Source organism: Tenacibaculum lutimaris (genome assembly GCF_003610735.1).
In the GTDB taxonomy this organism is placed as follows: domain Bacteria; phylum Bacteroidota; class Bacteroidia; order Flavobacteriales; family Flavobacteriaceae; genus Polaribacter; species Polaribacter lutimaris.
Window position 1 is genome coordinate 261,616 of record NZ_RAQM01000006.1, and the last position, 115,343, is coordinate 376,958.

At 32.1% G+C, this 115,343-nt stretch carries 122 protein-coding genes and 3 tRNA genes (1 of these 125 running past the window's edge); 69 read left to right on the plus strand and 56 right to left on the minus strand.

Features of this window, described 5'->3' with window-relative positions; translation table 11 throughout:
* Nucleotides 1-14: 14 nt before the first annotated feature.
* Both C8N26_RS01230 and C8N26_RS01235 read right to left on the minus strand, forming a co-directional pair.
* Nucleotides 15-1,913 carry an amidophosphoribosyltransferase gene (locus C8N26_RS01230; protein ID WP_120185694.1) on the minus strand — a complete coding sequence of 633 codons (1,899 nt, stop codon included), beginning with the start codon at nucleotides 1,911-1,913 and terminating at the stop codon, nucleotides 15-17.
* A 78-nt stretch (nucleotides 1,914-1,991) separates the two neighbouring features.
* A complete protein-coding gene (locus tag C8N26_RS01235; protein ID WP_120185695.1) occupies nucleotides 1,992-2,918 on the minus strand; it encodes a PfkB family carbohydrate kinase in 927 nt (308 codons plus the stop codon).
* A gap of 187 nt (nucleotides 2,919-3,105) precedes the next feature.
* Between C8N26_RS01235 and C8N26_RS01240 the strand changes: the two genes are divergently transcribed.
* The 8 genes from C8N26_RS01240 to C8N26_RS01275 all read left to right on the plus strand — a co-directional run bounded on the left by C8N26_RS01240 (nucleotide 3,106) and on the right by C8N26_RS01275 (nucleotide 9,133).
* Nucleotides 3,106-3,531: a SufE family protein gene (locus C8N26_RS01240; RefSeq protein WP_120185696.1), complete on the plus strand. Its 426-nt coding sequence runs from the start codon at nucleotides 3,106-3,108 to the stop codon at nucleotides 3,529-3,531.
* A 13-nt stretch (nucleotides 3,532-3,544) separates the two neighbouring features.
* Nucleotides 3,545-4,285: a hypothetical protein gene (locus C8N26_RS01245; protein WP_120185697.1), complete on the plus strand. Its 741-nt coding sequence runs from the start codon at nucleotides 3,545-3,547 to the stop codon at nucleotides 4,283-4,285.
* A 2-nt stretch (nucleotides 4,286-4,287) separates the two neighbouring features.
* A complete protein-coding gene (locus tag C8N26_RS01250) occupies nucleotides 4,288-4,608 on the plus strand; it encodes a DUF59 domain-containing protein (protein ID WP_028891358.1) in 321 nt (106 codons plus the stop codon).
* 71 nt (nucleotides 4,609-4,679) lie between these two features.
* Nucleotides 4,680-5,468 (plus strand): hypothetical protein, encoded by a 789-nt coding sequence (locus tag C8N26_RS01255; protein WP_120185698.1) that lies wholly within the window; start codon nucleotides 4,680-4,682, stop codon nucleotides 5,466-5,468.
* Between the two features lie 87 nt (nucleotides 5,469-5,555).
* Nucleotides 5,556-6,065: a DUF2480 family protein gene (locus tag C8N26_RS01260; protein ID WP_120185699.1), complete on the plus strand. Its 510-nt coding sequence runs from the start codon at nucleotides 5,556-5,558 to the stop codon at nucleotides 6,063-6,065.
* 32 nt (nucleotides 6,066-6,097) lie between these two features.
* Nucleotides 6,098-7,048 (plus strand): DUF3078 domain-containing protein, encoded by a 951-nt coding sequence (locus tag C8N26_RS01265; RefSeq protein ID WP_120185700.1) that lies wholly within the window; start codon nucleotides 6,098-6,100, stop codon nucleotides 7,046-7,048.
* 81 nt (nucleotides 7,049-7,129) lie between these two features.
* Complete coding sequence (locus tag C8N26_RS01270) at nucleotides 7,130-7,969, plus strand: DUF3078 domain-containing protein (RefSeq protein ID WP_120185701.1); 840 nt, start codon at nucleotides 7,130-7,132, stop codon at nucleotides 7,967-7,969.
* Between the two features lie 87 nt (nucleotides 7,970-8,056).
* Nucleotides 8,057-9,133, plus strand: coding sequence for a CNNM domain-containing protein (locus C8N26_RS01275; RefSeq protein WP_120185702.1), 1,077 nt, complete (start codon nucleotides 8,057-8,059; stop codon nucleotides 9,131-9,133).
* A gap of 74 nt (nucleotides 9,134-9,207) precedes the next feature.
* Here C8N26_RS01275 and C8N26_RS01280 read toward each other — a convergent pair whose 3' ends face one another.
* The 7 genes from C8N26_RS01280 to C8N26_RS01310 all read right to left on the minus strand — a co-directional run bounded on the left by C8N26_RS01280 (nucleotide 9,208) and on the right by C8N26_RS01310 (nucleotide 17,581).
* A complete protein-coding gene (locus C8N26_RS01280; protein WP_120185703.1) occupies nucleotides 9,208-11,952 on the minus strand; it encodes a TonB-dependent receptor in 2,745 nt (914 codons plus the stop codon).
* A 43-nt stretch (nucleotides 11,953-11,995) separates the two neighbouring features.
* Complete coding sequence (locus tag C8N26_RS01285) at nucleotides 11,996-12,727, minus strand: energy transducer TonB (RefSeq protein WP_147418467.1); 732 nt, start codon at nucleotides 12,725-12,727, stop codon at nucleotides 11,996-11,998.
* 111 nt (nucleotides 12,728-12,838) lie between these two features.
* On the minus strand, nucleotides 12,839-13,543 hold the full coding sequence (locus tag C8N26_RS01290) for an energy transducer TonB (RefSeq protein ID WP_120185704.1): 705 nt from the start codon (nucleotides 13,541-13,543) through the stop codon (nucleotides 12,839-12,841).
* A 371-nt stretch (nucleotides 13,544-13,914) separates the two neighbouring features.
* Nucleotides 13,915-15,114, minus strand: a complete 1,200-nt coding sequence (hflX, locus tag C8N26_RS01295) for a GTPase HflX (RefSeq protein WP_120185705.1) — start codon at nucleotides 15,112-15,114, stop codon at nucleotides 13,915-13,917.
* Between the two features lie 73 nt (nucleotides 15,115-15,187).
* Entirely contained in the window at nucleotides 15,188-15,751 is a 564-nt protein-coding gene (locus tag C8N26_RS01300; protein ID WP_028891365.1) for a uracil-DNA glycosylase family protein, read from the minus strand.
* Between the two features lie 115 nt (nucleotides 15,752-15,866).
* A complete protein-coding gene (locus tag C8N26_RS01305; protein WP_028891366.1) occupies nucleotides 15,867-16,226 on the minus strand; it encodes a hypothetical protein in 360 nt (119 codons plus the stop codon).
* A complete protein-coding gene (locus C8N26_RS01310; RefSeq protein WP_028891367.1) occupies nucleotides 16,226-17,581 on the minus strand; it encodes a DEAD/DEAH box helicase in 1,356 nt (451 codons plus the stop codon). Before C8N26_RS01310 ends, C8N26_RS01305 begins: the two co-directional genes overlap by 1 nt.
* Before the next feature lie 68 nt (nucleotides 17,582-17,649).
* Between C8N26_RS01310 and C8N26_RS01315 the strand changes: the two genes are divergently transcribed.
* On the plus strand, nucleotides 17,650-18,111 hold the full coding sequence (locus C8N26_RS01315) for a hypothetical protein (protein ID WP_038005515.1): 462 nt from the start codon (nucleotides 17,650-17,652) through the stop codon (nucleotides 18,109-18,111).
* A gap of 303 nt (nucleotides 18,112-18,414) precedes the next feature.
* On the opposite strand, the gene nqrF is transcribed toward C8N26_RS01315, so the two are convergent.
* From nqrF to C8N26_RS01345, 6 genes are all read right to left on the minus strand, one after another.
* On the minus strand, nucleotides 18,415-19,731 hold the full coding sequence (nqrF, locus tag C8N26_RS01320; protein ID WP_120185706.1) for an NADH:ubiquinone reductase (Na(+)-transporting) subunit F: 1,317 nt from the start codon (nucleotides 19,729-19,731) through the stop codon (nucleotides 18,415-18,417).
* The gene (gene nqrE / locus C8N26_RS01325; protein ID WP_028891370.1) at nucleotides 19,731-20,480 is read right to left on the minus strand and encodes an NADH:ubiquinone reductase (Na(+)-transporting) subunit E; all 750 of its coding nucleotides are present in this window, start codon (nucleotides 20,478-20,480) and stop codon (nucleotides 19,731-19,733) included. Before nqrE ends, nqrF begins: the two co-directional genes overlap by 1 nt.
* An 85-nt stretch (nucleotides 20,481-20,565) precedes the next feature.
* A complete protein-coding gene (locus tag C8N26_RS01330; protein ID WP_028891371.1) occupies nucleotides 20,566-21,210 on the minus strand; it encodes an NADH:ubiquinone reductase (Na(+)-transporting) subunit D in 645 nt (214 codons plus the stop codon).
* Nucleotides 21,211-21,212: 2 nt separating this feature from the next.
* Nucleotides 21,213-21,953 (minus strand): Na(+)-translocating NADH-quinone reductase subunit C, encoded by a 741-nt coding sequence (locus C8N26_RS01335; protein WP_120185707.1) that lies wholly within the window; start codon nucleotides 21,951-21,953, stop codon nucleotides 21,213-21,215.
* A gap of 2 nt (nucleotides 21,954-21,955) precedes the next feature.
* Entirely contained in the window at nucleotides 21,956-23,161 is a 1,206-nt protein-coding gene (locus C8N26_RS01340; RefSeq protein WP_028891373.1) for an NADH:ubiquinone reductase (Na(+)-transporting) subunit B, read from the minus strand.
* A 3-nt stretch (nucleotides 23,162-23,164) separates the two neighbouring features.
* A complete protein-coding gene (locus C8N26_RS01345; protein WP_120185708.1) occupies nucleotides 23,165-24,517 on the minus strand; it encodes a Na(+)-translocating NADH-quinone reductase subunit A in 1,353 nt (450 codons plus the stop codon).
* 161 nt (nucleotides 24,518-24,678) lie between these two features.
* Between C8N26_RS01345 and C8N26_RS01350 the strand changes: the two genes are divergently transcribed.
* Genes C8N26_RS01350 through C8N26_RS01360 form a run of 3 tightly spaced genes read left to right on the plus strand, consistent with a single transcriptional unit; the run spans nucleotide 24,679 to nucleotide 27,439 of the window.
* The gene (locus tag C8N26_RS01350) at nucleotides 24,679-25,911 is read left to right on the plus strand and encodes a type IX secretion system plug protein (RefSeq protein WP_120185709.1); all 1,233 of its coding nucleotides are present in this window, start codon (nucleotides 24,679-24,681) and stop codon (nucleotides 25,909-25,911) included.
* 50 nt (nucleotides 25,912-25,961) lie between these two features.
* Nucleotides 25,962-26,348, plus strand: coding sequence for a Co2+/Mg2+ efflux protein ApaG (apaG, locus tag C8N26_RS01355; RefSeq protein ID WP_028891376.1), 387 nt, complete (start codon nucleotides 25,962-25,964; stop codon nucleotides 26,346-26,348).
* Nucleotides 26,348-27,439 (plus strand): DUF3667 domain-containing protein, encoded by a 1,092-nt coding sequence (locus C8N26_RS01360; protein WP_120185710.1) that lies wholly within the window; start codon nucleotides 26,348-26,350, stop codon nucleotides 27,437-27,439. The genes apaG and C8N26_RS01360 overlap by 1 nt, the downstream gene beginning before the upstream one ends.
* Nucleotides 27,440-27,442: 3 nt before the next feature.
* Here the strand turns inward: C8N26_RS01360 and C8N26_RS01365 are convergent, their stop codons facing one another.
* The 4 genes from C8N26_RS01365 to C8N26_RS01380 all read right to left on the minus strand — a co-directional run bounded on the left by C8N26_RS01365 (nucleotide 27,443) and on the right by C8N26_RS01380 (nucleotide 32,087).
* On the minus strand, nucleotides 27,443-28,771 hold the full coding sequence (locus tag C8N26_RS01365) for a hypothetical protein (protein WP_120185711.1): 1,329 nt from the start codon (nucleotides 28,769-28,771) through the stop codon (nucleotides 27,443-27,445).
* A 5-nt stretch (nucleotides 28,772-28,776) separates the two neighbouring features.
* Nucleotides 28,777-30,555 (minus strand): hypothetical protein, encoded by a 1,779-nt coding sequence (locus C8N26_RS01370; RefSeq protein WP_120185712.1) that lies wholly within the window; start codon nucleotides 30,553-30,555, stop codon nucleotides 28,777-28,779.
* Nucleotides 30,556-30,663: 108 nt separating this feature from the next.
* Nucleotides 30,664-31,335 carry a hypothetical protein gene (locus tag C8N26_RS01375; protein ID WP_120185713.1) on the minus strand — a complete coding sequence of 224 codons (672 nt, stop codon included), beginning with the start codon at nucleotides 31,333-31,335 and terminating at the stop codon, nucleotides 30,664-30,666.
* 35 nt (nucleotides 31,336-31,370) lie between these two features.
* Entirely contained in the window at nucleotides 31,371-32,087 is a 717-nt protein-coding gene (locus C8N26_RS01380) for an NRDE family protein (protein ID WP_120185714.1), read from the minus strand.
* 139 nt (nucleotides 32,088-32,226) lie between these two features.
* Between C8N26_RS01380 and pruA the strand changes: the two genes are divergently transcribed.
* From pruA to C8N26_RS01395, 3 genes are all read left to right on the plus strand, one after another.
* Complete coding sequence (gene pruA / locus C8N26_RS01385) at nucleotides 32,227-33,852, plus strand: L-glutamate gamma-semialdehyde dehydrogenase (RefSeq protein ID WP_120185715.1); 1,626 nt, start codon at nucleotides 32,227-32,229, stop codon at nucleotides 33,850-33,852.
* Between the two features lie 116 nt (nucleotides 33,853-33,968).
* Complete coding sequence (locus C8N26_RS01390) at nucleotides 33,969-34,880, plus strand: glutaminase (RefSeq protein ID WP_120185716.1); 912 nt, start codon at nucleotides 33,969-33,971, stop codon at nucleotides 34,878-34,880.
* Between the two features lie 69 nt (nucleotides 34,881-34,949).
* Entirely contained in the window at nucleotides 34,950-35,582 is a 633-nt protein-coding gene (locus tag C8N26_RS01395; protein ID WP_147418468.1) for a hypothetical protein, read from the plus strand.
* Nucleotides 35,583-35,656: 74 nt separating this feature from the next.
* Here C8N26_RS01395 and C8N26_RS01400 read toward each other — a convergent pair whose 3' ends face one another.
* Nucleotides 35,657-36,292, minus strand: coding sequence for a YceI family protein (locus C8N26_RS01400; RefSeq protein ID WP_170141613.1), 636 nt, complete (start codon nucleotides 36,290-36,292; stop codon nucleotides 35,657-35,659).
* Between the two features lie 155 nt (nucleotides 36,293-36,447).
* Between C8N26_RS01400 and chrA the strand changes: the two genes are divergently transcribed.
* The 5 genes from chrA (at nucleotide 36,448) to C8N26_RS01425 (ending at nucleotide 40,402) form a co-directional block, all read left to right on the plus strand.
* The gene (gene chrA / locus C8N26_RS01405) at nucleotides 36,448-37,569 is read left to right on the plus strand and encodes a chromate efflux transporter (protein ID WP_120185719.1); all 1,122 of its coding nucleotides are present in this window, start codon (nucleotides 36,448-36,450) and stop codon (nucleotides 37,567-37,569) included.
* 48 nt (nucleotides 37,570-37,617) lie between these two features.
* Nucleotides 37,618-38,850 (plus strand): DEAD/DEAH box helicase, encoded by a 1,233-nt coding sequence (locus tag C8N26_RS01410; protein WP_099215174.1) that lies wholly within the window; start codon nucleotides 37,618-37,620, stop codon nucleotides 38,848-38,850.
* Between the two features lie 78 nt (nucleotides 38,851-38,928).
* Nucleotides 38,929-39,258 (plus strand): ArsR/SmtB family transcription factor, encoded by a 330-nt coding sequence (locus C8N26_RS01415; RefSeq protein ID WP_028891389.1) that lies wholly within the window; start codon nucleotides 38,929-38,931, stop codon nucleotides 39,256-39,258.
* A 48-nt stretch (nucleotides 39,259-39,306) separates the two neighbouring features.
* Nucleotides 39,307-39,774 (plus strand): DUF6428 family protein, encoded by a 468-nt coding sequence (locus C8N26_RS01420; RefSeq protein ID WP_028891390.1) that lies wholly within the window; start codon nucleotides 39,307-39,309, stop codon nucleotides 39,772-39,774.
* A gap of 1 nt (nucleotide 39,775) precedes the next feature.
* Entirely contained in the window at nucleotides 39,776-40,402 is a 627-nt protein-coding gene (locus C8N26_RS01425) for an arsenate-mycothiol transferase ArsC (protein WP_120185720.1), read from the plus strand.
* On the opposite strand, the gene rsmG is transcribed toward C8N26_RS01425, so the two are convergent.
* Complete coding sequence (gene rsmG / locus C8N26_RS01430; RefSeq protein WP_120185721.1) at nucleotides 40,399-41,028, minus strand: 16S rRNA (guanine(527)-N(7))-methyltransferase RsmG; 630 nt, start codon at nucleotides 41,026-41,028, stop codon at nucleotides 40,399-40,401. The genes C8N26_RS01425 and rsmG overlap by 4 nt on opposite strands.
* A gap of 145 nt (nucleotides 41,029-41,173) precedes the next feature.
* Here rsmG and C8N26_RS01435 point away from each other — a divergent pair, with 145 nt between their 5' ends.
* The gene (locus tag C8N26_RS01435) at nucleotides 41,174-42,265 is read left to right on the plus strand and encodes a fatty acid desaturase family protein (RefSeq protein ID WP_120185722.1); all 1,092 of its coding nucleotides are present in this window, start codon (nucleotides 41,174-41,176) and stop codon (nucleotides 42,263-42,265) included.
* Between the two features lie 24 nt (nucleotides 42,266-42,289).
* Nucleotides 42,290-43,477: a pyridoxal phosphate-dependent aminotransferase gene (locus C8N26_RS01440; RefSeq protein ID WP_211327776.1), complete on the plus strand. Its 1,188-nt coding sequence runs from the start codon at nucleotides 42,290-42,292 to the stop codon at nucleotides 43,475-43,477.
* A 61-nt stretch (nucleotides 43,478-43,538) separates the two neighbouring features.
* Here the strand turns inward: C8N26_RS01440 and C8N26_RS01445 are convergent, their stop codons facing one another.
* Nucleotides 43,539-44,018: a retropepsin-like aspartic protease gene (locus C8N26_RS01445; RefSeq protein ID WP_120185723.1), complete on the minus strand. Its 480-nt coding sequence runs from the start codon at nucleotides 44,016-44,018 to the stop codon at nucleotides 43,539-43,541.
* Nucleotides 44,019-44,054: 36 nt separating this feature from the next.
* Here C8N26_RS01445 and C8N26_RS01450 point away from each other — a divergent pair, with 36 nt between their 5' ends.
* Nucleotides 44,055-44,819 (plus strand): TatD family hydrolase, encoded by a 765-nt coding sequence (locus C8N26_RS01450; protein ID WP_120185724.1) that lies wholly within the window; start codon nucleotides 44,055-44,057, stop codon nucleotides 44,817-44,819.
* Nucleotides 44,812-45,306, plus strand: coding sequence for a methylated-DNA--[protein]-cysteine S-methyltransferase (locus tag C8N26_RS01455; protein WP_245962508.1), 495 nt, complete (start codon nucleotides 44,812-44,814; stop codon nucleotides 45,304-45,306). The genes C8N26_RS01450 and C8N26_RS01455 overlap by 8 nt, the downstream gene beginning before the upstream one ends.
* A 29-nt stretch (nucleotides 45,307-45,335) precedes the next feature.
* On the opposite strand, the gene C8N26_RS01460 is transcribed toward C8N26_RS01455, so the two are convergent.
* Nucleotides 45,336-45,782, minus strand: coding sequence for a nucleoside deaminase (locus C8N26_RS01460; RefSeq protein ID WP_120185726.1), 447 nt, complete (start codon nucleotides 45,780-45,782; stop codon nucleotides 45,336-45,338).
* A 94-nt stretch (nucleotides 45,783-45,876) separates the two neighbouring features.
* Between C8N26_RS01460 and C8N26_RS01465 the strand changes: the two genes are divergently transcribed.
* On the plus strand, nucleotides 45,877-46,644 hold the full coding sequence (locus C8N26_RS01465) for a UDP-2,3-diacylglucosamine diphosphatase (protein WP_170141614.1): 768 nt from the start codon (nucleotides 45,877-45,879) through the stop codon (nucleotides 46,642-46,644).
* A 45-nt stretch (nucleotides 46,645-46,689) separates the two neighbouring features.
* Here the strand turns inward: C8N26_RS01465 and C8N26_RS01470 are convergent, their stop codons facing one another.
* A complete protein-coding gene (locus C8N26_RS01470) occupies nucleotides 46,690-49,407 on the minus strand; it encodes a TonB-dependent receptor (RefSeq protein ID WP_245962509.1) in 2,718 nt (905 codons plus the stop codon).
* 213 nt (nucleotides 49,408-49,620) lie between these two features.
* Between C8N26_RS01470 and C8N26_RS01475 the strand changes: the two genes are divergently transcribed.
* From C8N26_RS01475 to C8N26_RS01530, 12 genes are all read left to right on the plus strand, one after another.
* Complete coding sequence (locus tag C8N26_RS01475; RefSeq protein WP_120185728.1) at nucleotides 49,621-50,610, plus strand: AAA family ATPase; 990 nt, start codon at nucleotides 49,621-49,623, stop codon at nucleotides 50,608-50,610.
* 76 nt (nucleotides 50,611-50,686) lie between these two features.
* Nucleotides 50,687-51,553, plus strand: a complete 867-nt coding sequence (locus C8N26_RS01480; RefSeq protein ID WP_028891402.1) for a DUF58 domain-containing protein — start codon at nucleotides 50,687-50,689, stop codon at nucleotides 51,551-51,553.
* A 9-nt stretch (nucleotides 51,554-51,562) separates the two neighbouring features.
* Nucleotides 51,563-52,480, plus strand: coding sequence for a hypothetical protein (locus C8N26_RS01485; protein WP_120185729.1), 918 nt, complete (start codon nucleotides 51,563-51,565; stop codon nucleotides 52,478-52,480).
* On the plus strand, nucleotides 52,467-53,474 hold the full coding sequence (locus C8N26_RS01490) for a vWA domain-containing protein (RefSeq protein WP_120185730.1): 1,008 nt from the start codon (nucleotides 52,467-52,469) through the stop codon (nucleotides 53,472-53,474). Before C8N26_RS01485 ends, C8N26_RS01490 begins: the two co-directional genes overlap by 14 nt.
* A 5-nt stretch (nucleotides 53,475-53,479) precedes the next feature.
* On the plus strand, nucleotides 53,480-54,517 hold the full coding sequence (locus tag C8N26_RS01495) for a VWA domain-containing protein (RefSeq protein ID WP_211327777.1): 1,038 nt from the start codon (nucleotides 53,480-53,482) through the stop codon (nucleotides 54,515-54,517).
* Nucleotides 54,518-54,540: 23 nt separating this feature from the next.
* Complete coding sequence (locus C8N26_RS01500; protein WP_120185731.1) at nucleotides 54,541-55,368, plus strand: tetratricopeptide repeat protein; 828 nt, start codon at nucleotides 54,541-54,543, stop codon at nucleotides 55,366-55,368.
* A gap of 53 nt (nucleotides 55,369-55,421) precedes the next feature.
* Nucleotides 55,422-57,185 (plus strand): BatD family protein, encoded by a 1,764-nt coding sequence (locus C8N26_RS01505; protein WP_120186064.1) that lies wholly within the window; start codon nucleotides 55,422-55,424, stop codon nucleotides 57,183-57,185.
* Complete coding sequence (locus tag C8N26_RS01510) at nucleotides 57,185-57,937, plus strand: tetratricopeptide repeat protein (RefSeq protein WP_120185732.1); 753 nt, start codon at nucleotides 57,185-57,187, stop codon at nucleotides 57,935-57,937. The genes C8N26_RS01505 and C8N26_RS01510 overlap by 1 nt, the downstream gene beginning before the upstream one ends.
* Before the next feature lie 58 nt (nucleotides 57,938-57,995).
* Complete coding sequence (locus C8N26_RS01515; protein ID WP_028891408.1) at nucleotides 57,996-58,295, plus strand: hypothetical protein; 300 nt, start codon at nucleotides 57,996-57,998, stop codon at nucleotides 58,293-58,295.
* Nucleotides 58,296-58,480: 185 nt separating this feature from the next.
* A complete protein-coding gene (locus C8N26_RS01520) occupies nucleotides 58,481-60,061 on the plus strand; it encodes a SulP family inorganic anion transporter (protein WP_120185733.1) in 1,581 nt (526 codons plus the stop codon).
* A gap of 94 nt (nucleotides 60,062-60,155) precedes the next feature.
* Nucleotides 60,156-60,785 carry a carbonic anhydrase family protein gene (locus tag C8N26_RS01525; protein ID WP_120185734.1) on the plus strand — a complete coding sequence of 210 codons (630 nt, stop codon included), beginning with the start codon at nucleotides 60,156-60,158 and terminating at the stop codon, nucleotides 60,783-60,785.
* A 140-nt stretch (nucleotides 60,786-60,925) separates the two neighbouring features.
* Complete coding sequence (locus C8N26_RS01530) at nucleotides 60,926-61,552, plus strand: carbonic anhydrase (protein WP_120185735.1); 627 nt, start codon at nucleotides 60,926-60,928, stop codon at nucleotides 61,550-61,552.
* A gap of 38 nt (nucleotides 61,553-61,590) precedes the next feature.
* Here C8N26_RS01530 and C8N26_RS01535 read toward each other — a convergent pair whose 3' ends face one another.
* Nucleotides 61,591-62,121 carry a CvpA family protein gene (locus C8N26_RS01535; RefSeq protein ID WP_028891412.1) on the minus strand — a complete coding sequence of 177 codons (531 nt, stop codon included), beginning with the start codon at nucleotides 62,119-62,121 and terminating at the stop codon, nucleotides 61,591-61,593.
* 73 nt (nucleotides 62,122-62,194) lie between these two features.
* Between C8N26_RS01535 and C8N26_RS01540 the strand changes: the two genes are divergently transcribed.
* Nucleotides 62,195-62,551 (plus strand): hypothetical protein, encoded by a 357-nt coding sequence (locus C8N26_RS01540; RefSeq protein WP_028891413.1) that lies wholly within the window; start codon nucleotides 62,195-62,197, stop codon nucleotides 62,549-62,551.
* On the opposite strand, the gene C8N26_RS01545 is transcribed toward C8N26_RS01540, so the two are convergent.
* A complete protein-coding gene (locus C8N26_RS01545; protein ID WP_120185736.1) occupies nucleotides 62,548-63,342 on the minus strand; it encodes an SDR family oxidoreductase in 795 nt (264 codons plus the stop codon). The two genes, C8N26_RS01540 and C8N26_RS01545, sit on opposite strands and share 4 nt — an antisense overlap.
* 126 nt (nucleotides 63,343-63,468) lie before the next feature.
* On the opposite strand from C8N26_RS01545, the gene C8N26_RS01550 reads away from it, so the two are divergent.
* The gene (locus C8N26_RS01550) at nucleotides 63,469-64,854 is read left to right on the plus strand and encodes a TlpA disulfide reductase family protein (RefSeq protein ID WP_170141615.1); all 1,386 of its coding nucleotides are present in this window, start codon (nucleotides 63,469-63,471) and stop codon (nucleotides 64,852-64,854) included.
* Between the two features lie 58 nt (nucleotides 64,855-64,912).
* Here the strand turns inward: C8N26_RS01550 and C8N26_RS01555 are convergent, their stop codons facing one another.
* A complete protein-coding gene (locus C8N26_RS01555) occupies nucleotides 64,913-65,272 on the minus strand; it encodes a YraN family protein (RefSeq protein WP_120185738.1) in 360 nt (119 codons plus the stop codon).
* 39 nt (nucleotides 65,273-65,311) lie between these two features.
* Here C8N26_RS01555 and C8N26_RS01560 point away from each other — a divergent pair, with 39 nt between their 5' ends.
* Entirely contained in the window at nucleotides 65,312-65,518 is a 207-nt protein-coding gene (locus C8N26_RS01560; RefSeq protein WP_028891417.1) for a YgaP family membrane protein, read from the plus strand.
* A gap of 1 nt (nucleotide 65,519) precedes the next feature.
* Here C8N26_RS01560 and C8N26_RS01565 read toward each other — a convergent pair whose 3' ends face one another.
* Nucleotides 65,520-66,434 carry a S66 peptidase family protein gene (locus tag C8N26_RS01565; RefSeq protein ID WP_317124619.1) on the minus strand — a complete coding sequence of 305 codons (915 nt, stop codon included), beginning with the start codon at nucleotides 66,432-66,434 and terminating at the stop codon, nucleotides 65,520-65,522.
* 183 nt (nucleotides 66,435-66,617) lie between these two features.
* On the opposite strand from C8N26_RS01565, the gene metG reads away from it, so the two are divergent.
* Nucleotides 66,618-68,672: a methionine--tRNA ligase gene (metG, locus tag C8N26_RS01570; RefSeq protein WP_120185740.1), complete on the plus strand. Its 2,055-nt coding sequence runs from the start codon at nucleotides 66,618-66,620 to the stop codon at nucleotides 68,670-68,672.
* Between the two features lie 49 nt (nucleotides 68,673-68,721).
* Here metG and C8N26_RS01575 read toward each other — a convergent pair whose 3' ends face one another.
* The 3 genes from C8N26_RS01575 to C8N26_RS01585 all read right to left on the minus strand — a co-directional run bounded on the left by C8N26_RS01575 (nucleotide 68,722) and on the right by C8N26_RS01585 (nucleotide 71,476).
* Entirely contained in the window at nucleotides 68,722-69,342 is a 621-nt protein-coding gene (locus C8N26_RS01575) for a 2OG-Fe(II) oxygenase (RefSeq protein ID WP_120185741.1), read from the minus strand.
* Nucleotides 69,343-69,495: 153 nt separating this feature from the next.
* Nucleotides 69,496-70,596, minus strand: coding sequence for a serine hydrolase domain-containing protein (locus tag C8N26_RS01580; RefSeq protein WP_170141616.1), 1,101 nt, complete (start codon nucleotides 70,594-70,596; stop codon nucleotides 69,496-69,498).
* 82 nt (nucleotides 70,597-70,678) lie between these two features.
* Nucleotides 70,679-71,476 carry a LytTR family DNA-binding domain-containing protein gene (locus tag C8N26_RS01585; protein WP_120185743.1) on the minus strand — a complete coding sequence of 266 codons (798 nt, stop codon included), beginning with the start codon at nucleotides 71,474-71,476 and terminating at the stop codon, nucleotides 70,679-70,681.
* Between the two features lie 104 nt (nucleotides 71,477-71,580).
* On the opposite strand from C8N26_RS01585, the gene C8N26_RS01590 reads away from it, so the two are divergent.
* The gene (locus tag C8N26_RS01590) at nucleotides 71,581-73,698 is read left to right on the plus strand and encodes a Tex family protein (RefSeq protein ID WP_394342630.1); all 2,118 of its coding nucleotides are present in this window, start codon (nucleotides 71,581-71,583) and stop codon (nucleotides 73,696-73,698) included.
* 62 nt (nucleotides 73,699-73,760) lie between these two features.
* On the opposite strand, the gene C8N26_RS01595 is transcribed toward C8N26_RS01590, so the two are convergent.
* Nucleotides 73,761-74,096 carry a single-stranded DNA-binding protein gene (locus tag C8N26_RS01595; protein WP_028891422.1) on the minus strand — a complete coding sequence of 112 codons (336 nt, stop codon included), beginning with the start codon at nucleotides 74,094-74,096 and terminating at the stop codon, nucleotides 73,761-73,763.
* A 171-nt stretch (nucleotides 74,097-74,267) separates the two neighbouring features.
* Here C8N26_RS01595 and C8N26_RS01600 point away from each other — a divergent pair, with 171 nt between their 5' ends.
* Nucleotides 74,268-74,810, plus strand: coding sequence for a GNAT family N-acetyltransferase (locus C8N26_RS01600; protein ID WP_120185745.1), 543 nt, complete (start codon nucleotides 74,268-74,270; stop codon nucleotides 74,808-74,810).
* Nucleotides 74,800-75,150, plus strand: a complete 351-nt coding sequence (locus tag C8N26_RS01605) for a hypothetical protein (protein ID WP_120186066.1) — start codon at nucleotides 74,800-74,802, stop codon at nucleotides 75,148-75,150. Before C8N26_RS01600 ends, C8N26_RS01605 begins: the two co-directional genes overlap by 11 nt.
* Here the strand turns inward: C8N26_RS01605 and C8N26_RS01610 are convergent, their stop codons facing one another.
* Entirely contained in the window at nucleotides 75,151-75,615 is a 465-nt protein-coding gene (locus tag C8N26_RS01610; RefSeq protein WP_120185746.1) for a CBS domain-containing protein, read from the minus strand. It abuts the gene before it with no gap.
* Nucleotides 75,616-75,720: 105 nt separating this feature from the next.
* Between C8N26_RS01610 and C8N26_RS01615 the strand changes: the two genes are divergently transcribed.
* Complete coding sequence (locus tag C8N26_RS01615; RefSeq protein ID WP_120185747.1) at nucleotides 75,721-78,021, plus strand: M20/M25/M40 family metallo-hydrolase; 2,301 nt, start codon at nucleotides 75,721-75,723, stop codon at nucleotides 78,019-78,021.
* 54 nt (nucleotides 78,022-78,075) lie between these two features.
* Here the strand turns inward: C8N26_RS01615 and pyk are convergent, their stop codons facing one another.
* The 5 genes from pyk to C8N26_RS01640 form a co-directional block, all read right to left on the minus strand.
* Nucleotides 78,076-79,503, minus strand: a complete 1,428-nt coding sequence (gene pyk / locus C8N26_RS01620) for a pyruvate kinase (protein ID WP_120185748.1) — start codon at nucleotides 79,501-79,503, stop codon at nucleotides 78,076-78,078.
* Between the two features lie 4 nt (nucleotides 79,504-79,507).
* Nucleotides 79,508-79,978, minus strand: coding sequence for an IPExxxVDY family protein (locus tag C8N26_RS01625; RefSeq protein ID WP_120185749.1), 471 nt, complete (start codon nucleotides 79,976-79,978; stop codon nucleotides 79,508-79,510).
* A gap of 83 nt (nucleotides 79,979-80,061) precedes the next feature.
* The gene (rnc, locus tag C8N26_RS01630) at nucleotides 80,062-80,799 is read right to left on the minus strand and encodes a ribonuclease III (RefSeq protein ID WP_120185750.1); all 738 of its coding nucleotides are present in this window, start codon (nucleotides 80,797-80,799) and stop codon (nucleotides 80,062-80,064) included.
* Nucleotides 80,800-80,805: 6 nt separating this feature from the next.
* Nucleotides 80,806-82,056, minus strand: a complete 1,251-nt coding sequence (gene fabF / locus C8N26_RS01635; protein WP_028891430.1) for a beta-ketoacyl-ACP synthase II — start codon at nucleotides 82,054-82,056, stop codon at nucleotides 80,806-80,808.
* Between the two features lie 6 nt (nucleotides 82,057-82,062).
* Nucleotides 82,063-82,299, minus strand: coding sequence for an acyl carrier protein (locus C8N26_RS01640; RefSeq protein WP_028891431.1), 237 nt, complete (start codon nucleotides 82,297-82,299; stop codon nucleotides 82,063-82,065).
* 180 nt (nucleotides 82,300-82,479) lie between these two features.
* Here C8N26_RS01640 and purN point away from each other — a divergent pair, with 180 nt between their 5' ends.
* Nucleotides 82,480-83,049 (plus strand): phosphoribosylglycinamide formyltransferase, encoded by a 570-nt coding sequence (gene purN / locus C8N26_RS01645; protein ID WP_120185751.1) that lies wholly within the window; start codon nucleotides 82,480-82,482, stop codon nucleotides 83,047-83,049.
* Nucleotides 83,042-83,680: a ribonuclease H1 domain-containing protein gene (locus C8N26_RS01650; protein ID WP_120185752.1), complete on the plus strand. Its 639-nt coding sequence runs from the start codon at nucleotides 83,042-83,044 to the stop codon at nucleotides 83,678-83,680. Before purN ends, C8N26_RS01650 begins: the two co-directional genes overlap by 8 nt.
* Nucleotides 83,681-83,736: 56 nt before the next feature.
* Here C8N26_RS01650 and C8N26_RS01655 read toward each other — a convergent pair whose 3' ends face one another.
* Nucleotides 83,737-84,084 carry a toxin-antitoxin system YwqK family antitoxin gene (locus C8N26_RS01655; protein WP_028891434.1) on the minus strand — a complete coding sequence of 116 codons (348 nt, stop codon included), beginning with the start codon at nucleotides 84,082-84,084 and terminating at the stop codon, nucleotides 83,737-83,739.
* Nucleotides 84,085-84,258: 174 nt separating this feature from the next.
* On the opposite strand from C8N26_RS01655, the gene C8N26_RS01660 reads away from it, so the two are divergent.
* The 3 genes from C8N26_RS01660 to C8N26_RS01670 all read left to right on the plus strand — a co-directional run bounded on the left by C8N26_RS01660 (nucleotide 84,259) and on the right by C8N26_RS01670 (nucleotide 85,752).
* Nucleotides 84,259-84,459 carry a dodecin family protein gene (locus tag C8N26_RS01660; protein ID WP_028891435.1) on the plus strand — a complete coding sequence of 67 codons (201 nt, stop codon included), beginning with the start codon at nucleotides 84,259-84,261 and terminating at the stop codon, nucleotides 84,457-84,459.
* A 76-nt stretch (nucleotides 84,460-84,535) separates the two neighbouring features.
* Nucleotides 84,536-84,889 carry a DUF1304 domain-containing protein gene (locus tag C8N26_RS01665; RefSeq protein ID WP_120185753.1) on the plus strand — a complete coding sequence of 118 codons (354 nt, stop codon included), beginning with the start codon at nucleotides 84,536-84,538 and terminating at the stop codon, nucleotides 84,887-84,889.
* A 56-nt stretch (nucleotides 84,890-84,945) separates the two neighbouring features.
* Nucleotides 84,946-85,752, plus strand: a complete 807-nt coding sequence (locus C8N26_RS01670; RefSeq protein WP_028891437.1) for a mechanosensitive ion channel family protein — start codon at nucleotides 84,946-84,948, stop codon at nucleotides 85,750-85,752.
* Here the strand turns inward: C8N26_RS01670 and tsaB are convergent.
* From tsaB to cyoE, 10 genes are all read right to left on the minus strand, one after another.
* Nucleotides 85,749-86,423 (minus strand): tRNA (adenosine(37)-N6)-threonylcarbamoyltransferase complex dimerization subunit type 1 TsaB, encoded by a 675-nt coding sequence (gene tsaB, locus C8N26_RS01675; RefSeq protein WP_120185754.1) that lies wholly within the window; start codon nucleotides 86,421-86,423, stop codon nucleotides 85,749-85,751. The two genes, C8N26_RS01670 and tsaB, sit on opposite strands and share 4 nt — an antisense overlap.
* A gap of 98 nt (nucleotides 86,424-86,521) precedes the next feature.
* A complete protein-coding gene (locus tag C8N26_RS01680; protein ID WP_028891439.1) occupies nucleotides 86,522-87,889 on the minus strand; it encodes a TolC family protein in 1,368 nt (455 codons plus the stop codon).
* A 192-nt stretch (nucleotides 87,890-88,081) separates the two neighbouring features.
* Nucleotides 88,082-88,297, minus strand: a complete 216-nt coding sequence (locus C8N26_RS01685) for a hypothetical protein (RefSeq protein ID WP_028891440.1) — start codon at nucleotides 88,295-88,297, stop codon at nucleotides 88,082-88,084.
* On the minus strand, nucleotides 88,290-88,817 hold the full coding sequence (locus C8N26_RS01690) for a DUF420 domain-containing protein (protein ID WP_120185755.1): 528 nt from the start codon (nucleotides 88,815-88,817) through the stop codon (nucleotides 88,290-88,292). The genes C8N26_RS01685 and C8N26_RS01690 overlap by 8 nt, the downstream gene beginning before the upstream one ends.
* 1 nt (nucleotide 88,818) lies before the next feature.
* Nucleotides 88,819-89,466 (minus strand): SCO family protein, encoded by a 648-nt coding sequence (locus tag C8N26_RS01695; RefSeq protein WP_120185756.1) that lies wholly within the window; start codon nucleotides 89,464-89,466, stop codon nucleotides 88,819-88,821.
* Nucleotides 89,467-89,479: 13 nt separating this feature from the next.
* Complete coding sequence (locus C8N26_RS01700) at nucleotides 89,480-90,127, minus strand: hypothetical protein (protein WP_120185757.1); 648 nt, start codon at nucleotides 90,125-90,127, stop codon at nucleotides 89,480-89,482.
* A gap of 63 nt (nucleotides 90,128-90,190) precedes the next feature.
* Nucleotides 90,191-90,532 (minus strand): cytochrome C oxidase subunit IV family protein, encoded by a 342-nt coding sequence (locus C8N26_RS01705; RefSeq protein ID WP_028891444.1) that lies wholly within the window; start codon nucleotides 90,530-90,532, stop codon nucleotides 90,191-90,193.
* Between the two features lie 19 nt (nucleotides 90,533-90,551).
* Complete coding sequence (locus C8N26_RS01710) at nucleotides 90,552-91,535, minus strand: cytochrome c oxidase subunit 3 (protein ID WP_028891445.1); 984 nt, start codon at nucleotides 91,533-91,535, stop codon at nucleotides 90,552-90,554.
* Nucleotides 91,536-91,591: 56 nt separating this feature from the next.
* A complete protein-coding gene (locus C8N26_RS01715; protein ID WP_120185758.1) occupies nucleotides 91,592-92,176 on the minus strand; it encodes a cytochrome c oxidase subunit 3 in 585 nt (194 codons plus the stop codon).
* Nucleotides 92,176-93,114 (minus strand): heme o synthase, encoded by a 939-nt coding sequence (cyoE, locus tag C8N26_RS01720; protein ID WP_120185759.1) that lies wholly within the window; start codon nucleotides 93,112-93,114, stop codon nucleotides 92,176-92,178. The genes C8N26_RS01715 and cyoE overlap by 1 nt, the downstream gene beginning before the upstream one ends.
* Before the next feature lie 137 nt (nucleotides 93,115-93,251).
* Between cyoE and C8N26_RS01725 the strand changes: the two genes are divergently transcribed.
* From C8N26_RS01725 to C8N26_RS01770, 10 genes are all read left to right on the plus strand, one after another.
* Nucleotides 93,252-93,323 (plus strand) — tRNA-Gly (locus C8N26_RS01725).
* Nucleotides 93,324-93,345: 22 nt separating this feature from the next.
* A tRNA-Leu gene (locus C8N26_RS01730) sits at nucleotides 93,346-93,434 on the plus strand.
* 59 nt (nucleotides 93,435-93,493) lie between these two features.
* Nucleotides 93,494-93,579, plus strand: a tRNA-Leu gene (locus C8N26_RS01735).
* 107 nt (nucleotides 93,580-93,686) lie between these two features.
* Nucleotides 93,687-94,022: an arsenosugar biosynthesis-associated peroxidase-like protein gene (locus C8N26_RS01740; RefSeq protein WP_120185760.1), complete on the plus strand. Its 336-nt coding sequence runs from the start codon at nucleotides 93,687-93,689 to the stop codon at nucleotides 94,020-94,022.
* A 2-nt stretch (nucleotides 94,023-94,024) separates the two neighbouring features.
* Entirely contained in the window at nucleotides 94,025-95,077 is a 1,053-nt protein-coding gene (gene arsS, locus C8N26_RS01745; protein WP_120185761.1) for an arsenosugar biosynthesis radical SAM (seleno)protein ArsS, read from the plus strand.
* Nucleotides 95,078-95,109: 32 nt separating this feature from the next.
* Nucleotides 95,110-95,727: a TIGR04282 family arsenosugar biosynthesis glycosyltransferase gene (locus C8N26_RS01750; RefSeq protein WP_120185762.1), complete on the plus strand. Its 618-nt coding sequence runs from the start codon at nucleotides 95,110-95,112 to the stop codon at nucleotides 95,725-95,727.
* A gap of 98 nt (nucleotides 95,728-95,825) precedes the next feature.
* On the plus strand, nucleotides 95,826-96,644 hold the full coding sequence (locus C8N26_RS01755) for a purine-nucleoside phosphorylase (protein ID WP_120185763.1): 819 nt from the start codon (nucleotides 95,826-95,828) through the stop codon (nucleotides 96,642-96,644).
* A gap of 90 nt (nucleotides 96,645-96,734) precedes the next feature.
* Nucleotides 96,735-97,703, plus strand: a complete 969-nt coding sequence (gene arsM / locus C8N26_RS01760; RefSeq protein WP_120185764.1) for an arsenosugar biosynthesis arsenite methyltransferase ArsM — start codon at nucleotides 96,735-96,737, stop codon at nucleotides 97,701-97,703.
* 42 nt (nucleotides 97,704-97,745) lie between these two features.
* A complete protein-coding gene (locus tag C8N26_RS01765) occupies nucleotides 97,746-98,537 on the plus strand; it encodes a hypothetical protein (RefSeq protein ID WP_120185765.1) in 792 nt (263 codons plus the stop codon).
* Nucleotides 98,538-98,652: 115 nt separating this feature from the next.
* The gene (locus tag C8N26_RS01770; RefSeq protein ID WP_120185766.1) at nucleotides 98,653-100,842 is read left to right on the plus strand and encodes a transglycosylase domain-containing protein; all 2,190 of its coding nucleotides are present in this window, start codon (nucleotides 98,653-98,655) and stop codon (nucleotides 100,840-100,842) included.
* Between the two features lies 1 nt (nucleotide 100,843).
* Here C8N26_RS01770 and radA read toward each other — a convergent pair whose 3' ends face one another.
* The 4 genes from radA to panC all read right to left on the minus strand — a co-directional run bounded on the left by radA (nucleotide 100,844) and on the right by panC (nucleotide 104,492).
* The gene (gene radA, locus C8N26_RS01775; RefSeq protein WP_120185767.1) at nucleotides 100,844-102,205 is read right to left on the minus strand and encodes a DNA repair protein RadA; all 1,362 of its coding nucleotides are present in this window, start codon (nucleotides 102,203-102,205) and stop codon (nucleotides 100,844-100,846) included.
* A 35-nt stretch (nucleotides 102,206-102,240) separates the two neighbouring features.
* Nucleotides 102,241-103,191, minus strand: a complete 951-nt coding sequence (locus tag C8N26_RS01780) for a lysylphosphatidylglycerol synthase transmembrane domain-containing protein (RefSeq protein ID WP_120185768.1) — start codon at nucleotides 103,189-103,191, stop codon at nucleotides 102,241-102,243.
* 1 nt (nucleotide 103,192) lies between these two features.
* The gene (panD, locus tag C8N26_RS01785) at nucleotides 103,193-103,543 is read right to left on the minus strand and encodes an aspartate 1-decarboxylase (RefSeq protein ID WP_028891458.1); all 351 of its coding nucleotides are present in this window, start codon (nucleotides 103,541-103,543) and stop codon (nucleotides 103,193-103,195) included.
* A 100-nt stretch (nucleotides 103,544-103,643) separates the two neighbouring features.
* On the minus strand, nucleotides 103,644-104,492 hold the full coding sequence (gene panC / locus C8N26_RS01790; protein ID WP_120185769.1) for a pantoate--beta-alanine ligase: 849 nt from the start codon (nucleotides 104,490-104,492) through the stop codon (nucleotides 103,644-103,646).
* A 96-nt stretch (nucleotides 104,493-104,588) separates the two neighbouring features.
* Here panC and C8N26_RS01795 point away from each other — a divergent pair, with 96 nt between their 5' ends.
* From C8N26_RS01795 to C8N26_RS01810, 4 genes are all read left to right on the plus strand, one after another.
* Entirely contained in the window at nucleotides 104,589-105,404 is an 816-nt protein-coding gene (locus tag C8N26_RS01795; RefSeq protein ID WP_120185770.1) for a glycogen/starch synthase, read from the plus strand.
* Nucleotides 105,404-106,966, plus strand: a complete 1,563-nt coding sequence (locus C8N26_RS01800; RefSeq protein ID WP_120185771.1) for a DUF4270 family protein — start codon at nucleotides 105,404-105,406, stop codon at nucleotides 106,964-106,966. Before C8N26_RS01795 ends, C8N26_RS01800 begins: the two co-directional genes overlap by 1 nt.
* 9 nt (nucleotides 106,967-106,975) lie before the next feature.
* Nucleotides 106,976-108,832, plus strand: a complete 1,857-nt coding sequence (gene glmS, locus C8N26_RS01805; protein WP_120185772.1) for a glutamine--fructose-6-phosphate transaminase (isomerizing) — start codon at nucleotides 106,976-106,978, stop codon at nucleotides 108,830-108,832.
* A 374-nt stretch (nucleotides 108,833-109,206) separates the two neighbouring features.
* Nucleotides 109,207-109,539 (plus strand): hypothetical protein, encoded by a 333-nt coding sequence (locus tag C8N26_RS01810; RefSeq protein WP_147418470.1) that lies wholly within the window; start codon nucleotides 109,207-109,209, stop codon nucleotides 109,537-109,539.
* A 77-nt stretch (nucleotides 109,540-109,616) separates the two neighbouring features.
* On the opposite strand, the gene gdhA is transcribed toward C8N26_RS01810, so the two are convergent.
* Nucleotides 109,617-110,960 (minus strand): NADP-specific glutamate dehydrogenase, encoded by a 1,344-nt coding sequence (gdhA, locus tag C8N26_RS01815; RefSeq protein ID WP_120185773.1) that lies wholly within the window; start codon nucleotides 110,958-110,960, stop codon nucleotides 109,617-109,619.
* A gap of 179 nt (nucleotides 110,961-111,139) precedes the next feature.
* On the opposite strand from gdhA, the gene pheS reads away from it, so the two are divergent.
* From pheS to C8N26_RS01830, 3 genes are all read left to right on the plus strand, one after another.
* Nucleotides 111,140-112,159, plus strand: coding sequence for a phenylalanine--tRNA ligase subunit alpha (pheS, locus tag C8N26_RS01820; protein ID WP_028891465.1), 1,020 nt, complete (start codon nucleotides 111,140-111,142; stop codon nucleotides 112,157-112,159).
* 200 nt (nucleotides 112,160-112,359) lie between these two features.
* Nucleotides 112,360-112,755, plus strand: a complete 396-nt coding sequence (locus tag C8N26_RS01825) for a hypothetical protein (RefSeq protein ID WP_120185774.1) — start codon at nucleotides 112,360-112,362, stop codon at nucleotides 112,753-112,755.
* An 89-nt stretch (nucleotides 112,756-112,844) separates the two neighbouring features.
* Nucleotides 112,845-114,209 carry an alanine/glycine:cation symporter family protein gene (locus C8N26_RS01830; protein ID WP_120185775.1) on the plus strand — a complete coding sequence of 455 codons (1,365 nt, stop codon included), beginning with the start codon at nucleotides 112,845-112,847 and terminating at the stop codon, nucleotides 114,207-114,209.
* Nucleotides 114,210-114,266: 57 nt separating this feature from the next.
* Here the strand turns inward: C8N26_RS01830 and C8N26_RS01835 are convergent, their stop codons facing one another.
* Nucleotides 114,267-114,488, minus strand: coding sequence for a hypothetical protein (locus C8N26_RS01835; protein WP_120185776.1), 222 nt, complete (start codon nucleotides 114,486-114,488; stop codon nucleotides 114,267-114,269).
* A gap of 128 nt (nucleotides 114,489-114,616) precedes the next feature.
* On the opposite strand from C8N26_RS01835, the gene C8N26_RS01840 reads away from it, so the two are divergent.
* Complete coding sequence (locus tag C8N26_RS01840; RefSeq protein ID WP_120185777.1) at nucleotides 114,617-115,036, plus strand: hypothetical protein; 420 nt, start codon at nucleotides 114,617-114,619, stop codon at nucleotides 115,034-115,036.
* A 4-nt stretch (nucleotides 115,037-115,040) separates the two neighbouring features.
* Nucleotides 115,041-115,241, plus strand: a complete 201-nt coding sequence (locus C8N26_RS01845) for a helix-turn-helix transcriptional regulator (RefSeq protein WP_120185778.1) — start codon at nucleotides 115,041-115,043, stop codon at nucleotides 115,239-115,241.
* Nucleotides 115,242-115,256: 15 nt separating this feature from the next.
* Here the strand turns inward: C8N26_RS01845 and C8N26_RS01850 are convergent, their stop codons facing one another.
* On the minus strand, nucleotides 115,257-115,343 hold the 3' portion of the coding sequence (locus C8N26_RS01850; protein WP_120185779.1) for a HopJ type III effector protein. The gene runs 258 nt beyond the window's last position; only the last 87 of its 345 coding nucleotides appear in the window; its start codon lies off the right edge, out of view; it ends in the stop codon at nucleotides 115,257-115,259.

A 115,343-nucleotide genomic window follows, 5' to 3' on the forward strand; every position in this document is an offset into this window, starting at 1 on the left:
CTAATACCTACTTATTAATAAGCTCTAGCATCGCTTCCTTCATAAAAATTGATGAATGCTTGGTTTACCACTCTATGTCCACCATCAGTAGGATAATCTCCTGTAAAATACCAGTCTCCTAAATTATCAGGGCATGCCTTATGTAATTCACTAACTGGCTGGAAGATCACTTCTACTTGAGCTTTAATTTCTTCAGTTTTTAACATCTGAGCAATCTTTGCTGAAACCTCTTCATCAGTAAAAGGTGCATAAATTTCTTTTACGTAGTTCACCACGTCTTTATCCTCACTATTTTCTTGTTGCTTACACTTTTGATACACTTCGTCAACAATATGATATTGATCCGTTTCTTTTAACAATTCTAAAGCAGCTTTGAATGCAATAAAATCATTAATCTTAGCCATATCAATACCATAACAGTCTGGGTAACGAATTTGAGGCGCTGATGAAACCACTACAATCTTCTTTGGATTCAATCTATCTAATATCTTGATGATACTTTTCTTTAATGTAGTTCCTCTTACAATACTATCATCAATAATAACCAAGTTATCAGTTGGTTTTACAACCCCATAAGTAACATCATACACGTGTGCTACTAAATCATCACGACTACTATCATCAGTAATGAAAGTACGAAGTTTTGCATCTTTAATAGCTATCTTTTCAAAACGTGGTCTTTTAGATAGAATTTCAATTACCTTTTCTTTTGATAATTTTCCTTCACCAGCTAAAATAGCATCAGTTTTTTGTTGATTTAACACATCTTCCGCCGCTTCCATCATTCCGAAGAAAGAAGTTTCAGCTGTGTTTGGAATGTATGAAAATACTGAATTTTCTATATCACTATCAATAGACTTTAAAACTTCAGGAAACACATATTTTCCTAAATTCTTACGTTCTTCATAAATCGAAGCATCACTACCTCTTGAAAAATAAATACGCTCAAATGAACATGCTTTTTTAGGACGCTGCTCTAAAATTGGAGACATGCTTGTTTGACCATTTTTCTTAATAATTAACGCGTGACCTCTTTCAATTTCTTTTATTGAATCGATATCTACATTAAAAGTTGTTTGGATTACTGGGCGTTCAGAAGCTACAACTACCACTTCTTCATCTTCATAAAAGAAAGCTGGACGAATAGCTGATGGATCTCTCAACACAAAGGCATCTCCATGCCCTAACATACCCGCCATAGCATAACCTCCATCCCAATTTTTGGCTGAACGTTTTAAAATACGTTGAATATCTAAATGTTCTTCAATGTAAGGAGAAGCATCTTTTTTATTAAACCCTTCCTCTTTTGCTTTTAGGTACAAATCAGAAACTTCTGATTGTAAAAAGTGTCCTATTTTTTCTAAAATAGTAACCGTATCTGTAGACTCTTTAGGGTGCTGTCCTAACTCTATTAAATCATTTAATAACTGTTTAGAGTTCGTCATATTAAAGTTACCTGCAACAATTAAGCTTTGGTGCTTCCAGTTACTTTGACGTAAAAATGGATGAACATTTTCGATAGAATTCCCACCAAAGGTACCGTAACGAACATGCCCCAAAAATAAATTACCTAAATAAGGTACATTTTCTTCTTGCCAATTAACGTCATCAACTTTATCTGGATTTTCTTCAAAAACCCCGTTGATTCTTTTATTAATCTTACCAAAAATATCTTGAATAGGTTGCGATTCATTTGATCGAACTCTACTTATATACCTTGTTCCTGGCTCTACATTAAATTTAATACTTGCTAATCCAGCTCCATCTTGACCTCTGTTGTGCTGTTTTTCCATTAACAAATACATTTTGTTTACACCATAAAACGCGGTACCGTATTTATCTTTATAATATTGTAATGGTTTTTTTAATCGAACCATTGCAATTCCGCATTCATGTTTAATAGCGTCACTCATTTAATTTCAAGTATTTAGTTGTGTTGTGGTTTTGTGTGTTGTATAAAAAAATCCGCACCAAAAAGCGCGGATTTATTGTTATGATAGTTCAATATCAAATTGTGTTAATTCTTTAAAAGCTTGTAAACGTGTTTGCACTTCTTGGTTTGTTAGCTCTTCCATACGTTCTGTTCCAAATTTTTCAACACAGAACGATGCTAAGTTAGATCCGTAGATAATAGCACTCTTCATATTTTCAAAAGAGATATCTTCAGTCTTCGCTAAATATCCACAGAAACCTCCAGCAAACGTATCTCCTGCTCCTGTTGGGTCAAACACTTCTGCTAATGGTAATGCTGGCGCAAAGAACATGTTACCTTCATTAAATAATAAAGCTCCGTGCTCTCCTTTTTTAATCACTACATATTTTGGCCCCATTTCATGGATTTTTTGAGCTGCATTAACTAATGAATACTCTCCACTTAACTGACGAGCTTCTTCATCATTAATTGTGATTACGTCTACACGTTTCAATACTTCGTACAAATCGTTTAAAGCGATGTCCATCCAAAAGTTCATAGTATCTAATACTACTAATTTTGGGCGCTCATTCATCTGATCTAATACAGATGCTTGAGTTAATGGATGTAAATTCCCTAACATTACTATAGGTGCATCTTTAAAAGACTCTGGTACTACAGGTTGAAAATGCTCTAACACATTTAATTCGGTAACCAAAGTATCGCGAGAATTCATATCGTTGTGATATTTCCCACTCCAAAAGAAAGTTTTTCCTTCTTTTACGATTTCAACTCCGTCGGTATTAATTCCTTTGTTGTTCATCATATCTATATATGACTGAGGAAAATCTCCTCCAACAACAGAAACTACTCCTGTCTTTACTCCAAACTGTGAAGCTGCTAATCCTACAAACGTACCTGATCCTCCTAAAATCTTATCTGTCTTTCCGAAAGGTGTTTCAATAGCGTCAAATGCTACCGTACCTACTGCTAATAATTTACTCATAACTCTACCTAATCTTCTGTACTAGAAGAAATGTTTCTTTTCTTTTTGCCTTAACAAATTAAGACTTAAAGTTTTACTAATTATATGTATTAAGACACAAACTGTCATGTTAACTGCCTTTTTTGTCGTAATTTTGCCCCTTTAATTAAAAACGGTCTTTTTGACTTTGCAAAAATAGTTTTAAAAAATGACTATCAAAGAAATACAAGAAGAAATTATTGATGAGTTTTCAATGTTTGAAGACTGGATGGAACGTTACGAATACATCATAGAATTAGGGAAATCATTACCATTAATAGATGAAGCTTACAAATTAGATGAAAATTTGATAAAAGGCTGTCAATCAAAAGTATGGCTACATTCTGAATTAAAAGGTGATACTATCGAATTTACTGCAGATAGCGACGCTATTTTAACCAAAGGAATTGTGGCTTTATTATTGAGGGTATTTTCAAACCAAACACCAAAAGCTATTTTAGAGGCTGATACTAATTTTATTGATGAAATTGGGCTCAAAGAGCATTTAAGTCCGACCAGAGCTAACGGATTAGTATCAATGGTAAAACAAATAAAAATGTATGCGATTGCACAGCAAAGTAAGTTAGCTAATTAGAAACCTATTGAATATGAAAAAAAAATTTAGCTTTTTATTAATTCCTTTCTTTTTAGTTAGCTGTTCTAACAACGATGAAGAGCTTACAAAAGAAATACCTAAGCTACTGATAAAACTTGAGCAAATAGAAACAGGAAGCAGTTCTGACACACATATTTCATATTATAATTATGATTCAGATAACTTTTTAACAAATATCACTAATAATGATACTTTTTTTAGTAAAGCTCATTATGACAGTAATGATAATCTAGTTAAACTAGACCAAGAGAATTATAACATTTCTGACAATTATGAATATCTAAATAATAAGCTTGTAAAGCACTCTAGAGTTGAAGATAATTCTATTGTTAGATCTATAGAGTACACTTACGACAGTAATAATCTTTTAATTTCAGAAAAAGAAACTTATCATTACAGCACACCATCAACAACAACTATATATAACTACGAATATAACGGTAATACTGTAAAAAAAATGAATGCGACGAATACAGGCAGTTATAGCATAATTAAATACGACGGCAAAAACTTTCCTTTTTTGGAAGCTAATAATATAAAAAGAATTTTTCCTTTAATAAAACTAGGTAACATTATAGAAGAAAAATCTTATCGCAACGGAGAGTTAAATTACACTAAAACAAATACAATTACGTATGACAATGACGACTTCCCTACTGTAATTGTAGTTAATGAAGTTGATTCTAGTGGTTACTCATGGGGAGAAACAAGAAATTATACATACAACAAATAAAAATGACTGAAGATCAATTAGAAGAATTAGGAGATAAAATAGTTCGTGTATTAAAAACGATATACGATCCTGAAATTCCAGTAGACATCTACGAATTAGGATTAATTTACGACGTATTTATTTCGGAGGAAAATGACGCCAAAATATTAATGACGTTAACTTCTCCTAATTGCCCTGTAGCAGAAACTTTACCTGTTGAAGTTGAAGAAAAGGTAAAAACACTAAAAGAAATTAACAACTGTGAGGTTGAAATCACTTTTGATCCTACTTGGACTCAAGACATGATGAGTGAAGAAGCTAAATTAGAGCTAGGAATGTTATAATTAACAATATTTTTTTTATCTATTTTAAATAACTAATTTCGCATGAAATTTTTAAAAAAACATAAAAAATTATGAAAAAAACAGCACTTTTACTTGTCACTTTAATGACAATTGCTTCTTGTACTTCTGACAAAGAAATAATCGAAAAAGAATCTCCTAAGTTATTGAACAAACAAATAAGTGTAGAAAGCTACGATGATGATGGAGACCCAGATACTCCATATGTAGAATCTACCACAACTAGTACTTATCATTACAATGACAAATATGAATTACTTAAAATAATCCATGAATCCCCTGAAGTAGTAGAAAAAACCTTATTTACTTATACAAACGGAAAAATTACTAAAACAGAAGATATAGATAGTAATGGAAGAACAGACCGTTATAGCGAGTATGAGTATACTGGTGATTTGCTTACTAAACAAACAAACTATAATTCTTTAAACGCAATAAACAGCATAAGAGAGTATCAATATAACTCTGATTCTAAACTAGAAAAAACTACAACTGAGCAATTCTTTAATAGTAATACTAATACAGTTGTATCGAGTTACGAGTATTTATCTGACAATAAAGTTAAAGAAACTACAGATACAGATACAAACTACACAATTTACACATTTGACAATAAAAATTCTCCTCTTATAAATATTGTTGGTGTTAAAGCCATCTTACAATCAGATTTTGAAGGTGGTGGGACACACAACATAACATTAGTTCAAGAATTTGATAAAGACAATAAAGAATTAGGTTCATACAAAACAATTTACAAATACGATTCTGATAATTTCGTTATAGAAAGAGATGAATCAAGCAATGACTACTCATATGTCGTAACTTACGAATACAATAAGTAGATTATCAATAGTTTTTCAAAACGATAAAATCTTCATCTTTAAAACAACATTGTAGATGAAGATTTTTTTTATTTTTACAAAAAACAAATGTCAAACAATATTATAAATAAAGTTGCAAATAGTAATCTTACTACGATAGACCTTGAAGACTTTTATCCAAAAGGAAATCGCATTGTATTTGATATTAAAGGTTGGCTGTATGAAGAGTTAATACTACGTGAAAAGGATTTTAGAGAATCTGTAAAAAATCACGATTGGTCTCAATACCAAGATAGTTATGTTGCTCTTACTTGTTCTTCTGATGCTATTATTCCTTCGTGGGCTTACTTGTTACTAACTGTAGAGCTTACTCCTTTTGCTAAACAAGTTGTTGTTGGTGATTTACCTCTACTTGAAACTGTTATTTATCAAGATATTATAAACCAAATTGACATATCTGATTATCAAGACAAGCCTATAATTATAAAAGGTTGTGCAAACAAACCTATACCTTCTTCTGCATACACCTTACTAATTCAAAAAGTTAAACCTGTGGCAAAAAGCGTTATGTTTGGTGAAGCTTGTTCAACCGTACCTCTTTACAAGAAAAAAAAGTAATTCGATTTATAAACTCCTTAACTTAACTATAGATGAAAAAACTCTTTTTATTTCTTTTTATATGTTTTTCTTTTTCTGTCTTTTCTCAAAAAACTAAAAAGGATAGCATTTCTGCATTAAAATTAGTTAGTGCTCCTGTAGAAGTTAACTATAGTTCTACTATTATAAGACGATTCCTTGCTCCTGAGGTATTAATAAAAAAGAATCCTCCAAAAAAATGGATGGTTACAGGAAAATATACTTTTTTGTTCAATCAATCATCTTTTGCCAATTGGTCAGCTGGGGGAAACAATACTGTTGCCGGAAACATGACACTTGGCTACGATTTCAACTACAAAAAAAAGAAGTGGAACTGGGATAACAAAGTTATATCTGCCTACGGATTAAGCTATGTTGACGGCCAAGGAATGAGAAAGACAGAAGACAGATTTGAATATAACTCTTTACTAGGTCTAAAAGCTTCTAAGCTTTGGTTTTTCTCGTTTTTTAGCAACTTTAAAACGCAATATGCTAGAGGATATGACTATAAACAAGAACCCAAATTAGCTGTTTCTGACTTTTTCTCTCCTGCATATTGGAGTTTTGGTCCCGGTATGCTTTGGAAACGAAATGATGATGCCAGAATAAACATTGCACCAGCTACAGCTCGTTATACTTTTGTTTCTAATGAATTCTCTGGGAAATATGGTGTTGAAGAAGGTAAAACCTCAAAACTAGGTTTAGGTTTCAACCTTTCTGCCTATTACAAGAAAGAAATCATGAAAGACGTAACAATGGAAAACATTCTTGCCGTCTATTCAGATTATTTAAGTAGCCCTCAGAATATAGATATCGATTACCAATTAAACATATTTGTAAAGATTAACAAAAACCTTTCTACAAATCTTGGTTTGCATGCTATTATTGATGATGATGCCTCTAGTAAAATACAATTTAAAGAGGTTTTTGGACTTGGCTTAAATTATATTTTTCACAAAACGTGACTTTTAATCAATAACTTTGTCTAAGCTTTATGTAAAGCGTACATTCGCGCCCTCAAAAAAATTAAATTAAAATTCATTAAAATGAAAAAATTATTAGCAATCGCTGTTTTGTTTGGTGCTTTAACAGCTAATGCACAAGAAGAAAAAAAAGAAGAACCTAAAGAAGGATGGAAAAGAAACGGTAACATCTCTTTCCTATTTAACCAATCTGCTTTTAATAATTGGTTAGCTGGAGGTACAAATAACATTTCTGGTACCATTGGTTTAAACTATGATTTCAACTACACAAAAGGTGATTGGACTTGGGATAATAAATTAATTGCTTCTTATGGTTTAACAAAACTAAAAGGAGAAGAAATGAAAAAAACGGATGACCGCTTAGAGTTAAATTCTTTAGTAGGTAAAAAAGCTAGCGGAAACTGGTACTACTCTGCTTTTTTCAACTTTAAAACACAAATGTCATCAACTGATGTTAATGGTGAACAAACTTCTCACTTCTTTTCTCCTGCATACTTTCAATTTGGACCTGGTATGCTATGGAAAAAACATGATAACTTAAAAGTTAACATTGCTCCTGCAACCTCTAAATTAATAGTAATGCACGGGCATTTAACTGAAATGGGAGACGCTTTTGGTGTTGCACAAGGAGAAACTACTCGCTATGAATTAGGGGCTGCTTTAAACGCTTACTACAAATTAGACGTAATGAAAAACGTTTCGGTAGAAAACATTTTAAACCTTTATAGCAACTATTTAGAAGATTTTCAAAATGTAGATATTGATTATACTGTTAATGTTGTTATGAAAGTTAACAAGTATCTATCTGCAAACCTTTCTATGCAAGCAATTTATGATGATAATGCTTTTGAAGGATTTCAAACAAGAGAGGTATTCGGTTTAGGTATTAATTACGGTTTTTAAAAACATTACTAAACACATATTCAAAACCTCAAGAAGAACTTCTTGAGGTTTTCTTTTTTATGTATTTTAGCTTAAAAATTTTAACGAATGACACTTTTAATTGTTTACGCAACTTTATCTATATTTTTTTCCTTTTTATGCTCCATACTCGAAGCTGTTTTATTAAGTGTAACACCCACTTTTGTTAATGTAAAAAAGAAAGAAGGAAAAGCCTACGCTGACGGTTTAGAAGCTTTAAAAAAAGATGTGGACAAACCTCTTATTGCTATCCTTACTGTTAATACTATTGCACATACTGTAGGAGCCATTTTAGTAGGTGCGCAAGCAAAAAAAATATTTAGCGATGAAGGTAATGGGGTATTTATTGTTTCGGCTGTAATGACTATTTTAATTTTAGTTGCTTCTGAAATTATCCCTAAAACTATAGGAGCTACTTACTGGAAATCTTTAGCTAGTTTTTCAACAAAGGCTTTGAACATTTTAATCTTTTTCTGCAAATACACAGGAATTATCTGGACACTTCAACTTTTCACCAAAATATTTGGAAAAGGAGCGCATGGTGAAAGTGTACTTAGTAGAGAGGATTTTACCGCAATGACCGATATTGCAGAACAAGAAGGGGTTTTTCATGAAAGTGAAGGGAAAGTAATTAGAAATATGCTAAACTTTAAACAAGTACAAGCTAAACATATTATGACTCCTCGTACGGTACTTACTACAGCAGATGAAAATCAAAGTATAAAATCATTCTTTGATGAAAACAGACCTTTACGCTTTTCTAGAATACCTATTTACGCTGAAAATCCAGATAACATAACTGGTTATGTTTTAAAAGACCAATTATTACTTTCATTAGTAGATAATAAAGGAGATGAACCTTTAAAAACTATTAAAAGAGAAATTATAATAGCTAGTAGAGAGCTATCTATTCCAAATTTATTCGAACGATTAATTGAACAAAGAGAACACTTAGCTTTAGTGGTAGATGAATATGGTTCTGTTAGTGGTTTAGTTACTCAAGAAGACGTTATAGAGACACTTTTAGGCTATGAAATTATGGATGAAAGTGATAATGTAGCAAACCTTCAAAGTTTAGCTAGAAAGAGCTGGGAACAGCGAGCAAAGCGATTAGGGATTATTAATGACGATACAGAAAATGAATAAATCATTTTTATCTTTATACAAAAAGAGGCGTGAATTACAATTCACGCCTCTTTTATTTTATACAACTAAGTTAATTAGTCATTAATAGTCCAAGATATGTAATATAAAGAACCTATTGATCCTGCTCCTGGTGCTATAAAATACTCCTTACCTGTTAAGTTAGTTCCTCCTATTTTAAACCTTGATTTAATTGCTGGAACCGTATAGTTAACTTGAGCGTCTAATACTGTTCTAGAATCAACTAAACCTTGTAAGAAAGACGATTGCCAATAGTATTCATCTTGCCAACGAGCGTTAATATTAAAACCAAAGTTTTTAAATAAGTTTGGGTGACCAAACTGAACTTTTACTTTGTGTTCTGGTGTGTTAAATGCTGGCTCAAAATCTGGGTCTGAAGCTTCATCAAAATCAAACTTAGCATAATTATAACTTGCTCCTAATTCAAATCCTTTAAATATTTTGGTCAACATTCCTATTCCGATACCATAAGAAGTTACATCTGCATTCGAGTTGGTATTTACAGAGAAAGATGTTACATCATTATTTTGAAGCGCTAATAACGCTTCAGCATTTGGAGTTCCATCAGCATCAAATCCACCATAGTGAGGTACAATAACATCTTTTATTGCTGTAAAAGATTCATAATTGTTATAGTAACCATTAATATCTAACTCTAAAATCTTATCTGAATTTAAATTGATAATACTTCTATATCCTAATTCGTACGAGATAACTTTTTCAGGTTCTATTGTACTTAATTGAGATTTTTTATAATTTCCTCTATCAAGCTCAGCCTTTGAAAAAGAATTTTGAAAAGCGTCAACCCCTGTTAAAGTTTTTCCTCCTTCAATATTAACTACGTATCTGTCTAAATTATCTGCTACACCTCCTATTAAATGTCCTGTTCCAATAGGAAGACCAAAATATTGTTCTTGTAAAGTTGGGTTTCTAAATCCTGTTTGATAAGAAGCTCTTATTACGTGATCTTTATTTTCACCTAATGAGTAATTTAAAGATACCCTTGGAGAGTAGTTTCCTTTAAAGTTTGTTGACTTGTCATAACGAACAGATCCTGTAAACTTTAATCTTTCATCAAAAAACTTCTTTTGTAACTGAGTGTAAATACCAAATTCATCAAATGAAATTTTAGAATCTCCATCTGTAAATACTGAACCCTGAGAGTTTAAGTTCATTTTTCTATAAGAACCTCCAACTTGGATTTCTCCGAATTTAATAATATCACGGAAGTTATAGTTACCATCAGCATGGTAATATGATGTTTGATCTGATAATTTCGCTCCTCCTTCTGCAACTGATTTAGAAACTACATCAGCTGCAGCTTCATTAAACTCTGCAGAACCTGGCATAAAACGACCACTATTAGCAAAATCTCTAGCTTTAGAGTGATTTCTTCCTTGGTTTAAATAAGCATTTAAATAATCACCAAACCAATTTTTATCTTCTTTCCAAACTCGGTTTATATTAATTGCCTTAAAACGAGAATCAAAATAATCTCCTGAATCGTTTGCAGTATAATACCCTCTTAAGAAAAAGTTTTTTCCTAAAAATTCTAATCTATGTTGCTCAAAAGAAAACCCGTCTTGAACATATCTATTTGCTCCTTGATAAATGTTTTTACCTCTTGCAAATCTTGAATTCCAAATGATTTCTAAATTTTCATTAGCCCAAGGACGATAATGCAATGAAGCATCAAACTTTAACCCGTTTGAATTATAATCTACTAAACTTGCTTCATCATACCCTGTTCTTGAAATTTTTTCATCAGGTAACGAATTGATAAGATCTTGTGTAATTAATGGATTTGTTTTACTTGCTTCAGTTGCAATTTGCTTTAATGTAGCAAACACTTCATCTCCGTATACATTAATACCGTCATATCCTGGTAAAGATCTATCTCCATCAATTTCAACACCTCCAATTTCAGTAGAGTTCCCTGTGTTATTAGCGTGCCATTCCTCAGCACTGAAATAAGTAAAGTTTACTTTACCTGCAAATTTATCATTGAACTTATAAGCCATACGCATTCCAAAATCATAGAAAGGATTGTTTCCTCCTGCTTCTTGAGAACTATACCCTGATTTGAAATAAGTGCTAATACCAGAGTATTTAAATGGGCTTTTACTCTTTAACAACATGATTCCATTAAAAGCATTCGCTCCATATAAGGCTGAAGCGGCTCCTGGTAATACTTCAACACTCTCTACATCTAAATCTGAAGTTCCTGCTAAATTACCCATTGAAAATGTTAATGCTGGCACCGCTGTATCCATACCATCAACTAATTGTACAAATCGAGTGTTTTCAAAAGAAGAAAAACCTCTTGTGTTGATTGATTTAAAACCATAACCAGTTTCTCTAAGATCAATACCTTTTAAATTAGCCATTCCATCGTAATATGTTACAGATGTATTTTTTCTAATATCATTAATCCCCATTCTTTCAATAGTAACGGGAGATTCTATAACTCGTTCTGGAGATCTTGATGCTGAAATTACAACTTCATCCAACGCTATATTTTCTTTTAAAATAACGTTTACTTCTTGACCTGCAGATAATACTTCTACCAATTCAGTTTTATATCCAAAAGCAGAAACCTGAAGGCTTATCGGGAACGTTTCTTTTACAGTAATAGAAAAGTTTCCATCAAAATCAGAAGTAGCTCTTGTATCTTTAGAAATAATTACAGCGTTAGAAAAAGGCTCTAGATATTCATCATAGACTTTTCCTTTTATAGTAGTTTGTCCATATACAGATATAGCACAAACTACTAAAAATATAGATAGTAGATTTTTAAACATAATGTTTATTTTAATTGATTTTTGTAAATTATTATTGATTTATTTACTCATCTAGAGCAAACATAATAGGGAATCCGTATTTAACTGAAGTATTACCTCCTTGCTTTATAGCTGGTATAAATTGAGGTAATTGTGATACCACTCGAACAGCTTCATTATTTAATAACTCTCCATTCGTTGGTCCTAGGGTTTTAATATTCTTTACCTGTCCGTTTTTATCAATAATAAAACGAACCCAAACCTCCCCCTGAATTGATTCTTTCACTGCTTGACTAGGGTATCTGAAATGTTTTTGAATATGTTTTACCATTTCAATATTGAAACAATCTAACCTATCTCCTTTTTTAGCTTTTTCACAAGCAGTAAAAAGAGGTATTTTATCTACAGTACTAAATTTTTCAGCTTTTCTTATTTCTTCGGCTGATAATTTACTGGTTAAATCTTCAATATTATTTTTAATTATTAAGGATTTGGCAATCTCTGTTGATTCTTGAGTATCATCAACTTTTGCTGTTCCTGCACCTGATAATTCTGTTGCAGTAGTGACAGCTTTCTTTTTAAAGATTTCTCTTTTCTTTAAATATCTTCTATTAGCAGAAACCTTTACGGAAATTTGACGTGTTCCTTTATTGTTTTTACTTTGAGGCTCAATAGTACATTTAGTAATACTATTTAAATCTAAATTTTCTTCGGGAGTTTCACAAACTTCACGCTGAGCCATTACATTAGTTGCATACAAACAAACTAAAAATATAAATATAATTACTTTTTTCACACTTAAGGGTTTTAATGATTTCCTAGTCAATTAATTAATTTATTAATCTATCCAGAAAAATCGGCGGGCAAAAGTACTCTTTTTTTGTGAAAAATTAAATTATTTATATAACTAATATGCTTCTGCATTTAACGTAAAACTCATTGGAAAACTATACAATACTTTTGAAGGTTCACCTCCTTGTTTTCCTGGTTTAAAATTTGGAAGCAACAACACAATTCTCTTAGCCTCTTCTTTTAAAAGTTCATGAACACCTTCTCCTTCTGTTTTTATATTGGTTACTTTACCTGTTTCATCAATTATAAAACTAACCAACACATTACCTTCTATACCTTTATCCAATGCCTCATTAGGATAAACTAAGGTATCAAGTATATGTTGCTGCATTTCATAATTAAAACAATCTATTTTATCCATTGATGGATCTGAACATGTTAAGAACATAGGGATTTCATCAACTATATCAAAAGAAATACCTTTACGCTCAGTTTTTCTTATGATTGGAGTAAGATTACTTAAGTGATATGAGTTTAATTCATTAATTGTTTTTAGAGAATGTAATTCTTTCGCTTTTAATTCTTCAGCTAAGCGAGTAGCTTTTTCAAAATAAATACGTTTTTTTAAATATCTTCTACTAGAAACCGTAGTTACTATTACAGGAGATTCGTCTTGATTATCATTATCTTTTTCAATCAAGCATTTATCTATCGTATTTATATCTTTTGAACCATGATCTTGAGAGGTACATTTTTCTTGTGCATTTAATAAATGCGTACTATACAAAATAGCTAACAAGAATATAATTATTTTTTTCATCACGATCTGTTTTGTTAAAACACGGTAACTCAATATAAAATTGAGTAGACAATTCTTTAGGCCTTTATTAAAAAATTAAAAGCTTTATGAATACTAACAAGTTTTAAGGCTGTATTAAACTAAATTTAGAGTATTAACAAATGAACTCTTACCTACTTGATGTTCTAATAAAAATCGTGCTGATTTTTTTTGTGAAGTTATTTTATTTTTCATTTTTTAGGGGGATAAAATGTTTAAAAATACTGATTAACAATGTTTAAAAAAACATAGAAAATTCTATGTTAATAATTATAAAGATAGTAAAAAAGAACTTAAACAGCAATTATCTAAGTTCTTTTTGTGTTATCGTTATGTTTTTTTAGCGTAAAAAACTAGTACTCTTGATATAAGAAATCGTTATAAGGAAAACGTTGTATATGAATCTTTTTTACCTCTTCATACACCTTTTCTTTAAAGTCTTCTAGGTTATCTTTGTTTAAGGCAGATATAAAAATACTTTCAGTTTCTAAATCATTCATCCATGTTCTTTTCCAATCTTCTAAAGTATAATACTCTTTTGTTTTTTCTGTTGTTAAATCGTCTTCTTCAATAGTTTCATGAGTATAAGCATCTATCTTATTAAATACCATAACAGTAGGTTTATCTTTACTGTCAATTTCGTCTAAAATTTTGTTTACAGAAGCAATATGATCTTCAAAATTTGGATGCGAAATATCAACTACATGCAATAATAAATCTGCTTCTCTAACTTCATCTAAGGTAGATTTAAATGATTCTACTAACTGGGTTGGTAACTTTCTAATAAACCCAACAGTGTCTGTCATTAAAAACGGAATATTTTTAATGACCACTTTTCTTACTGTAGTATCTAATGTTGCAAATAACTTATTCTCAGCAAAAACCTCACTTTTACTAATTACATTCATTAAAGTAGACTTACCCACGTTGGTATACCCCACCAAAGCAACACGAACCATTTTTCCACGATTTTTGCGCTGTATTGACATTTGTTTATCAATCGTTTCTAATTTCTTTTTAAGTAATGAAATTTTATCACGAATAATACGACGGTCAGTTTCAATTTCCGTTTCTCCAGGTCCACGCATACCAATACCCCCTTTTTGTTTATCGAGGTGGGTCCACATACGTGTTAATCGAGGCAATAAATATTGATATTGAGCCAATTCTACCTGAGCTTTTGCCGAACTTGTTTGTGCTCTACTTGCAAAAATATCAAGGATTAAGTTAGTTCTATCTAAAATCTTACAATCTAAAAAACGTTCAATATTTCTTAACTGTGCAGGTGATAATTCGTCATCGAAAATTGCTGTTCCGATATCGTTTAAATCTATATACGCTTTTACATCTTCTAACTTTCCCGTTCCCAGAAAAGTTTTAGGATTGGGCTTATCTAGTTTTTGCACAAAACGTTTTACTGCAACTCCTCCAGCTGTTAGTGTTAAAAACTCTAACTCATCTAAATATTCTTCTGACTGTTTTTCGTCTTGATGTTGGGTTATAATTCCTATTAAAACCGCTTTTTCTGATATGGCTTCACGTGTTTCTATCATACGTTGCAAAAGTACGAATTTATCGATGTAAAGTAATTAACTTATTTCTTTGAGAACTGGGTTATTTTTAATTCTACAGTAACTCTTTAATTATCTTCTTAAATTGAGGTAATACCTCTTTTTCAAACCAAGGATTTTTAGTTAACCAAAATCGATTTCTTGGTGATGGATGTGGTAACACAAAATAGTCTGGTAAATATTCTTGAAAAGCATCTACTGTTTCTGTAAGCGTTCGTTTTGCTCTATCTTTTAGATAGTAATTCTGAGCATACATCCCAATTAAAACAACCAATTTCACCTTACTCATTTCATCTAATAAGGGTTGATGCCATTGAGGTGCACATTCTTTTCTTGGTGGTAGATCTCCAGATTTTCCTTTTCCTGGATAACAGAATCCCATCGGAATAATTCCGAAGTTATTAGCATCGTAAAATTGTTCGTTAGTAACTCCTAGCCAATTTCGTAATTGCTTTCCGCTCGCGTCATCCCAAGGAATTCCTGATTGATGTACTTTAGTTCCTGGTGCTTGACCTACAATAATAATCTTTGATTTTTTACTTGCTAAAACAACAGGATTAGGTTCTATAAAATCTTTACAGATAGTGCATTTTCGAATATCAGATAGTAATTCTTTCATAGTTAAAAATACTAAAACTCTATCGATTTAAAAATGCTATGCCAGTAAGGTGTCTCGATACAATTTTGTTCTTGTTCGCTTCACTCAAGAACAAAATCACTCGATATGACAAATACTAAAACTTGATAAAATCATCAAAAGCTATGTAATACGGTTGATCTTTAAAAACAGGTAATTCTATACTTTCTGCATTAGCAATACCAATTCCTGCATACCAAACTTTTGCGTTTTGATTTTTTGCGTGTTCTTTAAAAGTTTCCATCCATAACACATCATATTCTTGTGGTGACTGAATGTTATTTGTAGTTTTTACCAACACAAAAATGGTAGGCTCTCCTTTTTTATACAATACAAACTGCGGATGTTTTTTTAACTCGCTATTGATTGCAACAAATTCATAACCCATTTCCTGCAGTTTCTTACCCACAATGTTCATTCCTAAATTGTGGAGCTCTTGTTTAGTAAGTTCTTGCATTATTTCTTCTTATTGCGTTTGTTATAGTTTTTATCGCCTCTAGTCTTTGGTTTTTTATATTTCTTAGCCAACTCTCTTCTATAAGAACCTCCTTGATTTGTTTTTTTGTTCTTCTCCTTCTTTTCGTGGAAAGCTGGACCTGCTTCATACTCTTGAGAAGTTCTATTTTTATTTACTTCTCTTTCTTCCTTCGGACGCTCTTCTTCAGTTAATTGTTTGGTTATTTCAACTTGTTCAGGAATTTCTAACTTCGGAATTGTATAATCCATCAACTCCTCTATACGTTGTTTTGCTTCCTGCTCTTTTTCAGTAGCAAATAAAATCGTTTTTCCTTCGTGTTCTGCACGACCTGTACGACCTATTCTATGCATATAGTTTTCAGGGAAATGTGGTACATCAAAATTGATTACATGAGTAACTTCTTCTAAATCCAATCCACGAGCTATTACGTCAGTCGCAATTAAAATTCTTTTTTCTCCTTTGTTGAATTGTTCAATAGAACGCAAACGATAATTTTGTGTTTTGTTCGAGTGAATTACACAAGCTTGTGATGGATATTCTTCAGCTACACAATCAAACAACCTATCCGCATTTCGCTTGTTGGGAGCAAACACTAATACTTTACTAAATTCTGATTTATCAAATAACAAATAGTTCAACAAATTAACTTTTGTATAGAAATTTGGAACATCATAACTTGTTTGCTGAATATTATCTAACGGAGTTCCACTAACGGCAATAGCAATTTTATGTGGAGCTATAAAGAAATCATCAATCAAAGCTTCTACATCTTCGGTCATGGTTGCCGAAAACATGATATTTTGACGTCGTTGTGGCAACAAATCAAAAATGTTTAATAACTGAAAACGGAAACCTAAATCAAGCATTACATCTACTTCATCAATCACCAATTTTTGAATAGATTTTAACTTCAACACATTACTTAATGCTAAATCGTATAAACGCCCAGGAGTAGCTACAATAATATCTGCTCCTTGCATTACTGCTTCTTTATGACGATTCAAGTTAACACCACCATAAACCCCTACAGTTTTTAATGTAATGTATTTTGCTAACTTTTCAATTTCTTCAACCACCTGCACAACTAATTCACGTGTAGGTACTAAAATCATTACTCTAGGATGTTGTTGTTTTGAAAACTTTAAATCTCGGAGTATAGGTAATAAATATCCAAAGGTTTTACCTGTACCTGTTTGAGCAATACCTACAACGTCTTTTCCTGAACGAATTACGGGAAATGCTTGTTCTTGAATAGGTGTTGGATTAACGAAACCTAATTCTTCAATTGAATTTCTTAATGGATTTGATAAGTCTAAATCTTGAAAAGTAGTCATTAACAATAATTTGATGCAAAGGTACAACCAATATTTTGTATATTTAAAGGACTTAATTCATTTTGATTATGGAAACACCTAAAAGATTAGAGCAGGCACTTATAAAGCTTTATAATGCTTTTCATAATGACGAATTAAACCCAGAATGTTGTTCAGCTTGTGCTGTAGGTAATATTCTAGATAACCGAGATAGCTGGAAACACCTAACTAATGGTCATGGTTCGTTAGAGTTAAGCTATGTGGGTAGAGTGCATCAAAATTTAGGCAGAAAATTTAATGGCTACTCACCTTTAGAGCTTTTACAGATTGAAAAAGTATTTTTAGAGGCTTGCGGATTTACAGTTCCTCTATGTCATTACAACCCTAAACCTCAAAACCCAACCAATAAAGAAATTTTGTTTAACGGTTTGTGTTTAGTGGTTAAGCATTTATGCGAGCTAGAAAACATACCTAATGTTATGGATTATGCTAAGGTTTTTGAATATGAACAAGATAATCCTGTTTATAAATTTGATGTGATTTACGAGTAAATCATCTTGCAAAAAACATTGTTTTGCAATCAAAACACTTAAATTTTTTCTTATTAAAAAAGATTATCTTTTGAAAGAGGCTTCTTCTTTTTCTTCTAACCGAAATAGATTGGCAATTTGGACAATTCATAGATTTAGTTTGGTTTAAATATTTAGTAGATAGCTACAAAAGAAAACCATTCAGTTTAACTAAACGTTAAAAAATCTATAATTGGTTGATTATTAATTATAAATGGTTGTTTTTATTGTATAAAAAAACCGATACAATACTGTATCGGTTTTATATGTAGAGTCAATAAGTGATTATCCTCCAAAGTCATCAAAACGAATGTTTTCGTCATCTAGACCAAAATCTTCACCCATTTTTTGTACTGCTTTATTCATTAATGGTGGTCCACAGAAATATAATTCTAAATCCTCAGGACTTTCATGCTTAGATAAATATTGGTCTATTACAACTTGGTGAATAAACCCAACAAAACCATCTCCGCTTTCATCATTAATATCTTTTTTAACCTTCCAGTTATCTTCTTCTAATGGCTCAGATAATGCCAAGTAGAATTTAAAGTTTGGAAAGTCTTTTTCTAACGCTCTAAAGTAGTGAATGTAGAATAATTCTGCTTTAGAACGACCTCCATACCAGTATGTTACTTTTCTACCAGTCTTTAAAGTTCTAAATAAATGATAAATATGTGAACGCATTGGTGCCATACCAGCTCCACCACCTACATATAACATTTCAGCTTCAGAATCATTGATGAAGAATTCACCATAAGGTCCAGAAATAGTTACTTTATCTCCTGGCTTTTGATTAAAAATATACGAAGATGCCACCCCTGGATTTACATCCATCCATCCGCCTTTAGCACGGTCGAAAGGAGGTGTTGCTACACGAACATTTAACATGATTTCTCTTCCTTCTGCAGGGTAAGAAGCCATAGAGTATGCTCTCTCTACAGTTTCTTCATTCTTCATTACCAATGGCCTTAGGTTAAATTTATCCCAATCAGCCTCAAATTTATCAGGTTCACCTGGATGATCTTGTGGATGAGCAGAAATATCCATGTCAGCATATTTTATTTCACATGGTGGTATTTCAATTTGAATATACCCACCTGCTTTATAATCCATTTCTTCTGGAATCTCAACTACAAACTCCTTAATAAAGGTTGCTACGTTATAGTTTCTTACAACAGTTGCTTCCCATTTCTTAATTCCGAAAATTTCTTCTGGAATAGAAATGTCCATGTCTTGTTTTACTTTTACCTGACATGCTAAACGAATACCATGTTGTAATTCTTTACGTGTAAAGTGTGGCGTTTCTGTTGGTAAAGCTTCACCTCCACCAGAGTTTACGTGACACTCACATTGTACACAAGAACCACCTCCACCACATGCTGATGGTAAGAAGATTTTTTCATTACCTAAGGTAGATAACAAAGTTCCTCCTGATGGTACTTCTATTGTTTTTTCACCATTGATTGTAATTTTTACAGGTCCAGATGGTGCTAACTTTTGTTTTACAAATAATAATAACGCTACTAAAACTAAGATTACCGCTAAAAACGCTAATACTGTAATAGCAACTGTTCCTCCTGTGCTTACTTCTAAAAATACCATTATTCTGTAATTTCTTTAGTGTTATTAGCTAATTCTTCAGCTTTCTCTTCAGTTGTTTCAACTTTCTTCTCTTCTACTTCTTTCTTTTCAACCTGAACTGCTGTAGTTTCTTCTTTTTTACCTTCATCATCACCTCCTGTTAACATTCCACCGAAACTCATAAATCCGATAGCCATTAAACCTGTAATGATAAATGTAATACCTAATCCTCTTAATGCTGGTGGTACAGATGAATATCTAATTTTTTCACGAATAGCTGCAATTGCTAAAATTGCTAAGAACCATCCAATACCAGATCCTACTCCATAAGTTAATGATAAACCTAATGTTGGGATTTCACGAGATTGCATGAATAATGATCCTCCTAAAATTGCACAGTTTACAGCAATTAACGGTAAGAAAATTCCTAAAGAGTTATATAATGCTGGCGCAAATTTTTCTACAATAATTTCTACCAATTGTACCATGGTTGCAATTGTTGCAATAAACATGATAAATGATAAGAAACTTAAATCATAATCTGCATACTCAGCTCCTAACCACTTTAAAGCTCCTGGTTGTAATAAATACTGATCTAACAACCAGTTTACTGGTACAGTTACCGCTAATACAAAAATAACGGCTGCTCCTAAACCTACGGCTGTTGATACTTTTTTAGATACTGCTAGGTACGAACACATTCCTAAGAAGGTTGCGAATACCATGTTATCTATAAATATCGACTTGAAAAATAATTCTATATGTTCCATATTTTTATAGTATTTAGTATTGAGTAGTTAGTATTGAGTTTATTGATAGCATCTCAATTCTCATATCTAACGTCTCATTACTATTTTAATCTTCTACTAATGCTTTATTTCTTGTACGTTGTACCCAAATAATGATACCTACAACGATTAATGCCATTGGTGATAATAACATAAATCCGTTGTTTTCATATCCTAAAGCATACAATCCTGTTTTCTCAATAGGATCACCTAATACTTTAAATCCTAATAAAGTACCAGAACCTAATAACTCTCTAAAGAAACCTACAATAATTAAGATTACTGCGTATCCTAAAGCATTACCAATACCATCTAAGAAAGATCTCCAAGGTCCGTTTCCTAAAGCAAATGCTTCAAAACGCCCCATGATAATACAGTTTGTAATAATTAACCCAATAAATACCGATAGGGTTTTACTTAAATCGTACGCAAATGCTTTTAACACTTGGTCTACAATAATTACTAAAGTAGCTACTACGATTAACTGTACAATAATTCTAATTTTTGATGGAATAATATTTCTCATTAACGAGATTACCACGTTTCCTACTCCTAATACAAATAATACCGATAAAGACATTACAATAGAAGCTTTTAACTCTGCCGTAATTGCTAATGCAGAACAAATACCTAATACTTGAATAGTAATTGGGTTATTATCTGCTAATGGATCAGTAATTAACGCTGCGTCTTTTTTTGATAAAAGTCCCATATTTATTTTAATGTTTTAAAGTAAGGTACGTATAAACCTAATTCAGATTTAATCATTGCAGCCACACCGTCTCCAGTAATAGTAGCTCCTGCAATTGCATCTACCTCGTTATCATTTTTATCTTCATTCTTTGGATCATTGTTTGATTTAGAAACTGCAATTCCTTTAAAAGAACCGTTGTTCATTAAATCTTCTCCAATAAAATCATCCATAAAGTAACGTTGCTTAATGTTAGCTCCTAAACCTGGTGTTTCTCCTTTATGATCGAAGAAAACTCCTTGAACTACCATGTTTTTATCCATTGCAACATACCCCCAAATAGCATCCCAAAGACCTTTACCTCTAATTGGTGCGATGTAAAATGTAGTTCCATCTTTTTCACCTACAAATAATGGTAATTTTCTTGTTTTACCTTCTTTAGCTGCTGTTTGTTGTTTTTTAACATCAATTAAATATGCTTTAGCATCTTCAGAAACATTTTCTCCTTCAATTACTAATTGCTTTTTGATGTATTTAGCAAACTCATCTGCTACTTTATCTTTTGAAACAAATACAATACTTGTTTCATCATTTTCGTTTACACCCATTGCATACAAAATATTTTGTTGCTTTTCGATACGTTTGTTAGCATCGATTGTTGGGCGAAGTGATGACGCTGTAAAAGCTAACAACGCACCTACTACTAGTACCATTCCTATTGCGAATACTACTGTATATACATTACTATCTGTCTTCTTACTCATAATTAGGCAGTTTTAGCTTTTAAACGTTTTAATCTTCTCTTTACATTTCCTTGAACCACATAGTGATCAATAGTTGGAGCAAATACATTCATTAATAAGATTGCTAACATTACTCCTTCTGGATATGCTGGGTTGAATACACGAATCATAATTGAGATAAACCCGATTAAGAAACCGTAAATCCATTTTCCTTTGTTAGTTTGTGCTGCAGTTACAGGGTCAGTTGCCATGTATACCGCACCAAAAGCGAAACCTCCAATTAATAAATGTTTCCAGAAATCTAAACTCATTAATCCGTAAAACTTACTAGTTTCACCAACCCACCCCATATCAACTACTTGATTAAAGATGAATCCCATTACTAAAGCTCCGATTACTGAAGATAACATGATTCTCCAGCTTCCAATCTTTGTAAAGATTAAGAATAAAGCTCCTAATAAGATTAATAATGTTGACGTTTCTCCTACAGAACCTGGAATAAATCCGAAGAACATATCAGAAACTGAATAACTAATTGGTTGTGATTGTGCTAAACTCCCTAAAACCGTTTCACCTGAAATTGCATCAGCAGTTCCTGCAGCTTCTACTGCTCCGTGAACCCATACTTTATCTCCCGACATCCATGTTGGATATGCGAAGAATAAAAATGCACGAATTGTTAACGCTGGGTTTAAGATGTTCATTCCTGTACCACCAAATACTTCTTTACCAATTACAACACCGAAAGCTACTGCTACGGCTAACATCCATAATGGTAAATCTACTGGTACAATTAACGGAACTAACATTCCTGTTACTAAGTAACCTTCTTCTACTTCATGTCCTTTAATTACAGCAAAGATAAATTCGATTACTAAACCTACTAAATACGATACAATTACTAATGGTAAAATTTTAGTTAAACCAACTAAGAAATTGTCCATATTCCAAAAGTCTCCACTAAAGAAAGACATTCCTTCTGTAAAGCCATTAATTGCAGCGTTATGTTGGTACCCTGCATTAAACATACCGAAAAGTAAACATGGTACTAATGCCATAATTACCGTATTCATAGTACGTTTTAAATCATCGGCTGCCTTGATATGAGTTCCTCCATGAGTAGTCTCATTTGGCAAATATAAAAAGGTGTGGATTGCGTTAAACGCAGGTGCCATCTTAGTACCTTTATATTTCTCTTTTAAATTATGTAAATTTTGTTTTAAGCCCATATCTTATCCTAATTCTTCTCTCATTAAATCTAATCCTTCACGAATTATTTTTTGGTGAGGTTGTTTCGATACACAAATAAATTCTGTTAATGCAAAATCTTCTGGTGCAATTTCATAAGCTCCTAATCCTTCCATTTCGTCAAGATCTTTATACATACAAGCTTTTAATAATTGCATCGGATAGATATCTAACGGAAAAATCTCTTCATACGAACCAGTTACCACAAATGCTCTGTGTTCTCCATTAGTATTCGTATTTAGGTCATATTTTTTCTTTGGGTTTAACCAAGAGAACGTCAATGCTCTAGAAGCAGATATCTTGTTAAAGATTGGCTTATTCCATCCGAAGAATTCATAATCATCTCCTTCTGGAATTGCAGTAATCATATTGTCATAGTATCCTAAGAAACCTTCTTGACCTACCTGCTCTCCGCTTAACACATTTCCACTAATAACACGTGCATTATCGGCATCTAAGTTTCCTTTAACAACATCAGCAATTTGCGCTCCTGCTTTTGCAGTTACATACTGTGGTTTGTTAAATTTAGATCCTGCTAATGCAATTGTACGAGTAATGTTAAACTTACCTGTTAATAATAACTCACCAATAACTACCAAGTCTTGCGGTGTTACTACCCACACAACTTCTCCTTTGTTAATAGGACTAATTTGTGCGATTTGTGTACTCACATTACCAGATGGGTGTGGTCCAGAAACCTTATGTAATTCAACACCTTTTACTCCTTTAAATGGAGATAATGTTGAATTCGCCGCTACAGAAACATGAACTTTACCAGTAGTTAACTTTGTTAACGCTGTTAAAGCAGCTTGTAACTCAGCTTCTTTACCCTTCAAGGCATAATCATAATCAGCTGCTAAAGGCGCACTTGCATAAGCAGATACAAAAATAGCTTTTGGTGCTTGATTTGGATTTGCAACCACGTCGTACGGACGTTGTTTTACAAACGGCCAACAACCTGAAGCAAACAAGTGGTTTTTAACCTCTTCTCCAGACATTGCGTCTACATCTTTTTTACCAAAATCTTTGTATTCCTGCTGTGCATCAGCAGTGATTTTAATTGCTAAAACTTTTCTTCGTGCTCCACGAACGATTTCTGTAACTTTACCACTAACAGGGCTAGAGAATAAAATACGCTCATCACTTTTTGAATAAAAAAGTGCTTCACCTGCTTTTACTTCTGTACCTTCTTTTGCTAAAATTTTAGGAATAACGCCGTGAAAATCATCTGGCTTCACTGCAAACACACTACCTAATGGAAGTTCGGTAGTTACCTGTTCTGCCTCGCCAACTAGCTTGATATCCAAGCCTTTCTTAATACGGATGTCTTTTGACATAGGAACTGATTAATTTGATTTTCTTAAAAACACGCAAATTTAAAAATTTTACCCCCCTTTACAGAACAAAACAATCCATATCTTTACTTTACCTTCTTATTTATATTTATTCTAAATAAAAACCTTGTCTTTGGCGTATATTTTGATATTTTTGTTACATCATGAAAACAAGAAACTTATTTATTGCTGTTTTTTTCTGTGCTATTTCAAGCTATGCTCAAAACATAAAAACAGTTCAGCTACGTCCTAAGAATAATACTGAACGGTATACTCCAATTGTTCGCTTAGGTGATATTTTAAAACTTTCTTTTGATGATTTAAACGCTGACAGCAAACAATATCAGTACAAAATTGAACACATGACACATGACTGGAAACCTAGTTCACTATCTAGCAACCAATACATTCAAGGTTTTGAACAAAACGAAATTATCAATTTTGCAAATTCTTTCAATACACTTCAACCTTACACTCATTATTGGGTTGAAATTCCAAATCAGAATACTATTATTACCAAAAGCGGTAATTATTTAATTTCTGTTATTGATGAAAATTATGATGTCGTCTTTACTAGAAAATGTGTATTTTACGAAGATATAACTACTGTAGGTGTAGCAGTATTTAGAAGTAGAAATACATCAACAGCTAATCAACAACAAACTGTTCAATTTTCAATAAACCACCCTGGTTTACAAATTAACAATCCTTCTCAAGAAATTAATGTAACATTGTTTCAAAATCACAATTGGAATACAGCCATTAATAACTTACAGCCTATTTTTATTAAACCTCAACAATTACTATACAATCATACTGTTGAAACTAATTTTTGGGCAGGTAACGAGTTTTTAAATTTTGACACCAAATATATTAGAAGTAGTAGTTTAAATGTAGCTAGAGTTACACGCGACAATTTATATCATAGTTATTTATACACCGATGAACCTCGAGCTGATAAAACCTACACATATAACCCTGATATAAACGGGCAATTCGTGATAAGAACCACCGAACGAGACGTAAACAATGAACAAGACGATACTGAAGCTGATTACTCTTTAGTTCATTTTTCGTTAGACGCTTTTGAACCTTATGAAAACAAAGATGTATATGTGTATGGTGCTTTCAACAATTATGAATTATCAGAAGATAACAAAATGACGTACGATTCTAGTCAAGGAATATACAAAGCTATCTTACCTTTCAAACAAGGCTTTTATAACTATAGCTACGCAACCTTAAATTCAAGCGACGTTATTAACTTACATGAAATCGATGGGTCATTTTCCCAAACTGAAAATGAATATACTGTTATTGTTTACTACAAACCTTTTGGCGAAATTTACGATAGAGTAATTGGAGTAGGTAATGGTTATTTTAATCAAAATAGGTAAGCATTACAATAAACATTGACTGAAAAATGAAAAAGAACTATCTTTATCCTATGTTTCAGCAAGTAACTAAGGGGATAAAAATTTCGGTAAAAACTTCTTTTAAGGGTACCGTTTATAGGGGCTATCAGCAGTACTATGCCTTTAGCTATTATATTACTATTGAAAACAGATCTAAGGAAACCGTAAAACTACTTGAACGTTTTTGGGTCATTTTCGATGCTCTTAACAACACTGAATATGTAGAAGGTGAAGGCGTTGTTGGAGAAACCCCTACCTTAAAACCAAACGACATTTACAACTATAAATCTAATTGCTTCTTACTTTCAACAACAGGAGCAATGGGTGGTAACTACAAAATGATTAACACAAAGACTTTAGAAGAGTTCCTAGTTATCATACCAACTTTTCAACTAACTACTACGTCTATTTTAAACTAATGAGCAAAAAAAATAAAGTTACAGTTATAAAAGACCCTAACTGTTTAAATTGCGGATATCCTTTTACTCGTGGTGAAAAATTTTGTCCTGAATGCGGACAACATAATCGAGGAAAAAAAATCACCTTAAGTGTTTTTCTTCGTGAACTTTTTGCTGGTTTCTTTTCTTTAGACACAAAGTTTTGGAGAACATTAATTCCTTTGTTAATTAACCCTGGGAAAGTTTCGAAAGATTATATTGAAGGAAGAAGAATTCGATACACAAATCCTTTTCGATTTTATTTAGCTACAACAATTATTTTCTTTTTAATTCTGGGAGCAATTAACAGTTATGACCATTTTGAAAAACTTAGAAATGGAAACCCTAATAGCTCATTTTTGAATATTAACGTTGAAAACAAAAAAGAAACACAACTTAACATTAGTCAGTTACACGACCTTGTATTTGGCGAAATAAAACTTAATCAAAAAAAAATAGACTCTTTAAGTCCTAATAAAAAAGATTCAATAACCGAATTAGATTCAGTTGAAAATCATGTCAATAATTCTGTATTTTATAATTTTTTAAAGTTTGAAGAAGAAAACCCAAATCTTTCTACTGAAAGCGCTCTAGATAGTTTAAAAATTGAAAAAAACTTTAGCAATCGTTTTTTATATTCTAAAGTTAAACTCGTAAACTCGTATGTAAGAAATGACGATGAACGTAATAAATTCAACAAACAACTTTTCTCGTACATCTCTATTTCTTTATTTGTATTACTTCCTTTATTTACTCTTTTCTTGGCTTTTATATACATTCGAAGAAAGTACACTTATGTCGAGCATTTAGTATTTGTTTTTCATGTACAAACCGTATTTTTTCTACTCGCTAGTATTTTTTATATCATAGGTTTTATTAATAAAAGCAGTAATAACTTACCTACAATTTTTTCAATCCTATTTTTACTATATCTATTTATAGCAATGAAAAAATTTTACGGTCAGTCGTTCTTTAAAACCTTAATAAAATACTTTATCGTAAACACCGTTTTCATAAGCTTAATGTTTATCGGTATAGTAGTTGTTTGGGCTATAACCTTCGCTCTGTATTAATCTTTAATTTAATACTTGTAAAAAGAAATTTTTTGAAGTGTTATTTAGTTTTATAGTTCCTTTTAACTGATTGTTATTAGCTACTGACAATTGTAATACCTCAACTTTATCTAAATATTTGTTTTTGAAAGAATATATCCCTCTGTCTTTTGCTTGATATTGAGCTACATTGAATGAAAAATAAAACTTATCCTCTAGTTTTTTCATTTCATTTAAAACTGGCTGTTTTTGTGAACTAATTTGTAGCTTATCCTTATCACAAAAACTATAGGTAGTAAATAGAGGTATTAGGGTTAACACTTCATTACCGCCCACTTGTTTGATCACCTCTTTTTTATACAAATATTCACACAAGCCCTCTCCTTCTAGGTTAAAAATTATATTAGGAGTTATGCTATTTTGGATTTCTTTTTTGGCTACTTTATTAAAATCATCATCGTACTCATAAGTTATGATAGTATCAGATTTTTCAACAAAAGAAGAAAGTTGAAAGTCCATCGTTCCGTTCCATTTAGCAGCAATAGAATCTAAAGATAATGTGGTAAACTTTCTAAACTTCTCTGAAGTGTTTTCAGGTAAAATTTTTGTTAGTTTTTTAGTGTTTAATTTCCCTGAAATAATAGCAATACCATTAGTATCAAAACCTGTTTTAAAAGGCAAGAAAATATCGTTAGCTTCGTTTAATTGCCCATCAATATTTAACTGACCTTTATCAACTAAAACCTTAAAAAAATCTCCTTTAGCTGTAGTAAAAGTTATCGGGCTTTTATGTTTTTTACTCTTGGCAAAAATTTCAGCATCTTCTGAAAAGTAATCCCTTTTATTAAGGGCTTTTATCAATTCATGGGAAACTTTATCATTTTTATTAACCTTATATATTACCTGAGCTTCTTTATCACTAACTACACAGGTAATTTGTTGTTTATCGTAAATGATAACTCCATCACTCTTTTCTTCTTTAAATCCTTTTTCTTTTAAAACCTCAGCAAAGTTATTTTTAACTGAGATCTTACTACTAATTAAAAACCCTTTAAACTCTTGTTGATTTGTATACAGAAAGACACTACTAGGAATTTCAATTTCATCTAGTAAAGAACGTTGTTCCTCTTTTTTTGCTGCAGATTGTTTTTTAAAGTCTAGCTGAGAAAATGGGTATTTTAAAAAACTAGTAAGTATGTTGTATTCTATTTCTCGAAGGTTGATATATATAACCGTTTCAGCAGAAACAGGAACCTTTTCTGCATAAATTACGGTTGGATTATATCTAAAAAACCCAACCGTAACTATAATACAGCATACTATTAAAAAGGTATATGCTATTTTTTTTATCATTCAGTTTATTTAGCTACCGAGTTGATAAATTTTAATAATAATTTTAAGGTGTTTTCTTCTGTACCTTGCGTTGAAAGTTTTAACTCAGATGAAATCGTATTTCCTTTCATTCTAGATACTCTAAATACAGCATCACTCATATTATCAGTAGAAAAATGTAAAGCTTCTTTTTCTGACTTACTCATCCACTCGTTTGGCACCTTCTTTAAAATTCCGTTTACATCAACATACAATACTGTTGAGTTGTTTCTTACCAATTTATTATGCTTTTTAGTATTGAAATTTGTAGTGCCATTAGCAATATTTAAAGCTCCTTTTTTAGAAGTCGTTAAATACAACACATTGTTTTTCACTACAGAATATAACCCGAAAGGTAAGTCAGCTTTTTTAGTTACAAACTCAACTACACCGTTTTCAATTTTTACCGCTTTATGCTTTTCTCCTATCTGGTAGAACTTATTTAATAAATCTTCTTTTTCAGAACCAATCATTAAGGTAAAATCTGGCACAAAATCTTCTTTTGTTTTTGTTACCTCCTTGCGCTTGTAATCTTTATCATACTCATAGGTAGTGTACTCGATTTCTTTTTTTGCAAAATCATTCAATACCAACAACGCATCACCTGTAATTAATTCCCCTATCGCTTTTTCGTCAATTACTAAAGAAAATAAATCTCCAACAATTTCAATTTCTTCTTGAAACTTTGGTAAAATACCTCCGTACATTTTATTTACCAATTCTGGATATTGTTTTAATGTTTCTTCAGTATTTAAAGAAATACTCCAAAAAGCTAAGGCCTTATCATGATCAAAACTGTTAACTAAATTTCGGTTCATTCTCTTATTGTAAATCTTTTTAAAAGATTTTTTCATATCCGAACTAACCGCCATATCTAACAAAACTCTTGCATCTTCCTTTTCAAAAAATAAGTTAGCAGTTACCTCTTCTACACCATAAACATTATGATCTCCTTCAGCATACAAAGGATAAAAGCTGTTTCCGAAAGACTTAAAAATATCAGTCATTAACTCACCATAATTACGCACCCATAATGTTGCTGATGAATTCTTCTTTTTGCTTTTTTGAAATTTACTATTTGATGCAATAGATCTAGAATAGTTTTTGTCAAAAATATTCAGTCCATGTTCTTTTGACCATTCTCTAGCTAATCTTCTCTTGAAGTTATAATTGTATTCTCCTTCTTCTTTTAACTTCTCTAAACGCTCTTTATTATCAGAGAAAAATGATTTAGACATACTTCCGTTTACAAGTAATAATGCATGATCATTCCAAATTTTAAAAGAAGAACGCCCTGCTATATAACTATAGTTTCCTTCTGTTTTAAGTTTCTTTTTTTCTCTTTCATACAACAATGACTCAAATGTTTTTCTATCCTTTAACTCAACATAAAAGTTATGATACGAAACACTATCAGTCTTTGTTAAAAAATAATATGCATTTGCTTTAACATTTACGCCTGCATTAGCAACAGAAGAAACTTTATGTTTAATTACTTCATTTTCTTTGTTTCTTTCCTCATTCTCATCAACAACTACTGCTTGAGACTCAACCTTAGAAATATTATAATCTCTATTTAAATCTTTTAAAATTTCTTTTCCAATAGCATTTTCATCAATATCTGATACATTTATTAACTTAAATAAGTTTTCTGCATTTGCAGAGATTAGCACATCAACATTCTCAGGTATTTTAGTTTCTAATTTTTGAGCTTGTATAACTGTAAATGTGTTTAAAAGCAGTAGTGTAGCAATAATTTTTTTCATCTGTTTGTTTTTACTTTTTTAAAATCACATGTAACCTTTAATGATTAAAGTAATCTTTATGTTTCTTATTTAAAAGATTCTTTTAATCATGTTGGTTTCACCCTAATTTTAATTCTCTAATTGAATTTTATTTTTGATTGATTGTTTGTTCGATATGATATCTTGAGCTTGTAAATGCAGCATAATTGCTTTTTTACTTTTTGATATTCTTGCTTGGTTATTTTCGGTTGATTTTATGGGTGTTTCAAATCGATATACACTTGTATAAGTAGCTGTTTCAAACACTTTTCGATCTTGATTTTTTGTTTTTTGAAACTCTTTTCCTAAATCGAAATGATGGCTACGTGTAAATGTTTTGTTTTCTTTATTATATGTAAAATGCTTATTCTTTTTAATCGCTTCTATATGTTTTTTTGAACTGAAGTTAGAAATTACCTCATTTAAAGCTTCAACATTATCAAAATCACACGAAACCGTTACAATAAACTCGTTAAAATCTAAGGTGTTTTTTACATTATGAACCCCTTTAGTTTGCTTTATTTTATAAACTATTTCGTTTACTTTGTTCCTTATAGTAGTTTTAGATGGCACTTTGTAACCATTAATACTATCAAGCAACATTATTGAGGCTAATTTTGTTTTGCTTTTACTTAAATTGATTGTTAACACAGCACTACCCGAACCATCTTTATTAAAACTAACTTCTTCTACAAACTCAAAGCAGCTTGTAAACAAAAAAGTAGAAATAAGAGAGAATAGCAATATTAATCTTTTGTTCATATTAAATTTTTGGCAAAGATACCAAATAGGTTTAATTACGAACGAATGATTTCTTCTTGTATTGTGTTAATATTTGAGTGTAAATCGTAGTAAGTCATCCTCAGTTCATTGTCATTTTTTACAACAGAAGTAATACTTACCGTTTCAACATAACTACGTTTCATTTTTAATGAAATTTCTGGAGTTCCTCTAGTTTCATCTTGATGAAAATCAACAATATTTAACTGATTAATCTCTTGAGTAGTATTTAACCATTCTGAAAACCATTCTCTTCTTAACTGTTTCATTTCTTCACCATATAAGGTAGAAGATGACCATATTTTTGGTTCATTGTCTAGTTTTTGAAAATGCTTTTCAATTCCATCCCAAACCAGTTCGTATGCTGTTAATTCAGTAGCCCAATCTACCAGTACGATCGTAAACGGTTCTATTCCTTCAAAATTAAAATCATTAATTATTTCAACAGGATCATCAACCTTTAACAACTGCTTTACAATAACTCCCCTACTCATTCGGTAGGATTCTGCTCTTTGATGTTTGGTAAAACCTCCATTCAACAAACATATCAATCTATGCTTTTCGCTTAAACCAATCCATGTTCCTCCTGCTAATTCATCTTTCGGGTAGGTTAACTTCACTCCTTCTTCGCAATAGGTTTTTGGCGCAATTGTTTTACGCTTCGGATCTTCATCTCTGTTTGAAGTTAAAATAAAATTATTACCCCTTAAAGGTAAATAAGTTACCGTACACATGCTGTTTTCCTTTTATTAAATTCAAGCCTTATGTCCACCTGTATATTCCCAAAATAACCTTAACTTTGTCATTTAAGAAAGTTTTTATAGACTTTTCAATAACAAAGAAAGAAATTTAATTCAACAAACAACATACAAAATGGGAAAAGGATTTTTTCACGTACCGACTGCCATTAATGAAACTGTAAAAGGATACGCTCCTGGATCTCCAGAGCGCGAAGCAGTTTCTAAACAATACAAAGAATATTTTAACGGATCTATGGATGTACCAATGTATATCGGTAGTGAAGAAGTTAGAACAGGAAAGACTGAAAACATGACTCCTCCTCACGATCACCAACACGTAGTAGGACAATTTCATGTTGGAGACAAATCGCACGCTGAAAAAGCAATTGCTGTTGCTTTAGAAGCTCGTAAAGAATGGGCACAAATGCCTTGGGAGCAAAGAGCTGCTATCTTTTTACGTGCTGCAGAATTAATCGCTGGTCCTTACCGCGCAAAAATTAACGCTGCAACGATGATTGCTCAGTCTAAAACAGTTCATCAAGCAGAAATTGACTCAGCTTGTGAGTTAATCGACTTCTTACGTTTTAACGTAGAGTATATGACTGATATTTACAGTGAGCAACCTAATTCTGACGACGGAATTTGGAACCGCGTTGAATACAGACCATTAGAAGGATTTGTGTACGCTGTAACTCCGTTTAACTTTACTGCTATTGCTGGAAATTTACCTGCATCTGCAGCAATGATGGGGAATGTTGTAGTTTGGAAGCCTTCTAGTAGCCAAGTTTTTTCTGCTAACGTAATTATGCAAATTTTTAAAGAAGCTGGTTTACCTGATGGTGTTATCAATTTAGTTTTAGGAAATCCTGCTGACATTACTGAAGTTGTATTAGCTTCTCCTGATTTTGCTGGAATCCACTTTACAGGTTCTACAAATGTATTCCAAGATATTTGGAAGAAAATTGGAGAAAATATCCACATCTATAAAACATATCCAAAAATTGTTGGTGAAACAGGAGGTAAAGATTTTATCGTTGCTCACCCATCAGCAAACGCTAAACAAGTAGCTACTGGTATTTCTCGTGGTGCTTTCGAATTCCAAGGACAAAAATGTTCTGCAGCTTCAAGAGTATACTTACCAAAATCATTAGCTGAAGAAACGTTAAACTATGTAAAAGAAGATATCGCTTCTTTTAAAATGGGTTCTCCAGAAGATATGAGCAACTTTATCACAGCTGTAATTCACGAAGGATCTTTTGATAAATTAGCTAGATATATTGATCAAGCTAAAGCTGATGCTGATGCAGAGATTTTTGCTGGTGGTAACTATGATAAATCGAAAGGATACTTTATTGAGCCAACTGTTATCTTAACTACCAACCCTAAATATACTACTATGGAAACTGAATTATTCGGACCTGTAGTAACTGTATATGTGTATGAAGATGCTGATTGGGCTGAAACATTACAATTAGTTGATGGAACTTCTGAATACGCTTTAACTGGTGCTGTATTCTCTACAGATCGTTATGCTATTGCAGAAGCTACAAAAGCATTAGAAAACTGTGCTGGTAACTTCTATATTAACGACAAGCCAACAGGTGCTGTAGTAGGACAACAACCATTTGGTGGAGCAAGAGCATCTGGAACAAACGATAAAGCAGGATCTGCTCAAAACTTATTACGTTGGGTATCACCTCGTTTAATTAAGGAAACTTTTGTTTCTCCAACTGATTACCGTTACCCTTTCTTAGGATAAGATATTCCAATTACGGAAATTTATATAACTAAAAGCAACCTCAAATGAGGTTGCTTTTTTATTTGTTTTCAAATAGAAATCAACTAATTTCGTTTAGCAATCGTTTGTTATAAACAATGAATTACAAAGAAATACTTGAAACTGTATATCAAAAAATAGCTCCTATTCAAAATATTGGAGAGTTAGCTACCTATATTCCTGAATTGGCAACTATTGATGCTGATAAATTTGGTGTACATATTTCAACAGTTGCTAATACTAATTTTGGATTAGGAAACTTTCAAGAAAAGTTCTCCATTCAAAGTATCGCCAAAGTATTATCACTTTGTTTGGCGTATAAGCATCTTGGCGAATCTATTTGGGACAGATTAGGTGTTGAGCCATCTGGAAATAGTTTTAATTCATTGATACAACTGGAAACGGATAATGGTATTCCTAGAAATCCGTTTATCAACGCAGGTGCTATTGTAATTGCTGATATTTTAATTAGTAGCTTGGTAAACCCGAAGGAAGATTTATTGAATTTCATTAAAAGTCTTTCCAAAAATAAGAAAATTGACTACTCAGCAAAAATTGCGGCTTCTGAAAAATCGGTAGGATATAGAAATGTAGCCTTATGTAATTTTATTAAATCCTATGGAAACATATACAACGACCCTGAAGTTGTGCTAGATTTCTATTTCGATTTATGCTCGTTGGAACTGACGTGCGAACAACTTTCTGAATTGTTTTTCTTCTTAGCCAATAACGGAAAAACACGACAAGGAGAACAAATATTGACCAAAAGTCAATCGAAAAGAATCAATGCGTTGATGCAAACCTGTGGGTTTTATGACGAATCTGGTGAGTTTGCTTTTAAAGTTGGATTAGCGGGAAAAAGTGGAGTTGGCGGTGGTATTATTGCCATACACCCAAACCAATACGCCATAGCTGTATGGAGCCCTAAATTAAACAAAAAAGGAAATTCCTATAGAGGTATGCGCTTTTTAGAGGAGTTTACCACACTTTCTGAACAGTCTATTTTTTAGGTTGATTTTTGATTTAATTTAAACTAACTTGGCTAGCATTGAATATAAACCTTTAAAACGGATTTTTTTTTGAAAAAAGTTACGTCCGATATAAAAACACTTGATTTTAATAACAAAATGAAAATAAACGATTATGTAACTGGAATAATTTCAATAATTGCTATTGTGATTTCAGTAATAGCATACATACAAAATTCTAGAATAGAAAAAAGACAATTACGGATTGAAAAACTAGAAGAAATGCTTGAAATAACTCATATTCTTATGGGGAATTATCAATACTTTGAAGACACTAATTATTTTAAAAATGATATAATTTCAGGAACAAAAAATGAATCTGAAAAAGAAAATTACTTAAGACAAGTAAAAGGTTTAAGAAAAATATCAGAGACAATTGATTTACAAAACAAACTTACACGATTGTTTGTCTTAAATAATTCCTACTTACCAAAAAAAGAGTTGAAAGAAAAAATCGGAACTTTCATAGCTGTTTATACTTCGATTGCAGAAAATACAATAACCCATCCATATAAAACCATAAAACTTCCATTTAATAACTTTCCAAAAAGATGGGACTTCTTAGACTTTACTCATGAAGTTCAAAATGAGTTAATCTCAGAAATGGATTTAGGATATAAAGATAGTATTGACTATAAAAACACTTATGAAAGAAAATTCAAAGAAAGGTATAAATTAAAATAAATATTACGTTCAGCATATACTAAGAAATAAAACAGCATCGAGATACTGTTTTATGTCTTTTTTAGTCTCTCTGACTAACTCAACTCAATTTTCATATTTAAGTACAACCATTTTGTTGGAACGTTTGATGATTGCCCGTTTACTAATTTATCATAATCAATCCCCCAATCTAATAAGTTTACTTGCCCTTGTAATACCAGTTCGCTAGACATGCTTTTGTATGAATCTCTAATTCCTGTGGCAAAAAACTTCACTTCTCTTTCAACTCCTTTAATAGACATCATTCCGTTAATTTGATACCAATCTACTCCCATCACAAAAACATTCGTAGTTCTAAACGTTATGTTGTCGTTCTTATCATTAATAAACACTCCTTTTGTTTTAATTCTTGCAGTTAAATCAGCCTCATCACCTCTACATACTCTAAATGAGTTTGGATTAACCTCAAACGAAATACGCATGTTTTCTAACGGGTTTCCAGCATCCATTCGCACAGGAATATCCACTTTTAAATCGTTTACAATACCACCAAACGGTGTGCTACAATGACCGTGTGTTACAAACATATTGATTGTTTGATTTTTTACAGTTTCTCTTACCTCTTTTATTTCTTTTGGTGTAACTGTTGAAGTACTTTTAGCAAACCCGCTTACAAGTACTATAACTAACAATGCCCCAACTAACAAAATTCTATTTTTAATGGTTTTCATACTATTCGTATTTAAAGTTTTCATCAAAACTATCGCAACCTTCCGTTAAAAGTGTAAATCAATTGTCAAAAAAGTGTAAAAAAGCTTTAACCAGTGTACTTTTATTTAAATTTACCTCCAAAAACCACTAAAATCTATTTTTCTAACACTTTAAAATGTCACAAAAAACTCAACTTAAAGAAGTCGCAAAACTATTTTTTAAACTAGGTTGTATTGCTTTTGGCGGACCTGCTGCACATATTGCCATGATGGAAGATGAAGTTGTTAAAAAAAGAAAATGGATGACTCAGCAACATTTTCTAGATTTAATGGGAGCTACCAATTTAATACCGGGGCCCAACTCTACTGAAATGACCATGCACTGCGGACATGAAAGAGCTGGTTGGAAAGGGCTAATTGTCGCTGGCTTTTGTTTTATTTTTCCTGCCGTAGTAATTACATCAATAGTAGCTTGGTTATACCAAGAATATGGTCAGCTTCCTAAAGTTGAACCCTTTATTTACGGAATAAAACCCGCAGTAATCGCCATTATTGTTATGGCAGCTTATCGATTAGGTAAAAAAGCTATAAAAAATACATCTTTAGCTATTTTAGGATTAATAACTTTAGTTGCTTGCCTTTTAGGCGTTAATGAAATAGCAGCTTTGTTTGGCTGTGGCTTACTAGGTGCGTTACTCTATTTTTTCAACCAAAACCGTACTAATTTAATCAGCATACTTCCTTTTTTTCTATTTCAGGCAAGTGAAACGCTTCAAGCCAACAATCTGAAAATTTTATTAACCTTTTTAAAAGTTGGTGCAATTTTATATGGAAGTGGTTATGTATTATTTGCTTTTTTAGATGCAGAATTGGTCGCTAACGGATGGCTTTCAAGACAAGTACTAATAGATGCGGTTGCTGTAGGACAAATAACCCCAGGTCCTGTTTTATCTACCGCTACTTTTATTGGTTGGCAAATGAACGGAATAACGGGTGCACTTGTGGCAACTGTTGGAATATTTTTACCTTCCTTCTTTTTTGTTTTAGTTTTAAATCCGTTGATTCCTAAAATGAGAAAATCGAAGCTTATTGGTGCTATTTTAGACTCTGTAAATGTAGCTGCCGTTGCCTTAATTATTGCTGTTTGTATAACAATGGCTAAAGATACTATTTCAGATTGGCGCACTATTGTTATTGTCATCATAAGTCTGCTTGCTGTTTTTTATTTTAAAAAAGTAAACAGCGCTTTTATTGTTTTAGGAGGTGCTATGTTAGGATATATTTTAACTTATTGGTAAACCCCATAATATCATTCCTTTTAGCCTACCTTTGCAAAAAAATATTTGATGCAGTTTTCAGACCTACAACTTAGCAAGTCTATCTTAAAAGCACTTACCGAAGAAAGACACCACAAACCAACGCTAGTACAACAAGAAGTAATTCCGTTAGTACTTAACAAAAAAGATGTCATTGTAGCTGCACAAACAGGTACAGGTAAAACAGCTGCTTTTGCGTTGCCTATTATTCAAGAGCTTTCTAAAGAGGAAGATGTTGAAAAAAGAGCTAAGAAGATAAAAGCGCTAATTGTAAGTCCTACTCGAGAACTGGCAATTCAAATTGAAGAAAACTTTAAAGCATATAGTAAGTATACTAATTTAAGAAGTACTGTTGTGTATGGTGGTGTGGCTACACAACCTCAAAAAGATGTATTGGCAAAAGGAGTTGATATTTTAATTGCTACTCCAGGTCGTTTTATCGATTTACATAAACAAGGAAGTATTGATGTTAGACAACTAAAAACATTGGTGTTAGACGAGGCCGATTTAATGCTAGACATGGGCTTTATTGACGATGTACAGAAAATAGAAGAGTTATGTCCGCGTAAAAAACAAACCTTATTGTTTTCTGCTACAATGCCTGATAAGGTAAACGATTTAGCCAAATCGATGTTACGCAATCCTGAAAAAGTAGATATTTCTCCTGCGGAAACTACTTCTAAAAACATTGGTCAGTTACTATACTACACCCCTAAAAAACACAAAGTCGACTTGTGTTTACACTTACTACGAAACACCATAAAAGGACGCATCATTATATTTCGTCGTACCAAATTTGGAGTTGATAAGTTAGAAAAAACACTACAAAAAAACGGTTATAAAGCAACCAGTGTACATGGTGATAAATCGCAAAACTTGCGTAATCAAGCCATAGAAGACTTCAAAAATAACAAAGCCAATATTTTAATTGCCACTGATGTTGCTGCCAGAGGAATTGATGTAAGCAAAGTAGATGCTGTAATTAATGTAGATTTACCTAACATTCCTGAAACGTACGTACATCGAATTGGTAGAACAGGTAGAGCTGGTAAATCTGGAATCGCCTTTTCGTTATGTAGTGCTGATGAAACTTCTTACATCAAGGCAATTCAAGAATTTATGGATAGAACTATAAAAATTGTAGAAGACCATCCATTCCCTCTAGCAAAACCAAAGAAGAAAAAACAACCCAACACTGTTAGTAAACACAAAAAAGGAAGAAAATCAGAAGCTTCTAAAAAGAAGAAAAAACGCTGGTATTAAACTTTTTATAAAAAATAACACTAAAAATAGTTAGTGTTTTATTTATTAATCGTAATATTGCAATATAATAATTAATCAATGGGGTTAACCAAATCAGAAATATTTACTGAAGAGCAAAATCAATTAGCTACGATTGCGAAAGTGTTAGGGCACCCAGCTCGTATTGCTATTATACAACACTTATTCAAATTGAATTCTTGTGTTTGTGGTGATTTGGTAAATGAAATTGGCTTGGCACAACCTACTATTTCGCAACATTTAAAAGAATTAAAAAAAGTTGGTATTATTAAAGGAACTATTGAAGGAACTAGCGTTTGCTATTGTATTAATCCTTCAACCTGGAAAGAAATTAAAACCTTACTTTCTTCTTTTTTAGACCTTGATACAAACAATAAAAATTGTTGCTAAAAAAAATTTGGAATCATTAATCGTAATATTACAATAAACACTATAACCATGAAACTATCAGAAATCAAACAACACTTAAGCACACTAAAAACTATTGCTTTTCAATTACCTGACGGTAGCCTAGTTCCTAATCATTTTCATGTAACGGAAGTTGGAAAGGTTACTAAAAACTTTATCGACTGTGGTGGAACAGTTAGAAATGAAGAAGTAGTTAACTTTCAATTATGGAATGCAAATGATTACGATCACAGATTACACCCAGAAAAATTAATTCACATTATTGAGTTATCAGAAAAAGTATTAAATATTCCTGATTTAGAAATCGAGGTAGAATACCAAGGAAACACCATAGGAAAATACGGATTGGATTTTGACGGAACCAACTTCTTACTTACTACGAAACAAACGGATTGTTTGGCGAAAGATAACTGCGGAATTCCAACAGAAAAGCCAAGAGTAAAACTATCAGATTTACAAAAACAAACTGCTTGTGAACCAAATTCAGGGTGCTGCTAATATGAATACACAAACCTCATCACTATTTACTGAAATACAGCAAACTCTTTCGAGTTTACCAACTATTTCAGAAGAGCGAAAACAATTTTTACAACCTCTTGTAAGTTACATTCAGGAAAAATTGAGCAATAAAGAAGTTATAAATCTGAATTTTATTTGTACTCATAACTCAAGAAGAAGTCATTTATCGCAAGTATGGGCACAAACAATGGCTTTTTATTATCAAATTCCGAATGTACTTTCTTATTCAGGAGGAACAGAAGCTACTGCTATGAATGCAACAGTTGTAGATACTTTAGTAGGTAACGGATTTAGAATTCAGCAATTATCTGAAGGCACAAATCCTATTTATGCAATAAAGTACGCAGAAAACATACCTTCTATAATAGGTTTTTCTAAAAAATATGATGATACGTTTAATCCTACTTCAGCATTTTGTGCTATCATGACCTGCTCACAAGCCGACGAAGGATGTCCTTTTATTGCTGGTGCTGATAAGAGGATTCCTGTTACCTATGAAGATCCTAAATTATACGACGGTACATCTTCTGAAAAAGAGAAATACTTAGAGCGTAGTTTACAAATTGCAGCTGAAATGCACTATGTGTTTTCTACTGTAAAAAATTAACCTTTAAACTTTATTGGTAAGTGTACCACTTTTTTAGTTTCGAAGAAATCTTCTTCAAAAAAGTCGGGCAAATCATAAATGGTGGCTTTAGGGAAGTTCGCAAGTTCTTCTGTAAGGTCACCTCCTTTTAAATATAAGATTCCGTTTTTTAACGCGTGGTTTTCTTTCTTTTTTACCTTATTTTTTACCCAACGATGAAACGTTTCCATTTGCGCTACCGCTCTACTCACAATAAAATCATAAGTTTCATCTACCTCCTCTACACGTCCGTGAATTGTTTTTACATTTTCTAAACCTAATCCTTCAACAACTTCGTTAACCACTTTAATTTTCTTTCCGATAGAATCTACCAAATGAAATTGTGTTTCTGGAAATAAAATAGCTAACGGAATTCCTGGAAAACCTCCACCAGTACCTACATCCATTACTTTGGCTCCTGTTTTAAACTCCATAACCTTCGCAATTCCTAACGAATGTAATACGTGGCGCAAATACAATTCATCAATATCTTTACGAGAAACAACATTAATTTTTAAGTTCCAATCTTGATACAGTTCTTGCAACTTAGAAAATTGTTCTAATTGTGTTTCTGTTAAATTGCTAAAATATTTTTTTATAAGTTCCATGAAGTCATTTTTTCCGCTGCAAAAATAAAAAACAATTTGGTATTGTTAATTTTTAAATAAAAGATATTAATCTGGTTAAAAAGTTAGTGTATAGCAATAACCATGAACCAAAAACGTTTATTTTTGCGATACAAACAAACAACAAATGACAACAGTAAACTTCTCAAGAATAGACAAAACAAAGTTTTTTAGAACTTTAAACAAAAGAGTTAATACTTACTTTAAAGAAAACGAGATTAAACGTACAGGAAACTGGAAGTTATACACAAAGGCAATAATTATGTTAGCTATGTTTATTGTTCCTTTCGTATTAATTTTAACTATTGACATGTCTCAATGGATAAAATTAGCCTTAACTGTATTAATGGGAGTTGGAATGGCTGGAGTTGGAATGAATGTCATGCACGATGCTAACCATGAATCTTTCTCAAGCAAAAAATGGGTAAACAAACTTTTTGGAAGTAGTATTTATATCTTAGCTGGTAACGTATATAACTGGAAAGTACAGCACAATGTATTACACCACACCTATACAAACATTCAAGACCATGATGAAGATATGGATGCTGGTAGAATAATCCGTTTTTCTAAACACTCACAATGGTTATGGATTCATAAATTCCAAAAATACTATTCAATCTTTTTATATGGATTGTTAACTATTAACTGGGCAATTACTACCGATTTTAAACAAATGCACAGCTATTTAAAGCGTAAGTTATCTTATGGTGAGTTTCCAAATCCAGCTAAAGAATGGACTAAATTAGTGGTTTCTAAAGTGATGTATTATGCTCTTTGGCTTGTATTACCTATCGCGGTTATGAATGTTGCTTGGTGGAAGGTTTTAATCGGATTTTTTGTAATGCACTATACTGCTGGTATTATTTTAAGTGTAGTTTTTCAATTAGCACATATTGTTCCAAAAACAGAAACTCCTTTACCTGATGAAGATGGTAACATGAAAAACACATGGGCTATTCATCAGTTATATACCACTGCAAATTTTGCACCAAGAAACTGGTTTATTAATTTTTACACAGGTGGGTTAAATCATCAAGTAGAACACCATATCTTCCCTCATATTTCTCATATTCATTATGATAAATTAGCTAAGATTGTAAAAGAAACTGCCAAAGAATTTAACCTTCCTTACAACGAATACAAAACAACTCGTAAAGCAGTTATTGAACATTTCAGACATTTAGCTGAGCTAGGAAGAAAACCTCAATTAGCATAAATCAACACACAAGATAACAACACAATGTCAAACGCATTATCAAACAGAATTAACAGTTTACCTGTATCGCAAACTTTAGCCATGGCTGCTAAAGCAAGAGAATTAAAGGCTGAAGGTAGAGATATCATCAGTTTAAGTTTAGGAGAACCAGATTTTAATACTCCTGATTTTATTAAAGATGCTGCTATTGAAGCTATCAATCAAAACTACAATGCTTATACTCCAGTTGATGGATATGTAGAGTTAAAAGAAGCTATTTGTGAGAAGTTTAAGCGTGATAATAACTTAACATATGCTCCAAACCAAGTAGTTGTTTCTACAGGAGCAAAACAATCTATTGCTAACGTAGCCCAGGTATTATTAAACCCTGGTGATGAAGTATTATTACCAGCTCCTTATTGGGTAAGTTATTCTGCAATTGCAACTTTGTGTGAAGCTAAGTTTACCGAAATTCCTTCTTCAATTGAAAATGATTTCAAAATCACTCCAGAACAATTAGAAGCTGCTATTTCACCAAAAACAAAAATGATTTTCTTTAACTCGCCAAACAACCCAAGTGGAACAATTTATAGCGAGGAAGAATACAGAGCATTAGCTAAAGTATTAGAAAAGCATCCAGATATTTATATTTTATCTGACGAAATATATGAGCACATTAACTACGGAACAAAACCATTTAGTTTTGCTGCTATTGAAAGCATGTACGACCGTACCATAACTGTTAACGGATTGGCTAAAGCTTTTGCCATGACAGGGTGGAGAATTGGTTATATTGGAGCTCCTGAATGGATTGCTAAGGCTTGTACTAAAATGCAGGGTCAAATTACTTCAGGAACTAACTGTATTGCTCAACGTGCTGCAATTACAGCTGTAAAGGCATCACCAGAAAAAGTACAATATATGGTAGATGAGTTTAAAAACCGTAGAGATTTAGTCTTACAGTTATTAGGTGAAATCGATGGATTTAAACTTAACGTACCTGAAGGTGCTTTTTATATTTTCCCAGATATTTCTGATTTCTTTGGAAAAACTATCCGCGGAAAAGAGATTAAAGATGCTAACGATTTTTCTATGTTATTGTTAGAAGAAGCAAATGTAGCTACAGTTACTGGTGAAGCTTTTGGTGCACCAAACTGTGTTCGTTTATCATATGCTGCTTCTGAATTACAATTACGTGAGGCAATTAAGAGAATTAAAGAAGTTTTAAGTTAACTAACTTAAACAACTAAGTATAAAAAAATCCGTAAGACGTGTCTTACGGATTTTTTATGCTCTAAAATGGAACTTTTAATTTCCTTACTTTTTTCTTTTTAAGCTTCTTTAGATACAATGCTTTTTTGTTATAATCAATAAAGGCTTTTCCCAACTCTAAAATATCTGCACCTATAATTCCATCTACCTCATCAGCATCATGCTGTTTTAAAGCCGTATTTACATGCATTAAATCAAACAATACTAAATCACAATCATTCGCTTTCCACTTCCCTATTTTAAGAGAATTGTTTCCTGACTTATGTGTTTCCATATCCGTCGCTCCTGCTCCAGCAGCTTTCACTTCACTTTCTTCAGAAACAAGTTTAAAACGCTCTATTAAATCTAACCCAACACACGAATTGGAAGCGCCTGTATCTAAAATAAACCTTCCTTTAACACCATTTATCTCCGCATCTAACTCTAAATGATTTGTGATCATTTTTTTGAGTTTTATTTTAATGTATTTCTTTTTTAGTAATACTTTTTTCAAACTTGCCATTTCTTGTACTTTTGTCTCGTAAAGATACGGCAATAAATGATTACAGATACACACACCCACTTATATTCAAGTCAGTTTGACGAAGACAGAAACGAAATGATACAACGCGCTAAAAAAGCTGGTGTTTCTCGTTTTTTTATTCCTGCAATTGATAGTTCGTATACAGAACGTATGTTCGACTTAGAAAAAAACTATCCAGAAGATGTGTTTTTAATGATGGGCTTACACCCTACTTCGGTAAAAGAGAACTACCAAGAAGAATTAGCGCATGTAAAAGAGTGGTTAGATAAGCGTGACTTTTATGCTATTGGTGAAATTGGTATCGATTTGTATTGGGACAAAACTTTTTTACCACAACAACAAGAAGCCTTCCGTACGCAAATTCAGTGGGCGAAAGAGAAAAAACTACCTATTGTAATTCATTGTCGTGATGCCTTTGATGAAATTTTTGAAGTTTTAGAAACAGAAAAAGGAGACGATTTATACGGAATTTTCCACTGTTTTACAGGAACTTTAGAACAAGCTGAAAAAGCAATTTCCTACAACATGAAATTAGGAATTGGTGGTGTAGCGACATTTAAAAATGGAAAAATTGACAAGTTTTTAAATCAAATTGATATCAAACATATTGTCTTAGAAACCGATTCTCCTTATCTAGCTCCTACTCCATATCGAGGTAAACGTAATGAAAGTAGCTACATAACTAATGTTGTGGATAAATTAGTTGATATTTATGGATTGACTTTCGATGAAATTTCGGAAATTACAACACAGAACTCTAAAGACATTTTTGGTGTCTGACCTACAAACTACATATTATAAAACTCCTATAGGAATTGCCAAAATTGATGGTGATGAAAATGGAATCCAATCGATTTCTGTATTAGACGATGATACTTCCACTAGCCTCATTACCTCAAATGAAACTCCAACTTGTTTACAAGATTGCGTTACTCAACTAAATGAATATTTTACTGGTACCAGAAAAGAATTTGACCTAAAGTTAAACCCACAAGGAACAACTTTTCAACAATCTGTTTGGAATGAGTTATTATATATTCCTTTTGGCAGCACTAGAACCTATTTAGAACAAACCAAACAATTAGGAGATGTAAAAGCAATTCGTGCGGTAGCTTCTGCCAATGGTAAAAACCCAATTTGGATAGTTATTCCGTGTCACAGAGTTGTAGGTTCTGATGGCTCTCTAACTGGATATGCAGGAGGTATTTGGCGTAAAAAATGGTTATTAGAACACGAAAGTGGAGCAAAACAGCAAACGTTGTTTTAATTACATATTGATAACCAAGAGATTAAACCTTAATTTAAATTGCGTTTTTCTATAAAGAATTTCTTCAATAAAAAACCACATTCTTCTTCTAAAACCCCTGATACTACTTTCGTTTTCGGATGTAGTTTTGTTTTCAACACACTAAAGCCAAGTTTTGGTTCACTTGCTCCATACACTATCTTTCCTATCTGCGCCCAATAACTCGCTCCTGCACACATCTGGCAAGGTTCCAGCGTAACATACAAAGTACAGTCTTTTAAATATTTCCCTCCTAAAAAATCGGATGCTGCTGTAAACGCTTGCATTTCGGCATGTGCAGTAACATCATTTAACAACTCTGTTAAGTTATGTGCTCGTGCTATTATTTGATCTTTAAAAACAATAACTGCACCAACAGGAACCTCTCCTTTATCAAAAGCGGTTTCGGCTTCTTGTAAGGCTTTTTTCATAAAGTAGGCATCATCAAACGGATTCATAAGTGTGAGTTTATGCAAGTGTTTAAACAAATGTAGCCAAAATTTGTTTGTGTAAACTCTACCTAAAATACTTATTTTTACCAAAATTTACGATTTGATTTCAATCAACACTTCTGAGAATAAAAAAGTCTATTTTGCTTCTGACCAACATTTAGGAGCTCCAACTTCTGAAGCTAGTTTTCCTCGTGAACAAAAGTTTGTTACATGGTTAAACGAAGTTAAAAAAGATGCTGAAGCAATTTTTATTCTAGGTGATTTATTCGATTTTTGGTTTGAGTATAAAACTGTTGTTCCAAAAGGTTTTGTTCGTGTTTTAGGTAAACTTGCTGAAATAAAAGATAGTGGTATTCAGATTTACTTTTTTGTTGGAAATCATGATTTATGGATGCATGATTATTTTGAAAAGGAATTAAACATTCCTGTATACCATACTCCTCAAGAATTTAAAATTAACGATAAACTATTTTTAATTGGTCATGGTGATGGATTAGGTCCTGGAGATAAAGGATACAAGCGTATGAAAAAAGTGTTTACATTCCCGTTATTTCAATGGATGTTTCGTTGGCTACATCCAGATTTAGGTGTTCGATTAGGACAATACATGTCGGTTAAAAACAAATTAATTTCTGGTGATGAGGATGCTAAATTTTTAGGCGAAGACAATGAATGGCTAGTACAATATTGTAAACGTAAATTAGAAACCAAACACTACGATTATTTTGTTTTTGGACACAGACATCTTCCTTTAGAAATTCAACTTAAAGAGAACAGTGTTTACCTTAATACGGGTGATTGGATTCAGTATTATACCTATGCGGTTTTTGAAAACGATAAATTATTCTTAAAAGAATATAAACAATAAAAAGAGCACCTCAAAAAGGTGCTCTTTTTTATCTAACAATTAAGCTTAAAACTTAAAGGTTAATCCTGCTTTAAAAGTCATTCCATTAAATCCAAATTGATTCACCTCCCATGGATACTTAAAACGACCTCCTAAGTCAGTTACAAAATCTCCTTTAGTATCAATTGCATCTGGGTAAATATCAAATAAATTGTTCACCTGAGCATTAAAAGAAATCATGTCTGAAAACTCATACCCAAAAGACACATCCGTAATTATTTTTCCACTAAACGTCTGATCTTTTCCTGGGTCTGTAGCATGTTGCCAAGCTACCTCTCCAAAATAAGTATTATTAAGATAAGCTGTAAACTTTTTGTACTTATAATCCGCTCCAAATAGAAGTTTAGTATTAGGCCTAGCACTAATAATTCTTGACTGCTCTTTTCTATTAAAAATAGCATTTTTATAATTCGCTAACTTAGTTGGAGTTTTTACTTCTCCTTCTAGTTTAGTTTTATTTATATTTAATGCTAAGTTTAACCCTAATTTACCTGTCGCAAAATCGATGTTTTTATAACGCATTGTATAATCAAAACCTTCTGTTTTAGTATCAGCAGCATTGATAAAAAACTTAATACTTGTTACTGAGTTATCATCTAAAATCTGTTGAACATCTGCATTTGGATTACCGTCATCATCAGTTCCTCCTATTTCTCCAGAAAACACAACTCTATCATCTACTTTAACATTGTAATAATCTAACGAAATTGTAAAATCATTTGAAGCCTTAACTGTAATACCAGCCGAAATATTTTCAGAAGTTTCAGCAAATAATGGATCAACTCCTAAATCTCGAATTACTGGACTTACATTATTAAATGTTCCTTGGTTTGAAATAGTACCTCCTGAAACTAATGTTTGTACATTACTCAGATATACTTGATGTAACGAGGGTGCTCTAAACCCTGTACTATATGAAGCTCGTAACACTCCTGCTTCTCCTAATTTGTATCTAGAATTTACTTTCCATGAAAAATTATCTCCAAAATCTGAATAATTCTCATAACGAACTGCTCCCCCTATTAAAAAATCTTCTGAGACATCCCAATCTAATGTCCCATAACCACCTATATTAGTTCTTGTTTCATTTAAAGCATTACCTGGTTGTAAACCTGGAAATGATTGTGCTCCCCCGTCAATATACGAAGCCTCTTCTCCAGCAGTTACCTCAAAACGTTCTTGTCTTGCTTCAACTCCAAACCCTATACTTACATCTCCAAAAGAACGACTCATATCAAAGTTCCCAACAATATTACTGAAGGCATACGCTCCAGCATCAAAAGAAGTAGGGCTATTAGCTCCTAAACTTACATTAATAGTATTACCTATAGTATAATCAACAGAGTTACGTCCGTAACTACCACTTAAATCAGCATTAAATCCTCCTAACTTAAAATTGCTACCTGCTGTAAATAAAATATCTTGAATATCTGTTTCAAAAGTTGGTTGAAATCCTTGGTATTCACCTCCATTGTATAATGGATTATCACTCCCGTCAAATGAAATTCCTGGCCAATAAGGAGCTCTATACAATGCAAAACTTTTACCTTGTCGTATGTTAAACCCTCCAAAAGCATATAACTTTACATTTTCATTTAAAGGGTATTCTGCATTCACAAATAAATCTCCCTTTTTCATTTCAGGCTGTCCTATTGTCATTCCTAAATCAGGATTATTTTGAATCCAAGGATGAGTTCCATTTGATAATGTTTCTGCAAAAGCTAATCCTGCATCTAATTCAGCCTGTGTTATGTTTCCGTCATCAAACTCATCTTGAAAAATTCCTTCCCATGTCTTGCCAAATAAAATATCTGTACCTGGTTTTCCTGCTCTATTGGTTTTCTCTTGGTAACTCAGTCCTAAAGTAGCATTAACAAAACCTCCTTCTCCGAAAGTAAATGTATGATTTACATCTCCGTCAATATTAAATCCGTCTCCTTCTTTGGTTACCCCTGAGTTTACATTTACCTGAGTGAAATCAATATTCTTCTTCAATATTATATTAACAACACCAGCTACTGCATCAGAACCATACTGAGCAGATGCACCATCACGTAAAATTTCTACCCTTTCAATAGCAGCAGTAGGGATACTTTTCATATCTACTCCAACTTCTCCTTTACCTGGTGTATCATTTACATATACTAAAGCACTTTGGTTCTTACGCTTTCCGTTCACCAAAACTAAAGTTCTACTTGGCCCTAATCCGCGTAAATCAGCAGGATCAAAATGCGCTGTTGCATCGGAAATCGTCTGGTTACTTGAGTTGTAAGAAGGAACTGTATAAGTTAGCATTTGGTCTATATTTGTTTGACCTGTAGCTTGTAACTCTCGCACACTTACATTATCAATAGGTACTGCAGAATCTAAGATTGTTCTTGGCTTAGCACGGTTACCTGTTAACACAACTTCGTCTAAAACATTATCTTCTTTTAAAACTACAGTAACAAAAGAAACATTGTATAATGTTTTTTCTAACGTAGTAAAACCTACCGAAGAAAACACTAACGTAGCAGGCATCTGTTTAACATTGAGCACAAATTCACCTTGTTCATTAGTACTTACCCCATTAACTGTCTCCTTTTCCAAAACATTAACTAAAGCAAGTGGTGTTCCACTTTCATCAGTCACTTTACCTTTAATTGTCTGACCAATCATTGATGTAAATGACATCAATAAAATAAAGACAAAAATTTTGTTTTTTGCTTTCATAAGTGTATTCATTAGATTTAGTTTATATACAATGTTAAAAGTGTTAATTTTATACCAGAATAACAAATTTTTTATTATAAAAATGACATATACACAATTAAAAACACTATTATTTAACAGAAAATCATTCAATCATGGCTTTTTACCTTTAACCATACTTTAACAACTCTTATTTTCTTATTATTGTAGCTTTGTTTCATAAAATTCTAATTTATTTCAAATACTATGGATATAGACGTAAGAGCCATCAATGAAAAAATAGAAAGAGAGAGTGCCTTTGTAGATTTATTAACTACAGAAATGAATAAAGTAATTGTTGGTCAAAAGCACATGATTGAACGATTGCTTATAGGGCTTTTAGGAAACGGACATATCTTGCTAGAAGGTGTTCCTGGACTAGCTAAAACATTAGCTATTAATACACTTTCTAAAGCTGTTGATGGAAGTTTTAGCCGTATACAGTTTACTCCAGACCTGCTTCCTGCCGATGTAGTAGGTACGATGATATACAACGTAAAAGAAAATGACTTCTCAATTAAAAAAGGACCAATTTTTGCCAACTTTGTATTAGCTGACGAGATTAACCGTGCACCAGCAAAAGTGCAATCTGCGTTATTAGAAGCTATGCAAGAACGTCAAATTACAATTGGTGACGAAACATTTAAGCTAGATGAACCCTTCTTAGTAATGGCAACTCAAAACCCAGTTGAACAAGAAGGTACATACCCTCTTCCTGAGGCGCAAGTTGACCGTTTCATGTTAAAAACTGTAATTGACTATCCAAGATTACAGGATGAACAACTTATCATGCGTCAAAACTTAAATGGAAGTTTTCAAAAAATAAACCCTGTAATTTCTATAGAACAAATTATCAAAGCTCGTCAGGTAGTAAATGAGGTGTATATGGATGAAAAAATCGAAAAATATATTTTAGATATCATTTTCGCAACTCGTTACCCTGAAAAATATAACCTAGAAAAATTACAACCATTAATTAGTTTTGGATCTTCTCCTCGTGGTAGTATCGCTTTAGCAAAAGCAGCAAAATGTTATGCGTTTATTAAACGAAGAGGATATGTAATTCCTGAAGATGTTAGAGCTGTGGTAAATGATGTATTACGCCACAGAATTGGAATTACTTACGAAGCAGAAGCAGAAAACATTACTTCAATAGATATTATTAATTCTATTATTAACGAAGTACAAGTACCTTAATCAATTATCAATGAACAATTATCAGCCGAATATATTTTTACTGATTATTGATAACTGTTAACTGAGAATTGAAAACATGGATACAAAAGAATTACTAAAAAAAGTTCGAAAAATAGAAATTAAGACACGTAGGTTGTCTAATCATATTTTTGGAGGAGAGTACCACTCAACCTTTAAAGGGCGTGGTATGACTTTTTCTGAAGTACGCCAATATCAATACGGAGACGATATTAGAGCTATTGATTGGAATGTTACCGCTCGCTACAACGAACCTTATGTAAAAGTTTTTGAGGAAGAACGCGAACTTACTATGATGTTAGTAGTTGATGTTTCTGGTTCTGAGTTTTTTGGTACTTCCGAACAATTTAAAAAGGATACTATTACTGAAATTGCCGCAACGTTAGCTTTTTCAGCCATTCAAAATAACGATAAAGTTGGTTTAATCCTGTTTTCCGATCAAGTTGAATTATACATTCCTCCTAAAAAAGGAAAAAGTCATGTGTTAAGAATTATCCGTGAGCTTATCGAATTTCAGCCTAAAAGCAGACAAACCAATATTAGTGAAGCTCTTAAATTTTTATCTAATATTATGAAAAAGAAAGCGATTGTTTTTATGCTTTCTGATTTTATGGATGATGGCTACGAACGAACCTTAAAAATTGTTGGTAATAAACATGATGTAACAGGTATTCGTGTGTACGACAAACATGATGAGGAAATTCCGAATTTAGGTATGGTTCAAATGTTAGATGCTGAAACAGGAAAAACTCAATTGGTTAATACGAGTTCAAAATCAGTTAGAACTCACTATAAAGCTAATGCTTTACGTTTAACTGATTATTTTGAAACTACATTTACAAAAAGTGGTGCAGGAACTATTAATACTAGAGTTGATGAAAGCTACGTACGTAAATTATTAGGTTATTTTAAACGAAAAGGATAAGAACAAACAATGAAACACAAACTACTTTACATATGCTTGTTTTTAACTTCTTTTGCCTTTGCACAACAACCTCAGGTAAAAGTAGAAATTGACACAACAAACATCAGAATTGGTGAACAGTTTCAATATAAAATATCTGTTGATGAAACAGAAAATGTTATCATTCCTAAATTAGAAAACCTAAAAGGGTTGGAAGTAATTGATACCCTAAAAATTGACACTATTGAAAACAAATTGGTTCAAAAATATATTTTAACAGGATTTGATAGTGGTGCATTTTACATTCCAAGGCAGCAAATATTTATTAGAAACCAAGCCTATTTAACGGATAGTTTATTAGTAAATGTTACTACTGTTCCTATCGATACTACCAAGGTTAAAAAATTCCCTATTAAAGGAATTAAAGGAGAACCTTATCAGTTTGATGATTTTAAACAATACATTTGGTGGGGCGTAATAGCTATTCTAGTCATAGTACTGTTACTTTATTTCTTTGTTTTCAAAAAGAAAAAAGAACAACAAGAAAAAGTTGTTGTTCCATTATTGGCTCCTTATGAAGAAGCAATGCAAAAACTAACCGAATTAGATAAGAAATTATTGTGGCAAAATAATCAAGTAAAACAATATTACAGCGAGTTAACTGATATTATTAGGGGATATATTGAACGAGAGTTACATGTACCTGCCTTAGAAAGTACTACTGATGAATTAATTGACATTTTAAAAGATTTTAACGATACAAAATCAATAGAAACTTCTAGAGAAATTATTGACAAATTAAAAGGTCTATTACAAGAGTCTGACTTAGTAAAATTTGCAAAGTCTAAACCTTTATCACACGAAATAGAAGAAGACCGAAAAGATGCAAAGCTTATTATAGACAATTTAAAACCTAAAAAACAAGTAGAAGAAGATGAAGTGGAATAATTTTGAATTTCATAATCCTGAGTTTCTATGGTTGCTAGTATTAATTCCTTTATTAGCTTTTTGGAGTTTTTATACCCGAAAAAAAGATAGTGCAAAATTAAAAATGTCAAGCACCAAAGGTTTTAAAACACAAGGCTCTATTTTACCTAAACTAAAACCTTTACTACATTTATTACGCTTGCTAGCGTTAGCTTGTTTAATAATTGCTTTAGCCCGCCCAAGAAATGTGGCAGTTAGCAAAAAAACAAAAACAAATCGCGGTATTGATATTGTAATGGCTATTGATGTTTCAGCAAGTATGTTAGCCAAAGATTTACAACCTAACCGATTAGAAGCTTTAAAAAGAGTAGCTACCGACTTTGTCAATCGTCGTCCGAATGACCGTATTGGTATTGTAGTATATGCAGGAGAAAGCTTTACACAAACCCCGATTACTAGTGATAAATCTATCGTAAAAAGAACCATTTCTGAAATTAAATGGGGACAATTAGAAGATGGTACTGCTATCGGAATGGGATTAGGATCTGCTGTAAACAGATTAAAAGAAAGTAAAGCAAAAAGTAAAGTAATTATTTTGTTAACCGATGGTGTTAACAATGCTGGTTTTGTTGATCCTAAAACAGCTACCGAATTAGCGAAAGGAAACGAAATAAAAGTATACACTATTGGTATTGGAACTAACGGAATGGCTCCTGTACCTTGGGCAAGAGACCCTAGAACAGGCAAGATTTCATTTAAAAATAAACCCGTAGAAATTGATGAAGCTCTATTAAAACACATCGCATCCGAGACCAATGGAAAATATTTTAGAGCCACCAATAACACTAAGTTAAAAGAGATTTACGACGAAATTGATAAGTTAGAAAAAACTAAAATCGAAGAGTTTAAATATTATAATTATTCAGAGAAATACCGTTTTTTGGTATTTCTAGCAGGAATATTTTTATTATTAGAATTCACCTTAAAAAACACCCTTTTTAAAAGTTTTATTTAAACAAAATGTACAAACTAGAAGAACCAATATATTTTTATCTTTTTGCAATTATTCCAGTAATAATTGTGGTTTTCCTACTAGTTTTATGGTGGAAAAAACGAACACAAAAAAAGTTTGCTAACGAAGTTACATTGGCTAAAATAGCACCGAACACCTCAACCTTTAAATCAGTATTAAAACTTGTTTTCTTTTTAGTAGGATTATCGTTTTTAATTCTTTCGTTAGTAAACCCTAAAATGGGAACAAAATTAAAAACTGTAAAAAGAGAAGGTGTAGATGTTGTTTTTGCTCTAGACGTATCTAAAAGTATGTTGGCAGAAGATATTGCTCCTAATAGACTAGAAAAAGCAAAACAAATTATCTCTAAAACTATTGATAAATTAGGAAGTGATAGAGTTGGTATTATTATCTATGCAGGTAATGCCTATCCTCTACTACCTATTACTACCGATCATGCTGCCGCAAAAATGTTTTTGCAAAATGCAAGTCCAGATATGGTTTCTAGTCAAGGTACCGCTATCAATGAAGCTTTAAACTTAGCAAAAACTTATTATGATAACGACGAACAAACTAATCGTTTTTTAATTATTATTTCTGATGGTGAAGATCATCAAGAAGAAACCAAACAAGTTGCTCAAAATATCGCTAACGAAGGTGTAAAAGTTTACACCGTTGGAGTGGGTACTGAAAAAGGTGGTCCAATTCCCATCAAATTAAATGGCGCACTTATTGGTTATAAAAAAGATAGGATGGGAGAAACAGTAATTACCCAACGTAAACCTGATGTTTTACAAGGAATTGCTGATGCTGCTGACGGACAATATTTTGATGGAAATAAAACTGAAAATCCAGTTGAAGCTATCGAAAAAATTATTGGTAATGCACAAAAAAGCGAGTTTGAAACCAAACAATTCTCAGACTACAAAGACCAATTTCAATGGTTTGTAGCTATTGGCTTGTTATTTCTAATTCTCGACATGTTTTTGTTTGATAAGAAAACCAAATGGTTAAAGAAAGTAGATTTATTTAATGAGGAATCTTAAATTCCATTAAGTAGTAATGTAGTATGAAAAGTTTACAGCAATTAATATTTATTCTATCTTTTATCACTTCAGCAGTGGTTAATGCACAACAAGACACGTTGAAGTTACAACGTGAAGCACGTGCTTTATTAAGAGACGGTAACAAACTATACAACAAAGAAAAATATAGTGATGCCGCCATTGCTTATAGAAAAGCCTTAGGTAAAGATAGTAAATACGAAAAAGCAAGTTATAACTTCGGAAACACCTTATATCAAGAAAAAAAGTACAAAGAAGCTATTGAGCAATACGAAGTAACTACTAAGATCTCCAAAAATAAGATAGCTCAGGCCGAAGCTTATCACAACATAGGCAATGCTATGATGGAAGAAAAACAATTTCAGCAAGCAGTTGAGGCATACAAAAATGCTTTACGAAGAAACCCTAATGATGATGAAACTCGTTATAACCTAGCGGTAGCTCAAAAAGAAGCCAAGAAACAAGAACAAAACAAACAGAACAATAACGACAAAGAAGACCAAAACCAAAACAATCAGAATCAACAAAACAAAGACCAAAAGGACAACAAAGACAAGCAAAACGATAAAAACAAGGATCAAAAAGGCGACGATAAGGACAAAAAAGATGATAACCAAGATCAGAAAAACGACGATCAAAACAATCAGCAAAAACCTAATCAAGACCAAAAAGACAAACAAAACCAACAACCTAAACCTCAACAGGGTAATATGACTCCTGAGCAAATGAAGCAGTTACTAGAGAGTTTAAATAATGAGGAAAATAAAACACAAAAGAAAATAAATGCGCAAAAATCAAAAGGAAGAAAAGTAAAACAAGAAAAAGACTGGTAATTTTTTCAGTTGTTAAAATCTTAATTATTTTTAGGCATTTTTGAAAAATGAATATGAAGTTGAAAGTATATATAACGTTATTAGTTAGTTTTATAACAATTGCCATTAGTGCACAAGACGCTGCATTAACGGCTACGGTTAGTAAAAACAAATTGGGAGTTAACCAGCGATTACGTATTGAGTTTTCAATTAACAAACAAGGAGGCGACAACTTTACCCCACCAAACTTTACTAATTTTAAAATAGTTGGTGGCCCTAGCCAATCAGTAAGTCAATCTTGGATTAATGGTAAAGTTTCTTTTAACCAATCCTACACTTTTATTCTTCAACCATTACAAAAAGGAGAATTTAACATTCCTTCTGCAAGCATTGAAATAGAAGGAAAAACCATTAAATCTAATCCTATAAAAATTATTGTATTAGATGCTATAGACATCCCTAAAAACCCAAATGACCCTAGTTATATTGCCGAACAAAACATTCATTTAGTTGCAGAAGTTTCTAAATCACAGCCCTATGTTGGTGAAGGAGTTTATATAGAATATCGTTTATATGTTAGCGATAATGTAAGCATTTATGATTTTGGGGTTACAGAGGCACCGCAATACAATGGCTTTTGGAATCAAGAAATAAAAGTTAATGGAACTCCAGTAAAAATAGGTACTTATAACGGAGAACGTCATCGTTACGCTGTTTTACACAAAGCATTATTAATTCCTACAACTTCAGGTAAACTGACAATAGATCCAATGAAAATGGATATTGTCGTAGCTGTACCTACTGGAAAAGCAGACTTCTTTGGAAACTTAATTACACGTCAAATCCGTAAAGAGTTTTCTTCAGCAAAAAAAGTAATTAACGCTAAAGCATTACCACTTCAAAATAAACCTGAAGATTTTACAGGCGCTGTTGGTCAGTTTTCTTTTGATGTTTCCCTTAGTAAAAACACCTTAAAAGCAAACGAATCATCTCAAATTAGAGTTGCTGTTAATGGAAAAGGAAACTTGAAACTATTTGAACTTCCTAAAATTGAAACTCCTAAAGAACTAGAGGTGTACCAACCTGAAAGAAAAGAAAGTGTTAGTGTTCTTTCTGATGGTTTAAAAGGATCAGTTACTGATAGCTATACAGTAGTTCCAGAATATAAAGGGAAATACAAAATTCCTAAAGTTAGTTTTTCTTACTTCAATCCTAAAGAAAAAGTATACCAAACCATAACTACAGATGATTTATATGTTGATGTGTTAGAGGGAAAAGAAATTACTACAAATTCTGATAATAATGCTGCAATTAAACAAGACGTAAAAGTTACGGGTAGTGATTTTAGGTATATTCAAACATCAACTAGTTTTCAACCTAAACAAAGAGAAGATTTCTTTAAATCAATCATATTTTATATTCTTTTATTAGTTCCAATCTTAGCGATTCCTGTTGGAATATTTATTCATAAGAAAAAAGAAGAACGCGATGGCGATGTTATAGGAAACAAACTACGAAAAGCTGATAAACTGGCTAAAAAATACTTATCAGAAGCTCAAAAACAATTAGGCAATAAAGAAGCTTTTTACGAAGCGTTAGAAAGAGCCCTACACAATTATTTAAAAGCAAAATTAAACGTAGAAACTTCTGATATTAGTCGTGAGAAAATCACTGAATTATTAGCTAATAAGAATGTTGATAGCACAACAATACATAGTTTTATTGATGTTTTTAATGATTGTGATTTTGCTAGATACACTCCTATTACCAATGTACAAATGAAAGAAGAGTACGAAAAGGCAAAACAATTAATAACGCAATTAGACCGACAATTATAATGAAAAAGCTAGCTATATTATTATTCTTATTGGTGTCATTTAGTACGTTAGCACAAAACACCAACGATTTATTTTCAAATGCAAATTCTTTGTATAAAGAAGGTAATTATGATGAGGCAATTAAATTATATAAGCAAATTGAAAGTCAAAACATTGCTTCTTCTGAACTATATTACAACTTAGGAAACTGTTATTATAAACTTAACAAAGTAGCTCCTACAATTTATAATTACGAAAAAGCATTACAACTAAACCCTTTAAACGAAGACGCTAAAAACAATTTAATTTTAGCTAAACGATTAACTTTAGATAGAATTGAAGCCTTACCTAAATCAGTATTTCAAAAATTTAATAAAAATTATTTACAAAAGCTTACTTATAACGCTTGGGCTATCGTTACTGTAGTAATATCTTTTATTGCTTCAATATTGTTTTTACTTTTTTATTTTGCTTACAGTCCTAACAAGAAAAGACTTTATTTTTCAACAAGCATCATCTCTTTTTTACTTTTAATAATTTCAATTACCATTACTTATTCACAGTACAGTCAGTCTAAAAACACGGTTGAGGCTATCATTTTTACAGAAGAAATTTCTATTAAGAATGAACCTATTTCTAATTCAGACGATGTTTTCAGTTTACATGAAGGAACTAAAGTTTTTATTTTAGATTCGGTAGACAATTGGAAGAAAATAAAACTAGCTGATGGGAAGATAGGTTGGACTCAATCTAAAAATTTAAAAGAATTATAACATTTTAGCTTTAAAAAAATAATTACTTTTGCAGCTGAACTTATAATAGTTATATCGATTGAAGTCTAAAATCGCCATATTTTTTGTTGTACTATTCGTAGGAATCATTGTTGCTCCTTCGATAATTACGTTGGTAGATAAAGACCAAGATATTACTATCTTCTTAAGTTTAAGTGAAGAAGAAGAAAACACAAAACATGTTAAGGTTGCAGAATTAAAAGCTCATCCTAACGGTGATTACACTTCTTTTTTATACAGAACTATTCAAAAAAAGAAAAACGTACGTTTTGAATCTAAAAACTATGTTTCTCAGTACCCTAAAATTCTAACTCCACCTCCCGAGTTTTTTACTGCTTAATTTTTTGACTAATTATTTCATGGAATAAAACTCCGTGTGACATTTAGTATCTAAAAATATCGTTGTTTGGACGAAGATTTAATAAGTTTTCGTACCCAAAACTTAAATAAGTAAAATAATTCATTTATAATTTTAAAAATACACTCTAAATTTTCATTTGGAGTATCAAAATATACACATATATTATGTTTAAAACTATTAAAAGCGACTTGCCTGCAAGTATCGTCGTATTCTTTGTTGCTTTACCTTTATGTTTAGGTATTGCCTTAGCTAGTGGAGCCCCTCTTTTTTCAGGAGTAATTGCAGGAATTGTTGGAGGTGTTGTAGTTGGAGCCATTAGTGGTTCTAAAATTGGAGTTAGTGGACCTGCTGCTGGTTTAGCAGCTATTGTATTAACAGCTATTGCTTCTTTAGGAGGTTATGAAAACTTTTTAGTAGCTGTAGTTTTAGGAGGTATTATTCAAATTCTTTTTGGAATTCTTAAAGCTGGTGTAATCGGATATTATTTCCCTTCATCTGTAATTAAAGGAATGCTTACTGGTATTGGAGTTATCATTATTTTAAAACAAATTCCTCACTTCTTCGGATATGATGCTGAACCAGAAGGAGCGGATAGTTTTATTGAATCATCTGGTGAAAATACATTTTCTGCAATCTTTAATATTGTAGATAATATTACAATGGGGTCAATGGTTATTGGTTTTATCGGATTAGCTATTTTAATCCTTTGGGATAAAGTTTTAAGTAAAAAAGGTAAAATATTTCATATAATCCAAGGTCCATTAGTTGCTGTTGTTAGTGGTATTATTTTCTTTACTCTTACTCAAGGAGACGGAACATTAGCAATTCAAGCTTCTCACTTAGTAAGCGTACCAATTCCTGAAAGTGTAGATTCATTCTTAGCTCAATTTACTTTCCCTAATTTTAGCGCTATTACCAATTATGAAGTTTGGGTAACTGCGTTTACTATTGCTTTAGTAGCTAGTTTAGAAACTTTACTTTGTGTTGAAGCTACTGATAAATTAGACCCTGAAAAAAATGTAACCCCAACCAATAGAGAATTAGTTGCTCAAGGAACAGGAAACATTTTATCTGGTTTAATCGGTGGTTTACCTATTACGCAAGTAATTGTAAGAAGTTCAGCAAACATCCAATCTGGAGGTAAATCTAAAATGTCTGCTATTATTCACGGTTTATTATTATTAATATCGGTAATCTTAATTCCAACTTTATTAAATAAAATACCTTTATCAGTTTTAGCAGCTATTTTACTTGTAGTAGGTTACAAATTAGCAAAACCAAGCTTATTTAAGCAAATGTATGCTTTAGGATGGAAGCAATTTGTACCATTCATTATAACAGTTTTAGGTATAGTTTTTACCGATTTATTAACTGGTATCTCATTAGGTTTAGCAGTAGGAGTTGTTGTTATTTTAATTAAGAGCTACCAAAACTCACACTTCTTACACATTGAAGACAAGAGTAATGGTGCACACAAAATAAAAATGACACTTGCTGAGGAAGTAACTTTCTTTAACAAAGGCGCTATCTTAAAAGAATTAGATAGTTTACCTAGAGATACGTATTTAGAGCTAGATGTACGCAAGACAAGATATTTAGACAATGATATTGTTGAAATATTAGAAGATTTCGCCGTTAAAGCCAAAGAAAGAAATATTAATATTAAACTTATTTCTGAACGTGGTGAGGTTGAAAATCCAGATAGCTTTATTCAGTTCTTCAAATTAAGACCGAAAGTAGCATAATACATTTAAAAAATACTATACTAAGAATACCTCACATAAAGTATAATTAGTATTCATTAAAAAGACATAAATAATTTTATAAAAAATATAAATCATGAAAGCACATACTAAAGAAACTCAAGCTACTATGACTCCTGAAAAGTCATTACAATATTTAAAAGAAGGAAATTTAAGATTTCAAAATAACTTAAAAGCAAACCGTAACTTATTAGAGCAAGTTAACGATACCAGAGAAGGTCAATTTCCTTTTGCTACTATTTTAAGTTGTATCGATTCTAGAGTTTCTGCTGAATTAGTTTTCGACCAAGGTTTAGGAGATATTTTTAGCGCAAGAATTGCAGGTAACTTTGTAAACGAAGATATTTTAGGTAGCATGGAGTTTGCTTGTAAATTAGCTGGTACTAAATTAATCGTAGTATTAGGACACACAAGTTGTGGTGCCGTTAAAGGAGCTTGTGATAATGCTGAGTTAGGTAACTTAACCTCTATGTTAGCTAAGATTAAGCCAGCTGTAGAAGCTGTAACTGAGCCTAAAGATGAAAATTTAAGAAACTCATCTAACATCGAGTTTGTAAATAACGTTGCTGAAAAGAACGTGCAATTAACAATTGACAGAATTTTAAACGAAAGTGAAGTGCTAGCAGATATGCATAAAAACGGTGAGATTATGATCGTTGGAGCTATGTACAACATTGAAGACGGTGCTGTTACTTTTTTCGAATAAAAATCTCCCCTCTTGATTTTACACCACAAAGAGAATCTAAATTTAATTTTAGATTCTCTTTTTTTATTAACTTCGGAAATTATTTTTTTCTCGTTAATTAGAAACGATAAAAACTCTTCTAATAAACAATACTTACAACTATGAATCTATCTAAAATTTTTGACAACAATAAAGAGTGGGTAAAAAACAAACTTTCTTCCGATAAAGACTACTTTAAAAAATTAAACGAAGGGCAAAACCCAGAATTATTATATATAGGTTGTTCCGATAGTAGAGTTTCTGCTGAAGACTTAATGGGACTAGATCCAGGTGATGTTTTTGTACACAGAAATATTGCTAATATGGTTCCTGCAATTGATTTAAATTCTGCTTCAGTAATTGAATATGCTGTGGAACATTTAAAAGTAAACCATATTGTGGTTTGCGGTCATTATTCTTGTGGTGGTGTAAAAGCTGCAATGCAATCTGCCGATTTAGGGTTATTAAACCCATGGTTGCGTTATATCAGAGATGTGTACCGTTTACATAAAGATGAGTTGAATAAAATTAAAGATGATAATGAACGTTATGACCGTTTAGTTGATTTAAACGTACAAGAACAATGCGTTAACCTTATTAAAACTGCTGCTGTACAAAAAGCTTACAGAGATAGAGGTTTAAAAGTACATGGTTGGGTTTTTGATATTAAAACAGGTAACCTCATCGATTTAAACATCGATTTTGAACACATATTAGCAGATATTATGGAGATTTACCATTTAGACTAAAAACAAAAACGGATGAAAAGTTTCATCCGTTTTTGTTTTTATATACTGAGATCTAATTCTAAAGTGTTCTTTTCTTCTTCATTTTCATCATCCTTAATAATTGAAGGAAAAATGGTTGGTGCTATTTTTTTTACTGGTTTATATAATATAGACTCTTCTAAACTTTCTTGCTTTACAAACGGAATAGTATCATTCATCTTTCCGAAGAAAATAAATACCACACTTAAAATCAATCCTATTTTTAAAGCTCCAAAAACACCTCCAAGTATTTTATTTAAAATTCCAAGGGAAGCAAAATCAGCTATTTTCGTTAATATTTTCCCTAGTAGAGCTATTACAATAATTATCACTACAAAAGTTCCTGCAAATGCTGCTAAAGAAATGTACTTTTCGTCCCAAGTAACACTATTTTTCAACCAATCTCCAATAAAATACGAAAAGTGAATTGCTCCATATACTCCAGCAACTAAGGCTACCAACGAAGCTATTTCAACAAATAATCCTTTCATTATACCTCTTACAAAACCGAAGAGTAACAAAGCTGTGATAATAATATCAAAAGTATTCATAAGTGTGAAAACAAATTACATGCTCAAATATACACAACTCATTTGTATCTTTGCTTTTTTCTAAAAAACACAAATGACTAAAGAAACCAACTTAAAAGAAAAATGGGACTTCGTGGTAACTCAATTATCACAACAATTCGCTGATGGAGATGAATTAAATATAGATGGGATTATTTATTTAATTGGTGTTCAAGAACTCGGACAAGGTCATAGAAAGTTTAAAAAAGATGAAAAAGTTAATCTGATGCACATTGCAATTTGTAAGTTGTTAGAACCTTACGGGTACTATGAATTCGATTTTTTTGACAATGATGGTTGGCCTCACTATAAAACCTTAACTGAGCTTCCAACGTTAAAACCTGGAGAACAGTCGGTTTTAATGAAAGAAGCTATTATTAATTATTTTGAAATAATTGACTTTTTTAATTAAGTAACACTTAATTTTCGAATCATTTTTGATAATATCCTTGGAAAGAAACGTTTGGTATAAACTCCTAATTTTTCTTTAACTCCGGCAATATATACCTCCTCTCGTTTGTTTCGAATAGCTTTAAGCATCTGTTTAGCAAACTCATCAGGATGAATACCGTTTTCCGTAGCTATATCCATGGTATTTTGTGGACTTCCATCACCAGTTAATGCATTTTTAGAAACATTCGTTGTTACAAAACCTGGACAAATTAAAGTAACAGTAATATTATCATTATGGTGTTCTGCTCGTAAACTATCAAAAAAACCATGTAAAGCATGTTTAGTAGCAGCATAAGTAGAACGTAACGGAGTTCCAATTTTTCCTACTATGCTAGTAGTTACCACAAAATGTCCTGATTTATTTTCAATAAAATGAGGTAATAAAGCTTTTGTTAAAGCAACTGTTCCTAGATAATTAATATCCATTAATCTCTTGTCAACTGCTATAGAAGTATCTTTTACCAATGAGCGTTGACTTATACCTCCGTTGTTTACTAAAACGTCAATTCTACCAAAAACTGAAATAGCTTCATCTACTTTAGTAACTAAATCATCATAAGCTTCTAAATCTAGAGCAAGAACAGCTATATTTTCAGGAAACTTACATTGTTTCTTAACTTCGTACAAAGCACTTTCATTTCTCGAAGAGATAATTAATTTTGCTCCTAGATTAGCTAATTCAATCGTTAAAGATTTCCCTATACCTGATGACGCACCAGTAATCCAAAATACTTGATCTTTAAATTTCATGTTATCAAACAATTAAAAAAACATTTCTAAAATACATAAGAAAAAATAAATGTGGTATACTTCTTGGATAGAAGCTTGTAAATACCTAGTTTTAAAACCTTATTAGCAACCCTTTAAAATATTATGATGAAAAAACTACTCGCTCTATTAATATTTACAACATCACTAGTTAATGCTCAATATACTATCAAAGGTACTATGACCCCTCCAGACAAAGGTGATTGGGTGATTTTATATAAGATAGAAGGCGCTAAACAAAACTTTGTTGCAAACACTACTATTCAACTAGATACTGTAATTATTAGTGGAGAAAAACAAGTATTAGGTAAATTTAACTTTGAACTTCCTGGAACAGCTCCTACTGGTGCTTACAGAGCTACCTATAGAAATACAGGTGCTGGTTTTGTTGATTTTTTCTTTAACAAAGAAAATGTTGAATTTGTTTTTAATCCTAAATTTTCTGATCAATCAGCTGTAGTATTCACAAGTTCTAGAGAAAATAAATTGTATAGTGAATACCTACAAGCATACAATGCAGTGCAAAAAAAGATAGATTCTTTTCAAGCTTCTTATATAGAAACTGAAGATAAAGATGCAAAAAAAGCCTACAAGAAAGAAGTAAAAGAGCTTGAAGACGTACAAAAAACGTATGAGAATAAATCTGAAGGAATGTTAGTAAATAGCTTTATAAAAGCATCTCGTCGATACAACTCATACAACCCTCACGACAACCTAAAAGATTATTTATCTGCTACTAGTGAAAACTTTTTTGAATATATTGATTTTAAAAGTGAAGACTTATTCAACTCTTCATTCTTAATTGATAAAATCAGTGATTATGTATTTTATTTAAACTATTCTGAAGATAAAGAAGTACAACAAGAATTAATTAAAGAATCTATCAAAAATGTTATGAAGAAAATTTCTTCTGACAAATTAGAAAAGGCTGTTACTTACTACTTAATCAGTGCACTTACCGATAAAAGAAATGGTCCTGCTGTAGATTGGATGTTTGAAGAATATTTTGACAAATTACCTAGTAAAGACCAAGATGTTGAATTTAAAAAAGAAAAGTTAGATGTCTTACTTGCAACTATAGATAGAATTGCTCCTGATTTTTCTTGGGAAGAAAACGGACAAGAATTAAAATTATCTACCTTAAACGATGGTGACAAGTACTTGTTAGTATTCTGGAGTACCGGTTGCCCTCACTGTATAAAAGAAATACCGGAATTATATAAGTTCATGCAAACTCATAAAGAAATTTCTGTAATTTCTTTTGGTATAGAAAACGACACTACTGAATGGACAGAGTTTGTTAAAGATTTACCAGAATGGCATAATGCAGTAGGAACTCATCCTGAGTACAAATTTGATAATGAAACAGTAAAGAAATATAACTTACTAGGCACACCTTCTTATTTCATATTAGACAAGAGCAAAAAAATTATTGCAATGCCTGATCATGTTGAAGATGTAGAAAAATATTTTAATGGAGGGAAAAGCAATTAATCCCCTCAATTAAACCATAAAAAAAGCTCAACAAAATTTGTTGAGCTTTTTTTATGGTTTAAAAATATAGAAACGCATCTTTAATATGCGCTATTTTAAACACTCCTTTTTCTTTTAAAACAGCTATAATATCAAATTGTACTTCAACATCTAAATCTCGTTCATTTACATAATTATCAATAGCGCTTACTAGTAATTTTATTTTCTTCGGATTCACAAAATCCTCAGGATTTCCAAAATCTATAGACGACCTTGTCTTTACTTCAACAGCTATTAACAAGTCACTTTTTTTAGCGATAATATCTACTTCCGCTTTTTGAAAACGATAATTTTTTTCAACAATTTCATATCCGTTTTTTAATAGGTAATCTACTGCTAATTGCTCTCCTTTCTTACCAAGCTCATTGTGTTGTGCCATATAAAAACTTATATTTGAATAACCTTAAAACAATTTACCATGAAAAAAAATATGGGAAACACCGACAAAGCTATTAGAACTCTAATTGCTTTAATTATTGCGGCACTTTCTTACTTTGAGATTATCTCAGGAATTTTAGGTAATGCCTTACTCATACTAGCTATTATTTTACTAATTACTAGTTTTATTAATTTTTGTCCATTATATCGTTTATTTGGTATAAATACTCGAAAAGACAAAAATTAAATTACTTAAATAGTACTGTAGAAGTTTCTTTTTGAATATTTAAAGAAACTTCTCTTCCTAAAATCAAAGCTCTGTTATCTGGCTCATGTCCTGCTGGAAAGTTAAAAAGAACAGGAATATCTTTTGGAACAACCTCTAAAATCAACTGTTCTATTGAACTTCCCCATGGAGTTGTGTTTCTTTTTATCTTAGTCATATCACCTACAATAATAGCCTTAACTTTTGTAAAGTAACCTGCGCGCTTTAAACTCTGTAACATTCGGTCAATCGAATATTTGTATTCCCCTATTTCTTCAATAAATAAAATTTTACCATCCGTAGAAATTTGACTATCAGACCCCAACATTGAAGCTAAAATAGCAATGTTACCTCCTACCAATTCTCCCGAAACATTCCCTACTCTATTCTTGTTTGAAGAGGGAATTGAATATCCTAGCTCCTCACCAAACAAAGCTTTTTTAAAAGTAGCAATGGTTTGTACAAGCTCTTCTGGTTTTTCTTCCATACTTGTACCCATCATAGCATGTAACGTTTCTATTCCTAAATTATGAATATGATTATGAAATGCTGTAACATCAGAATAACCAACAATCCATTTAGGATGCTGTTTAAACTTCGTAAAATCTAATTTATCAATAATCCTAACTGAACCATATCCACCACGAGCACTCCAAATTGCTTTAATATTCGGATTATCTAATGCATCTTGAAAATCTTGACAACGTTCCTCATCAGTACCCGCAAAATGATCATTTTGATTAAACATATGTTTACCATAAACCACTTCTAACCCCCAACTTTCTGCTAACTTTTTTGCTTTATCAATTGTTTGTTTACGGTTTTTTAAAATTCCAGCAGGAGCTACAATAGCTATTGTATCTCCTTTTTGTAAATAAGGCGGTGTTATTAATTTCATAGTTTTATTTTGCGTATAAACCGATGTAATTATCAATAAAAAAAATAAAGTGAAAATTCTTTTTTCCATAAACAAGTCTCTTTCTCGATTCTAAAAGTTTAAAATCCATCAAATGTACCTAATTTATAACAGTATAAAAAATTGCTTTTTCGTACTTTTGCGCTTTAATTTTAGTCAAAAAACATGAGTACACCAAAAAGATATACAATTACAGCTGCATTGCCTTATACAAATGGTCCAATTCACATCGGTCACTTAGCAGGGGTTTATGTTCCTGGAGATATTTATGCTCGTTATTTACGTCAAAGAGGTAAAGACGTAGCCTATATTTGTGGTTCAGATGAACACGGAGTTGCCATACCAATGCGTGCTAAAAAAGAAGGTGTTACTCCGCAAGCTATTATTGATAAATACAACGGGATTATCAAAAAATCGTTTGAAGATTTCGGAATTTCTTTTGATAATTATTCGCGTACCTCAGCAGAAATTCATCACAAAACTGCTTCTGATTTCTTTACCAAATTATACAACGATGGTGAATTTATTGAAGAAGTTACACAACAATTATACGATGAAGAAGCGAATCAATTTTTAGCAGATCGTTTTGTTATTGGTACTTGTCCAAAATGTGGAAATGAAGAAAGTTATGGTGATCAGTGCGAAAAATGTGGAACAAGCCATAATGCTACTGATTTAATCAATCCTAAATCGGCAATTACTGGAAATGTGCCTACCTTAAAAGAAACCAAACACTGGTTTTTACCACTGGACAAGCACGAAGCTTTTTTACGCGAATGGATTTTAGAAGGCCATAAAAACGATTGGAAACCTAACGTATTAGGACAAGTAAAATCGTGGATTGATGATGGATTACGCCCTCGTGCCGTAACCCGTGATTTAGATTGGGGAATTCCTGTTCCTGTTGAAGGCGCAGAAGGCAAAGTATTATACGTTTGGTTTGATGCACCTATCGGATATATTTCTTCTACTAAAGAATGGGCAGAACGTGAAGGAAAAAATTGGGAAGATTACTGGAAAAGAGATGATACTAAATTAGTACACTTTATTGGTAAAGATAATATCGTGTTTCACTGTATCATTTTCCCTGCAATGTTAAAGGCGCATGGCGATTTTATTTTACCAGATAATGTACCAGCAAATGAGTTTTTAAATTTAGAAGGAAATAAGTTATCTACTTCTAAAAACTGGGCGGTTTGGTTACATGAATATTTAGAAGATTTCCCTAATCAACAAGATGTATTACGTTATACTTTAACAGCCAATGCACCTGAAAATAAAGACAACGATTTTACTTGGAAAGATTTTCAAGCAAAAAATAATAATGAATTAGTAGCTATTTTTGGAAACTTTATCAATCGTGTTGTAGTATTAACAAACAAATACTATAACGGTGTTGTTCCTACACCAAATGATTTTAGTGAAGTTGATGAAGAAACTTTAGAACAACTAAAACAATTCCCAGATGTTATTGCAAAATCAATCGAGCGTTATCGTTTTAGAGAAGCCTCTCAAGAAATGATGAATTTAGCACGTTTGGGTAATAAGTATTTAGCAGATGAGGAGCCTTGGAAAGTTATTAAAGAAGATGAAGAACGTACAAAAACGATTATGTATGTAGCCTTACAAATTGCTGCTGGTTTAGCAGTATTATCAGAACCGTTTTTACCTTTCACCTCAACAAAGTTAAAATCAATTTTAAATATCGATGACAATCTTACTTGGAATGACATCGCTGAAAAAGACGTTTTATTAGCAGAAAACCATCAAGTAAATAAAGCTGAATTATTGTTTTCTAAAATTGAAGACGCTACTATCCAAGCACAATTAGATAAATTAGAAGCTACTAAAAAAGCCAATGAAGCTGCAAACAAAGTAGCAGAACCTCAAAAAGACACTATTGAGTTTGATGATTTTACTAAAATGGACATGCGCGTTGGAACCATTTTAGAAGCAGAAAAAGTAGCGAAAGCTAAAAAATTATTAAAGCTAAAAGTTGATGTAGGTATTGATGTTCGTACCATAGTTTCTGGTATTGCTGAAAGCTTTAAACCGGAAGATATCGTCGGACAACAAGTAACTGTTTTATGTAACTTAGCACCAAGAAAAATTCGTGGTGTAGAAAGCCAAGGTATGATTTTAATGACCGATACTCCTGATGGTAAATTAGCCTTTGTACAACCTTCAGAAAAAGTAAATAACGGAGAGTTTATTGCTTAAAATATATTTACAAGATAAAAAAACCTCGCAGTTAGCGAGGTTTTTTGTTTTACACATTCTTTAACCAGCCTACGATACTTAAGCGAGGTCTTGTCAACGCTACTTTTACCTCATGCTCGGTTACATCACTCTTAAAAAAAGCAACCCTTCCTCCAATTGGTAAAATAGTTTCTGTCTTTTCTTTAGTATACAGTACTAACTCTCCTCCATCATCAGTATTCCATTCGTCATTTAAATATAGTACGAACGAAAATAATCTTCCATTATCGGTTTGAAATTGATCTATATGACGTTTGTAAAAACTACCTATATCATAATACGCATAATGAAACTCAAAAGCATTAATACTCGTATAACACGTTTTGTTTAAATAATTGGAAAACTCATTCATTTTTTGGATAAACATTTTCTCCAAATCATCTTCAGTTTTTTCGTTTATCCAACAAATAACATCTCGTCTTATTTCTTTATCTTTTGTATAGTCGGAATCTTTTCCAATACCCGCTCTATACATGGTTCCTTCTTTATAATGTTGCATTAAATTATTCCGAAGTCCTGCTATCAAATCAGCAGAAAAAAAATCATCACAAACTCCAAACTCGTTGGAAATTAAGCCAGTAATCAATCGCTCATACTGTTGCTTATGCAATTCATTTACAGTTGTTTGCATCAATAAATTTACAATTAGACTAACCGCGAAAGATAGTCTAAAAACATATAGATTGTATACCCCCGAATAAAAATTTATATTTGTTTTATTTTATGAATTTACTATCCTTAATAGGTTCACATACCACCCCAAAAAAAATTTGAAGTATGTGTTTTAATTATTACTCACTACATCTTTTATTTCTGATAGAAACATTTTATCACTTGATTTACCTAATCGAATAATAATTAAGTCTTCATTAGGTACTATATAAACAATTTGTCCTAAAATACCCAAAGCATAATAATCATCTGAACATTCATAACTATACCATTGGTATTGATAACAATCATTAGTCTTATTTGCCTTTGTTAACTTTTCCACCCATTTATCTGAAACAATCTGCTTACCATTAAATTTACCTTTATTTAAAACCAAACGAGCTAATTTTGCCAAATCAATAGCAGTAGTATTTAAACAACAAAATGCCTTTGTATTTTTACGCACCATATCATCTAAACTCCAAGTAGCATTGTTTTCCATTTGTAATGGTTTCCATAATTTTTCTTCTAAGTATTTTCCTAATTGTTTACCACTAGCACGTTCAATTGCTATCCCTAAAAGTGTAGTACATACACTTTGGTAATCATGAAAAGTTCCTGGTTCATGAATAAATTCTAATTTTGAAATTTGTTTTATCTGGTTTTTACCATAATATAGTTTGCTTACTTCATCAAACGGATTACTATAAGTTTCACTAAACTTTAACCCTGAACGCATATTTAATAAATGCTCTATAGTTAATTTATCAAATGTCTTATTTGCCTTTGAAAGCTCAGGAATGTATTTAGTTATAGGGTTGTTCACGCTTTCAATTATTTGCTCGTCTATAGCAATCCCCATTAGTAGAGAAGTTACTGATTTTGATACCGAAAAAATATTAGAAATAGAATCACGCTTATATCCTTCATAATATTTTTCATAAAGAATAGAATCATTTTTTATAACCATAAAAGCGGTTGTTTCTGTTTCTTTATCCAAGTAATCATCTATAACGTAGTCTTTTCCTTTTTCTGTAAAACTGATATTAGTTATTCTTTTTGCTAATTCAGAGTTTGTTCCATCTTTAAAATAAAATGTTTCATTTCCTTTATTGACTTCTGTGTACGGAAAAATTTTATGGTCGTCAATGTCTGCCTTATAATATCTAATCATTCTACCTATATGGCAAGATTGTAAACACATAACTGTTAAAAGAAGTACTATTTTTTTCATCATTTTTAAATTAATTAATAATGTCAAAAATATATTTTCAGTTATTGAAAACCCTTTTAAACACTAGGCTTGTGACGAAATGTTATGTATTTGTGGCTAAGAGTAATTCTTTTTTTATTGAAGTTTGTAAAGCTCTTGATACTGGTACACATGAATTAAAACCAAGATCTATAAAAAGTTTTTTGTTTTCAGTTTTAAACTGTTTAAAATGTATTTGATTAATCAAAAATGAGCGATGTGTTTTTAATAAAAAAGGTAAAGATTTTTCAATTTCTGAAAGTGTTTTTCGTATCAATTTTTTTTGAAGAATACCATTTTCTACATAATTTACTTCAATGTAATTATCAGATGATTGAATAAAAATCAATTCTTTCGGGTTTATCGTTATCACCTCATATTTTCCATTTCCTTTAATTGTAATTTTATCTTCTAAAACAATTCTTTCCGAAAACTTTCCTAAAACATACCTAGAGATCAACAAAAAAGGTAAAATAATCGCCAATGCTGGGAGGTAAACCTTCTTAAAATAATCGTAATATTCGTAAGTATGCGGTTCATTATTAACTATGAAATTTTTATAAAATAAAAAGTTTATCCAAAAACCAACAAAAATCATTACTAAGATAAAGATTAACTCATTTATATATACCCAACACTTTTGTTTTGAAACATAAATACTTTGATATCCTAAAGAAATACAATAACAAAGTCCTTGAATAGCCCCATAAATTGGTAAAAAGGTCATTTTCTCTGTGAGTGTAAATCGATTAATATCAAAAGGTTCGGCAAAATATAAAAATAGAAATACCCATAAGCTAAGTGCAAATGAAATCCATAAATGGTCTTTAACATTTTTATCAAGTGGATATTTTTTCTTCATCAAGAATTTAATTCGAGAGTCAAATCTAGCAAACTTAGCTTAAAAATCAAGTTATCAATCGATTCCTTTTTCGTTATTTTTGTCCTATAAATTAACTTATTCTTTTGATACATTTTATAACCTCTCGCACCCAAATCTCTCAAAAATCAATTCAAAACACTATTGAACTGTTAAATGAAGATTGCACTATTCCTTTTATAGCTCGTTACCGAAAAGAAAAAACGGGAAATTTAGATGAAGTTGAAATCGGTCAAATTGTACAATTCAAAGAACACTTTGAAGCCTTAGAAAAAAGAAAGGCAGCAATTTTAAAAACCATTGAAGAACAAGATGCCTTGACCGATGAGTTGAAGGCTAAAATTGAAAAAACTGAAGATTTAACTACTTTAGAAGACATCTATCTTCCCTATAAAAAGAAACGTAAAACCAAAGCGGAAACGGCTCGTAAAAACGGATTAGAACCGTTGGCAAAAATGATTATGAGCCAGCGAGTAAACGATTTAGAATTTACCGCTTCAAAATACCTTTCAAGCAAAGTAGAACATATTGATGATGCTTTAGAAGGTGCTCGTCATATTATTGCGGAATGGATTAATGAGCGAACTGATGTTCGAAATAATATTCGTTATCAATTGGAACGTTTTGCTACGATTGCCACTAAAGTTGTAAAAACTAAAAAAGAAGACGAAGCTGCACAAAAATTTAAAGATTACTTTGATTGGGAAGAAAACCTAAGTCGCATTCCTTCTCACCGACTATTAGCTATTTTACGTGCCGAAAAAGAGGGGTATATTCGTGTTAAGATTAGTATTGATGACGAACGAGCACTTCAAAAAATAGAAGACAGAATTATTCGTTCACATAACGAATGTGCTGAACAAATTGAACTGGCTATTTCTGATGCATACAAACGTTTGTTATTCCCTGCACTATCAAACGAAGCTTTATCCATTGCCAAAGAAAAAGCAGATGAAAATGCCATTAAAGTATTTGCTAAAAACCTACAACAATTATTATTAGGTTCTCCTTTGGGTGAGAAACGAATTTTAGCTATCGACCCTGGATTTAGAACAGGATGTAAAATAGTTTGCTTAAATGCTCAAGGCGATTTATTACATAACGAAACTATTTTTCCACACGCGCCACAACATCAGTCGAAAGAAGCAATGAACAAACTTAGCTCGTTAGCAGATGCTTATAAAATAGAAGCAATTGCGATTGGTAACGGAACTGCTTCTAGAGAAACAGAGCAATTAGTGAAACGTGTGTATTTTAAAAACTCGGTAGAAGTATTTGTAGTAAGTGAAGCAGGAGCATCAATTTATTCTGCTTCAAAAATTGCACGAGATGAATTTCCTAATTATGATGTAACAGTTCGTGGTGCAGTTTCAATCGGACGTCGATTAGCTGATCCTTTAGCTGAATTGGTTAAAATTGAAGCTAAATCAATCGGCGTTGGGCAATATCAACACGATGTAGATCAAACACAACTAAAAAAATCGTTAGATACCGTAGTTGAACACTGTGTAAACAAAGTTGGTGTTAATGTTAATACAGCTAGTGCTTCTTTATTAAGTTATGTTTCAGGTATTGGTCCTAAACTAGCAGAAAACATCGTGAATTACCGAAATGAACATGGTGCTTTTACTAACAGAACCGCTATTAAAAAAGTGCCTCGCTTGGGAGGAAAAGCTTTTGAACAATCAGCTGGGTTTCTTAGAGTAAAAAATAGTGACAATCCTTTAGATGATTCAGCAGTACACCCTGAACGTTATACTTTAGTAAAACAAATAGCAAAAGATGTAGGTAAAAAAGTGGATGATTTAATTGGAAACTCTTCCGTGTTAAAACAAATTAAATTACAACAATACGTAACTGACTCTTACGGGCTACCTACTCTTCAAGACATTGTAAAAGAATTGGAAAAACCAGGATTAGACCCTCGTGAAAAAGCCAAAGCCTTTAGTTTTAATGAACATATTAAAACGATTGATGATGTAAAAGAAGGTATGATACTTCCAGGCATTGTAAACAACATCACCAATTTTGGTTGTTTTGTTGATATTGGAATTAAAGAAAGTGGTTTAGTACATGTTTCTAATCTATCTGATACTTTTGTTAAAGATGTAAATGAGCATGTAAGCTTGCATCAACATGTACAAGTTAAAGTATTGGAAGTTGATACTTCAAGGAAACGTATTCAATTAAGCATGGATTTTTAATATAAAAAGAGCGGTTAAAAACCGCTCTTTTACTTTTTCTTTCATTATAGTAGTTTTCCCACTTATTTATTTCCTAACATTAATAATTCATTACAAACTACTTCAGTTACATAGCGTTTATTACCTTCTTTATCTTCAAAAGAACGTGAAGTAAGCTTGCCTTCAATCATTACTTCTTTACCCTTTTCTAAGTACTTCTCAATAATTTCTGCAGTTTTATTCCAAGCAACCACATTGTGCCATTGCGTATCCGTTACTTTTTCTCCTTGCGAATTCTTGTAAGTTTCATTAGTTGCAATAGCAAATTTTGCTAGTTTCTTGCCACTTTCTAAAGTGATAACTTCTGGGGTATTTCCTAAATTTCCAATTAACTGTACTCTGTTTTTTAGTGCGTTCATAATATTTATTTTTAATGTTAAACAGTTAAGACTCTGTCATTCAAACTAATTGACACTGCAAAGATGAAACACCTTGCAAATTAAAAGTGGTTAGTAATCGTTTATTTTCGTTTGTAATTGAATGTAATCGTTTAAATATTTTTAATATATTTGAAATCAAATAGTTAGAGTATGAAATTTTATTTAGAAACAGAACGTTTAATTTTAAGAGAGTTTAGAGAAAGTGAAACTGAGGGAATTTTTAAGTTAGACTCAAATCCTGAAGTACATAAATATTTAGGAAAGAATCCCATTACAACCTACAAGCAAGCTGAAGATATCATCACATTTTTTAAAGAACAATATAAAGAAAAAGGCATTGGTAGGTTTGCTGCTTTTGAAAAATCTTCTGGAGAATTTATTGGATGGTCAGGATTAAAACTCAATACAGGGGAAAAAGAAGAATTAAATGGATTTACTGATTTTATAGACATCGGTTATCGTTTTATTCCTCGTTATTGGGGTAAAGGGTATGCTTCAGAATCTGCTTTTACTTGTTTAGACTTCGGCTTTAAAGAAATGAATTATGATGTTATTTATGGTGCTGCTGATGTAGAAAATATCGGCTCTAACAAAATTCTACAAAAAATAGGTCTACAATTTGTAAATGAATTTGGCTTTAAGGGAGTAAATGTTAACTGGTACGAACTTAAAAAATCAGACTATGGAAAATAAACAATGTTTAGAGTGTGGAGAAAAGGTTATCGGACGAATTGATAAAAAATTCTGTTCCGATTACTGTCGCAATGCATACAATAACAAAGTAAACAAGAATAGTAAGAATCTTATTAGAAACACTAATAATCGCTTACGAAAAAACTATAAAATTCTTTCCGAACTGAACGTTACCGGTAAAACAAAAGTAACGCGTCGTAAACTATTTGATAGAGGTTTTGACTTTAAATTCATCACATCCCTCTATACCACAAAAACAGGAAACACCTATTTTTATGTATACGACCAAGGATATTTAGAGTTGGAGAATGAATTCTATCTATTAGTTAAACAGGAGTAATTACTTCCATGTATTTCCTTTGAGTTTCATGGCGGCAATTAATACATCCTTTTGACTAATCTGCCCAACTAGTTTTCCATTTTCAACAATAGGGAAACGCCTTCTACGAGATTCTAAAAACTTATTGGCAGCATCTAATATGTTTGTATTACCATCAATCGTTTCAACCTCTTTCACCATGGCTCTTCCAACGGTACTATTTTCTATCGGTAAATTATAATACCTACTATCTGAAATTTGTTTAATACAATCTCCTTCTGAAATAATACCTACAAGTTCATTATTATCATTTATAACTGGACCTCCTGATATTTTGTGATTAATTAAAATATTAATAGCCTCTTCAATAGATTGATCTTCCTTAAACGTAATAAGCTTCTTTGTCATGTAATCTGACACTAAAATTGGCTCCTCCTCTTTTTCTGGTGGATTATTTCGTTTACCTTGAAAATTGATAATTCCCATAATAATTAGTTTTAGGATAGACTTAAATATACTGATTTTTAACTAATTAAAAACAAGTGTGTTAAAAAATAAATTACCTATTTTTATAAGGGATAAAATTAAACTATGAAAACATCAAGAAATTACCTAGCTGTAATCATTATCATTTTAACAGTTTATTGGAGCTTTAACGATATGATACCTAGTGTTTCATCTACTAAAAAAGAAGTGAAAGCTGTTGACTTTTCTATAGACAATGCACTATATCATCTAAAACAAATTTCACAAAAACCACATCATACTGGTACAAAAGAACACAAAATTGTACAAGAATATCTTGTTCAAGAATTAAAAAAACTAGGGTTAAAACCTGAAATTCAATATCAAACAGCTATCAATAAAAAATGGAGAGCTGCTACAACCACAGAAAATATTCTTGCTAGGATTAAGGGAAGCGATAGTAGCAAAGCTTTATTGCTATTATCACATTACGACTCAAATCCACACTCTTCTTTGGGAGCTAGTGACGCGGGCTCTGGCGTAGTAACTATTTTAGAAGGTGTTAGAGCTTACTTAGCAGCAAATAAAACCCCTAAAAACGATGTTATCATACTTTTTTCTGATGCAGAAGAATTAGGTTTATTAGGAGCTCAAGCGTTTGTTGAAAATCATCATTGGGCAAAAGATGTTGGTTTAGTTTTAAACTTTGAAGCACGTGGTAGCGGCGGATCTAGTTATATGTTGATGGAAACTAACGGAAAAAACAAAACGTTACTTTCTGAATTTCTGAAAGCAAACCCAAATTACCCTGCAGCAAACTCACTAATGTATGGAGTATATAAAAAACTTCCTAACGATACCGATTTAACAATTTTTAGAGAAAAAGGAAATATTAATGGGTTTAATTTCGCTTTTATTGATGATCATTTTGACTATCATACCGAACAAGATTCTTACGAACGATTAAATAGAGAAACCTTACTTCATCAAGCTGATTACTTAACTAGTACATTAAACTATTTTGCAGATGCTGACTTAACTAATTTAAACAGTGACACCGACTATATTTATGTTAACTTTCCTTTTACCAAACTTTTAACCTATCCTTTCTCTTGGGTTTTACCCATGTTAATTATTGCTTTAGTTATTTTTATTGCATTGGTTTTTGTAGGGGTTTCAAGAAAAAAAATAACTACTGTCGGAATGTTAAAAGGATTTATCCCTTATATAATTTCATTGGTAGTTTGCATAGGGGTATCGTATGGTTTATGGCAATTGCTATTAATTATTCATCCACAATATACCGATATATTACACGGATTTACCTATAACGGACATCAATACATCATTGCTTTTGTATTTTTAAACCTTTGGTTAATTTTTAAAACATACTCATTCTTTAAAGAACACAAAACAACAGACTTATTAATTGCTCCTATTACCTTTGGATTAATTGTAAATTACCTCATATATATAAATCTTCCAGGTGCTGGTTTTTTAATTATTCCAGTATATGCTTCATTATTTATTTTAGCAATTCTACTTTTAATGAACATTAAAAAGGAATCTAAAGGTACTTTGTTTGCAATTCTATCGATTCCTACTATTTATATGGTTGCTCCAATGGTACAACTATTCCCTGTTGCTTTAGGTTTAAAAATGTTATTGATTTCAGCGGTACTTTTAGTACTTCTTTTCGGATTTATGCTTCCTGTTTTTCAACAAGAAAAACTAAAAAATGGATGGCAGTCTCTTACAGGTTTTGTAGCGTTATTATTTTTTGTTTTGGCTACTTTTAATAGTGGGTTTTCAATAGAAAAGAAAAAACCTAACAGCTTAGTTTTTATTCAAGATTCTGACACTAACACATCCTATTGGGCTAGTCATAATAAAACCCTAGACGGATATACTAAACAATTTTTTAACGAAGATTCTCCTCAGGGAGGACAAAACTTAATTGCTGGAAATAGCAAGTACAATACTTCTTTCAATTATTATAAAAAAACAGACAATAAAGACATTGCTATTTCTAATATAAATATTAATAAAGACACTATTATTAGCGGGAAGAGAAATATCTCTTTTAGTATAGTTCCAACACGTACTATTGATAGATATGAATTGTTTACAGCTTCTAAGATAACCTTAACCAACCTTACTATTAACGGTACTTTATATAATTCTGGAAAAGCTTTTACTGCTGATAAAGGTACCTTACTTATCTACCAAATGGCAAATACTGATAAAGACTTGACTATTTCTTTTTCTATTGATAAAAACGTACAACCAGGTATTACATTAAATGAAATATCTAACGATTTACTATCGCATCCTAAGTTTACTATCAAACCAAGAAGTGAAGTAATGATGCCAATGCCTTTTGTAGTTAACGATGCTATTATTTGTAGTAGAAAAATAAAACTCTAAATAAAAAAGCTCAACTTTAAAAGTTGAGCTTTTTTATTATTTATATAGCTATTTCTAATCAATATGTGAAACACGTAAAGTGTTTACCATTCCTTTTGCTTCAACAGGCATTGAAGATAGGTTAATTATAAAATCTCCCGATTTTACAAAACCTTTCTCTTTAGCTATTTCGTTAATATCTTCAATAGTATCGTCGGTACTTAAATCTCTGTCATAAAAATAAGCTCTAACTCCCCATAACAAATTCAACTTTCCTAAAATTCTCTTTTCAGATGAAAATGCTAATACATGTGATTTTGGTCTCCAAGCAGAAATTTGAAAAGCTGTATATCCACTATTAGTTAAGGTTGAGATAGCAGCTGCATTAATATCATCTGCCATTAATGCTGCATGGTGACAAACTGATTTAGTAATAAATCTTTTTGTACGAATATGTGGCGGTTCTTGCGGAACTTCAATTAAGTCTGAAAATTCAACACTACCAATAATTTCAGTCATTTTTTGAATAACTCTAACTGGATGTTTACCAACCGACGTTTCCCCTGAAAGCATAACTGCGTCAGCCCCATCCATAATAGAGTTGGCCACATCATTTACTTCTGCTCTAGTTGGTACCGAATTTTCAATCATGGTCTCCATCATTTGCGTTGCAATGATTACAGGAATTCTCGCTTGTTTAGCTCTACGAACCAACATTTTTTGTATTAAAGGTACATCTTGCATTGGTACTTCAACTCCTAAATCACCACGAGCTACCATTAAACCGTCACAGTATGGAATTAAAGCATCAATATTTTCAACCGCTTCTGGTTTTTCAATCTTAGCAATTACTGGAACTCTATAACGTGACTTCTGTTTAATCAAATCACGAAGAATACGTAAATCTTCTGGCGTTCTTACAAAAGAAAGCGCAATCCAATCTACCTCTTGCTCTAAAGCAAAAACAACATCTTTCTTATCTTTTTCGGTTAAAGCAGGTAATGATATTTTAGTATTAGGTAAGTTTACTCCTTTTTTCGATTTTAAAGGACCACCTACAACAACTTTAGTTACAACTTCTTTCTCTTTGTCTGTTGCAACTACTTCAAATAATAGCTTACCATCATCAACTAAGATCTTTTCTCCAACTTTTACATCTTTAGGAAAATGTTGATAGGTCATAAAAGCCTTTTCTTGGGTTCCTTCACATTTCTCTGTAGTAAAAATAAAGGTATCTCCTGCCTTTAACTCCACTCCTTCTTCCATTACCCCTACTCTTAACTTAGGACCCTGCAAATCGGCTAGAATTGCTACATTATACCCTCTTTCTTCATTTATTTCACGTATTTGACGAATACGTTCTTTTACTACATCATAATCAGCGTGTGAAAAATTAATTCTAAAAACATTAACACCTGCAGCAGCCATATCTGCTAAAACTTCTTTAGTACTGGTTGCTGGACCTAATGTTGCTACAATTTTTGTTTTCTTGTTATGTGGCATATTATTAAAAAATTAAAAAGTCTTTCGACTTTAATGAGTTTACCTCTATTTCGTAAGAGGTTATTATTTGTTGAATTTGATTGATTTTTTCTATTAACTTCACGATAAAATCGTAATCAAATCCTCCTTCTATCTTTAAGAAAAAATCAACTTTTTTCTTTTCTGGAATCAAAAAACTGGTTGAATCACTTTGACCAAAAAGACTTATTGATTCTGTTTCAAGAGTATATTTAAATACATTGGATATTAAAAACCAATCTTGATCTAATTTTGTATTTGTATACTCGTATACGATGTATGAAGATTCTATATTCTTTTGAAAAAAATCTAAATCGTAATTTGCTCTACGAAAGTTAACTTGTAAGTGTTTATTTAACAAATACGCTAACCTATAGTCATTCAAAGTAGTATGGATGCCTATTAACGTGTAATCGTCGTTAGAAAAATCATTAATATTAACCTCATAAATTGGCATAAAACAACTATTTGCTTTTTGCTAAATTAATGAATGTATCTATAATAGTGTGTAAATTTTTCGAAAACGTTTTCTCGAAAATGTTAAGGATTTAGCATTTGACTTTGCATAGCATAGTACACTCTTTTAGCTGCAATTTCTTCTGCTTTTTTCTTAGAGGTTGCTCTACCTTTTGCTATAATATTACCATCTATACTTACACGTACACTAAAATGCTTCTTATTTTGGTTACCTGAATCTTCATAAGACTCAAATTTGTATTTTTTCTTCTGCTTTTGACACCATTCAATAACAAAACCTTTATAACTTGATATTTTACCCTCAAGTCTTTCAATATCTACATAAGGCATTATAACTTGTTCGTATATGAACTGATGACAATAGTTATACCCTCTGTCTAAATAAATAGCACCAATGAGAGCTTCAAAAATATTTCCATGAATGTTATTACTAACATGTTCTTTGGAAATATTACTTTTTACAAATTTAATTAAGTCCAAATCTTTACCTAAATCATTCAAGTGCTCTCTACTAACAACTTTAGAGCGCATTTGTGTTAAGTACCCTTCGTCTCCATCGGGTACTTTTTTAAATAGGTAAGAAGCGATTACCGTTCCTAAAATAGCATCTCCCAAAAACTCTAAACGTTCATAGTTAACTGGGTTTCCCTTACTGTCAACTAACTTTAGAGATCTGTGCGTAAATGCTTTTTTATAAAGTGATAACTTAATTGGTTTAAAATTAAGTAACTCTTTTAATTCGTAGTAGAAGTTTTCGTCCTCCTTATTTTGGGGTTTGACAATTCTACGAAGAAAATTCATAAAAGATTAATCTAGTTTTCTAAAGGCTACACAGGCATTATGACCACCAAAACCAAATGTATTGCTCATTGCAACCTTAATCTCTCTTTTTTGAGCTTTGTTTAACGTTAAATTTAACTCTGGGTTGATGTTTTCATCAACGTTACTGTGATTAATTGTTGGGGGAACAACACCGTGCTCCATAGCTAACAATGAAGCAATAGCTTCAACTGCACCAGCAGCACCTAACAAATGTCCTGTCATAGACTTTGTTGAATTGATATTAATGTTTTTAGCATGATCTCCAAAAACTTCAGAGATTGCTTTTAACTCTGCAACATCTCCTAAAGGGGTAGAAGTACCGTGAGTGTTGATATGATCTACGTCTTCTGGTTTTATTCCAGCATTTTCAAGACAGTTCTTCATTACAGCAATTACACCTATTCCGTCAGGATGTGGTGCTGTCATGTGGTAAGCATCCGAAGATAAGCCTCCACCTATAACTTCAGCATAAATTTTAGCTCCACGAGCTTTGGCATGTTCGTATTCTTCTAAGATAATAGCTCCTGCTCCTTCACCTAATACAAATCCGTCACGTTCAGCATCAAATGGTCTTGAAGCTGTTTCTGGACTCTCATTTCTGGTAGATAAAGCATGCATAGCATTAAAACCTCCCATACCAGCAATTGTAACTGCAGCTTCACTACCACCTGTTACAACTACATCACAATGACCAAGTCTGATGTAATTTAATGCATCAATCATTGCGTTTGCAGATGATGCACAAGCAGATACCGTAGTATAATTAGGCCCCATAAATCCATTTTTAATAGAAATGTTTCCTGGTGCAATATCTGCAATCATCTTTGGAATAAAGAATGGGTTAAATCGAGGTGAGCCGTCACCTTCAGCATAGTTTAACATTTCATTTTGAAATGTTTCTAAACCTCCAATACCAGCACCCCAAATAACACCAACTCTTAATTTGTTTACTTCGTCTAAGTTTAACTTCGCATCAGCAATTGCTTCATCAGAGGCAACCATTGCATACTGAGTAAACCTATCCATTTTTCGAGCTTCTTTTCTATTAATGAATTCAGTCGCGTCGAAGTTTTTAAGTTCACATGCGAAACGAGTTTTGAACTTGGCAGCATCAAAATACGTTATAGGTGCTGCTCCGCTAACTCCGTTAACTAAGCTATTCCAATACTCTTCTTTATTGTTTCCTATTGGCGTTAATGCGCCAAGTCCAGTTACTACAACTCGTTTTAATTGCATATAATCTTATTTTTTTGCGTCTTCAATATAGCTAATCGCTTGACCTACAGTACCAATGTTTTCTGCTTGATCATCTGGAATTTGGATATCAAATTCTTTTTCGAATTCCATGATTAACTCAACTGTATCTAAAGAATCTGCTCCTAAATCGTTTGTGAAGCTTGCTTCGTTAGTTACTTCGTTATCGTCTACTCCTAATTTGTCTACGATAATTGCTTTTACTCTTGATGCAATGTCTGACATAATTTGTTTGTTTTAAAATTTAAAATCGTGGCAAAAATACAAATCTTAGTTATTAATTCTAACTTTTGCACAAAAATGTGATGTCTAAATTAAAAAAAATACCTGAATATTTTGCTACAAATACCACCATTGTTAATAATTATTCTTTTTTTTGTAGTAACAAAACAACTGATTTTTAACATGAAACGCATCGTAATTTTTGCTTCAGGTTCGGGTTCTAACGCCGAAAACATCATAAAACACTTCAACTCAACTCAAACTGCAATTGTTACTCACGTGCTCTCTAACAACGAACATGCCAAAGTTTTTGACCGTTGTGAAAGACTTGGAATAGATGCATCTCTCTTTGATAGAGAAAGTTTTTCAAAAGATGATACTGTTTTAAATTTCTTGCATGTAGAAGCCGATTTTATCGTGTTAGCAGGGTTTTTATGGCGTATTCCTGCTAAAATTGTTGAAGCTTTTCCTAATAAAATTATTAATATTCACCCTGCATTATTGCCAAAATATGGTGGAAAAGGCATGTATGGAATGAATGTTCACAGGACTGTAAAGGAGAACAATGAGCCTGAAACGGGCATCACTATTCATTATGTGAATGAAAATTATGATGAAGGAGCCATTATTTTTCAAGCAAAAACTGCTGTTTCTTCTGAAGACACACCCGAAACTATTGCTCAAAAAGTTCATGAATTAGAATATGAACATTTTCCGAAGGTGATTGAAGAAGTAATTTTACAAAATGAGTAAAAAGAAAAAATACTATGTTGTTTGGAAAGGTAAAAAAACAGGTATTTTTTTATCTTGGGATGCCTGTAAAAAGCAAATTGATGGTTTTACAGGTGCACAATACAAAGCATTTGCCGACAAAAAAGAAGCAGAAATCGCTTTGAGTAAAAGCTATAACGAGTACAAAGGGAAAGACACAAAAAAACCTACCTTATCAGCTACAGAAAAAGCTAAATATGGCTCTCCTATACTTGAAAGCATCTCAGTTGACGCCGCTTGTGCTGGTAACCCTGGGTTAATGGAATACAGAGGTGTTTTAACACATGGTAAAAAGGAAATTTTTAGAATGGGACCATTTAAGAATGGTACTAATAATATTGGTGAATTCTTAGCTCTTGTACATGGAATTGCTTTATTGAAAAGTAAAAAAATGGACACTTACCCTATTTATTCTGATTCAAAGATAGCCATGAGTTGGGTTAAAAAGAAGCAATGTAGAACCAACATTACATTTGACAGCTCTAATAAAGAGATCTTAGACTTAATTAAACGTGCTGAAACCTGGTTACAACAAAACTCATTTAAAAACCCATTATTAAAGTGGGAAACTAAAGCTTGGGGCGAAATCCCTGCTGATTTTGGCAGAAAATAAAAAAACCGAGTATTTAAAATACTCGGTTTAATTCTCTTATTCTGCAAAATATTAACTTATTTCACTGCCATTTTGGTCTCTTCCTTCCAAGTTTGTACGCTTGCTATGGCATTATCTTTAAAATCGATTTCTTTCAATCCATCTTCTTTCCACATAAACCATTTACCTACTTTTTTTCCTGCTTCATAATGACCAATAGCCACTTTGTTACCTTTTGTATCAAAAGACGTCCAAGTACCTTCTAACTTTTTATCTTTGAAAAAACCTTGTTCTTTAATAGCACCATTTTCGTAAAAATACGTGACTTTTACTAACTCTCCTGTTACTTCATATTTTGGCTCTACTTCTTGAGCTTGTAACAATCCTACCGACAACATACATACTGCTAATACTAATTTTTTCATAATCTAAATCTTTTAAAGTTAACACCTGATAACACAAATATACGAAAAATTTACATATTTAAAACATTTACGTAACATTAAATTAACATTGAAGATTTTTTAAAATCTATTTATCCTTATAAAAAAGTTTAAAAACCTTATATTTACATGTATTAATCTTTAAAAAAAATTATTATGGCAGTAATGAAAGTTATTGAAATTTTAGCTAATTCTGAGAAAAGTTGGGAAGATGCCACAAGAAAAGCTATAAAACAAGCTTCAAAATCAGTAAAGGGTATTAAATCTGCCTTTGTACAATCACAAAGTGTCGTTGTTAATAATGATGAGGTAACTGAATTTAGAGTAAACCTTAAAGTAACTTTTGAAGTAAACTAACCTTAATATAAACTAACTACTTACTATGTGCGGTTTTGATAATCATCTAAGCCGCATATTTTATCTTTAAATTATTATGAACACTATACAATACATCCTTTTAGGCTTTGTAGCTTTTATTCATTTATATATTCTTATACTAGAAATGTTATTATGGTCTAAACCTAAAGGAATAAAAACTTTTGGTTTAAAATCTAAATCTTTTGCTGAAGAAACTAAAGTTATGGCTGCCAACCAAGGTTTGTATAATGGCTTTTTAGCTGCTGGTTTAATCTGGTCAATGATTACACAAAAACATGATTTTGCAATATTTTTTCTAATCTGTGTGTTCATTGCAGGGCTTTATGGTTCTTATTCTACAAAAAAACCTCGTATTTTTGTCATTCAGTCTATACCTGCTTTATTAGGATTAATCAGTTTAATGCTATAAAACCTAGCCACTACTAACTAAAATCATTCATTAACAACTAAAATTTACCATAACTAATGGAAAAGTATTTAGAAAAATTTCAAGAACTGATAGTTACATATGCTCCAAAAGCTATTGTTGCTATTATTATTTACATTGTAGGTTCTTACATTATCAACTTAATTCTTAGAGCAGCTAAAAAAGTAATGTCTAAAAGAGATGTAGATATTACGTTACAAAAGTTCTTAGTAAACCTTTTAAACTGGTCTTTAAAAATTCTTTTAATTATTACAGTAATAGCAAAACTGGGTGTTGAAACTACTTCTTTTGCTGCTATTTTAGCCTCAGCTGGTTTAGCTGTTGGTTTAGCCTTACAGGGCTCATTAGGTAATTTTGCTGGTGGTGTTTTAATTATGCTTTTTAAACCTTTTAAAGTAGGTGATTTAATTGAAGCCCAAGGAGAGATCGGTGTTGTAAAGGAGATTGAAATCTTTACTACCAAGCTTACAGGATTATCTAATAAAGAAATAATTATTCCTAATGGTTCTTTATCTAATGGAAATATTGTTAATTATTCTTCGGAAGGAACTCGTAGAGTGGATTTAACTTTTGGTGTTTCTTACGATGCTGACATTAAGCAAACTAAAGAAATATTAATGAATGTTATTACTTCACACCCTAAGGTATTAAAAGACCCAGCACCTACAGTAAATGTATCTGAATTAGCTGACAGCTCAGTAAATTTTGCCGTAAGACCTTGGTCTAAAACAGAAGATTATTGGGCTGTATACTTTGATATAACTGAAAACACTAAAATTGCTCTAGATAAAGCCGGAATTGAAATTCCTTACCCTCACTCTGTGGAAATTCATAAAGAGGGTTAACGCTTTTTTTCGGGTGTAACCACAAAATCTTTTAAATAAAAAGGTTCAAAATAAGCGACATCTTCGATGTCGTTTTTTTTATATTTATCAAAACTTAACTTTACCATTTCTTTTGCTGAAGGAAACTCTCCGTCAATAAAAACTGCATTTTCGTGCGTAATAACTTCTTTACACTTTTCTGCTCCATCTCCTAAAAAATATACTTTTCCTTTTGACAAATACTCTTGAAAAGAATTTTCATCTATAACTTCAGCTTTAATATCTCTTACTTGTTCGTGTTTAGAATTATATACCGCTGCATATACTTCCATACGGCGAGCATCTAACATAGGAATAATTACTCCTTCCTCTATGGAAAGTTTATAAGCTAAAGATTGTAAAGTTTCTATAGATATTAAAGGTTTATCAAATGCAAAGCATAAACCTTTTGCTGCTGAAACTCCTATACGCAATCCTGTATAAGAACCAGGCCCTTTACTTACTGCAACAGCATCAATATCATTAAAAGAAAGTTTTGCTTCTTGCATAACTTGCTGAATAAATGGGTGTAGTTTTTCAGCATGTGAATAATTCCCTTCATTTAACTCTTGTATTGCTAAAAGTTCACCTTTATCTGCTACGCTTACCGAGCAGTTTTTAGTTGCAGTTTCTATATGTAAGATTGTTACCAAATCCGAAATTTATTTTTTGGCAAAGATACATTATAAAGAAAAACCTCATTAGTAAAATTCTAACAAGGCTCTTCCAACAATAAATATATCTTTCTTAGTTAGTCAACGATTGACTCTCCATAGTAAAACTTCAATACTTTCGTTTTAAACACATAATCGTATTTAGCTCTAATCATTGCTCCTTCTGCATTCACTAAACGGTTACGTACTTGGTCAAAGTCAAACTGAGTCATTGATCCATAGTCATAGCTAACTTGAGCATTTTTAAAGGCTTCCTTTTGTGCCTCTAATGATACTTGTGCTGCTTCATACGTTTTGGCAGCTGCTTTGGCATCTAAAAAAGCACTTTCAATTTCTTGTTGCAACTGCAACTTTTGATTTTCAAGAGCTAATTCTGATACCTCTTTATCAATAGTAGATTTAGCTACTCTGTTTTTTGTTTGGAAACGATTAAATATTGGAATATTTAACGAAACCCCTACTCCGTAACTTAAATTATTATCTAATTGCTTAAAAAAGCCATAAGACTCATATATAGGTAATTGTGTCACTGGATCAACTCCAATAACCCTTCTATCAGGCTCTCCAAATACTGTAAAATAAGAAGTACCTGCATTTGCTGAATAGGTTAAGGTTGGCAAATAAGCTCCTTTAGCTAATTCTATTCCTAAATCTGCGTTTTCAAGATTTAATTCTGCTCTTTCAATATCTGGCCATTGTGTTAATGCTTTTTCGTATACAACACTAGAATTATCATACAATAAAGCCGCTGATGGTGACCCCACTTCAATATCAGCAATAGCAAAATCTTCTGAAGAAATTTGTAACAACTGACTTAATCTAAGTAAAGCAATACTTAATGTGTTTTCTTGTATTACTACATTTTGAACATCATTAGCAGCTGTAGACTCTACATTCAATAAATCTCCTTTAGGTATTGCTCCTCCTTCATATTGAGCTTTTGCTCTTTCTATTTGTTTTTTACTTATTTCTGCTTGAACTTTAGCTACTGCAAGGTTTTCTTTTGCAAACAGTACATTTAAGTATTCATTTACTACGTTTAAAGAAATATCATTTTCTATTTTTGCTAAGTCTAACTCACTCCCTTTAACATTAAGTAAAGCTTGCTTTTTAGAATTTAAGTTTCTAAAACCATTAAAAATAGTACCTTGAGTTCCTAAAGCAAAGTTTGTTGAATACCTATCTTGACTGGTATTAACTCCGCTAACCCCTGAAGACAATCCAAAAGACCCTCTATGAGAATTACTAAATCCTAAATCAGGCAAGAAATTTCCTTTAGCGATCTCAACGTCTTTTTCTGCTAAATCTACACTTAACCGATTTTGTTTAATCGTTATATTATTTTTTAGAGCGTAGTCTACACACTCTTTTAAGGTCCATTGTTTTTGAGAAAAAACAGCTAAAGAAGTAAATATAGCTGTGAATAATGCAATTTTAGTTTTCAAAAGACAAATATTTTTTTGTTTAAATTATTAACTAGTTGATATTTCAAAAAAAGAAATATATTATTTTATTGTTAATTAGAAAAACCTTTAAACTGTTTATAATCAACAACAAAAAGCAATTAATTATTTTTAACCGCCTCTATATGACGATTAAAAATATAATTTGTTACAAAAAATATTGCTAAATTAAAATTAGGCTTTGCCTTTCTTTTTATGACGGTAAATAAAATAAAAAAGTACTCCTACTAATAAATAAGGAAACACCATTAAATAAGTAATTCCGTTATTTACTCCTTCTGCAACGGTTTCATTACCTCCTTCAACAACTGCTTTACACATAGCGCACTGTGCAGACATGTTCAAAGAAAAGAAAAACAACAGAGCTAATACGATAAGTTTTTTATACATAATAAGGTGATATCATTAAATACACTACTACTCCGGTCACTGCAACATACAACCATAATGGAAATGTAATTTTTGCTATTTTTTTATGTTCTGGAAAGTTTCCTAAACGAGCTCTCATAAATGTAATTAAAACAAAAGGTATAATTACTATTGATAATAAGATGTGAGTTATTAGAATGAAGAAATACACGTATTTAATCATCCCTTCTCCTCCAAATTTTGTAGAGTCAGAGGTCATATGATAAGCCACATACATTACTAAAAATAGTGCAGAACAAATTATTGCTGTTGTATTTAACTGCTCGTGTAATTTTCTTTTACCGTTTTTAATAGCTACAACAGATGCAACTAGTAATACTGCTGTAAAACCATTAATACTAGCATAAATAGGTGGTAAAAACGACAACGGTTCTACATTAGGTATTTTAATACCAAATAAAGCTGCTACCGCAATAGGAATTACAATAGATACTATCGTAATAAATTTTTTATATTTTTTTTCTTCTGTGCTACTACTCATGCTATTCTTTTAATAATAACTTAATATCTTCTTTTAATTCCGTTATCTGATCACCAAAACCATGTTCATCTAAAGCTCTATAATACATTATAGGGTTTCCATTTTCATCATATCGTGACCTGATATAACCGTCTTTATCTACCAAGGCAAACAATCCTGAGTGTTCAAATCCGCCATGACTAACTTCTCCTTTACCTGCATATAGCTTAAATCCATCATTAGACAAATTATACACTACATCGTCTGACTTCCCTGTTAATAAATGCCAATTCTTATGGTTAATTCCATTATTCTTAGCATATTCTTTTAGTAGATGTGGAGTATCTATATCTGGAGTAATTGAAAACGAAGCTATTCCGAAGTTAGGATTCCCCATAAATTCGTTTTGAATTTCTACCATTTTCTGATTCATTAAAGGACAAATGGTAGGACATGTAGCGAAGAAAAACTCAACCACATAAACTTTACCTTCATAATCTTTATTGGTAATAGTTTTCTCATCTTGATTGATGAATTCAAAATCAGGGACCTTATTAAACTTGTGTAAGTTTGCTGTTTGAAAGTGCGCTATAATTTTAGGTATAGCATAAATTCCAAAAAGTAAAATGACTAATGAAATACCTACGTATGAATAATTTTGTTTTTTCATGACTTAACCCTGGTTAAATTTGCCTATCTGCATTGTTCTTTTTTAATGCTAAACGATATTCTGCCAATACAACTTTAACATCGTCTTTCATCTTATTATTAAGCTCTGCTACCGATGTCATATTGTATCCAAACAACTTTCCACCCGCGCTATCTTCATCATCTGTTCTTCCTCTTAAATTTCCTTCTTTATCAATAATAAAAGCTTTAGATGAATGTAGTTTATTATCTAACGATTGGTTCGTTTTAAAACTATCATACAACACATTTATTTCAGTATCATCAGCATAAACAAACTTCCAACTAATCATATTTGTATAAGCACCTATTTCTTTTTCAAGTTTCTCAACATCGTCTTTAACTTCAGGAGAAGCTATTACAATTAGTTGAAAATCTTTAAATCCATAAAATGGCTTGTATATTTTCTCATTAAGATTAAATAACTCTCCTTTAACTTCCGTTACATTCTTTCCTAAAAAAGTAACTATTGATATTTTTCTATCAAATTGATGTTGTTTACTTACGGAGGATATATCTATCACATTTTCTGTAAGCACGGGTAATTTTGCAAAATTATTGATTCCTAGTGACAGAAAAATATAAAACAATAGAGGCACTATAAAAAGTGCAAACAGTACTATGTATCTTTTTGTTTTATTCATTTTACTAAATCTTATATACAAAAAGAGGCGGTTAACACCACCTCTTTTCTCATTTTATTTTGATTACCACTTTACTAATGGTGCTAATGTATCGTGTAAGTAATCACCTTCTATTAGAATTAGTGTTACTAAATAACATATTAAGAAAACACCTGTCCAAACAATAGCTCTTCTTAACCATGGTTTTTCTCCTTCTAAGTGCATAAATGCCCAAGCAATATAATAAGCCTTTGCTATTGTTAAAATAATAAATATCCAGTTAAGCAAATGAGTTCCTAAAAAGTCATTGAAAACTAAGAAATCTGGTCTAACTATACCTAAGGCAACTTCTACAGTTGTTAACACTGTTAAAATTGCTAAAACAATCCAAATTCTTTTTGTATTTGATTCGTGTGCGTGTGCCATCTCTTCTTTTTTTTAAAATTTATACTAAGTAGAAGAAGGTAAATACGAATACCCAAACTAAATCTACAAAGTGCCAATATAAACCTACTTTTTCAACCATTTCGTAGCTTCCTCTACGCTCGTATGTACCTAACACTACGTTAAAGAAAATGATAATGTTGATTACAATTCCTGAGAATACGTGGAATCCGTGGAAACCAGTAATAAAGAAGAAGAAATCAGCAAAAATAGGGTTACCGTATTCGTTCTCAATTAAATTAGCTCCTTCAACAACTCTAGTTGCTGTAGCTAACTTTGCGATACTTTCCTCTCTAGATAAAATAATTTTTTTCTTAGTATCAGGATTGATTTTTTCGATTCTAACTAATAAAGAAGGATCTGCTTTAAAAGCTTCTTGAATTTGAGCTACTGAATATTGAGAGATTGTAGCTTCCTTTTCAAACCATAATCCATTTTCTCTTTGATGTTGTACTCTTCCATCTTTTCTATCACTATGAACAAAATCAGCCAAAGCTATTTGATGTCCGTCTTTTACAAATTGTAAAATGTGATTATCGGCAGTTTTAACAGCTCCGTAAGAACCATTAATAAAGTTTTTCCATTCCCAAGCCTGAGAACCAACGAAAATAATACCAAAAATAATGGTAGCAAACATGTACCAAGCTACTTTTTTCTTTTGCATTTTATGACCTGCATCTACCGCTAACACCATTGTTACCGATGATACAATTAAAATAAACGTCATTAATGCAACATAATACATCGGCGCATGAACACCGTGTAAACCAGGAAAGTGTGTAAATACCTCATCAGCGATAGGCCAAGAGTCAATAAACTTAAAACGTGTTAAACCATACGCTGCTAAAAAGCCCGAAAAAGTTAATGCATCAGATACGATGAAAAACCACATCATCATTTTCCCATAACTAGCGCCAAATGGTTTTACACCACCTCCGCCCCAGGTCTCTTTGTTGTCAGAATTTACAGCAATATTTGCTCCCATAAATCTCTTTTTGTTAATTTTTGTTTAATCAGTGCGCCAAAATTACGCATTTTTCATCATCTAATAAAATAGAAAAAGAAAAATAGGTAAATCCACAATACATCTACAAAATGCCAGAAGATTGCACCTAGTTCAAATCCAAGCATATTGCTTGATGTATACTTCTTTTTAAAATGATTATAAATAACAACTAATAACACTAAAACCCCTGCTAACAAGTGTAAAACGTGCATAAATGTTATTCCTATTATAAACGATGTTGAAACTGTACTTTCAGGTCCGGTAAAATACAAACCTGTATTTTTTAATTCATTAAATCCTACCCATTGATACCAAACAAAGCCTAAACCTAGTATTAATGTACCCAACAATAAGATTAATGATCCTTTAATATTATCCTTTTTTAATAATTTTTGAGAGAAAAACAACGTAATACTACTTAGTACAATTAATACAGTACTAATGTAAAATGCCTGAGGCAAATCGAAGGTAACCCAATCTTCACGATTCATACTTACTACATAAGCACTAGTTAATCCTGCAAAAAACATAACCATGCTCACCATGGAAATCCATAGCATTGGTTTAGCTGATTTACGTTTAGCTACTTTTAATTCTTCTTGTAACGATTGTTCACTCATTAGTGTAAAAATTTATCTACCACATATATAATGGGTACTATTGTAATATAAAAAACACTTGCTAACATCAATTTACGCGCATCTGTGTTTTTTTCTGTTTTATATAATTGTATTGCATAATACAACATTAACAATCCTAATAACAGGATAATTACTGCTGTTAACGGATATATATATAAATCTCCTGTTACTTTTAACACAGGTGCAATTGACATTAAAATCATTATGCAGGTATAAAAAATAATTTGCACCACAGCGCCTTTGTCTTTTTTATCCATTGGTAACATGTGCAAGCCTGCCTTGTTGTATTCTTCAAACTGTAACCAACCAATAGCCCAAAAATGAGGGAATTGCCAAAAAAACTGAATCATAAATAAAAATCCTGCTTCAATACCAAATTTACCCGTTGCTGCTACCCACCCTAACATAAAAGGTATAGCCCCTGGTATTGCTCCAACAAATACTGCTAAAGGTGTTACTGCTTTCAACGGTGTGTAAGCACTTGTATATAAAAAGATAGAAATCGCTCCAAATAAAGCACATTTCGGGTCAATTATATATAAAATTGTAATACCTGCTATTGTAAAAAGAGTTGCTATAGTTAATGCTACGGTTGTAGACATTCTTCCTGATGGTAACGGACGTTTTTTTGTGCGCTGCATTACTGCGTCAATATCCTTTTCTATTACCTGATTAAAAGCATTAGATGCCCCTACCATTAAGTAGCCTCCTAAAGCTAATAATACTATAGTAGTATAATCAATTGTTTCTGCTCCTAATAAATACCCTGTAACTGATGTAAAAACTACACTTATAGATAATCCAACTTTAGTTAATTGTTTAAAATCTTTAACTATTGATTTTACAGAGGGTTTAGTATGTACAGATGAAACAGAATTCACTTCTAATTTTAAAAAATTTCTGCAAAGATATTCCATTCTTATTGAACCACCATAAATTTTTATTGGAATTAAAATTGAAAAAAAATAAAAAGTGCTTTGTAATTAAAAAAAAGGTTTTATATTTGCACCCGCATTCGCAGTAATGCACGTTCATTAAAATAATAAATGACTACGCGAAAGTAGCTCAGGGGTAGAGCATCACCTTGCCAAGGTGAGGGTCGCGGGTTCAAATCCCGTCTTTCGCTCAAGCCTTTTTTAAAAGAGTATGCTGAAGTGGTGGAATTGGTAGACACGTTGGACTTAAAATCCAATGAGCCGTAATGCTCGTGCGGGTTCAAGTCCCGCCTTCAGTACCAAGAAACCTCACTTGTATGAGTGAGGTTTCATTTTAAAAGTAGTCATTAACAAAGCATACGCTGAAGTGGTGGAATTGGTAGACACGTTGGACTTAAAATCCAATGGGCCGTAATGCCCGTGCGGGTTCAAGTCCCGCCTTCAGTACAAAAGCCTTAACAAATTTGTTAAGGCTTTTTTTGTACCTATACTTTTTATAATATTGCTTGTAAAGTATTAATAAACGTCTCGTCTAACCCCCAAAAATAAAATACATGTCTAAAACATATTACGACCCTGCAGACTTACGTAAGTTTGGCAAAATAACAGAATGGAGTGAAGAATTAGGAAATAAGTTTTTCGAATACTACGGAAAGGTCTTTGAAGAAGGCGCCTTAACAGCACGAGAAAAAAGCTTAATCGCTTTAGCTGTTGCACATACTGAGCAATGCCCTTATTGTATTGATGCGTATACAAAAGACGGATTACAACGCGGAATCACTAAAGAAGAAATGATGGAAGCTATTCACGTTGGAGCTGCTATTAAAAGTGGTGCTACATTAGTACACGGAGTTCAAATGATGAACAAAGTGAACAAACTAGAAATGTAAGTATGAAGAAATCACTTTTAGAAAGAAATAATGACTTAGCAAACACGCAACACCAACTTAAAATCTTATCAAACGGAGTTTTTGCTGATGGTGAATTACCTACGTTTGCAAAAAAACTCAAAGAAACCAATCAGTTTCCTTTACGTCCTAAAAAATTAGAAATTCTTCAAATTAATTTAGGATACATGTGTAATCAAGTTTGTGCACATTGTCATGTAGATGCAGGTCCTGATCGAAAAGAAATCATGACCAAAGAAACCATGGAGCAATGTTTAGAAGTGATTCGAAAAACCGGAGCACACACGTTAGATTTAACTGGTGGCGCACCGGAAATGAATCCAAATTTTCGATGGTTTGTAGAAGAAGCTTCCAAAGCAGGAATTAACGACTTTATTGTGCGCTCTAACTTAACAATCATCAGAGCGAATAAAAAATATCACGACTTACCTGAATTCTTCAAAAAACATAACGTACATGTAGTTTCTTCAATGCCGCATTGGACTCGTGGAAAAACTGACAAACAACGTGGTGATGGTGTTTTCGATAAATCAATAGAAGCTTTAAAAATGCTTAATGAGGTTGGCTACGGAATTGAAGGAACTGGTTTACAGCTAGATTTAGTCTACAATCCGTCAGGAGCTTTCTTACCAGGAGATCAAGTTGCTTTAGAAAACGATTTTAAAAAGGCCTTAGATGAAGATTTCGAAATCTCATTCAATAGTTTATTTGCCATTACCAATTTACCTATCAGTCGATTTTTAGATTACCTAATTGCTTCTGAAAATTATGAAGACTATATGTATTCATTAGTAGAAGCCTATAATCCAATGGCTGTAGAAAATGTCATGTGTACCAATACACTATCGGTAAGTTGGGACGGATATTTATACGATTGTGATTTCAACCAAATGTTAAACCTGAAAGTAGCCAGTAAGTTGCAGCATATTTCTGAATACAACGAAGCATTGTTGCAAGACAGGAATATTATCATCAATCAACACTGCTATGGTTGTACTGCTGGTGCAGGTAGTAGTTGCCAAGGATCTGTAGCATAACACATTAATTCCGAAACACCTTTACAAACAATATGCCCTTACTGCCTAAGTCAAAAAATCTTCTTCTAATATTTACTCGAAACCCTGAATTAGGTAAGGTAAAAACACGTTTAGCTAAAACAACTGGAGACAAAGCTGCGTTAGATATTTATAAATTCTTATTAGAACACACTAAACAAGTCACCCAAAATTTATCTTGCGACAAAGCTGTGTACTACTCAGTAAAAGTTCGTGAAAATGATATTTGGGATGCTTCAGTATATCAAAAGCACCTGCAAGATGGAAACGATTTAGGTATACGAATGCACAATGCCTTTCAACAAGCATTTTCTACTGGATATGAAAAAGTAGTGATTATTGGTAGTGATTTGCCCGATTTAACTTCCGAACACATCAATAAAGCTTTTGAAAAACTCAACTCAAACGATGTTGTTATAGGTCCTGCTGAAGATGGCGGTTATTACCTATTAGGCATGAAAAAACTACATGCTAACATTTTTCAACATAAAGACTGGGGAACCTCAACTGTTAGAAAAGACACCTTAAACGATTTACAAAACGAATCAGTACATTTGTTAGAAACCTTAAATGATGTAGATGTTTTTGACGACATCAAAAATAACCCAGTATTCAATCAATTTTTAAACTAACCGTCATTACAAGGAAGTATACGACCGAAGTTATCTATCTCGAAGTCATAACTTAAAGATTGCTTCGCTATCGCTCGCAATGACAAACACAATATAAAATGCAAAAAAAACAACAACTACAAGAAACACAAGAATTTCTTCAACATAAAGGAATTACCAACCCAGAAATAGGAATTGTTTTAGGAACAGGTTTAGGAAAATTAGTAGACGAAATTACCATAGAGCAGGAAGTACCGTATGCTGATATTCCACACTTTCCACAAGCAACGGTAGAATTTCACTCCGGAAAGTTAATTTACGGAACCTTATCGGGTAAAAAAGTAGTGGTTATGTCTGGGCGTTTTCATATGTATGAAGGATATAATTTATGGGAAGTTACCTATGGTATTAGAACCATGCACGCATTAGGTATTAGAACTTTGTTAGTTTCTAATGCTGCAGGCGCTATCAACCTTTCTTATAAAAAAGGAGATCTAATGCTATTGGAAGATCACTTGAATTTACAAGGAGGTTCTCCCCTAGCCTTTAAAGGAGCAAACGAGTTTGGGAATATTTTTGCCGACATGTTAGAACCGTATTCAAAAAAATTGAACACTCAAATGAAAGCTATTGCTAAAACTAACGACATAGACCTAAAAGAAGGTGTATACGCAAGTGTTGTAGGTCCGCAATTGGAAACTAGAGCTGAGTATAGAATGTTACAAATTTTAGAAGTAGATGCGGTAGGAATGAGTACCGTACCTGAAGTAATTGTAGCAAAACAACTCAACATTCCGTGTGCAGCCGTTTCGGTATTAACCGATGAGTGTGACCCAAAAAACTTACAACCTGTAGATATTACCGAAATCATTGAAGTTGCTGGAAAAGCAGAACCAAAAATGATTACGCTTTTTAAAGAATTGATTACTAATTTATAGAAGCAAGACTATTAGACTCAAGAACCAAGACAAACAATACAAGTCTTTATTCTTTTATCTAACAGCGAAGCGGTCTTTAATCTTAAAAATATGAGTTACTTAGAAACCACCAAAGATGTATATAAAGAAGCGGCCTTAACTCCAGATGTTGGTTTATGCTGTACAACAAACCCTATTTGGGAATTACCTGGATTAAAAATTCCTAAAATTATGCAAGAAATGAACTACGGATGTGGTTCTACTGTGCATGCGCGCGACTTAACCAACAACCCTAAAATATTATATGTAGGTGTTGGTGGCGGAATGGAGTTATTACAATTTGCGTATTTCTCACGTCAGAAAAACGGAGTGATTGGAATCGATGTGGTAGATGAAATGCTAGAAGCTTCTGAAAAGAATTTCGTTGAAGCAGAAGCTCAAAATCCTTGGTTTAAAAGTGAGTTTGTTGATTTACGAAAAGGAGATGCGTTACACTTGCCTGTAGAAGATAATTCGATTGATGTGGCTGCTCAAAACTGTTTATTCAACATTTTTAAAGCTGAAGAACTAAAAAAAGCCATTACTGAAATGTACCGTGTATTAAAACCTCACGGACGTTTGGTAATGAGCGACCCTACCTGTGAGCAACCAATGAACGAAACCTTACGTAACGATGAGCGTTTGCGTGCCTTATGTTTAAGTGGTAGTTTACCTATTGCTGAATATGTTAAAATGTTGACTGATGCTGGTTTTGGAACCATTGAAATTAGAGCGCGTAAACCGTATAGAATTTTAGACCCTAAAAATTATCCTACCGATGAATTGATTTATATCGAATCGATTGAAGTAGCAGCGATTAAAGATCCGATGCCTGCTGACGGACCTTGTGTGTTTACAGGAAAAGCTGCCATTTACTTTGGTGATGAAGATTATTTTGATGATGGCGCAGGACACACCTTATTAAAAAACCAACCGTTGGCTATTTGCGATAAAACAGCCGCCGCTTTAAAAGCGTTGGGAAGAGACGATATATTTTTCTCAGAATCTACCTATCATTACGATGGTGGTGGGTGTTGTTAAACAGCTAGTTGTTATCTTTAAAATGTTATCTTTAACTTAAAAATGAAAAAATTCAATAGAATGATTGAAATAGTTCTGATTTGTTTGGGTGGCATTATTACAATAGGACTCTCTATAAACAGTATAATTAAAAGTAATAATCAAGAACAAGAGCTTAAAGATAAAACTAACAAAATCATTGAGTTACAAGAAGCTCTTCGAGAAAAATCAGAAATTCAGATAAAGAATTTAGAAAAACTCAATAATCCCATACCTAAAGAATTTGAAATATCTTTTTTTTCATCAATAAAAGCAGACTCTATCGAATTCAAGCAACTTCAGAAGGCTGCAAGTAAAAATGGAAACCATCTACCCGTAAGTAGAAACAACAAAAAAATTGAACGGTTAAATAAACTGAAAGATGCTCAGATTATTATTGAAATAGTTTTTAGAAATAATGAAAAAGAAATGACTGTTAGATTTGATCAAACACCAATACAATTTGTAGGGTTTAATACCAGTCTAACTAATAACAATACATTTCTTATGGGAGTTGCTCCAGAATCAATACATTTTATTGGTTCAAATTTAAGTACTAACAATATAGTTACTAATTACGACTCTCCTTCTCTAGTTGACTTTAAAAATTGTGATGTTACTTTTAAAATCGAATTAGGGTTTCCTAATTTATATAAATTAGGCGAAAAATATACTTCACTCTACACAATAAGTAACCAAAATGACATCAATTTTTCTCTTGAAAAAGTTATTTTAGAAAGCACAAAAATTAAAATTGAAGTTTCATCCTTTAAAGAAGAGGGGAAAAACTTATTTAAAAGTCAATGGAAAAATTAATCATATATTTTTTATTAAGTTTTTGACCTTATAATTAAATTTTTTTCTTTTCATTTTTTTAATCCAAAGTAAATCAAAACCACAATTTTACCAACTAGTATTCGTTTTTAGTACAATGAAAACATTGAAAGAAATACAACTTCAACTTAGAGAAAACAAAAAACTACTCCTTGTGTTAAAGTATGCAACAGGCTTAATGCTGTTTGGAATTCTTTTAGTAGTACTATTATTCTCCTTAGTGTATTTTGAGGTGTTTGGTAAATTACCCAACAAAAAAGAGTTAACATCTGTTATCAACGAAGAAGCTTCTTTAATCTATTCATCAGACGAGATACTTATCGGAAAAATATTCGCTGAGAATAGAACCAATGTCAAATTAGAACAAATTCCGAATCATTTAAAAGAAGCTTTAATAGCTACAGAAGATAAACGATTCTATTCACACAACGGATACGATGGTCAAAGTTATGCCCGCGTTTTCTTTAGAAGTATTTTACTACAAGATGCCTCAGGTGGTGGTGGTAGTACGATTACACAACAATTAATTAAAAACCTCTACGGAAGGCAATATCATGGTTTTTTGAGCATGCCTATTAATAAAATAAAGGAACTCATCATCGCTAGTCGAATGGAAAACCTATATAGCAAAGATGAAATCTTATTGTTGTATTTGAATTCGGTTCCTTTTGGAGAAAATAATTTCGGAGTAGAATCTGCTGCTAATCGATTTTTCAACAAATCAGTCAACGAATTAAACATCGAAGAATCAGCTGTATTAGTGGGAATGTTAAAAGCCAACACCTATTACAATCCGAGATTAAATCCAGAAAATGCTAAAAAACGTCGTAATACGGTGCTTCAATTAATGAACAACGAAGCGTATTTAAGTAATGAAGTTACCGATAGTTTACAAAAACTACCTATTACACTCAACTATCATAACCTTGATATAAATACAACAGCGGGTTATTTTACCTATCAGGTAAAGAAAAAAGCTACTGAACTTATAAAAAAGAACAATGAAGCTTCCAACAGCAACTATAACTTAGAAACCGACGGATTAAAAATTCATACAACGCTGAATTATGAGATTCAAAAGATTGCGGAAAAATCTGCTAAGGAACAGCTCATCATCAAACAACAACAATTAGACAAAGAATTAGCTTCAAACAGACTAAAAAATAGATGGTTAAAAAAGCAACAATTCACAGAAAAAGATAAACAAAAGAGAACTATTCAACTTTTTGATTGGGACAGTACAAAAACAATTACTGGTAACAAAATGGATAGTCTTTGGTATTATGATAAAATGCTGAATGCATCTGTATTAGTTACGAATCCGAAGAATGGAGCAGTAATCAGTTGGGTGGGTGGAAATAATTTTAACACACTTCCTTTTGATATGGTGTTATCGCACCGTCAAATAGCCTCAGCTTTTAAACCATTTTTATATGCTACAGCGTTGGAAAATGGAATTTCTCCGTGTGATTATTTTGAAAACGAAGAAAAAACCTATCCTGAATACGATAACTGGAAGCCACAAAATGCCGACCATAGTACCACTCCTGATAAAAAAATTGCCATGTGGTATGCCCTAATTAAATCGATGAACATTCCTAGTGTTAACCTTTATTTTAAACTAGAAAAAGAGTGGCTTATCGACACTTGTGAAAAATTATTGTTCCCTGAAATTAACGACGATGCTCCTTCTATTGCTTTAGGAACGTTAGATTTATCACTATTTGAAGCCACAAGAGCTTACGGTACATTTGCTAATAATGGTGAAATGAACGATTTGTATATGATTAGCAAGATTACCGATAAAAAAGGGAATATCATTTACGAAAGCGAAAAGCAAAAGACAAAAAGAGTATTTACAGAAGAAAGTACACAAACATTAACTACCATTTTACAACAAGCTGTAGAACAAGGAACAGGATCTAAAATAAGAAGTACTTATAAAATTAAAAGTCCGTTAGCCAGTAAAACAGGTACTGCTCAAAACTATACCAACGCTTGGTTTATGGCATATACATCAAATATTGTTCTCGGAACTTGGGTAGGAACTTCTAAAAACGACATACATTTTACTAGTGGAAATGGTTCAGGCTCTTCTTTAGCGCTGCCAATTGTTGCTAACATTCTTAAAGAAATGGAAAATAATCCTGAATTAAGAAATAAATATTTAACCTCTTTTGATATTCCAGAAGAAATATCTTCCTCAATCGACTGTCCTCCCTACAGAGAAAAAGGAATTAAAGGTTTTTTCAACAGACTTTTTGGAAAGAAAAAGGAAGAAAACTAACCTAGGCAAACAACGTAGCAAAAGCTTCTTCAATCTTACTAACTAAAATCAGTTTTATCGAATGATTTTTACTAGTAATCTTGTTGTATTTTGAGGTTACAAACGTTTTATATCCTAACTTTTCAGCTTCGGTAATACGCTGATCTATCTTGGAAACAGGTCTAATTTCACCAGCTAAACCAACTTCAGCAGCAAAGCACACATCCGGATTGATGGCTAAATCTTGATTTGATGATAAAATAGCAGCAACTACAGCTAAATCGATTGCAGGGTCATCTACATGAATTCCTCCCGTAACGTTTAAAAACACATCTTTTGCTCCTAATTTGAAGCCCGCACGTTTTTCTAACACCGCTAAAATCATGTGCAGACGTTTTAGGTTATATCCTGTAGTAGTTCGTTGTGGCGTTCCGTAAACTGCTGTTGAAACCAGGGCTTGAATTTCTATCATCAACGGACGAATTCCTTCCAAAGTTGACGCAATCGCTGTACCACTTAAATCGGCATCTTTTTTTGAGATTAAAATTTCTGAAGGGTTGGAGACTTCACGTAATCCATCTGATAACATTTCGTAGATTCCTAATTCTGCCGTAGAACCAAAACGGTTTTTTTGCGAGCGTAAAATTCGATAAGTATGATTTCGGTCTCCTTCAAATTGTAACACCACATCTACCATATGCTCTAAAATCTTTGGTCCTGCAATATGCCCTTCTTTATTAATATGACCTATTAACAATACCGGAGTAGCGGTTTCCTTAGCAAATTTGATGAGTTCTGCGGAAGTTTCTCTTATTTGCGATATACTTCCTGGGGAAGCTTCAATAGTATCCGTATGTAAGGTTTGAATAGAGTCTATTACCAATACATCGGGCTGTACTTCTTCTATATTTTTAAAAATCTGCTGGGTATTGGTTTCGGTAAGAATTAAACAATTAGGATTTTTACCTTCTATACGTTCCGCACGCATTTTTATCTGCGATTGACTTTCTTCTCCAGAAACATAGAGTACTTTTTGTGGAATTTGTAAGGCGATTTGTAACAATAAGGTTGATTTACCAATTCCAGGCTCTCCTCCCAGTAACACAACAGCTCCTTTCACCAATCCACCACCCAAAACTGTGTCTAATTCTTGATTCTTCGTTCCAAAACGCTCTTCTGGATTCAGTTGAATATCTTCAACTCGTAAAGGCTTCGCTACTCTTTTTTGTGAGTTTGATGGCGATTTCCAATTTCTTTTTTCTTCTTTTTGAATTACCTCTTCAACAATGGTATTCCACTCTTTACAAGAGCCACATTGTCCCACCCATTGCGCATGTTGTGCTCCACAGTTTTGACAGAAAAAAGTTGTTTTGGTTTTTGCCATTCTATTTGTAAGATTTACTTACAAAGAAAAGAAAACTATTTGTTTTTATTGTAGATAGGTAATAGTAAAAATGCCAATCCACCGAAGACAATAATCATAGCCGTTTGAGCAGTCCACATAATCCAGCCAAAAGCAGTTGATGGTTCTTCTGCGATTCCAAATAATGCTAAGGCACCAGCTACAGCTACAGGATACAATCCTATTCCTCCGTTAGTAGCAGCAATTGCAAATCCACCAGCGATAAACCCAATTAAAACACCACCTAAAGGAACTTGTAAACCTTCAATTGCTGGTATAGTTGCCCAAAACATTAACACATACATTACCCAAATAAATACAGTATGAAAAATGAATGCCCACTTGTTTTTCATCTTAAAAATACTAGTAACACCTTCTACCAGCCCTACTACAAAATTTTTAATTTTCAAACCAATACCCGATTCTGCTTTTTTTACTGAACGTGTAAAAACAACAAAGGCTACAACTAAGAGTGCTAAAAGGAGCATTATTTTAGTTGGATCGAAATTTTTAGTCAGTAATTGATAAATAAAGTCGAATTGAACAAATAAGGTAATCGCAACAATACTCAACATCATTAGCAAATCTGCCATTCTTTCGGCAACGATAGTTCCAAAACCTTTTTCAAATGGAATATCCTCGTAATTTGTCATTACCGCAGCTCGTGATACCTCTCCTGCTCTTGGCACTGCATAATTTACCAAGTACGCTACTAAAACAGCCATGGTGCTATTACCAAAATCTGGTTTATACCCCATAGGTTCTAGTAGAAACTTCCAACGATATGCTCGGGATAAGTGACTTAAAATTCCGAAAAATAGCCCTAAAGCTATCCATGAGTAATTAGCATCTTTAAAATACTGTAATAAAGTAGCTACAGATACTTTTGATAGTGAATACCAAACTAAAAAACCTCCCAAAATGAGAGGTAATGCTATTTTTATGATTTTTTTTGCTGATAAACTCAAACTATTCTAACAGGTTATTTTCTTCGTTAGGAAATACTAATTGTGGTTTAAATTTCTTCGCTTCTTCCAATTCCATAAAAGCGTATACGATTAAGATAAGTACATCTCCTTTTTGAACTCTACGTGCTGCTGCACCATTTAAGGTAATCTCTCCACTTTTTCTTGGACCTGGAATTGCGTACGTTTCTAAACGCTCTCCATTATTGTTATTTACAATTTGAACACGTTCACCTTCAATAATACCTGCTGCATCCATTAAATCTTCATCAATGGTGATACTTCCTATATAATTTAAATCCGCATTAGTTACTTTAACACGGTGTATTTTAGATTTTACTACTTGTACTAACATGCTGCAAAAATAGCTGTTTTTTAATGAATACTAATTTGTTTTTTGATGATTTTAACATTGTTAAAAACTTTACCTGAAGTTTCAACTTCAATGGTTTATGCTATTTATTCAACCTGATATTATCAATCAAACGAATATCTCCTGCAAAAACAGCTATAAAAGCGCGATACTTTTTATCTGGTTCTATTATTGTTACCGTTTCTAAAGTTTTTTCATTTGCTATGGTAAAATACTCGAGCTCTAGCAACGGATGTTTTTTGAACTGTTTTTCTACCCATTTGGTCAACTCTTCAGGATTTTTTGCACCAAATTTCTTTTTTGCCTTTTTTAAAGTTTTATAAATAAAAGGAGCTGCCTCACGATGTTCTTTAGTTAGTCGTACATTTCTAGAACTCATAGCCAACCCATCTTCTTCTCTAAAAATCGGTCTTCCTTTTATCTTTACAGGTAACTTATATTTTTCTACTAACTTCTTAATTATTTGTAATTGTTGAAAATCTTTCTTTCCAAAATACGCAGTATCTGGCTCAACAATTTCAAATAAGGTTTTTACAATTGTACCTACTCCATCAAAATGACCTTCTCTAAATTTTCCTTCCATTTGATACTCTAAACCATCAAAATCGAACTTTTCTGAGGTCACATTTTCAGCATAAATTTCTTCTACTGAAGGGAAAAACAACACATCACAATTAACCGACTCTAGTAAAGCTACATCGTTATCGTATGTTTTAGGATATTTAGCTAAATCCTCCTTATTATCAAACTGAGTTGGGTTTACAAAAACACTTACAACAGCAAGGTCGTGCTTCTTTTTTGCTTTTTTTATAAGTGACAAATGCCCTTGATGTAAAGCTCCCATTGTTGGGATAAATCCGATAGACTTTTTATCATCTTTTTGAGTTGATAAAAACTCTTTTAATTCGGATTTTCTTGTGAAAATTTTCATTGTTATTTTATTGAAATGCATGCAAAATTAGCAATTTAACACGATTTTTGCATTAAATTTCGTATTTTTGCACCTTCAATAAAAGAGACCGATTTAATGAAGGATAAGAGAATTTTATATGTTTCGTCTGAGGTTACCCCTTATTTACCAGAAACAGAATTATCGTCTACCGCATTTAACGTTGCCAAAAATGCACATTCTAAAGGAATTCAAACCCGTATTTTCATGCCTCGCTTTGGGGTAATTAACGAGCGAAGGCATCAATTACATGAAGTTATTCGACTTTCGGGTATGAACTTAATTATTAATGACATGGATATGCCTTTGATAATTAAAGTTGCCTCTATTCCTAAAGAAAGAATGCAAGTGTACTTTATTGACAATGATGAATATTTTAAGCGTAAAGCAGTTTATTCTGACGAAGATGATAAGCTTTTCGAAGATAATGATGAGCGTATGATCTTCTTCGCTAAAGGTGTTGTTGAAACCGTTAAAAAGCTAAACTGGGCTCCAGATATTATTCATGTTCACGGATGGATGGCCTCTTTATTACCTCTATATTTAAGAGAATATTATAAAGAAGAACCTTTGTTTGCAGAAAGTAAGATTGTAACTTCGCTGTACAATAGTGATATTGAAGATTTAAATAACGAAATGGCAAACAAAGTTCGTTTTGATAAAATCGAAGAATCGAAAGTAACAACGATAGAAACGCCAAGTCATTTAAATATTTTAAAAAGCGCTATTGAAAACTCAGATGCTGTTATAAAAGGTAGTGAAGTTTTACCAGACGAAATTGAAACTTTTATTGAAGAAACAAATGCAAAAGTGTTAGACTTCCAATCTGAAGAGACTTTAACCGAAGCATATTTAGAATTTTATAAAGAAAACGTTTTAGAATTAAGCGAATAATGATTAGAAAAATTGGGGTACTAGGTATTAGCCTGTTATGTTTTACAGCTATTACATCATGTGAAAAAGATTTTAGCGAAGTAGGAACAAATATTATTACAAACGATAAATTTGAAACAGGAGAAATTTTATTAGATGTTGAAATCACTCCTATAGACCTTCAAAATGTTCAAGCTGATAACATCAATGCTAGTATTAGTGATTATTGGCTAGGTGTATATAACAATCCTAACGGAAAAAAAATTGAAGCTTCTATCGTTTCTCAACTGGGTTACATTTCTGGTTTAAAAACTCAAGAAAATGTAGTAGATGGAGATACTATTTTTAACTTGGATAAAGTAATTTTAAAATTACCTTACCAAGCCACAGCAAAAACATCTGGTGGGGTAACTAGTTATAAATTAGACTCCATATTAGGAGATCCTAATACTGCAGTAGATATCCAAGTACTACAAAACGAAACGTTTTTAAACACCTTAGATCCTTTGGATCCTACAAAGAAAAATTCTTTCTTTTCTGATGCCGAATATTTAGGAAATACTGTTTTAAATGAAAATAGCACTCCTTACAGTTTTAAACCTAAAGCCTCGGACACTATTTTTAAATTCAATAGAATTGACAGATCTATTTCTTTAGCTAATACAACCACGTACGAAGACACATTAAGAGTTTACAACGCTCAAGGAGCTAATATTCCTTTTTTAGCTATTCCTTTAGACCTTACAACAATGAAAAGTATTTTCTGGGATGAATTCGAAAACACTTCATTTTCTTCCAAAGACGACTTCGATGAATATTTTAAAGGGGTAAAAATTATAGCATTTGGTAATAATGGAGCAATGGCCCCTTTCAACTTAGCCTCTACCCCAACACCTTCTGTAGATTTTTATTACACTAAATCTGTCTTAGAAGCTGGTAACGTTAAAGATACTATTCAGAGTAAATATACTTTTCCTTTATCAGGCATAAGAAATAGTATCTATAAAATGTCTCCAATAGCAATGCAGTCTACCGCTAATAAATTTGTTATTCAAGGAACTGCAGGTAGTTCTGCTGAGATTAAAATTTTAGACAACGCAAAAGTTCAAGAATTAAAAGCAAACAACTGGTTAATTAACGACGCTTCTCTTACTTTTTATGTGGATCAAACCATCAATACCGAAGCTAATATTATTCCCCAACAACTATTCTTATACCAAAATAAAGATAACGGAGCAGGAGAAATAACTCCTACCCATGTTTCAGATGCTTACAATGAAACAGGTACTTTTGGAGGAAGACTTATCTTAGCAGAAGATGAAATTCCTGAAAAATACACCTTTAGAATCACTAACTATATTACTAATTTATTAGCTGGAGAAGATGGCTTCACTACTGAACCATTGGTATTAAAAGTGTACAATCCTACAGATTTTCCTACTACAAATAGTACTGGAGGAGTTAACACAAACGTAAAAACATACAATTGGAACCCTAGAGCAGTAACTTTATTAGACGGAAGTGAAACTGCTAATGGAACAAAAAGAGCTGTTTTAAAAATATCATATTCAAAAGAAAAATAAGAAATTGTTATGTGTGGAATTACAGGTTATATAGGTCATAGAGATGCTTATCCTATTGTAATCAATGGTCTAAAGCGTTTAGAATATAGAGGGTATGATAGTGCAGGAATCATGATGTATGATGGAAAAACAATGCACCTGTCAAAAACTAAAGGAAAAGTTTCTGATTTAGAAATAATTACCAATAAAGAAGAAGAGCGAAAAGTTGGGAAAATAGGGATAGGACACACACGTTGGGCTACTCACGGTGTGCCTAATGATGTAAACTCACACCCTCATTTTTCTCAATCTGGTGATTTAGTTATTGTTCATAATGGTATCATTGAAAATTATGATACCATTAAAAAAGAACTAATATCAAGAGGTTACGAATTTAAAAGTGATACAGATACAGAAGTTTTAGTAAACCTTATTGAAGAAGTTAAAAAAAGTGAAGGCTGTAAACTAGGTAAAGCTGTTCAAATTGCCCTAACTAATGTAATTGGAGCTTATGCAATTGCTGTTTTCGATAAAACTAAACCAAATGAGTTAGTAGTAGCTCGTTTAGGTAGCCCAATCGCTATTGGAGTTGGAAAAAACAACGAAGAGTTTTTTGTAGCTTCTGATGCTTCTCCTTTTATTGAGTATACCAAAGATGCTATTTACCTTGAAGATGGTGAATTAGCTATCATTAAAAAAGATAAAGGAATTAAAGTTCACAAGATTGAAAACGATAAAGAAATCGATGCGAACATTCAAAAGTTACAGCTAAGCTTAGAGCAGATAGAGAAAGGTGGGTATGACCACTTTATGCTAAAAGAAATTTACGAGCAACCTAAAGCCATTATCGATACGTATAGAGGTAGAATGTTAGCTAACGAGGGAATTATCCGAATGGCTGGTGTTGATGATAATATGTCTAAATTTTTAAATGCAGACAGAATTATTATTGTTGCTTGTGGTACGTCTTGGCATGCAGGGCTAGTTGGCGAGTATCTTTTTGAAGATATGGCTCGTATTCCCGTTGAAGTAGAGTATGCTTCTGAATTTAGATATCGTAATCCTATCATCACTCCAAATGATGTTGTGATTGCTATTTCTCAATCAGGAGAAACTGCAGATACTTTAGCAGCCATTAAATTGGCAAAATCTATGGGAGCTTTCGTATTCGGAGTTTGTAATGTAGTAGGTTCTTCTATTGCTAGAGAAACACATGCTGGAGCATATACTCATGCTGGACCAGAAATTGGAGTAGCTTCTACAAAAGCATTTACAACACAAATAACCGTACTTTCTTTAATAGCTTTAAAATTAGCGCAAGCTAAAGGAACTTTATCTACATCAGCTGTAAACACTTATTTACAAACAATGCAGCAAATTCCTGCGCAAGTAGAGAATTTATTGAAAATTGATGCTCAAGTTAAAGAAATAGCAGCTGTATATAAAGACGCTAAAAACTGTTTATATTTAGGTAGAGGTTTTAACTTCCCTGTTGCTTTAGAAGGAGCCTTAAAATTAAAAGAAATCTCTTATATCCATGCTGAAGGGTACCCTGCAGCAGAAATGAAACACGGGCCTATCGCATTAATTGATGAAAATATGCCTGTTTTCGTAATTGCAACTAGTAGAGGTCATTATGAAAAGGTAGTAAGTAACATCCAAGAGATTAAATCAAGAAGCGGTAAAATTGTGGCTATTGTTACTGAAGGCGATGAAACTGTTAAAGAAATTGCAGATCATGTGATTGAAATCCCTGATACTGAAGAAGCATTTACACCTTTATTAACCACAATACCACTACAGCTATTATCATATCACATAGCTGTAATGTTAGGTAAAAATGTAGATCAACCAAGAAACTTAGCAAAATCAGTTACAGTAGAGTAACAAATTGATTTTAATTCAAAATATAAATCCTGAGAAATTCTCAGGATTTTTTTTATGCTTATTTTTAAAATTTAAAAAGTTTATAACCTAAAACTAACCTTACTAATTAATAATTATTCTTAAAATTTCTGAATAAAATTAACAACCAAAACAGAAAGCAAGTAATTAATTGAAAAAAGATAAATAGAATGAATAAAAAAGACAACTTTTCTCAATATTAACTACATGTAAACTACCTTAAAACTTCTTATTCTTTTACCATTAAACAATATTTTATTAATCAATGAAAAAGATCTAGATTACTCATTTGCAATACTTTTACTACATCAAACTTTAATTCATAAACTTAAAAAAAAACTCTAAATCTCTAAAAAATGAAAAAGTTATTCGTATTAGTATTCGTTACCTTAATGAGCACTTCAGTATTTTCTACAAACGAAAATCCTTCTAAAAAAGAAGAAATCAGAACTAAAATTGTTGAGTTACTAGGTAACCCAAACTTTATCCTTGATGAGGAAGTAAAAACTACTGTTGAATTTTTAATTAATAAAAACGGTGAGATTGTTATATTGAACGTTAACTGTAATACTGAACAAATTTGTCAGTATGTAAAAAGCAGGTTGAACTATAAATTGATTAGTAAAAAATCAACATTAAAAAATAGCTTTTATAAGATGCCCTTAACCATAAAGAGCTCTTTAAAATAGCACATTTTCATTCCCCTAGTAAAAAATAAAACCTCATAGATATCTATGAGGTTTTTACTTTATATATGTGCAATTTATTACACAGCTCCTTGATCTAACATTGCATCAGCAACTTTAACGAAACCTGCAACATTTGCTCCTTTAACATAATCAACATATCCACCTTCTTGTGTACCGTACTTAACACAAGCTTCGTGAATATTATTCATGATTGAATGTAATTTAGCATCCACCTCTTCACGAGTCCAAGATAAACGTAATGAGTTTTGAGACATTTCCAATCCTGAAGTAGCAACTCCACCAGCATTAGATGCTTTTCCTGGTGCAAATAATATTTTTGCCTTTTGGAATACTTCGATCGCTTCTGGAGTAGAAGGCATATTCGCTCCTTCAGCAACACAAATACATCCATTAGCAACTAAAGATTTAGCCTCTTCACCATTTAACTCATTTTGAGTTGCACAAGGTAATGCTACGTCACATTTAGTTCCCCATGGTCTTTCTCCGGCAAAAAACTTAGCTGATGGGTATTGGTCTACATATTCACTAATACGTCCACGCTTTACATTCTTTAACTCCATTACAAAAGCTAATTTTTCAGCATCAATACCTGCTTCATCATAAATATATCCTGAAGAATCAGACATTGTAACTACTTTTGCTCCTAATTGAGTTGCCTTTTCTGTTGCATACTGTGCCACATTACCAGATCCAGAAACCACCACAGTTTTTCCTTCAAAAGAATCTCCTTTAGTTTTTAACATGTTTTCAGCAAAATATACATCTCCGTAACCTGTAGCTTCAGGACGAATTAACGACCCTCCCCAAGTAGCTCCTTTACCTGTTAAAACACCTGTAAATTCGTTTCGTAAACGTTTGTACTGACCAAACATGTAACCAATTTCACGACCTCCAACACCGATATCTCCAGCAGGCACATCCGTATCAGGACCAATATGTCGTGCTAATTCAGTCATAAAAGATTGACAAAATGCCATAACTTCACGATCAGATTTACCTTTAGGGTTAAAATCAGACCCTCCTTTACCTCCACCCATTGGTAAGGTAGTTAATGAGTTTTTGAACACTTGTTCAAACCCTAAGAATTTTAAAATTGATAAGTTTACTGATGGGTGAAAACGTAAACCTCCTTTGTAAGGACCGATAGCCGAGTTAAATTCTACTCTATACCCTCTGTTTACTTGAGTTTCTCCGTTATCATCAACCCAAGGCACTCTAAACATAATAGTACGCTCAGGCTCTACCATACGTTCTAATAACTTTTTACCTTGATATTTTGGATTGTTTTCTATAAACGGAATTACTGTTTCTGCTACTTCATGTACAGCTTGCAAAAACTCTGGTTCATATGCATTACGTTCTTTAACGTAATCCATAAATGCATTTATTTTAGATTCCATAAATTTAGTTGTTCTGTATTTTTTTAATTTTACTATACAAATATAATTAATTTACTATTTTTTAATTTCCATTTCATTGGTTATTTTCTTTGTTTTACTAGTACTACAGTAAACACTCTTAAATTCTCTTTTATTTTAACAAAAAAACGTAAATTTGCCACTTAACTTTTGGATAGATTATGTTAGACAAGGTAAAAGAATTGATTGGAGAGGTAAATGCTTTTAATACTACTTCAAAAGAAGAAATTGAAGCATTTAGAATTAAATATTTAGGAAGCAAAGGAATTTTAAAGGATTTATTTGCTGAATTTAAGAATGTACCTAACGACCAAAAGAAAGAATTTGGTCAAACTATCAATTTACTTAAAACTTCTGCTGAAGATAAAGTAAACACTTTAAAAGAGGCTATAGAAAATGCTGTTGAAGAAAAAGGTGTTTATGGCGATTTAACACGTCCATCAGAGCCAATTAACTTAGGTTCGCGCCACCCAATTTCATTAGTAAAAAATCAAATTATCGAAGTATTTAACCGTATTGGTTTTACTGTTTCTGAAGGACCGGAAATTGAAGATGATTGGCATAACTTTACTGCCTTAAACTTACCAGAATATCACCCAGCACGTGATATGCAAGATACTTTCTTCATTGAAAAGAATCCTGATACTTTATTAAGAACACATACCTCATCGGTGCAAGTGCGCTATATGGAAAACAACGAACCTCCAATTCGTACAATTTCTCCAGGGCGTGTGTTTAGAAATGAAGATATTTCTGCACGTGCACACTGTATTTTCCACCAAGTAGAGGGATTATACATTGACACTGATGTTTCTTTTGCTGACTTAAAACAAACCTTATTATACTTTACCAAAGAAATGTTTGGTAAATCTAAAATACGTTTACGTCCGTCATATTTCCCATTTACTGAGCCTAGTGCTGAAGTAGATATTTATTGGGGATTAGAAACTGAAACCGATTACAGAATCACCAAAGGAACTGGTTGGTTAGAGATTATGGGATGTGGTATGGTAGATCCTAATGTATTAAAAAACTGTAATATCGATCCAACTAAATATAGTGGTTATGCCTTCGGAATGGGTATTGAGCGTATTGCAATGTTGTTATACCAAATTCCAGATATTCGTATGTTCTACGAAAACGACAAGCGTTTCTTAGAACAGTTTAAATCTGTTATTTAATTTTAATAATTTGATTAAGAACACTCTTATTTTACTTGTTTCAAGTATCGGATTAATTATTTTAGGATTCAATGCTTTCTTTGAATTTATTCCTTTTGAAAGTCAAAGAGTTAAATATATTATTATACTAATACTCTTAATAATTAATTTTATTTTTTTAATTAAGAAAACTAACAAAGACATAAAACAATAGTTTCGAAATGAAGAAAGATATTGAAATCCCTAAGGTAACAGATGTAGAAATAGCCGTTGTTTTAGAAACAAATGAAATCGATAACAAAGAGGATTGGAATGTATACATTCTTAACAAGAAAGATGTTGATTTAGAAATGGTAGTTATTGTTTCTCAAGGATTCTCAGACACTAAAACCACTTCTGTTTTCCGAAGAAAAATAGACATGCTTCCTGCAAATAGTTATCAAAAGTTTGAGTTAATGCAACCTGAGTTATTTGATTTAGACAATCGTTTTCAGGTAACTTTCTTTGAAAACAACAGACTACATGACAAAACCTTTATTTTTCAAGCCGAGACTATTCAAGAGGGCTTTTTAAGAGATATTGAATTCTTAGGAAAAAGAGGAATTGTTTGTAAATAAAAATTCACAATAGAACGATAGTTGTTAATTCACAGCTATCGTTCTTTTTTTACTATCACTTTTTAGTATTTTCGTAAAAATCCTATTTCATGTTTTTAAACATTCAAGACTTAGTTGCACAATTTTCTTCTTGGGTATGGGGAATTCCCTTACTAATTTTATTAATTGGTGGTGGTTTATATCTATTCATCTATTCAGGGTTGGTTCCTTTTAGATATATAGGACATGCCATTGCTATTTTAAGAGGGAAATATGATAAAGCCGATTCTCCTGGAGATTTATCGCATTACGAAGCTTTATCTTCTGCCATTGCAGCAACAGTCGGAATGGGAAATATCAGTGGTGTTGCCATTGCTATTGCAACAGGTGGACCAGGAGCTATTTTTTGGATGTGGGTAAGTGCTTTTGTTGGTATGGCTACTAAGTTTTTTACCTGTAGCTTGTCGGTTATGTATCGTGGAAAAGATGAAGATGGAAACGTAAAAGGTGGACCAATGTATGTTATTACTGAAGGACTTGGAAAAAAATGGAAACCCTTGGCTATATTTTTCTCAACTGCTGGGTTGATAGGAACGTTGCCTGCTTTTCAAGCAAACCAACTTACACAAACACTAGTAGATGTTTTTCAAGTACACGAAACCAATCATTTTACTGCTAAATTATTATTAGGTATCTCCACTGCTATTATTGTAGCTATGGTGATTTTTGGAGGAATTAAACGAATTGGTAGTGTTGCAGGAAAATTAGTACCAGTAATGGTTGTGGTTTATTTACTTACTGTTTTAACAATATTGTTTTTACGGTTAGAACAAGTTCCTGCTATTTTTTCTTTAATTTTTGAAGATGCTTTTTCAGGAAAATCTGTTTTAGGAGGTGCTTTAGGAGTTTTGATAATCACTGGAGTAAAACGTGCTGCGTTTTCTAACGAAGCAGGATTAGGTACTGCACCTATGATGCACGGAACAGCTAAAACAAAAGAGCCAATTCGAGAAGGATTGGTTGCTATGTTAGGACCAGCTATTGACACCTTGTTAGTTTGTTCTTTAACTGCATTAGCTATTTTGGCTTCAGGAGTTTGGAAAGGTTTTAAAGGTAACGGAATTTCTATGACTTTAGCTGCATTTGATGCTGTGCTTCCTCACAACATAGGAAGTGTTATTTTAACCATTTGTGTATTGATTTTTGCTTTTTCAACCCTATTCACCTACTCTTTTTACGGATTTAGTTGTTTAAGTTTTTTAACCAATACCAAAATTGGAAAATCATACAACTACATTTATATCATTACTATTGTAATTGCCTCTATTATAAAATTAGACTTTGTAATTAACTTAATTGATAGCGCCTATGCCCTAATGGCAATTCCTACTGTACTTTCAACACTAATTTTAGCACCAAAAGTAAAAAGAGAAGCTACAAAGTATTTTCAGAATTTAAAAATGAATGAGTTTTAGCACCATTTCTGAAAAGCAAAAATGACAAGTAGTAATTTTCCGTTTGTGTTGTTAGCTTTACTCTCTGCCTATAGGGTAATCTTCGTAAAAATCTTCAAAAGTTTTATTTGTGGTATAATGGTCTCGTAGTACTTTGTACACCATTAAAACTAATAATAATTGACCTATCACCGTAAGTACAAACACCCAACTAAAACCTATTTTAGCAAAAGCCAAAGCAGTTAGCACCAATAAAAAAACAGTGGTAAACAACACCAAAAACATCGCTGAATTCTTCATAATCAAGATATTACTCTATAATTTACAAAAAAATCAATAAATGACATAGCTCATATTGTTTAAAATAAGTAAATTTTAATTTTAAATATGTAAGGTTTTATTTACATTTGTATAAAAATTATAGAATTATGAATTTTCAAGTATTACCAAATTGGTGTAAGAAAATAGGTTTAATCACATTTGTAAGTGGTGCTTTTATTGAAGGAAGAGATGCTTTTATTGAAGGTGCTACAGGTAAACCTTATCATTCACTTCAAGAATCAGGAGTTTTTACTTTTAGAGAGTATTTTGGAGAAAGTTTAATGCACTTTTTTGGTATTCTCTCATTAATTGGAATGGTTATTTATGTATTATCAAAAGAAAAAATAGAAGATGATTATATTGACAAGCTACGTTTAGAATCTTACCAAATTACAGCTCTGCTTGGATTAAGTGTTACAATAGTACTCTATACTTTTTCAAAAGATATAAAACTGACGTTAGATTACTTTATAATTTTATTTTTATGGACATACTTAATAACTTTTGCCATTAAAAAAAGACTTTAGTAACATGAAAAACCTAATAAAAGTAGAAAGAGCTCGCCACAACCTAACTCAAGGTGTTTTAGCTGAAAAATTAGGAGTATCTAGGCAAACCATACATGCTATAGAAACTAATAAATTTAATCCTTCGGTAACACTCGCTATAAAAATGGCGCGCTTTTTTAATGTTACTGTAGAATATTTATTTGAGATAGAAGAAGTAGACTAATTCTCTAAAAAATCCTTAACGTTTTTTTAGCGCATCTCCTTCAAAAAGTAATCCTTCAAAACCAGTTTTCATGAAATTTCTAATGTTTTGATGATCTGTTCC

Coding starts and splice junctions, on each gene's coding strand:
- C8N26_RS01230 (WP_120185694.1), bottom strand. CDS start 1,913: ATGAGTGACGCTATTAAACATGAATGCGGAATTGCAATGGTTCGATTA.
- C8N26_RS01235 (WP_120185695.1), bottom strand. CDS start 2,918: ATGAGTAAATTATTAGCAGTAGGTACGGTAGCATTTGACGCTATTGAA.
- C8N26_RS01240 (WP_120185696.1), top strand. CDS start 3,106: ATGACTATCAAAGAAATACAAGAAGAAATTATTGATGAGTTTTCAATG.
- C8N26_RS01245 (WP_120185697.1), top strand. CDS start 3,545: ATGAAAAAAAAATTTAGCTTTTTATTAATTCCTTTCTTTTTAGTTAGC.
- C8N26_RS01250 (WP_028891358.1), top strand. CDS start 4,288: ATGACTGAAGATCAATTAGAAGAATTAGGAGATAAAATAGTTCGTGTA.
- C8N26_RS01255 (WP_120185698.1), top strand. CDS start 4,680: ATGAAAAAAACAGCACTTTTACTTGTCACTTTAATGACAATTGCTTCT.
- C8N26_RS01260 (WP_120185699.1), top strand. CDS start 5,556: ATGTCAAACAATATTATAAATAAAGTTGCAAATAGTAATCTTACTACG.
- C8N26_RS01265 (WP_120185700.1), top strand. CDS start 6,098: ATGAAAAAACTCTTTTTATTTCTTTTTATATGTTTTTCTTTTTCTGTC.
- C8N26_RS01270 (WP_120185701.1), top strand. CDS start 7,130: ATGAAAAAATTATTAGCAATCGCTGTTTTGTTTGGTGCTTTAACAGCT.
- C8N26_RS01275 (WP_120185702.1), top strand. CDS start 8,057: ATGACACTTTTAATTGTTTACGCAACTTTATCTATATTTTTTTCCTTT.
- C8N26_RS01280 (WP_120185703.1), bottom strand. CDS start 11,952: ATGTTTAAAAATCTACTATCTATATTTTTAGTAGTTTGTGCTATATCT.
- C8N26_RS01290 (WP_120185704.1), bottom strand. CDS start 13,543: ATGAAAAAAATAATTATATTCTTGTTAGCTATTTTGTATAGTACGCAT.
- hflX (WP_120185705.1), bottom strand. CDS start 15,114: ATGATAGAAACACGTGAAGCCATATCAGAAAAAGCGGTTTTAATAGGA.
- C8N26_RS01300 (WP_028891365.1), bottom strand. CDS start 15,751: ATGAAAGAATTACTATCTGATATTCGAAAATGCACTATCTGTAAAGAT.
- C8N26_RS01305 (WP_028891366.1), bottom strand. CDS start 16,226: ATGCAAGAACTTACTAAACAAGAGCTCCACAATTTAGGAATGAACATT.
- C8N26_RS01310 (WP_028891367.1), bottom strand. CDS start 17,581: ATGACTACTTTTCAAGATTTAGACTTATCAAATCCATTAAGAAATTCA.
- C8N26_RS01315 (WP_038005515.1), top strand. CDS start 17,650: ATGGAAACACCTAAAAGATTAGAGCAGGCACTTATAAAGCTTTATAAT.
- nqrF (WP_120185706.1), bottom strand. CDS start 19,731: ATGGTATTTTTAGAAGTAAGCACAGGAGGAACAGTTGCTATTACAGTA.
- nqrE (WP_028891370.1), bottom strand. CDS start 20,480: ATGGAACATATAGAATTATTTTTCAAGTCGATATTTATAGATAACATG.
- C8N26_RS01330 (WP_028891371.1), bottom strand. CDS start 21,210: ATGGGACTTTTATCAAAAAAAGACGCAGCGTTAATTACTGATCCATTA.
- C8N26_RS01335 (WP_120185707.1), bottom strand. CDS start 21,953: ATGAGTAAGAAGACAGATAGTAATGTATATACAGTAGTATTCGCAATA.
- C8N26_RS01340 (WP_028891373.1), bottom strand. CDS start 23,161: ATGGGCTTAAAACAAAATTTACATAATTTAAAAGAGAAATATAAAGGT.
- C8N26_RS01345 (WP_120185708.1), bottom strand. CDS start 24,517: ATGTCAAAAGACATCCGTATTAAGAAAGGCTTGGATATCAAGCTAGTT.
- C8N26_RS01350 (WP_120185709.1), top strand. CDS start 24,679: ATGAAAACAAGAAACTTATTTATTGCTGTTTTTTTCTGTGCTATTTCA.
- apaG (WP_028891376.1), top strand. CDS start 25,962: ATGTTTCAGCAAGTAACTAAGGGGATAAAAATTTCGGTAAAAACTTCT.
- C8N26_RS01360 (WP_120185710.1), top strand. CDS start 26,348: ATGAGCAAAAAAAATAAAGTTACAGTTATAAAAGACCCTAACTGTTTA.
- C8N26_RS01365 (WP_120185711.1), bottom strand. CDS start 28,771: ATGATAAAAAAAATAGCATATACCTTTTTAATAGTATGCTGTATTATA.
- C8N26_RS01370 (WP_120185712.1), bottom strand. CDS start 30,555: ATGAAAAAAATTATTGCTACACTACTGCTTTTAAACACATTTACAGTT.
- C8N26_RS01375 (WP_120185713.1), bottom strand. CDS start 31,335: ATGAACAAAAGATTAATATTGCTATTCTCTCTTATTTCTACTTTTTTG.
- C8N26_RS01380 (WP_120185714.1), bottom strand. CDS start 32,087: ATGTGTACGGTAACTTATTTACCTTTAAGGGGTAATAATTTTATTTTA.
- pruA (WP_120185715.1), top strand. CDS start 32,227: ATGGGAAAAGGATTTTTTCACGTACCGACTGCCATTAATGAAACTGTA.
- C8N26_RS01390 (WP_120185716.1), top strand. CDS start 33,969: ATGAATTACAAAGAAATACTTGAAACTGTATATCAAAAAATAGCTCCT.
- C8N26_RS01400 (WP_170141613.1), bottom strand. CDS start 36,292: ATGAAAACCATTAAAAATAGAATTTTGTTAGTTGGGGCATTGTTAGTT.
- chrA (WP_120185719.1), top strand. CDS start 36,448: ATGTCACAAAAAACTCAACTTAAAGAAGTCGCAAAACTATTTTTTAAA.
- C8N26_RS01410 (WP_099215174.1), top strand. CDS start 37,618: ATGCAGTTTTCAGACCTACAACTTAGCAAGTCTATCTTAAAAGCACTT.
- C8N26_RS01415 (WP_028891389.1), top strand. CDS start 38,929: ATGGGGTTAACCAAATCAGAAATATTTACTGAAGAGCAAAATCAATTA.
- C8N26_RS01420 (WP_028891390.1), top strand. CDS start 39,307: ATGAAACTATCAGAAATCAAACAACACTTAAGCACACTAAAAACTATT.
- C8N26_RS01425 (WP_120185720.1), top strand. CDS start 39,776: ATGAATACACAAACCTCATCACTATTTACTGAAATACAGCAAACTCTT.
- rsmG (WP_120185721.1), bottom strand. CDS start 41,028: ATGGAACTTATAAAAAAATATTTTAGCAATTTAACAGAAACACAATTA.
- C8N26_RS01435 (WP_120185722.1), top strand. CDS start 41,174: ATGACAACAGTAAACTTCTCAAGAATAGACAAAACAAAGTTTTTTAGA.
- C8N26_RS01440 (WP_211327776.1), top strand. CDS start 42,290: ATGTCAAACGCATTATCAAACAGAATTAACAGTTTACCTGTATCGCAA.
- C8N26_RS01445 (WP_120185723.1), bottom strand. CDS start 44,018: ATGGCAAGTTTGAAAAAAGTATTACTAAAAAAGAAATACATTAAAATA.
- C8N26_RS01450 (WP_120185724.1), top strand. CDS start 44,055: ATGATTACAGATACACACACCCACTTATATTCAAGTCAGTTTGACGAA.
- C8N26_RS01460 (WP_120185726.1), bottom strand. CDS start 45,782: ATGAATCCGTTTGATGATGCCTACTTTATGAAAAAAGCCTTACAAGAA.
- C8N26_RS01470 (WP_245962509.1), bottom strand. CDS start 49,407: ATGAATACACTTATGAAAGCAAAAAACAAAATTTTTGTCTTTATTTTA.
- C8N26_RS01475 (WP_120185728.1), top strand. CDS start 49,621: ATGGATATAGACGTAAGAGCCATCAATGAAAAAATAGAAAGAGAGAGT.
- C8N26_RS01480 (WP_028891402.1), top strand. CDS start 50,687: ATGGATACAAAAGAATTACTAAAAAAAGTTCGAAAAATAGAAATTAAG.
- C8N26_RS01485 (WP_120185729.1), top strand. CDS start 51,563: ATGAAACACAAACTACTTTACATATGCTTGTTTTTAACTTCTTTTGCC.
- C8N26_RS01490 (WP_120185730.1), top strand. CDS start 52,467: ATGAAGTGGAATAATTTTGAATTTCATAATCCTGAGTTTCTATGGTTG.
- C8N26_RS01495 (WP_211327777.1), top strand. CDS start 53,480: ATGTACAAACTAGAAGAACCAATATATTTTTATCTTTTTGCAATTATT.
- C8N26_RS01500 (WP_120185731.1), top strand. CDS start 54,541: ATGAAAAGTTTACAGCAATTAATATTTATTCTATCTTTTATCACTTCA.
- C8N26_RS01505 (WP_120186064.1), top strand. CDS start 55,422: ATGAAGTTGAAAGTATATATAACGTTATTAGTTAGTTTTATAACAATT.
- C8N26_RS01510 (WP_120185732.1), top strand. CDS start 57,185: ATGAAAAAGCTAGCTATATTATTATTCTTATTGGTGTCATTTAGTACG.
- C8N26_RS01520 (WP_120185733.1), top strand. CDS start 58,481: ATGTTTAAAACTATTAAAAGCGACTTGCCTGCAAGTATCGTCGTATTC.
- C8N26_RS01525 (WP_120185734.1), top strand. CDS start 60,156: ATGAAAGCACATACTAAAGAAACTCAAGCTACTATGACTCCTGAAAAG.
- C8N26_RS01530 (WP_120185735.1), top strand. CDS start 60,926: ATGAATCTATCTAAAATTTTTGACAACAATAAAGAGTGGGTAAAAAAC.
- C8N26_RS01535 (WP_028891412.1), bottom strand. CDS start 62,121: ATGAATACTTTTGATATTATTATCACAGCTTTGTTACTCTTCGGTTTT.
- C8N26_RS01540 (WP_028891413.1), top strand. CDS start 62,195: ATGACTAAAGAAACCAACTTAAAAGAAAAATGGGACTTCGTGGTAACT.
- C8N26_RS01545 (WP_120185736.1), bottom strand. CDS start 63,342: ATGAAATTTAAAGATCAAGTATTTTGGATTACTGGTGCGTCATCAGGT.
- C8N26_RS01550 (WP_170141615.1), top strand. CDS start 63,469: ATGAAAAAACTACTCGCTCTATTAATATTTACAACATCACTAGTTAAT.
- C8N26_RS01555 (WP_120185738.1), bottom strand. CDS start 65,272: ATGGCACAACACAATGAGCTTGGTAAGAAAGGAGAGCAATTAGCAGTA.
- C8N26_RS01560 (WP_028891417.1), top strand. CDS start 65,312: ATGAAAAAAAATATGGGAAACACCGACAAAGCTATTAGAACTCTAATT.
- C8N26_RS01565 (WP_317124619.1), bottom strand. CDS start 66,434: ATGAAATTAATAACACCGCCTTATTTACAAAAAGGAGATACAATAGCT.
- metG (WP_120185740.1), top strand. CDS start 66,618: ATGAGTACACCAAAAAGATATACAATTACAGCTGCATTGCCTTATACA.
- C8N26_RS01575 (WP_120185741.1), bottom strand. CDS start 69,342: ATGCAAACAACTGTAAATGAATTGCATAAGCAACAGTATGAGCGATTG.
- C8N26_RS01580 (WP_170141616.1), bottom strand. CDS start 70,596: ATGAAAAAAATAGTACTTCTTTTAACAGTTATGTGTTTACAATCTTGC.
- C8N26_RS01585 (WP_120185743.1), bottom strand. CDS start 71,476: ATGAAGAAAAAATATCCACTTGATAAAAATGTTAAAGACCATTTATGG.
- C8N26_RS01595 (WP_028891422.1), bottom strand. CDS start 74,096: ATGAACGCACTAAAAAACAGAGTACAGTTAATTGGAAATTTAGGAAAT.
- C8N26_RS01600 (WP_120185745.1), top strand. CDS start 74,268: ATGAAATTTTATTTAGAAACAGAACGTTTAATTTTAAGAGAGTTTAGA.
- C8N26_RS01605 (WP_120186066.1), top strand. CDS start 74,800: ATGGAAAATAAACAATGTTTAGAGTGTGGAGAAAAGGTTATCGGACGA.
- C8N26_RS01610 (WP_120185746.1), bottom strand. CDS start 75,615: ATGGGAATTATCAATTTTCAAGGTAAACGAAATAATCCACCAGAAAAA.
- C8N26_RS01615 (WP_120185747.1), top strand. CDS start 75,721: ATGAAAACATCAAGAAATTACCTAGCTGTAATCATTATCATTTTAACA.
- pyk (WP_120185748.1), bottom strand. CDS start 79,503: ATGCCACATAACAAGAAAACAAAAATTGTAGCAACATTAGGTCCAGCA.
- C8N26_RS01625 (WP_120185749.1), bottom strand. CDS start 79,978: ATGCCAATTTATGAGGTTAATATTAATGATTTTTCTAACGACGATTAC.
- rnc (WP_120185750.1), bottom strand. CDS start 80,799: ATGAATTTTCTTCGTAGAATTGTCAAACCCCAAAATAAGGAGGACGAA.
- fabF (WP_028891430.1), bottom strand. CDS start 82,056: ATGCAATTAAAACGAGTTGTAGTAACTGGACTTGGCGCATTAACGCCA.
- C8N26_RS01640 (WP_028891431.1), bottom strand. CDS start 82,299: ATGTCAGACATTGCATCAAGAGTAAAAGCAATTATCGTAGACAAATTA.
- purN (WP_120185751.1), top strand. CDS start 82,480: ATGAAACGCATCGTAATTTTTGCTTCAGGTTCGGGTTCTAACGCCGAA.
- C8N26_RS01650 (WP_120185752.1), top strand. CDS start 83,042: ATGAGTAAAAAGAAAAAATACTATGTTGTTTGGAAAGGTAAAAAAACA.
- C8N26_RS01655 (WP_028891434.1), bottom strand. CDS start 84,084: ATGAAAAAATTAGTATTAGCAGTATGTATGTTGTCGGTAGGATTGTTA.
- C8N26_RS01660 (WP_028891435.1), top strand. CDS start 84,259: ATGGCAGTAATGAAAGTTATTGAAATTTTAGCTAATTCTGAGAAAAGT.
- C8N26_RS01665 (WP_120185753.1), top strand. CDS start 84,536: ATGAACACTATACAATACATCCTTTTAGGCTTTGTAGCTTTTATTCAT.
- C8N26_RS01670 (WP_028891437.1), top strand. CDS start 84,946: ATGGAAAAGTATTTAGAAAAATTTCAAGAACTGATAGTTACATATGCT.
- C8N26_RS01685 (WP_028891440.1), bottom strand. CDS start 88,297: ATGTATAAAAAACTTATCGTATTAGCTCTGTTGTTTTTCTTTTCTTTG.
- C8N26_RS01690 (WP_120185755.1), bottom strand. CDS start 88,817: ATGAGTAGTAGCACAGAAGAAAAAAAATATAAAAAATTTATTACGATA.
- C8N26_RS01695 (WP_120185756.1), bottom strand. CDS start 89,466: ATGAAAAAACAAAATTATTCATACGTAGGTATTTCATTAGTCATTTTA.
- C8N26_RS01700 (WP_120185757.1), bottom strand. CDS start 90,127: ATGAATAAAACAAAAAGATACATAGTACTGTTTGCACTTTTTATAGTG.
- C8N26_RS01705 (WP_028891444.1), bottom strand. CDS start 90,532: ATGGCACACGCACACGAATCAAATACAAAAAGAATTTGGATTGTTTTA.
- C8N26_RS01710 (WP_028891445.1), bottom strand. CDS start 91,535: ATGGGAGCAAATATTGCTGTAAATTCTGACAACAAAGAGACCTGGGGC.
- C8N26_RS01715 (WP_120185758.1), bottom strand. CDS start 92,176: ATGAGTGAACAATCGTTACAAGAAGAATTAAAAGTAGCTAAACGTAAA.
- cyoE (WP_120185759.1), bottom strand. CDS start 93,114: ATGGAATATCTTTGCAGAAATTTTTTAAAATTAGAAGTGAATTCTGTT.
- C8N26_RS01740 (WP_120185760.1), top strand. CDS start 93,687: ATGTCTAAAACATATTACGACCCTGCAGACTTACGTAAGTTTGGCAAA.
- arsS (WP_120185761.1), top strand. CDS start 94,025: ATGAAGAAATCACTTTTAGAAAGAAATAATGACTTAGCAAACACGCAA.
- C8N26_RS01750 (WP_120185762.1), top strand. CDS start 95,110: ATGCCCTTACTGCCTAAGTCAAAAAATCTTCTTCTAATATTTACTCGA.
- C8N26_RS01755 (WP_120185763.1), top strand. CDS start 95,826: ATGCAAAAAAAACAACAACTACAAGAAACACAAGAATTTCTTCAACAT.
- arsM (WP_120185764.1), top strand. CDS start 96,735: ATGAGTTACTTAGAAACCACCAAAGATGTATATAAAGAAGCGGCCTTA.
- C8N26_RS01765 (WP_120185765.1), top strand. CDS start 97,746: ATGAAAAAATTCAATAGAATGATTGAAATAGTTCTGATTTGTTTGGGT.
- C8N26_RS01770 (WP_120185766.1), top strand. CDS start 98,653: ATGAAAACATTGAAAGAAATACAACTTCAACTTAGAGAAAACAAAAAA.
- radA (WP_120185767.1), bottom strand. CDS start 102,205: ATGGCAAAAACCAAAACAACTTTTTTCTGTCAAAACTGTGGAGCACAA.
- panD (WP_028891458.1), bottom strand. CDS start 103,543: ATGTTAGTACAAGTAGTAAAATCTAAAATACACCGTGTTAAAGTAACT.
- panC (WP_120185769.1), bottom strand. CDS start 104,492: ATGAAAATTTTCACAAGAAAATCCGAATTAAAAGAGTTTTTATCAACT.
- C8N26_RS01795 (WP_120185770.1), top strand. CDS start 104,589: ATGAAGGATAAGAGAATTTTATATGTTTCGTCTGAGGTTACCCCTTAT.
- C8N26_RS01800 (WP_120185771.1), top strand. CDS start 105,404: ATGATTAGAAAAATTGGGGTACTAGGTATTAGCCTGTTATGTTTTACA.
- glmS (WP_120185772.1), top strand. CDS start 106,976: ATGTGTGGAATTACAGGTTATATAGGTCATAGAGATGCTTATCCTATT.
- C8N26_RS01810 (WP_147418470.1), top strand. CDS start 109,207: ATGAAAAAGTTATTCGTATTAGTATTCGTTACCTTAATGAGCACTTCA.
- gdhA (WP_120185773.1), bottom strand. CDS start 110,960: ATGGAATCTAAAATAAATGCATTTATGGATTACGTTAAAGAACGTAAT.
- pheS (WP_028891465.1), top strand. CDS start 111,140: ATGTTAGACAAGGTAAAAGAATTGATTGGAGAGGTAAATGCTTTTAAT.
- C8N26_RS01825 (WP_120185774.1), top strand. CDS start 112,360: ATGAAGAAAGATATTGAAATCCCTAAGGTAACAGATGTAGAAATAGCC.
- C8N26_RS01830 (WP_120185775.1), top strand. CDS start 112,845: ATGTTTTTAAACATTCAAGACTTAGTTGCACAATTTTCTTCTTGGGTA.
- C8N26_RS01835 (WP_120185776.1), bottom strand. CDS start 114,488: ATGAAGAATTCAGCGATGTTTTTGGTGTTGTTTACCACTGTTTTTTTA.
- C8N26_RS01840 (WP_120185777.1), top strand. CDS start 114,617: ATGAATTTTCAAGTATTACCAAATTGGTGTAAGAAAATAGGTTTAATC.
- C8N26_RS01845 (WP_120185778.1), top strand. CDS start 115,041: ATGAAAAACCTAATAAAAGTAGAAAGAGCTCGCCACAACCTAACTCAA.